The following is a 115,343-nucleotide window of genomic DNA, read 5'->3' on the forward strand; positions in this document are numbered from 1 at the left end:
CATCGCGATTTTTGTCCATTGTCTGCCTGTTTTTCGTCGAAAAGCCGGCATTTTTGCCCGGTTTTACATCATTGTCCGGGTACTTTTTGCCATTTTGCCCACTGTTTTCCGCAGTGTTTTCTTCTGCTTTTTGCGGTTCTGCAACGCATTTCGTATTGAGCTGCACAGGTGAAAAACAACTGTCGGTGACGGTGAACAAACCGAAATTCGTGACGATCTTCATCATATAAGGATAGGTAAAATTACGAGTGGCAAAAGGTTTCAGGTATTTCAGCTCCGCTTCCATATCAGGCAGCAGGCTCAGTTTTTCCATTATGTACCAGTAGGCGCCGTAAGCCTTGCCGCCTTCCTGACGGAGCATGTTCTGGATGCGGGGATCATTGAAAGCCATAATCTCATGTTTAAGGTAAAAGTGCTTATTCATTTCTGCTTAATTCTGTTTTAAATAATTTATCTTTTTGACTCTGCAAAGATCCGACATATATACCAATATACCAAAAACGACTTTTCGCGAAAAAAGCCGTTTTTGCCCTATTTGAAAGTCAAAAAAAGAAGAAAATATCACTCCCTTGGATAAAGTTCAGAATATAGCTTATACAGCTCATCTTCAATACTTTTGATATTCAACACATTACCACTACCGTCCGCATCCATGAAGTCTATAAGCAGATGTAAAGTATTAGCAAGCAAGCGGGCTCCATGCAGTCCTTCTCCCCCATTCCGGCTGACAAGCAGATGTACAAATGGAGTCAAGAAAAGTATACGCTCTTCATATTCCACACGTAAACAACTGTGACACTGCGACAAACACTCCATTGCGCGATGCAATTCTTCACTCTCTTTCTCAAAAACAACATGAAAACCTCTCCCACGGAAAAGCTTCACATCCTCAATAGGATTTTTTTAGCCATAATTGTACTATTTGAAAATTGTTTATTTATAATATGATAACATATCGAATACAAAATTAGTAATACTTCACCGGAATATCGTAATTTCGCAGGATTTTATACTCAGTTTTTTCACCTTGCAAAATACCGACAATAAAAAAGGAAGAATAGATAATAAGGTACGTGTATACGCACGAACCTTGTTTATATAAATATTTAGAATAGGACAGTAGCAGATAGATCGTAATTTTATAGGATAAACATCCAAAAATGCTGTAAGCATATATAAAGAAAGAAAATTCTTAAAAAGAGTGTGTCAAAGTAAAAATCAAAAAACAAAGAGCCGCCACAGAACACCTTCCGGGCAGCTCTTCTTTCATAGAAGTAATGTAACAGAAAGAGAGTATAATACAGAGATTTAGTCTTGTCCTCCTCCCAATGCTTGGAACAGATTAATTAAGCTTTGTATTTCGGTAAAATGATTGGCAGTTTGCGACAGTTGCGCACTTAGCAAAGTCTGCCGGGCCGTAAGCACTTCCAGATAGGTGGTGTTACCATGCTCCATCAGCAAAGAAGTACTTTTCAGGGCAGTTTGCAGAGAAGCAACCTGTTTATCCAGCAGTAGTTTCTTCCCCTGGCTGGTCTGGTAAGCCGTCAAGGCATCGTTCACCTCACTGCCTGCATTGAGCAAACTCTGCTGGAAGCCAAGTGCAGCCTCTTCCTGCCGTGCACGGGCAATGCGGTATTGAGCCACAACCTGCCCCCGATTGAAAAGCGGCTGCGTCAATGAACCCACAGCAGATGCCAGAAACTTGCCCGGATTGAGAATCATGCTTCCTGCCGAGTTCGTCCAACCGGCACTTCCACTTAAAGTAATGGAAGGATAGAAAGCGGAACGAGCCTGATTCGTACCATAGAATGCTGCCTCGAGCGAACGTTCGGCGCTACGCACATCCGGTCGCCCGGAAAGCATCTGCACAGGAATACCTACCGAGAAGTCGGCGGGGAATTGCTGCTGCTGCAAACTGCCACGTTCGTAGTGACGGGGTGTTTCGGCAAGCAGAAGGGCAAGACTGTTCTCGGTCTGGCTGATCTGCTTCAACAAGTCGAGCACAGAGCCTTGTACCTGATAGTAAGTAGCTTCCATCTGCGATACGGCCGATTCATTCGCCATTCCGGCGTTCATCAGGGCACGGGTGGATGCCACGGTTTCCTTCCATGCCTCTTCCGTCTGCCGGGAAATGGCGAGTTGCTCGTCCAGCATCAACAGCGTATAGTAAGTATTGGCTATTCCTGCAATCAATTGGGTACGCACAGCCTGGCGGTAGTCTTGACTCTGGGCATACAATGCCTTGGACTGCTTCTTGGCATTGCGCATACGGCCGAAAACATCCAGCTCCCAACTGGCAGTAACGGGCAGCGAATAGGTCTGTGTAGCCTTATGCGTATCGAAGCTACTCACAGTGCCCTGCGGAGCAAGAGCAAAGGCAGGCAGGAAAGCAAGCTTGGCAGACATCAGCGTGGCCTGTGCCTCTTCTACGCGAAGCTCGGCAGACTGATAGTCGGTGTTATTCTGCAATCCCTGCTCGATGAGGGATTGCAAATGAGGATCGGTAAAGAGCTCCCGCCAATCCATATTACCCAGACTGGCAGTGTCTTCGGTCACTACCTCCCCACCATAAAGCTGGTCGGGGACAGAAGTAACGGGCTCGTATTTGGTATAGATGCCACAACCGCTCAGCAGCAGGCCGGTGACAGCTAATGTGATGATTTGTTTTTTCATTCTTCAGTATCTTTAATATGTTTCCGGGAATTGGAGGTCCCTTTCATTTATTTACTATTTCGTTCAGCTTCACTCTTCTCCTTTTCAAGCAACACCTGCACGTCTGCTTCTTCTTCCATCGGCGGACGGATTTTCTCCTGCAGGAACTCGAAGATGATGTAGAACACAGGTACCACGAAGAGCAGAGCCAGCGTTCCGACAAGCATACCGCCTACGACACCCGCACCCAGTGAACTGTTACCATTGGCACCTGCACCCGAGGAGAACATCAACGGAAGCATACCGAAGATCATCGTCAGTACCGTCATCAGGATAGGACGCAGACGGACTTGTGCGGCAGAGTAAGCAGACTCCACAATACCCATACCTTTACGGCGACGCTCTATGGCATATTCCGTAATCAGGATAGCCGTCTTGGCCAGCAGACCGATCAACATAATCACACCCGTTTGCAGGTAGATGTTGTTTTCAAGTCCGAGGAACTTGGCGAAGAGGAACGATCCCATCAATCCGAACGGAACGGAGAAGATAACGGCAAACGGTACCAGGAAACTCTCGTAAAGACATGCCAGAATCAGATAGATCAGGAATACACAAATGGCATAGATGAAAATCGTCTGTCCGCCACCGGTACTTGCTTCTTCACGAGCCATACCTCCGTATTCATATCCGTAGCCCGTAGGCAGAACCTGTTCAGCCACTTCTTCGATAGCCTTTTGCACTTCACCCGAAGAGTAACCTTCGGCAGGGTTCACATTGGCTGCAATGGAGCTGTAGAGGTTGAAACGGTTGGTAGTTTCCGGCCCCAACACTTTCTTCAGTGTCACGAACTGGCTTACCGGAGCCATTTCTGCGCCATTGCGTACAAACATGTTGTCCAGTGACTGCTCGTCCAGGCGATACTCAGGTGAAGCCTGCATCATCACACGATACACTTTACCAAACTGGTTATAGTTGGAAATGTATGCACCACCACAGTAGCTACCCAACGCATCGAGCACTGCACCCGGAGAAATTCCTGCACGCTTACATTTGGCTGCATCGACTTCTACCGATACCTGCGGGAAGTTAATGGCGTAAGCGGTATAAGCCATATCTACTTCGGGACGCTGGTTCAAAGCACCAAGGTAATCGATCACTGCCTGGTAGAACGTTGCCATATCGCCACCGGTCCGGTCCTGAAGGTTCAGCTCGATAGAGTTACCCATACCATAACCCGGAATCATACCCGGCTGGAAACTGAATATCTGTGCTTCCTTGATACCGTAGAACTGCCCATTGAGGCGGGCAACCACTGCATCCGAACTATGATCTTTTCCTTTTCGCTCGCTCCAATCCTTCAGACGGATAATAATGGTACCGTAAGAAGTTCCCTGGCCGGATATAAGTCCATAGCCTGCTACGCGGGCATAATGTTCTATTTCGGGCGTATCCTGAAGAATACCTTCGAGCTTATCCATTACCTTCGTTGTTTCATCGAGCGTGCTTCCCGGAGAGATGCTGACGTTCACCATGATGACACCCTGGTCTTCCTGCGGAACAAGCCCTGTCTTAGTAGTACTCATCAGATAAACCAGCAATACAACAGCAGCTATCAATGAGGTCCACACCATCCAGCGGTGACGGATGAAGTACATCACACCTTTCTTATATTTACCCAGCACGGCATTGAATGAAGCGTTGTAAGCTGCACGCACCCGGCCGTTGATACTCTTGGCGCTCTTGGTTCCGTCCGACGGGCGCATCATGATGGCACACAGAGCCGGGCACAACGTCAGAGCCGAAATCATAGAAATACCTACGGCAGTTGCCATCGTGATACCAAACTGTGTATAGAACACACCGGAGGTTCCACCCATGAACGTCACAGGAATAAACACAGCCATGAACACACAGGTACAGGAAACGATAGCCATCGTTACATCTCCCATCGCATCTTTGGTAGCGAGGTAAGCCGATTTATATCCGGCATCGAACTTGGATTGCACCGCTTCCACCACCACAATGGCATCATCCACCACCGTACCGATGGCAAGCACCAATGCAAACAGCGTCAGGATGTTGAGACTGAATCCTGCAGCCACCAGGCAGGCAAATGTACCCACCAGCGACACGATGATGGATATGGACGGAATGAGCGTACTCTTGAGATCCTGCAAGAAGAAGTATACCACCAGGATAACCAAAAGGATAGCAATAATCAGTGTTTCCACCACATTATGGATAGAAGCGAAAAGGAAGTCGTTCGAGCTCATCATCGTGACGAATTCCGTTCCTTCCGGAAGGCTCTTTTCCATTTGCTTCATCTGGGCGGTGATTTCTTTATTCACCGCGGTTGCATTGGAACCTGCTGTCTGGAATACCATGTAGAGAACGGCAGGTTTACTGTCCATTTCACTACGGAAACTATAAGTCATCGTGCCCAGTTGCACATCGGCCACGTCTTTCAGGCGGAGTACAGAGCCGTCGCTCTGAGAACGGATCACCGTATTCTGAAATTCTTCCACGCTCTTCAACCGACCGCGGTATTTCATGGTAAACTGGAACACATTCTTGGAACTTTCGCCCAACGAACCGGTAGGAGCTTCAATGTTCTGCTCGCCCAATACGGCAGTTATGTCCGAAGGAACCAGGCTGTATTGTGCCATCCGCTCCGGCTTCAGCCAGATACGCATACTATAGGTATCACCCAACTCCATAACGTCTCCTACCCCTTCGATACGTTTGATCTGGGGAAGTACGTTAATATCCAGATAGTTGGCAAGGAAGGTCTGATCGTAACGTCCATCGTTGCAAACCATAGCACCGATCTGGAGGAAGCTGGTCTGACGTTTCTGCGTACTTACACCGATTTTGGTTACCTCGGCGGGCAGCAATCCCTGCGCCTTGGCTACACGGTTCTGTACATTTACCGCCGCCATATCGGGGTCGGTTCCTTGTTTGAAGTAAACCTGTATAATAGCCAGACCGGAATTGGAAGCTGTGGAGGTGATATACATCATATTCTCCACACCATTGATACTTTCTTCCAGCGGCATGATAACGCTGTTCATCACTGCCTCAGCATCGGCACCCGTATATTGGGCGCTTACATATACCGTAGGAGGCGCAATGTCCGGATACTGCTCTACCGGCAGCGTAAGGAGCGAAATAAGCCCTATGACCAGAATCAGCACGGAGATGGATATAGCCATCACCGGCCGCTTTATAAATATGTTTCCTTTCATAATTCAGTCTCCTTCTTATTTAACTTGTGTACCCTCACGCATCAACCCGGCACCTTCTGATACGATTTCATCACCGGGATTCAGTCCGCTCAGTACCACATATTCGCGTCCGTCGCTGATGCCGGATACTGTGACCAGCGTAGAGACGGCTTTACCATCCACTACCTTATATACTACTACCTTATCCTGCATCTGCACAGTGGCTCCCTGCGGAATGGCAATGCAATCTTTATAAATGCTCGGTACCACTACCGTACCGGATGCTCCGCTATGAAGCAGGCGTGATTCATTAGGAAATACTACACGCGCCATTACAGTACCTGTCTGGCGGTCGATAACTCCGCTGATGGATTCTATTATACCTTTCTTATTATATACCGAATTATCATTCAATACCAATTCCACTTCCGGCATATTCTTCAATGCTTCGTCCATGCTACCGTACTGGCGGGTAAGAGCCAACAACTGATTTTCGTTCATGGAGAAATAGACATACATATCCGAGTTATCACTAACCGTAGTCAACGGATAAGGTATGTTGGCACTAACCAATGCACCTGCACGATAGGGCAATGCACCCACCACTCCGTCACTGGGACTTTTCACTTCAGTATAGGAGAGGTTGTTGCGGGCATTTGTTTCCTGTGCTTCGGCCTGCGTCAATTGTGCTTTGGCGGTGAGGAATGTATTCTCAGCCGTTTTCAGGCTGAACTCTGAAACTACTTTTTGCGCATACAGTTCTTTGTTACTCTTGTAGGTGAGTTCGGCGGTAGCCATTGCAGCACGTGCAGCCTCTACGTTGGCGGTGGCAGTTTTGAGCGCAGCTCTGTACGGAATCTGATCGATAACGAAAAGTAATTGTCCGCGACGCACTGTCTGCCCTTCGGTTACACAAAGTTTTTCGATAGTACCCGATACCTGCGGATAGATGTCGATATCCTGCCGCCCGCGAATCGTAGCCGAATATGAGGTGGAAAGCTCCTTATCCGCCGCTTCTACTTTCATTGTTGCATAAGAAGGTTTCACTCCCGCATCTGTTGCCTGCTTGCAAGATGCCATCCACACTGTACAACCGACAATCCCTATCAGCCGTAACCATTTTTTGTTCACTGTAATCATACTTTCTCTTAATTGTCATTTGTTAAAACTGGGACAAATGTAGGAGAAAGGAACAAGGACATAGTGACCAATTTTCCCCCAAGAATGTTCTATTTTCGTTATTTACCATTTTTAAGGCTAACTAATTATCAATAAGCAACATATAGGACAAAATTAAAGGCTTATAGGACATCCCGTTTTCCCCATAATTCACCAACTTTGCAAAAAGAAAAAAGGAAATAATATGGAAAAAGAGAACATTAAGACCGTTACCATTGAAGACTTTAAGAACAGTCAGCATATTCTTGACTATTTAGACGATGACTTCGCGATAGTGAACAGTCTGGATGGAATACCTTATAGTAATGAGATAGTCAGACTGGAATGTTTTCTCATTGCCGTCTGCATAGAAGGGTGCATTCAACTGGACATCAATAATAAGACTTACCAGTTGCAACCGGGCGATTTACTGCTGGGTCTCCCTAATACCATTATCGGGCATACGATGATGAGTCCTAAATATAAGGTAAGGCTTGCAGGGTTCTCTACCCGTTTCCTGCAACGTATCCTCAAGGTAGAAAAGGACACGTGGGATACCGCCATTCATATCCACAACAATCCGATAAAATCTATTAGCAGAGAGAATGATAACAGTATTTTTAAATACTACGGAGAGCTAATTATGGCAAAGATTAATGATGAGCCTCATTGTTACCACAAAGCAGTAGTACAACATCTGTTTTCTGCTCTTTTCTGCGAGATGCTGGGTTATCTCAACAAGGAAATTGCCGACTCAGAGAAAGCGTTTTCGAAAGAAGGCATCAAGCAAGCTGACCATATTCTACGGAAATTCATGGAATTACTGTCGAAAGATAATGGTATGCATCGTTCTGTGACTTACTTTGCCGATGCACTTTGCTATACGCCCAAGCATTTTTCAAAGGTCATTAAGCAAGCGTGCGGCAGGGCTCCACTGGACCTGATAAATGAGACTGCCATAGAGCACATCAAATACCGGCTGAAACATTCGGATAAATCCATCAAAGAAATTGCAGAAGAATTCAACTTCCCGAATCAATCTTTTTTCGGGAAGTATGTGAAGGGGCATTTGGGAACATCACCGATACGGTATAGGAGTGAGAGGGAAGGGTGAGATTCCTATATAAATCCATTTGCCTACTTTATTTGTTACTTATCTGAACGATTAGTAACAAATCACCAATTATGAAATATAAATCTTTGTCTTTATTGATAATCGCCCTGCTTTCCGCCTGTACGCTCGGAGCGCAGAACCGCAAAAAAGTAGGAGTAGTACTGAGTGGCGGTGGCGCCAAAGGCGTGGCGCACATCGGAGCGCTGAAAGTGATAGAAGAAGCCGGAATTCCGATAGATTATGTAGTAGGTACCAGTATGGGAGCCCTCGTCGGCGGACTATACTCTATCGGCTACACCCCACAGCAATTGGACAGCATTGTCAATGCACAAAACTGGAAGTTTCTGCTGTCTGATACCCCTGATCCGGAAACTACATTGCTGAGCGAAAAGCTAAAGGAAGAACAGTACTTGCTCTCTGTTCCGATTGCCGGAAAATCAGCACATGTATCCGATGCAGGGATTATAAAAGGAAGAAACATATCACGGTTGTTTTCCGAATTGACAGTGGGGTATCATGACTCTATCTCTTTCAACCGGCTCCCCATCCCATTCGCTTGCGTATCGGACAACATTGTAAATGGTAACAAGGTCGTTTTTCACAACGGTATACTGGCCACTGCAATGCGTGCCAGTATGTCTATTCCGGGAGTATTCTCCCCGGTTTATCTCAATGGCAAAGTGCTGGTAGACGGCGGACTGATAGATAATTACCCCGTAGATATAGCCCGGCAAATGGGAGCGGAAATTATTATCGGAGTCGATGTACAGAATCCATTAATGAAAGCGGATGAACTGACAAGCCTCTCGAGCGTGCTGGGACAAATCATAAACCTGGTGGGAGAAGAAAGCTACAGAAAAAATGTAAAGGATAGTAATATACACATACAGGTAGATGTGGATGGATACTCGGCAGCAAGTTTCAACTCTGAAGCATTGGACACATTGATGCGCAGGGGCAAAGAGGCCGCCATGAAAGATTGGGAAAAACTGATTGCACTGAAAAAGGAAATAGGTATCAGTACGGATTATCGCGCAGAATATCCCGGCCCCTTCAAAATACCAACGCGTGCCATGCTGGATACAATACCGTCCGTAGCACAAATTACTCCGCATGAGAAGCCGGTGAATACCATAAATATAGGAGGCAGGTTTGATAATGAGGAGTTAGCCGTATTGCTACTGAATGCAAGGGCATATCTCGGAAAACAGAAGAAATCGCAACTAAGCGCCACTACCCGGCTGGGTAAGCGGACTTTCGGACAACTGGAATACACGTACTCGCTACGCAATAATTGGGATCTCAGTACAGGGTATCAGATAGGATATAATGATTTCAATCTTTATAAGGAAGGCGACCGACTGATGAATCTGACCTATGTGCATCACACGGCTTGGATAGGATTTACGAAAAGCTGGTGCAAGTTGCTCGTCAAGGCAGGTATTCATTTTGAGAAGTATAATTATCACGACTGGCCGTCGGGACCGGATATCTCTATTACCAAATCAAGTGACAAGGCTTTGCTCAGTTATCAGGCCAGTGTCATGTACAATAGTCTGAATAACCAGCGGTTCTCTACGCAGGGAATGGAATGGGAAGCATCGTACAGGCTCTATACGGATAACATGATAGCTTACGGTTCGGGTAGTCCTGTATCGGTATTTCAAACACATTGGAGTGGATATTTCTCACCGAACCGGGTATTTACCATCATGCCGTCGGTATATGGCAGGGTAGTCGGGAAAAATACGCAATCGCTGGCGATATCGAACTTTGTAGGTGGAAATGTACCGGGAAGATACATGGAACAACAAATTCCTTTCACGGGTATCAATCACATCGAAATAAGTCCGGATGCTATGCTGACGGGGATGCTGGGAGTCAGAGCACGGACTTACAAGAACCAGTACATCGTAGTGCGGGGCAGTTACGGACGGACTGCCAACAAAATAGAAAATCTGTTTGGTGGAACAAATACTCATGGATTGGCGGGAGGCAGCATAGGATATTGTTACAACAGCATTATAGGGCCTATTGAAGCGGAACTTAACTATTCGAATCAGTCCAAGAAGCTGGGATACTATATCGGAGTGGGATTTACTTTCTAGTTGCTTTGGATTTATTACAATACACGCACAATATTGCTTTGGATTTATTACAAGAAAATCCATTTTGTGCTTTGGATTTATTACAAATAGAATTATATTTGCATCAAAAGCAACCAATTAACAAGGAAGTTATGATATACAGATATGCATTATCTTACCTGGAAGCCTGGAAGAAGAATCCTATGAGAAAACCATTGATTCTGCGTGGAGCGCGCCAAGTAGGTAAAACAACTTTAGTAGAAAACTTTGCAACGGAATTTGACTGTTTCCTACGACTCAACCTGGACGAGGAAGAAGACCGGAACTTATTTACCCAATACAAGGAAATACATAAGCTGATAGAAGCTATCTTTTTTTATTTACGTAAAAGTCCCAATCAAGGAACAGTTTTACTCTTCATTGATGAGATACAGAATTCTCCCGAAGCTGTAGCTATGCTTCGGTACTTTTATGAAAAGCGTCCGGACATTTACGTCATAGCCGCAGGCTCACTACTGGAGAATGTAATAGACCATAAAATTTCCTTCCCCGTAGGCAGAATAGAGTATATGACCCTGCACCCATGTTCTTTTTTGGAATACCTGAATGGAATAGGTGAAGATTTTGACCAACAAGCCATAGAAGAATTAAAGGCCGACGCAATCCATGAAAGATTAATGTATGAGTTCCGAAAATATTGCATAGTAGGTGGTATGCCGGAAGCCATCAAAGTATATGCCCAAACAAAAGATTTACTTTCATTGGATACCATTTATGATGCCTTGATCGCTTCATATAGTGATGATATTGAAAAATATTCGCCTAATGAAACACAGACTAAAGTAATGAGGCATATCCTGGAAACCGGATGGCAAAAAGGAGGAGAAACGATCACTTTCGAGCGCTTTGGAGGTTCGGAATACCGTTCACGAGAAGTGGGAGAAGCATTTCGCACCATACAAAAAGCCATGCTTTTAGAATTAGTGTATCCAACATTAAACAATCGTTTACCTTTAGAGGCGCAATTGAGCCGTCGCCCCAAGTTAATTTGGCTGGATACCGGATTAATGAATTACAAAGCCGAAGTTCGAGAAGAAGTCTTTTCTGTATCTGACATATCCGATGCATATAGAGGGCATATAGCGGAACAAATAGTCGCCCAAGAACTATTGGCACACACTACAAAAGTCTCTGAACGAAGATATTACTGGATTGGTGGTAAGCGAAACTCTACAGCAGAAGTCGATTTCGTATGGAAACGTCAGCCGTACGTATTACCCATTGAAGTAAAATCAGGTATAAATGCACATCTTCGCTCCCTTCACCTATTCATGTCCAACGCTCCGCACGATTTAGCCATCAGGGTATGGAGTAACCGGATGAGTATAGACGAGGTGAAAGAACCCGGTACCGGAAAAATGTTCAGGTTGCTTAACCTTCCTTATTATTATGTAGGAGTACTGGATAAAGTGATTGATAGCATAATGAAATAATGAACTATTCTTTAGCCTCCTCCTGTGAAATACGGATAGCAGTGTATAGTTCAAGTATGGCGGCAACCGTCAGGCACACAATCCACTCATTTCCGTGAGTGAAGAACATGAATGCTCCGGTGAGCACCAACAGCAACGCACCGAAAATCTGTTGGCGGCGGAGGCGTTTTACATTGGCCCTACTACTCTTGGAAGGAGAATTGATCTGGGCCAATGCCACCATAGTAGCACCGATTGTATAAACATAGGGAGCAACCTCCCAGCTGGTGATGTAGACGGCAGCACCAAACAGTACCATCAAAGCGCCTACAGTAAACAAAGCAGGTATCAGGGATTTCATTTTTCGATGTCTTCTTCAAATACGTAAATATCCTCATTCGGTTTCTTCATCAGGTACTTCTCACGCGCAATACGCTCGATGGCACCGGAATCTACAGCCAGCTCGTTCAGCCGTTCTGTATTCTCTTCATATTCTGCCCGGTATTTCTCAATCTCAGAATTCAGGCGACTGATTTCATTCGCATAACCCATACGGCGCACGATGCTGTTTTCATCCAGAAAACCTACAACCACTACAAATGCAACAAACGTAATCAAGTATTTACGTCTGCGGACAAAAGCCCAAAGTGTCGCTAATTTATCCATTGATAAACAAATTAATAATTAAAGAATTAATAATTAAAAAGAAACCGGGAGGGGATTCTTCGCCTACAAAGATAAGAGGAATAACTGAGAAATTCCTTTTTTTTATGTACATTTGCACAAATTGTAATGGACAAGAATATCCCAAATCATGGAAAATTATATCGTATCGGCACGAAAATATCGCCCTACGACCTTTGAGTCGGTAGTGGGACAACGTGCCCTGACCACTACGCTGAAAAATGCCATCGCTACCGGCAAACTGGCACATGCCTACCTGTTCTGCGGTCCGCGCGGTGTGGGAAAGACTACTTGCGCCCGCATCTTCGCCAAGACCATCAACTGTATGAGTCCTACTGCAGAAGGCGAAGCGTGCAACCAATGTGAATCGTGTACAGCGTTCAATGAACAACGGTCATACAACATCCATGAACTGGATGCCGCATCCAACAACTCCGTTGACGATATCCGCCAACTGGTGGAACAGGTGCGTATTCCGCCCCAGATAGGAAAATATAAAGTATATATCATCGACGAGGTACACATGTTGTCCGCTTCGGCTTTCAACGCTTTCCTGAAAACGCTGGAAGAGCCGCCCCGTCATGCCATCTTTATCCTGGCAACTACAGAAAAACATAAGATTCTGCCTACTATCTTGTCCCGTTGCCAGATATATGACTTTAACCGCATCAATGTAGATGATACGGTTGCCCATCTGGCATATGTCGCTTCAAAAGAAGGAATTACTGCCGAACCGGAAGCCTTGAATGTCATTGCACTGAAAGCTGATGGAGGTATGCGTGATGCTTTGTCTATTTTCGACCAGGTAGTCAGCTTCACCGGTGGGCACATCAGTTACAAAAGTGTAATTGAGAACTTGAATGTACTGGACTACGAATATTATTTCCGGTTGACGGATCATTTTCTGGCAAACCAGGTCAGCGATGCATTGCTGTTGCTGAATGATGTGCTGAATAAAGGATTTGATGCCAGCCACTTCGTAACAGGGCTGTCATCCCACTTCCGTGATTTACTTGTGAGTAAAGATCCCGCCACCCTGTCACTACTTGAAGTGGGTGCCAGCATCCGGGAGCGCTACCAGGCACAGGCACAGAAATGTCCGCTGCCTTTCCTGTATCGCGCTATGAAGCTTTGTAATGATTGCGATTTAAATTACCGCGCCAGTAAAAACAAGCGGTTACTGGTGGAACTGACTCTGATACAGATTGCCCAGCTTACCGCCGAGGGGGACGACGTCAGTGGTGGGCGTGGCCCTAAACAATCTATCAAACCCATATTTTCGCAGCCTGCCGCCGCTCAGCAGCCACAGGCCGCACATGCTATGCCCCAACCGCAAGCAACAACTGCCGCTCCGGCACAACCCCAGCCGGTGCAACAAGCTCCTGCAGCCCAAGCTGCCCCTGCATCTCCGCAAGTCCAACAGCCTTTTGGCTCGCAAGCTGCTGCCATGCGTCCCACTCCTACTGCCGTATTAATGGCCCAAGGAAAAGAGGAAAAGAAAATCCCCGTTATGAAGATGTCCGGTTTGGGAGTCTCAATCAAACATCCACGGGGTGAAGAAGAAGAAAAAAAACAAGCTGCAGCATCAGCAGTACAGCAAAATGCACAGCCTGAAGAAGATTTTATCTTCAATGAAAAGGATGTCAACTACTATTGGCAGGAGTACGCCGGACGCTTGCCCCAAGAGCAAACCGCCCTTGCCAAGCGTATGCAGGTTATTCGCCTGACCATGCTGAATGCAACTACATTTGAGGCCGTAGTGGAAAATGATATTGCAGCCAAAGAATTCACAGACCTGATCCCTACCCTGCAAGGCTACTTACGCAAACGGCTGAAAAACAGCAAAGCAACGATGACAGTCCGCGTCAGTGCCCCCACTGAAAAAGTGCGTGCATACAGCCGTGTGGAGAAATTCCAGTTGATGGCACAAAAGAATAATGCCTTAATGCAATTGAAAGAAGAATTCGGTTTGGAGCTTTATTGATAATTATAATTAAGTAATTGCAGTTTTTATCCAACAAATACTTTTGTTTTTTTAGTTTTATCATTACATTTGCGGATGAACTAACAAAAACATATCTTTTACTTTGAGAAAAATTGCGATAATATCAGCAGTAACAGGCTTTTTGCTCTTCTCTTTTGCAGCAGGAACACACGCCACCAGTGCAGACAAAGAACGTCTGGCTGCTTTGCAATCTCTCATAACCAAAGAGGTACCTTATGATGCCAATATACCGATAGACAGCATCATATCATGGACCGATGAACTGGCTCCCACACTGAAATCTCCCAAAACAGAAGAAGCTTACTTCACTTTAGTTCTGTGGGAAGTGAATGCATATATCATGCGAGGAGACCTCAGCCTGGCAATAGACCGGGCACGATTAATGTACGAATATGCTAAAGATATAAAATCCAATTTCGGTATCGCTCTCTCCAACCAGGCTGTCGGACAGGCTTATTCGGCCTCCAACATACAGGATAAAGCTTTGATCTCTTATATGGATGCACTGCGTTACCTGCCTGAAAACAACCCGCAAACCTACCGGTTATTGGTGAAAATCTCCACGCAACTACAACAAATGAATCGCCTGGAAGAGGCTATGGAATATGTAAAGAAGCTGAATCCGCTTCTTGAACAGAATCCGGAACATCCGCTTGCCATCCCCATACTTATAGAAAATGCAACTTACTACATCTCATCAGGAGATCAGGATACTGCGCTCCAGTATCTGCACCGGGCAGACTCGATTTACAAAAACCATACTCATGAAATAGCCCATGAGTTTTCCATCAACTATTACACTGCTGCCTGCTATCGCGCATTGGCTGCCGATTACCACAACAAGGAAAAGGCTGATGAAGCCTTGGCACTTTATAACCAGCTTCTGGAAGTGGTATCCAATAATAAACGCTCGCTGGAGTACCGCTGGATTTGTGCGGAAAAGATCTATTTATATAAACTGCTGGGGCGCTTTGATGAAGCCTGCCAGATTTATAAGGAACTATACAGTGTTACTGATACCCTTGCATCAAAAAGCTATATCCGGCAGATTAATGCCTTGAAAGCTACTTATCAGGTTGATGAGATAGAACTGGAAAACAAGGCACAGCAGAACAAGATGGTTGTTGTTCTTATCTTCATCGGATTAGGATTACTGACTTTCATCTCTATGCTTGCCATCTGGCTTAGAAGACAGAAGAAAGTAGTAGTAATGTCTACGGAAACTCTGGAACAATTGCGTTATAATGCTGAAAATGCAACACGTGCCAAGAGTATATTCTTATCAAATATGAGCCACGAGATACGAACTCCTCTCAATGCTCTGTCCGGCTTTTCTGCATTACTGACGGAAGAGGGCTTAGATGACTCTACCCGGAGACAATGCACCGACATCATTCAACAGAACTCCGAACTTCTGCTGAAATTGATTAATGATGTGATCGACTTGTCGAGTCTGGAATTTGGAAAAATGCAATTCAGCATAGCCGAGCATGATGCTGTGGCAACTTGCCGGAATGTGACCGACACCGTAGGTAAAGTAAAACAGACTCAAGCAGAATTATTGTTTGAAACATCATTGGAAGAATTATACATTGAAACAGATGATTCACGCCTGCAACAAGTGCTGATAAATTTGCTGATCAATGCAACCAAATTTACCCCTGACGGTAGTATCACGCTAAAATTGGAGAAGCAATCGGAAGAGATGGCTTTATTCTCCGTAACGGATACCGGTTGCGGTATTCCGAAAGAAAAACAGGCAAGCATATTCCGGCGTTTTGAAAAACTGGATGAAAATGCACAAGGAAGTGGACTTGGCTTATCTATCTGTCAGTTAATTATTGAGCATATCGGTGGCAAAATATGGATTGATCCAGACTATACAGGAGGCTCCCGTTTCGTTTTCACACATCCAATACACCAGACACGCAGTAACTCAAAGAAGGAGGATTAATCATGATGAAGCGGTGGATTATACTATGCCTGGCTTTTAGTTCCGGCTTATTATCAGCCAATGCTGGAAGTACTGTTGTAAAAGACAGCCTGTTACGCATTTATGTCGCTGCTCCACACGATTCTACCCGGTTGGACGTGCTGCATGATATTGCCCGGTTGGACCAGCAGACACCGGTATTCCTTTATTATGAAAACAAATTGTTGCAAGAAGCTACCGCGCAGAACAATCTGCGATATCAGAGTCTTGCCACCTACGAACATATCATCTACTTCTTCAACAAACTGGACTTGGTGCGCGTCACGCAATGGATGGGCAAAATGGAAAATCTGGCAGAGAAGCATAACTATTACAATGATTACTTCAAAGCCAAGAAGTTGCAGATAGAAATGTACACGATCAACCAGCAGATAGAATTCGCCATCTATGAAGCAAACATCATGTACGAGAAAGCTAAGAAACTGAACGACCGAAATGGTATGCGGGAAGCATGCCTCTGCCTGATGACCAGCTACATAGCTACACTACGCTATGAAGAAGGAATACAAGCATTAGAGGAGGCTTTCCAGCTGATGAGTCCGCAAGATAGTCCGATGGACAAGATAAGTTTGCTGTCCAAAGCTATTTTGGTTTATTCGTTCCTGCACGAAAATGACAAGATGTTCTCTTCTCTGGAACAGATGCAAACAGCCATAAACGAACTGATAACTGCTAATCCTGCACTACAAAACGCATATTCCGCATTATACATGGGGATAGAAACCCAATATGCCCTTTACTATATCCGCACAAAGGATATGAAGAAAGCATGGGAACACTTGCAAAAAGTGGATGAGTATTATACTCCCAACACTTTCCTGCCATACCAGATCTCCCGTTTGCAGGCCTATGCAGAATATCACCGTTCTCTAAAAGATTACAAGAAATCTCTGGAATATCTGGATGATGCGATTCGTTTGGTAAAGCAAATGTCTTTCCCGGATGTTATCTTATACACTGCCATGAAAGCAGATATATTGATAGATATGGGCCGGGCAAATGAATCTCTTGACATCTATAAAAAAGTGATGCGCGATAAGGACTCACTCTACAGAAATCTGTCGCACACACAAATGGAACAGATACAAAGTTTGTACAACATGGACAAATTTCTGTTACAGAGGGAGCGATGGCATGCAAAAGTCCATATTATCTTTCTGGCTGTAATAGGAACAGCGCTACTGGCTCTTATTACTTTTGTAGTCAACATGTATCTCAGTCGGAAACGATTACAAAGAGATGCCAAAGAAGCCGCCCGGTTAAATCAGGTTGCAGAAGAAGCCAATGAGGTAAAAAGCCGCTTCCTTGCGAATATGAGTTATAACATCCGTATTCCGCTAAACAATGTCGTAGGATTTTCTCAACTGCTCTCTACGGATATGGGACTGGATGAAAAGGAAAAACAGGAGTACTCCGAAATTATCCAGACCAATTCTACCGAACTGATTCAGCTGGTAAACGATGTACTCGATCTCTCACGTCTGGAAGCCAAAATGATGAAGTTCCAGATACAGGAATGCGAGATACGGGAAATGTGCAGCGACCTGGTAGGTATGGCCCGGATGAATAGTGACGGACATATCCACGCCCAACTGGAAACGGATGTGGAAAGCCAGGTACTCAGAATGGATGCCAATCGCTTCAACCAGGCAGTGATAAATATGTTACTCTATCCTGTGCCCAATGATACCGACCGCGAAGTAAAGATGAGACTGGATAGGGATGAAAGAAATGAATTGCTGATCTTCCATATTATCAATAGTCCGTTAGCAGATCCTGCATTTTCATCTCAACAGGTCTCCATACGACTTAAGATAAATCAGTTGCTATTCGAGCACTTTGGTGGGAGTTTCATAATAAGCGAAGAAGAAGAAGGTACCCCCATTACATTTACCATTTCCTATAAGGAATAGCGTCTACTCAAAGTAGAAAGTGAGCACTATCATACGTGAAGTGATTTTATCAACAGATTGTGTAAACTTCAATAACGATTGATCTGTAAGGTCCTTACGCTCTTTCTTAATCAGATTTGCCAGACCGAAACAAAATTTCAGCTCGGGTATTAACTTGAAATAGGGTAAGTAAAAATCGCATCCCAAACCCACTTCCACATAGCAATCGAAAGGCTTTACCAATAAGGCTCCCTGTTTCTTCACACTGAAGTCGTAAGTAGGAGCAATACCTGCCACCACATAGGGGCGGTAGTTATTGAAACGCTCAGCAGCAAACTTCAAATCTATCGGAACCGAAAGGTAGGCAGACTTCATGGATTGGGAATACTCTTCACCGCTGGCTTGTTCGCGGAACACGACCTTCTTATCTCCAAAATGCAGCGTTGGAATAAAACGTAGGGAAAGGAAAGTATTCAGATACAGCTCGCCCAACACACCTACTGTAAATCCGGGAGAATACTCAGGAACATCTGCAAACCAGGCCTGACCGTCTTCCGTCACATAGCCCGTATTCACCAATTTATAGTCTTGCACATGAATACCCGCTAAAAAACCATAGTGCCACTTTCGCTGGTCGATATACGGGCGATTTTGCACCTTCCGCTTCTGTGCCGAAGCACCCAAAGCAAGGAGTAAAGTAAGGATTATCAGACAAATGCGCTTCACAACCCTAAAACGGTAAAAGTGACATTTTATTGCACATATACCCCTATTTTCTCTTCTCTATTATTTAGACAAGGTACAAATTAAGGGAATTTAAACATGATTGGTAACAACTAATCAAGAAAACTGCTATTTTTGCCGAACTAATTAGTACTAATAATTTAAAATTTGAAGAAAATGGCTTACGTAATTAATGACAGTTGTGTTGCTTGTGGTACTTGTATTGACGAATGTCCGGTAGGAGCTATCTCTGAAGGTGATATCTACGCTATCGATCCTGAAACTTGCACAGATTGCGGTACTTGTGCTGATGTTTGTCCGTCTGAAGCAATTCACCCGGCAGAATAATAACAACACTCAAAGAAAAAGAAAAGCCCGGTTTCAATTATGAAGCCGGGCTTTCTCATTTATATACGTTCTCTTATTTCAATTCAGCCAATGCTGCCTTGATACGACGGATAGCTTCTACAATATTCTCATCGCTGGTTGCATAGCTCATGCGGATACACTCAGGTGCACCGAATGAAGCACCACCCACACATGCCACGTGGGCAACCTCCAACAGATACATTGCCAAATCATCCGAGTCGCCAATCTTACGGTCGCCAACAGACTTACCAAAGAAAGAATCACATTTCGGGAACAGATAGAAAGCACCCTGCGGTACATTCACTTCGAATCCCGGAACTTCCTTCGCCAACTTCACAATCAAATCACGACGACGCTCGAAAGCTTTACGCATTTCTTCTACCGGAGCCTGTGTTCCTGTGTAAGCAGCCTCAGCAGCTTTCTGGGATACAGAGCAAGGACCTGAAGTATATTGACCTTGCAACTTGTTGCAGGCTTTTACAAGCCATTCCGGTCCGGCAATGAAACCAATACGCCAGCCAGTCATTGCATATGCCTTAGAAACACCGTTTACGATTACCGTACGATCTTTCATTTCAGGAAATTGGGCAATACTCTGGTGCTTGCCGATATAGTTGATATGCTCATAAATCTCATCAGCAATTACGATTACCTGAGGATGTTTTGCCAGTACGTCAGCCAAGCCTTTCAACTCTTCTTGAGTATAAACCGAACCGGTCGGGTTAGAAGGAGAACAAAGAATCAGAGCCTTAGTCTTCGGAGTGATAGCAGCTTCCAACTGTGCAGGAGTAATCTTGAAATCCTGTTCGATACCGGCAGTAACAATAACCGGAGTACCTTCAGCCAGTTTCACCATTTCCGGATAACTTACCCAATATGGAGCGGGCACAATAACTTCATCACCCGGGTTCACCAGCACCAGCACTGCATTGCAGACTGATTGCTTAGCACCATTGGCACATGAAATTTGTGCGGCTGTATATTCCAGACCGTTTTCCTTTTTCAGTTTCTCCACGATTGCATTGCGCAAAGCCGGGTATCCCGGAACAGGAGAATAGCGAGAGAAGTTGTCGTCTATCGCTTTTTTCGCAGCCTCTTTGATGTGATCAGGAGTATTAAAGTCAGGCTCTCCCACACTCAGGTTAATTACGTCAACGCCTTGTGCTTTCAACTCGGCGCTCTTTTGCGACATAGCCAGCGTCGCCGACGGCGACAAACTGTTCAAACGATCTGATAATTGATTCATTTTTCTATCTATTTTATGGTTGTTGCATAAATTTGGCTGCAAATTAAGCTATTTTCTTTGATATTAGAAAACAAAACAGCAAATTACTTATTAAAATGTAACGTGTGCCCCATGCGTTCTTTCTTAGTACGCAGATAACGTTCGTTGTATGGATTCGGAGTTGTCTCGATAGGAACAATCTCTGTAATTTCCAGACCGTAAGCCTCCAACCCGACACGTTTCACCGGATTATTCGTCATCAGTCTCATTTTGTGTACTCCCAGTTCACGCAGAATCTGAGCACCTACACCATAGTCGCGTTCATCAGCCAAATGCCCCAGGCAAATATTGGCATCTACCGTATCCAGACCGTCTTCCTGCAATTTATAGGCTTTCATCTTTTCCATCAGACCGATACCACGACCTTCCTGGTTCAGATAAACAACTACTCCCTTACCGGCTTTATCAATCATTTCCATAGCTTTGTGCAGTTGCTCACCGCAATCACAACGCTTAGAGCCAAAGATATCTCCTGTAGCACAAGAAGAGTGTACACGCACCAAAATCGGTTCATCCTGATCCCATGTACCTCTAAACAAAGCCACATGTTCCAAACCATTGGATTTCTGACGGAACGGAATCAAGCGGAAATGTCCATGTTCAGTAGGCATATCTACTTCTACACCTTCTTCCACAATGGACTCTTGTTTCAGGCGATAGGCAATCATATCACGAATAGAGATCAGCTTCAGATTAAATTCATCAGCCATCTTTCTCAACTCAGGCAGGCGTGCCATGCCACCGTCCTCAGTCATGATTTCCATAAGGGCACCTGCAGGATACAAACCTGCCATACGAGCCATGTCAATCGTAGCTTCTGTATGTCCGGCACGACGCAGGACACCTTTCTCCTGGGCATACAACGGATTGATATGTCCCGGACGTCCGAATGTTGCAGGTGTAGAAGCCGGATCGGCCAATGCCCGGATGGTAGCAGCACGGTCGGCAGCAGAAACTCCGGTAGTGCAGCCTTCCAGTTTATCGATAGTTACCGTGAAAGGTGTACCCAGTACAGAAGTGTTGTCACTTACCTGATGGGGTAAATCCAGCTCTTTACAGCGGGATACAGTAACCGGCGCACAAAGTACTCCACGCGCATGTTTCAGCATGAAGTTCACCTTTTCAGGAGTTATCTTCTCTGCGGCAATAATCAGGTCACCCTCATTTTCGCGGTCTTCATCATCCACTACAATCACAAAATTACCGGCTTTGAAGTCTTCAATAGCCTCTTCTATTGTATCTAATTTCACTTTTTCCATTCTGTTTTCTCCTTTATTTATTTAGGTTATTTCAGATTAGTTTCTATTATCTTTTGAACGTCTTCATTGGTTTTTATAATCCGCTCCATATCTTTATTCAACCGGATACGGAATGCCCAGATGCGGAAGTAAAAAAATAATCCTACAGGTACTGCCAAGCCGCAAACCATATTCAGCCAATAATTACGGAAAGGACGCAAATGTGCATGAACAGAAATAATAGGATAATTATTCAGCGCATTCAGCAAATGAACAGATTTGGTGTTGGACATTTCATCCACCAATTTCTCCAGACGCTCATTTATGTTTTCTATCTCCTCATCATTGGAATCTGTCATCCATAATTTAAAATAATTAGGAGCACGCTTCAAAGCTTTCCTCTCAGCGTATGCACGACAATCAACAGACAATGCCTGCAAATCAGCTGGCAGATGGGTATAATCAGGATCGTGTATAATTACTTCCTTACGGAACAGATGACGCACACTACGGATACCTACAATCTTCTTGAACCAGTTAATATAAGCATCGGCATTCAGTACCACAGAATCATTATTAGACTTATAAGTAAGGAACGCACCCAATGGAGCCAAGATAGCCGTACTTGTCCACATACCCATCCATACAATCCACTGACCGTCACGCGCCATTTTATAACCTGTATTATTAATAATATAATAGATAATAAAGATAAGCACGGACACCACAACCGGCATTCCCAAACCACCCTTACGGATAATTCCCCCCAACGGGGCACCGATAAAGAAGAATATAAGACATGCCACCGATAGCGTTAACTTCTCGTGCCAGGACGTCATGTGCCGTCGAAGGCTGGTATCTGTCTGCGTGATATTAAAGCTCTTGAAACTCCAATCGCTTCCCGCACTTTCCGCACGACTCACTGCAGTAGAGATAATCTTCTGTTTCTGTGATAAGGTAGCTACATTGAAAAGACTGTCTACATTGTATTCTCCCAAATGTGCCTGCTCTATTTTCAGAGTATCTGCTTTCTTCAGGTCTGCCGTGATCTTATAGGTACCATTCATGGCTTCCTTGAAATAAGCACGTCCTACACTGTCATTCTGCACTGTCATAGAATCGATACCCGCTTGCAGCATCGCCATATCCTTACTGTTGGACTGACTACTCATGATACCGGCATCCACCATATTAAAATCGGAGTTGAACTCAATGATAGCATGTTTCTCCCGGAACGCTTCCCGACGGTAAGGTACATTCTTCTGATTCATATTCTGAGACTTCAAATTCTCAAATTGCTCTCCATTATAAAGATGCAGATATAAGTGCTGCTTATCTGCCGTCATTTCCAGACGACCGGAATCGGATTTAATAATCTGAGCATTTTCGAAACCTTTCTCAAAATTATAGATCAATACATCATAAAGCATGCCCGTCTTACGGTTCTTGTGCTTCACATATAGGTTATATCCATCTATTTCATCATAAAACACTCCCTCCGGTATATCCAATTCCGGGGACTTCTGTTTCATGGAGATTAGTAACGTCCATAACTTGGTCTGCGCCTTTGGTCCTATCACATTTTGGAAATAAAAAGAAACGCCACATATGAAAATGATAAACACAATCAATGGGCGCATAATCTTAAGTAGTGAGATACCTGCCGCTTTCATAGCAAGCAACTCAAAACGTTCTCCAAAATTACCGAAAGTGATAAGTGCTGCCAACAAGATAGCCAATGGCAACGAAGCCGGCACCAATGTCAGGGCAGAATAAAAGAAAAATTGTGCAAGGACACTCATTTCCAATCCTTTCCCCACCATCTCATCAACGTACTTCCATAGGAACTGCATCATGAAGATGAAAAGGCAAATGAAGAAAGTGCCCATAAAGAGCGTACAGAAGCTCTTTAATATAAATATATCTAACTTTTTTATGCGCAGCATTTTACTCGTTTCATGCAATGAAGACACAAAATTAGCATAAAAAAGGGAGTGTGGAAAATTTTTATATCAAAGTTAACTAAAAACCGCACGTTCTCCGTAGAGTCTCTACCTGAGAGTCCCATAATTCACGTAAATCGTTCACTTCGTCCACAGAAGTGAAGTCTGTTACTTCCAACACGAAATCATTAGTCAGTTCGTTGTTTGTCATCTTTAATTCAAAATATTCCCGTTCATATTCATCATCCAACCAACGGAAACGAATAAAAGAGAAAGCCCGCACAGCTATAATCTCTGCGTCACGATGTTCTGTCTTTCCCCAGAAGAAAGTGACAACTTTATCGTCCGACTGCACCCTGTCTGCAAACCAGCCCTCCAAACCGGTGGGGGTACTTATCGCGGACCAAAGAATGCTTTTAGAAGTTGCATTCAAGAGGTATTCCCGATGAATCTTTTGTCTTTCCATAGTTCATATTTGCTTCTTATTGCGGCGGCAAGATAGAGACTTTTTTCTAAATACAAAAAAAAATACGTCTTTTTTATTCGTGTCCTACAAACCGCTGTTCTTCATCCCCTATATAAAACATCCATTTCGAATAAGTTAGTATTGTTGTATGTATCTATCAAAACTATCTGAACCCGATAGAAACAGTTTAGCCTTAATACGTTGTTTTGACTTCAATACAGACCTGGATGTAATATTAAAAAGCAAGGCAATAGTCTTATTAGTCAGCCGGGCACGTATCAGATAGCACAACCTCAGCTCCTGAGTGCTTAAGCAAAATGGTGCTAAAGTTTCTAACAAACAACCTCCATAAAACAAATCAATGACAATAAACAAACTATGCCACTCTGCCTCATCCCGGACAATTCCATAAACTGGTCTTTGATGAAGACACAATAACTGCCCCATCGCAACTATAAGAGAAGAAGAGCACCCTACCAATGCTGTAACTTTCTGATAGTCCCTCAGTTGTCTCGTTAATTGTTTATTACGATATAATAAACAAGCATTCCAATTATCCTTAGAAGCATCCATAATTTCTCCGGAGAAACTTTTATCGACATTAATATCACCAGAATATTTGTTTTCCATTCTCATACTCAAAAATTCTTTCGTCATTACCTGTGGTATGATTCTTCAGATATAACAAGGCATTCCGAGGCACAGTATATACTAATGAATCAGCAACAGCTGTTTGTTTACCAAGAGAATTCCAATATCCTTTATCCCAGTAAAATAATTCATAGGTATTATCTTTATAAATAAAACTCACATCATTCCGGGGAGTATATATTGCTTTACTTACCCGATAAGGTTTCTTTAAATCTAAACCTGCCCAGCCAGTATCTGGAAATTTATAATCAAAAGATGTATCCGGATTACCATCAAAGACATTTGTATATTCACGCCTACCATCATCTCCATAACATCCTGGAGTTCCTATAATTTTCCCCTTCAAAGGCAATGTATCCAAGCTGCTTTCATAAAAAGAAAGTTCTGCTATATTACAATAACTACCTTTTCCACCACGATAGCGAATATATCTATACGCACTATCTGAATTCAGATAAGCGACAGTATACAGCCGATAGGGAGCCTTTTTTATTAAAAATAGCGTATCCACATTCCGAAAGTCCTTCTGATTACTGCCCTCTATTACTCCACCAACCATACGGGTATTAAAATAATTCCTAACAACAAAATGAAACTTCTTATAAACACTAATCATATGGGATTCTCGCAATGGATTAAGATAATGAATCTCCCCTGTATTATGATTTAGCGTAAAAGGATTGGATAATGCTTGAAGGCCATTCTCATTGTATGTCGCCAGGATAGCTACTACACCGCCTTCTACATAACTAAAACAAGCAGCCTTCCCATCAAAAAAAGTATAAGCAACGGGAACCCATTCTTGTTTGTTTGCAAAACACAAGTATACCAATTCACCAGCACGAGGATAATCATACAGTTCTTTTTGAGGAATAGCTATCTGTCTATTCTGTTGTCCCAGATAAGTAGCCGTTACATCATGAAAAAACGGATATCTGAAAATAGGATGAACAGACGACACATCTCTCAATTCATTTGTCAGATCTTCATTCAGGCTATAAGTCACGCGATACACTTTTCCCTTGGTAATATTATACTCCGATGCTTTCTTCCACATTTCTTGATAAGGGAATTCCGTCATATATGTATTGCGATCTTTGTCTAATATAAAATTCCAAAAATGCGAAGCATTCGTATCGCCACGCTGTATTACCCTATCCATGCCACACGGAATACCAAGAGCACGCATCACATATATCATTGCATCAGCTAATTCACGGCAACTTCCTGTTTTCCATTTCAATACTACCGGGCCTATATGAGGTCCTTTGGGGAAAAGACTTGTATACCGATATTTATCTTGTCTTAAAGTATCCATTAAAATCTGAGCCGCTTTTGTTATATCATTGCTATCAGCTGAATTACGGAATTCATCAAGCAAAGGATTATATTTGTCATACAAATCTTTACGCCATAACGAAAGAGGCTCATCCCCAATCCTATAAGGCAATATATACTCACAGAAATCCTCAAAATTTACATTTTCTCCCCATGGCTGTTCTTTCCAAGCCTTGAATGCCCATTCTATATGATCAACTAAGAAGGCGGAGTCTACCACTTCAATATCCTTTTTACGGGTAAGCATATCCATTGAAAATTCTCCATCCGCCTTCTTGAGTGAATCTACAATAAATTGAGCCCCCTTTATATTAGTAGAATGCGCCTCAAAATAACGAAGATATTTTTGTAATTCTCCCCCTTCATAGAAACCATAATAAGGCATATTCTTAATAAGAAAACATGCAGCATGGTATTTTTGATTATCACTTGCTCGATAATGATTTAACACCTTCAATAATTCTCCTTTATTAGCACCTGCCATATTCAATGCACTTTCTAAACGACTATCTCGTTGTTCAATGCAAGCAGATAAAAAAGCCAGAGTACACAACCATACAAATATATAAATACACCTCATATTAAACATAAATTCAATTGACACTAACCATAATACATATAATTATTTCAGTTCTTCCTTTCAGTAAATCACTCCAGTCCTTTTACTATTCTCTGTATTTCCTTACGCATCTCTTCAATTGCCGTCGAATGCACCTTAGGCTCCTTAGTCAGCACGACGTCAGAAACCTCTTTCAATTTATAAGGTCGATAAAATTCCGGTTTAGCATAGAGATTGGCTAATAAATAATAGGGATAAATTCTGCCCGGCAGGCGATGAATCGACCGTAGGAAAAAAGCTTCCGCCTGTTCATAACGATGCAGTTCTTGATAGTTCTTACCTATGATATTCAGAACCATTGGATCGGTAGTGTACAGACAAGCCTCTTCCAAATACTTATTGGACTCATCATAAAAGCCTGATTTATGCAAGCTATGCCCATACTCAAACAGAAATACCCCTTTCTCCTTCAATGCCGGATAAAGTTCTCCATAAGATTTATTGGCAACTTTATAAGCACCCGAACTATAAAACATCTTTGCATATACCCACTTCCGGCAGGCATCCTCTTCCTGCTTCCATTTCTCCGTATAGCCACCCATCCACAGAATGAGGCTGGCACACAAGATAAGTGGTTTACAGATAAAATCTCCTACACCGCAAGCAAGAAGCAGGAATATCCCTGCTACCACAAAAGCCGGAAAATGCATAGGATAGGAAGAAAAAGAGAAAACAAGTAAAGCCAGAATTGCGCCGCAGATACCATAGCGTCCACGCTTCGCCCCCATCCATAAACATGTTCCTATAACAACCAACACTGTTACACAGACGGCAACTCCTTCCTTCAAAGCTAGCGACAAATATTCATTGAACACATATTCAGGACTTCCGGCCACACGCTCTTCCCATTCGGCATAGTCGCCTTGAGCAAAATAATCCTCTTGTGCCTCACCATAAGCAAATGCAAATCCCTTGTCGCAACCCGATGGATAGCTAACAATAGCCCGACAGGTTATTTTCCATAGGAACAGACGCCCTAATGCAGAATCAGGTTTCAACAGAAACGCCCCGACACCTCCCAACATCAGAATAAAAAGTGCACTCATTCCCCACAAGACAGATTGTCTCTTGTATCTCTTCCACAACACATTCCATTTGCTTTTATCACGATGCATATATGCTACCCAAACACAACCAACCGCCGTAGCCACCCAAGCAGAACGGCTCATTGTGGCTGGCAACACACAAAGAATCAAGATACCTGCTATTGCAACTACCACTTTCTCTATTTTATAACAAACAGAGCGTTCCTTACAAGCACAAGCACACAGATACAAGTGTAAGCAGACAGGCAATACCATTGCCAAATACTCTGCATACGGTCCCGGATTGAAGAAAGACCCTGTTAGTGCATAGAGGGAGTGACCTGAAGTGGAAAAGCCATACAATTGCCGCAAGCCCCAAACCGCTTCGACACTCCCCCAAAGCACTAAACTCCATGAAACATAGAGAGAGAAATGAGAGAAACATATCACTTTTTGCAAAGAATCTCTTTTCACAAGTTGTAACAGGCAAGTTATAATGATACAGGCTGCTGAAAATAAAGTAGATTTACCAAGCCATATCCATTGCCCTACATTTTCTCCTACAGGAAGTTCGGGCATAGTCACCCCAACCACCCCTAACAAGGAGCAGACGGCAGCAAATAGCAGCAACACTATCACCACATCTTTTACTCTATATATCCATAGTCTTATCACTCTATCTTTTTAAATATCCGGTTCCACCTTATTTTATTTGTATTATTATCCACCGACTTCCATATTCTGACAGCTTTTCCCACAATAAAAGGTTCAGGCAATAATCCCCAATAACGGGAGTCTTGAGAATTCATGACCTTATCCCCCGCTACAAAACAATAATTCTTTATAAAGCTGTAGGTTTGTATCACACTATCATTTAGTAAAACAGTATCTCCACGTACAAACAATTTCTTTTTTTGTTCCCATTCTATTATGTTCTTATATAGAATAACATGCATAGAATCCATCTTCAAGTTATCACCTTTAGCAGGAATATAAAGAGGTCCAAAGTTTACTATGTCCCAAGTAAATGCCGAATTATAAGGATAGCCCCTCATTACAATTCCCAACTCTTCCACTTTCCCTCTCATCGCTAAATCCATCAAAGTTTCTTGCGCTTCCACATTACCCAAAGAAGTATCCTTTCCTCGCACCTTATATTGTGCATCCTTTATTTCAAATGTATCTCCCGGTAATGCAACACAGCGCTTTACATAATACTTCATCACATCAAAGCCAATACTATCCCAACGCTGTTTAGGATAGGGAAAATTAAAGACTATTACATCATTCCTTTTTATCTTTCCTAATCCCGGCAAACGGGATATATGTATATCCTTTCCTTCCAAAGCATCCCATACATTGAACAAACGTCCTCCCATTACGCATTTATTCACCAAGATGTTATCCCCTGCAAGCAAAGTCGGCTCCATAGAATCAGAAGGAATTTTGAATGTGGTAATACATATCACTTGAAGGACTATCCAGATCAATGCGACTCCACAGATCATTAAAAATAGATTAAGAATCTTATCAAGATACCAACCCAAGCTTCTTTTCGTGTGAGAGTTATTGCTATTCTGCATTTCCCGTTATTCTCAAAACAATTGGAGAAGTTTCCACATTGCAATATACGGTTATTGTCTTATCAAAATATTCAGGATGCTCGGCTTTATAAATGACATTCAATATCATCTCCTTTCCCGGTTGCACAGGCTCTTTAGAATAATCTACAGAAGTACAACCGCAGGACGTATTGACGTATTCAACAACTAACGGTTTATTACCTGTATTCTTTAACACAAAAATCGCCTTTTGTTCCTTTTTCCAGTCAAAACTACCCAACGAAACGGAGGTTTTGTCTATATCCACTTTCGTTCTTATCACTTTACTTTCATCTTTCTGTTCCACTTCCTCTCCTTGAATAATCTTCAAATACAGTTCTTTCACTTTAGGATTATGAATAGGATTGCCGATAGCAAGAACTTTATTGTCCTTATCCAATAAAAATGTTCGAAAATTATCATCAGCAGGTAAATTATTTAAAGCAATAAAAGCGTCTCCTTTATTAAACACAACCGGATAGTTAAAGTTATATCTCTTCAATATATATTTTGTTTCTTCTGACATTTCTGTTTGAAAAACAAAAAGGATAGAGACATTATAATAAGCATTCAGCTCTTCAATAAAAGATTTCCATAGCCCCAATTTCAACTTACAACTCATACATCCAATAGAGTCCACATATGAAAATATCTGAAACTGAAACTTTTCAGGAGTCTTAATTGTATCTTCTCCATAAACTGTATAAACGAAGTCATCGGGATAAACAATTTCTTTTTCCTGCCAAGCCCTCACTAATTGCACTTGATTCCGCTCTCTTGTATTACAAGAAACAAGCAAAAACATCACACCAAGAATACACAACACAGAAAATAACCTATACATAAAATCAGTCATTAAAGAAGCGTTCTTCTACTATATTCAGATAACTTTCTACTAGAGAGAAGTTAGTTTTATGAGGTATAAACACATTATCAATATACCTATTTAAAGTTAGCAAGAATGAAATGGGTTCTATATTGTGCTCAAACAATCTATCAGTTTTAACAATAGTATAAACTTTCATACGAATATCATGCTCAAACAATAATGATTTCAGCCCTACTCGATTTTCATAATCAGCCAACAAAAACACTCTATCAAAACCACGTTTTTTAGCTAAGGAATTCATTTTTTTCAAATACGGCAAATAGCACGTAGTACAGCTCTTTTCAGAAATAAATAAGAACAAAGATTTATCTATTGTTAACAAAGAGCTCAGAGATACAGTATCTTTACTATAAAAATCAGTTAAAAGCATATCATCAATCTGTACACCTTCAAACCAATGCTGCATTTTAGTTATCTTTTCATTATCCTCCATTTCTCGTTCCAACATTTTTTTCTGCTGATAAATCAGTTGTTTGGATGCTGACAAATCTTTCACACTTCTATTCAAATCTACAATTTGAAGAAGTTGAAATAAAGCCAAGAATAGAAATAATATTAAAAGCCAATACCATTTCATTACTCTATTTTTTTTAATTTTATTCGTAATAAAACAGGGTTATCTTCTTCCGACATATTCTCACATAAATCTACTAAATTAGCATGTTTATTTCTAAATTCATTCCATTCTTTCGAAGACATATTATGCTTACTATTATTATATCCACCAATAAGGACAGTAGGACTTATCGGTGCATATAAATAACCATCAATTACAATATGAGGAAGATTAGTATATTTCAACTTAAGAATATTATTTTTGAAATACATGTCATCCACAATCCTAATTCCGTTTACGAACCGGCCTGTTTTCAATGAATAAAAACATAAGCTCGTCTTATTGTCAAGCCCCAGACCAAGACCAAGCATCAACATATCGGAATAAAATTGGAAACTCCAAAGTGTTACGTATTCTTTATTTGTAATCTTCTTATCTATGGCTATCATATCATCAGTAGGTTCTACTTCGCTATAATCCACTTTATATTTCCCAAAATCAAAATAAAAGGCAGGAGTAGCCTTATCCACATCCAAGGAATAAATAGTATCAGCATGAGAATATGTAAAATAAGATTTCCCATCATAGGTTGAGAAAGCATTCCAGTTAAGGAAATGACTCAATTTTGTCTTTTCAACAGGAGAAATCTCTAAGAACGAAGTGAGTTCTTCATCTTTTTCTGTAAAGGCATATAAGCCCTTGTTTGGTAATCCACCCAAATTAGTATGCCTCAACACATAGGATCCATCTGAAAACGCTACAGCGTCATGAGCATAATATGGCATAGGAGATTCATATAAATAGTTACCAATTGAATCATAAGTAACGGTTTTATTCCAACCCAGAACCTTCATATCGGCATTGGGCATAAGTACAAATGTACCCATTTCGATGTACTCTCCCTTACCTTGACCAAGACGATCTAATTCATAAAGAAATTTTCCCTGTTCAGTAAACACTAATGCTCGAGCATTTGCCAGTCCATTCGTCACTAGCATATAATAGCGCCCATTCCTATAGTAGATCTTTCTAATCTCGCCTATCAAACTCTGCGAAGTTGTTTCCAGAGGTATAATTTCAATAGATTCAGCAAAACTTGATAGTTTCAAGGATGAATTAAACGACATCTCCGATAAATCAATTTTCTGTATCTTGAAAGCTTCACTCTTTCTTTCGTTAGAACAAGCACAAATCAATATAGTGAATAAAACAAAAAATAAAGTCTTCATAGTATTTATTTTTTTAAGTGAAGTCCTCCTCTTCAGAGAGGAGGACTTCACAATTTATGTAATTTTAGCAAGGTACTTGACTATGCACATTACATGTACTAGTGTTATCTCTTCTACACACTTTACAGCTCCCTTCAGTCTGCAGTCTATAGCCACCATAATCTACAATTTCACCACGAGCCAATGCATCCACATCATTCAAAGCCAAATCAGAAATAGTTTTTTCTCCTTGAACTGAATAAACATTATAACCTGCAATTGTTGCAAACGCTGCAATAAAAGCAATTTTCAAAAACTTTTCCATTTTTATATTGTTTATAGCAATAATATGTTCAATTAACTATATCAAGCACAATTATGTGCAGTCGATAATTAAGATATAAATATCTCATTAGAGCATATTTCACACTGCACTATCGTAACAGCAGAAATCAGTTTCCGTTTTTCTTTAAAAATTCTTATCTTTGCCAGGCTTCTAGTTTTAGAGGTTACGGAGCATTCGGTATTCATTGTGTCAAAAGGTTGATTACCGTTTGCTCCTTTTAATAAGTTAATTATCACTATATACTATTTAAACGATATTCTATTATCGGCTCATCCTTATTCACATCCGTAGCTATTATAATGCCCTTTTGCTCATCTACTGAAATTCCATGAATATAGTGATCCAACACGTACTTCCGAAGCGGTTTACCCTCCAAGCTGAATACATAAATATTTTGTCCACCATTCGGTAAGTTAATGCCTTGCTGCGCTTTCTGCATAATATCCTTAAATGCATGTCCTTGAAAGACAACATAAATAGCATTATCTGTCACTTGTATATCACTGAACCCCATAATACCAGTCGGTATGCCATAACCTTGGGAAATCTGAAACTCAGGTTCGCCATTAGGCCCAATACATGCCAGATGCGTACTGTCTTTCAAATTATAGATTTCAAGCACTTCTCCCAGTTGAGTAGCCGCCACAAGTATCCCATTACGAGGATTGTAATCAATGAAACTCCGCCATGCCTGCGCTAAAGCAGGACGGGCACTCTTCAAAGCGTCCTCATTGGTAGTGGGAATAGTCCCTATTTTACGGAGTAACTTACCCTGCCGACTTACCAAACAGAAGCGACTGTCACCGGAATAATCTGGAATGATAAAAGTAGAATCGTCGTATTGCACAAAGTCCAGTGCCCGAAGTAGTTCTTCATCCAGACTCACTGCTTCCAAGCGAAGCAATGAGTCGCCGGATGAAGCGAAACCTAACCGGGTTAATTCAGACTTATTGGAATCAAGTGTCCACAAAAAGTTCCCATTCCATCGAAGATTTTCGGCTGAAAGCATCTCTTCGGGAGCATCGCCTCGCTTGCCGAAAGAGGACAAATAATGAAAGCCGGGATAGTGAAAGGCATGGAAGAAATATTCCGTTCCATGTAAATCAAGCACTACAGCTTTGTCGTCCTGTATACGTACCCTATAAGGATAACGAAACAAAGCTGTATCCAATGACAAAGTACGGGCTGTCAATTTTCTGGTTTCGGGAAAATCAACATAGGACGTCATTTTCTCGTCAGGCACGGAAGTACAAGCCGCAAAGAGAAACACTAATATTATATTAATAGAGGTTCTCAAGGCTATAACCGCTCATTACATATTCAACTTTTGTTTTAGAAAAAGGGCAATCGACATCACCTAAACCCAAACAGCGAGAATACCCACCTTCACCCCAAGCTAAAGCTTCTACGTTCTTCAATAGCAAATCATCCATTTGTTTACCGGAGGATTTCTGACTATAAAAAGCAGTTATTGCGCTAACTGCGCACAAACTGATTACAGCAATTTTAATCTTGTTTTTCATATTCCACTACATTTATATTAGATATCCGTATGAAGCATACAAACCATACAAACAAGGTTGCCTCATATTTGCCCATAAAGGTAGACGGAATTTTCTATCACACCAACTATTTTGCCTTACAACGACTTACCAACCTTACTTGAAGGCCTTTTGGTAAGTATCGGTAGGTCTGTTCTTTTATCCTTTTTCTGTGTTTTTCTCGATGGAATGGGGCATTTTCAAACAATAATATTCATCTTTACATTCCACAACAAGAGAAGAGATACCTTCCAATGATTCACGCAAACGATGAATAACAGCATAAAGTTGGTTAGGTTTTCCTTTCCCTTGCCACAGTTCCTTATCTATTTCTTCTGCGGTCAGTCGATAATTTTCAGTCCGTAAAAAAAGCTTCAACAAGACAATTACTTGAGGCCGGAGTTTCTTCGTCTTTTCCCCATTCATCAGGATGCCTTTTTCTGAATCCAGGATAGTCCCGTCAGCCAATTCATATAATCCGGTTTGCCCGGCTTCTTCCTCCAAATGCATTTTCCTTTCAACAATTATCTTTTTCTCTTGAATAAAGATGACCGTTTCCTTTCTCACCAGTTTTTGCCGCAAGAAGGAAGAAATCTGTTTATAATATAAAAGAAGAAGGAAAAAACAAAGCCAAAGCAAAAGTAATGTCGTTATGGGCGACCATACTTTTAACACCCGCCACCAGTCATAAGAAACAAACCCCGTTACCCCCACTTCACAACGAAATCCTATATAGCGAGACAACAGGCTATCTCCCTGTAGCACTTTTATGCTGTCGGAAGAATAAACGGTGGACGTCTTCTTCAATAAATCAGTAGTTGAAAGACGAATACCGGTATTAGCCGCTACAGATTTCTCGACCAACAGACTATCCCAAAATAGATTCAACGCATCCGCATCCAGAGGGTGTTTCTCAAGTACATAGCTGAGCAACATTCTCCTTTCGGTATCTTTAATAAGACTATTATCAAATTTCACACGCGATATTTCATACTCATGCGTTCCATACTTGCTCGCCAAAGTTACAGGACTTTTGAATGGAGTTTCCAATGTCTTCACTTCAGGAGAATCACCAACTATAAATGGCACAACAATATCCCCTCGTCTCTGCACCTCCAGACTCAGTGCCTCCACGAATGTTTCTTTAGCCAATGCATTCCATTCCGGTATCTGTTCTTTATAGCTATTATAGAAGATATAGACATATATCCCTGTAACCATAGTACAGATGAAAGCTCCTACCCACATACATATTAATTTACCGGATTTCGCAGTTCTGCCTTTTTTATTCATAGTTCATCAAACATTTTATTCTGCAAAATTAGTACAAAAAGGCCAATAAGTACATTAATCTACTATTAATCTGACAAGTAGGATGAGAGAAAAAGAAAGAAAATATCGCATCAGAACCGAGAAGAGAGAAGAAAAGCACAGAAAAATCCGCAAAAGTTTTGGAGATTTCAAGAAAAGCTCTATCTTTGCACCCGCAATCGAGAAACGATGGCGGGATAGCTCAGCTGGTTAGAGCGCATGATTCATAATCATGAGGTCCCCGGTTCAATCCCGGGTCCCGCTACAAGATGAAGATTTAGACTGTTAGGAGGCTTCCACTCTTGGCGGTCTTTTTTTGTTTTTACACATCAGTGAAATCATAGTGAAATCAGATCAGCGTAGAAAACGGCGGATAACACAGTATCATAAAAATAAATAGCTTATATGACTAGTAGAAGAGATTTTATGAAAAAGGCCGGAATGATAGCTGCAGCTGCAGCCATCCCGGGAATAATGCAAGCAACAACATCCACAGAGGAGAGCAATAGTCTTTCTTCAAAAAAAGGAATGATAAAAACAGGTGACCAATGGGATGTAATTGTTGTGGGAGGTGGCCCCTCCGGTTGCGCAGCGGCAACGGCAGCGGCACGAGAAGGTGCTAAGGTTTTGTTGATAGAATCAACAGGAATGTTAGGAGGAATGGGAACATCAGGATTGTTAAATGCCTGGTGTCCCTTTACGGATAAAGAAAAGATAATTTACAAAGGAATTGCCGAAAGGGTTTTCCTTGAGGCAAAAAAAGGAGTTCCGCATACCAAAGGTAACGACTGGGTACCCATCAATACGGAATATCTGAAAACGGTATACGACGATCTGGTCACTTCCGAAGGAGTTTCAGTGTTATTCTTCTCCACCATGGCCGCGGTAGAGATGAAGCAGGAAGGAGTGGTGGATGCAATTGTTGTAGCCAACAAAGCCGGACTCACTGCTTACAAAGCAAAACTGTTTATCGACTGCACAGGCGATGGTGATTTGGCAACATGGGCTGGTGCAGGTTTTGATATGGGCGATGAAGAAGGAAATGTTCAGCAAGGCACTCTTTGTTTTTCCTTATCCAACATCGACCCTTACGAATTTTCACTAGTTGGCTCTGTGCACACCAACCGAAAAGACGGACCTATTCATAAAATGCTCGATTCAGGTAAATATAATCTGATAAAAGACAATCATATCAACGATAAATACGCCGGACCAGGATATCTGATGTTCAACGCAGGACATGTAACAGTAGACAGTACAGATCCAGTCTCTCTTTCGAAAGCCATGATGGCCGGCCGGAAAGTAGCCCGACAATTCCAGGAAGGACTCGCCGAATATGAACCTAAAGTGTTTGCTTCCTCTTATCTGGCAAGTACTGCTTCATTAATGGGAATCCGCGAAAGTCGACGCATCAAGTGTGATTATACTTTCACGTTAGATGATTGGTTGGCCCGCAAAGAATTTGAGGATGGCATTGGTCGTAACGCCTATTATATCGATGTACATAAAAGCAATGCCACAACATATCCCAGATACGGAAAAGGAGAATCGCACGGAATTCCTTTCCGAAGCCTTCTTCCAATAGGATTAAAGAATGTTTTTGTAGCCGGCCGTTGTATTTCAACCGATCATTACGCACATGGAAGTCTGCGTGTAATGCCACCTTGCCTGGTGACTGGAGAGGCTGTAGGTGTAGCTGCCGGACAAATCTGCAGATCCAAATCGCCTGACGTACATAATGTAGATATAAAACAACTTAGAAACAGGCTTCAACAGGTAGGTCAATTGTTGTAATACTGCAACAAAAAGAAGGACGCCAAAGCTCATGGCGCCCTTCTCTTATCAATCACAGTCTTATGAAAACTATCTCAGTTCTAAAGTGCTTCTTACTGCCGTAATAGCCGATTCACTCGGTGTAACCGCCTTCCGTGTACAATAATCAAATTCGGCTGATTTTTCACCGCTAAATGACTTCCATTTCAATTTCAGTTTAACTGTTTTACCTTCCGTATCAGGCAGTTCGTCCAACTTAAAAGCTGCTAAGCCGTCACCTTCACTTCCGTAGGTATCGCCATACGCATTGTGGCGGAACTCTACTTCATAAGGATTCTCCGGATTTTGTCCCAACAACAAGTTTACGAAATGCTTTTTACTACCGCCCCATATAGTCCTGAAGCGAAGTGTCAGATATCCATCTTCAGCGATAGTTACCCAATCATTCACAATCTCTACAGGGTCTGTGCCATATACCTCATCATTTTCTTCCCCTAAATCCGGTGCAATAGGCTTGGTCAGGATACTGTCTATCCAGTTTATATGCACGGCTTTCGTGTAGTCGCCACTGGGTTCATTCACTTCACTGTAATTCACCAAGGCTCTGACTTCTTTGTCTCCGAAAGGAGAAGCTTTTACATTGGTTGGCAATAAGGTCGTCTTATCATCCAACTGCAAGAAGAATGCATCGTCGGCAGCACCCTTCACTGTTACAAGAGCATTAGGATACCTCAAATAATAGGCATTGTTATCATCATCGTCCAAACAGGACTGCAAACCTATAGTACAAACTATAGCCCCAACAAATAAAAGTGTTTTATTAAATACAGAATTAATTTTCATAGTGTGGTTCCTCCTATTAAACATTTAAAATAACTTTTCTACGTTATAGAAATGAGATATTGAAGAAAAGACTGCATAGCATTTTGTTAATTATGCTCAAATAGAATTAGTAAAGTTAATTAGAACAGTATATATATCTGATTATCAACAGATAGCATTTACATCTCATTTACCCAATGATGTAAAAGCATTTACCCCGGGATGTAACGGCCTTTACCCCTTATTGTAACGCTCTTTACCGCGGTATGTAACGACCTTTACCGCGGTGTGTAAATGGAGTTACCGTGTGGAGTGAACAAAGGTTGTTAATCAATAACGCTTTAATAAGGTTTGTTTCTATTCTGAGAAGTCGATTATTTCCAGATCATCCGGTACGTATACCACACCAGAGAATCCCTGAGCCGCTTCTTCAGTGTAACACACCTTACGGGTATCCAACGTTTTATCTTCTGTGTGATATAACAATAAATTCTTCACTTTCAGCTCTTCAGCTAGCTTTCCGGCATCTAGTGCTGTACTATGGTGCTTCTCATAAGGCTTGAATATATCACGGTCTTTATACAAACAGAAAGCTTCGCATAACAACCAATCAACCCCTATTACATAAGGACGATTTTTCTCATTATAAGGTTCATCTCCAAGACAAACCAGCGATTGACCATTCGGCAATGTGGTACGAAAACCATATTGTTTCTCTTTAGTCGATCCTATATCAAAAGATTGTAGTTTTAACTCCCCTGCTTTAAATATCTCTCCGTCCTTAACCTCACAAAGTTCAATGCCATTCCCTAAATACTGTACTATTTTCTTAGGCAACGTCATCCGGCAGATCCAATCCAGAACCTGTAGCACTTTATCATGCCCATACACTCGGAAGACTCCTGTATATTTCCCACTTTGCATCCGTTGTGCCACCATCCGAATTACCCATACTGCACCTAATATATGATCCGTATGAGCATGAGTCACAAACATATCGTGAATATGTTCAATGGCGATACCGGCTTTCTCTAACTGAACCAATATTCCATTCCCTCCACCGGCATCCACGAGCAGCACATTTTCAGTTGTCTGGATTGCGAAACAAGTATTATAGCACCGGGTAACGCCTGCATTACCTGTACCTAACATAATAATCTGAGTATCCTTCATCTTCTTAATTCTATAATTACGAAATCTGAGCCACAAAGATAAACAGAATATGCCATTCTATAAGGAGAGAGCAAAGCTCTCCTCATAAAATGGCATATTTATAACAGTATAGTAAAGTATGTGATTACTTACTGAAATCTCTTGGAGCCGGAACAGGCGGCAATGGCTTACGATCCTGTAATTCCTTCATCACTTCTTCGATAGCCTTATTGAGCTGTTCATCTTCACCATTCCATTCCTTCACCGGATCGTTATCAATCAAGATATCCGGATCGACGCCATGATTTTCAATAATCCACTGGCCTGTTTTCGCATCATAACTGGTGAAGAAAGGAACACGGATATCCGTACCGTCCATATAAGGCAATGGTCCGCTGATACCTACAATACCACCCCAGGTGCGGGTACCGATTAGTTTACCAAGCCCCAATGCACGGAAGCCCCACGGGAAGAGATCACCATCAGAAGCAGAATATTTATTAATCAAACAAACCTTCGGCCCCACTTGCACAGCATCGGGTATAGTACCGACACGCTTCGTACCACGTCCCATCGTCAAGCGGTAAGGTTCGCGAGACAAACGCTCCAGAATCATAGGAGATACATTACCGCCACCATTAGCACGGTCGTCTATAATCAGACCTTCCTTGTCGAGCTGCGGATAGAAATAACGGGAGAACTCGTTCAGACCTTCCGGACCCATATCAGGAATATAGATATAACCGATACGTCCATTGGATGCCTTTTCCACCTTCTTCAGGTTATTCTGTACCCAGTTATAATGATAAAGAGGATATTCATTTTCCAGCGGACTGATGACAATCTTTCTTGCACCTGCCAATTGCGGTTTGCTGTTCAGCGAGATTTCTGTCGGCACATCAGCCTTTCCTACCAGTAAAGCATAGATATTCTTCACCGTATTCGTTGGTATGCCATCAATGGCAACAATGTATTCTCCAGCCTTAGCCTCAATACCCGGTTCAGTAAGCGGAGAGCGCAGTTCCTTACTCCAGGAAGCACCGGGAAGTATCTTATCCAAACGGAAAAAACCACTCTTATCTGCCGACACCTCAGCACCCAGCAAACCAGTCTTGATACGTGCCGGTTTATCCGTTTCACCCGGATTGACGTATGCATGCCCGCAGTTAAGCTCACCAATCATCTCTCCAATGATATAGTTCAGGTCGAGACGCGTCTTTGCATAAGGCAGCAGAACAGAATATTTCTGTTTGATTGCTTTCCAATCCACACCATGCATATTCTCCAGATAAAAGCCATCACGATAAGCACGCCATGCCTCATCGAAGATTTGCGCCCATTCCTTGGGATAATCTATCGTAATGGACATATTATCCATATTGACAGGCGTACTCAGATTAGCCGCTCCTTCCGGTATAGCGGTTACATAAAGCTTGTTGTCCTTGTAGAACAAAGCCTTTTGACTACCCGGAGTAACCGTCATCATAGCACCATCGGCAACCGTTTCTTCTTTCTGACCTTCAAGATCGAAAAACTTCGTTCCGCCATTGCCCCAGTAATATACTTTCTTTCCGTTTGAATAGAAATTAGTATAATAAGAAGCCGACAATGGAAGCTTGATGATACGGTCGGTGATACCTTCCGGATCAAACTTGACGAGTGACGCAGAAGCTGTTTCCTGTTTCGCATCTTTCTTTCCGGCAGTCTTTTCAGCAGCCTTCGGGGCCTCACCCTCACTGTCGTTCTTCATTCCGGCATCTTTCTGTATAAAAGGTGACGGGGTATCTTTCGAGAGCAAAGCAAGATAAACTCCATACATATTATTATAGACATGGTTCCATTCCAACCAGCCGTATGTAGGATTGAAATCGCGGGCAGATGAGAAAATCAGATACTTACCATCCGTACTGAATACCGGTGAAGAAGAATTATACCACTTGTCCGTCACCGGATATTCCTTCTTTCCGGCAATATCATAGACATATACAACAGTTATTTCATTGTCTGCATCACGGGTATAGGTCAGCCATTTGCTATCCGGTGAAAAAGTCACATCCTGTGGTTCCCCCATTGGGTCTTGTAATAGCATAGTCACCTGTCGTGAAGCTACATCCAGCAGATTAATACGATTTTGACGGTCGGTATAAACAATCTTCTTACTGTCCGGACTCCATTCGAAAGAGCGGATATACGTATCATTATTCTTGGTCAGTTGCACCGGATTACCTTCCACTGCATCCTGAAGATAAAGTTCTGTCTCTCCGGTAGCATCCGAGATATAAGCAATGTATTTTCCATCAGGAGACCATTGTGCATCACGTTCGTGGGCACCCGGAGTGCGGGTTATATTTTTCGTCACACCCTTAGTCGAAGGCAGATTAAAGACCTCTCCGCGAGCAGTCACCACTACCCGTTCTCCGTCGGGAGATGCACTGACAGCTGTCAGATACTTGGCTCCATTCTTTATGGCGCTGCGTGCATAGATATTATCCGAAGCAAGACTGATATTGACTCTCTCGGGCTGACGGGTGGCAGCATCCATCTTATAGATATATCCGCCATTCTCAAACACAATGGTATTGCCGGAAGCACTCGGGAACTTCACATCATATTCGGTAAAGTTAGTAACCTTCGACGTCTGTTTTGTCTTCGTATTATAAACAAAGATATTCATGGTGCGGTCACGGTCGGAAAGGAAAAATATATCATCGCCTATCCACATGGGGAAGATATCCTGAGCAACATTATTCGTTATATTCTCCACTGATTTCTTTGCCGGATCGTATATCCAGACATCATCCGCCATACCACCTTTATAATACTTCCAGGTACGGAATTCACGCATGGTACGGTTGTAAGCCAGTCGCTTGCCGTCGGGAGAATAGCTACAGAATCCACCCTCGGGCAAAGGGATAATTTCGGGCATACCACCCTCTTGATTGACAGAATAAAGCTTACCGGAAAAACCGTCACTGATACGGTTACGATAAATGATCTGTTTACCATCCGGTGTCCAGGTCATCACAATATTGTTAGGTCCCATACGATCGCCCAAGTCATCACGGGAATTCGTCGCAGTATACGTCAGGCGTTGTGGTTCTCCACCGGCTGCCGGGATGGTGTATACTTCCGTATTTCCATCATACTGACCGGTAAAAGCAATCGTTTTGCCATCGGGTGAAAAACGAGGGAACATTTCGTAACCCACATGCGAAGTCAGGCGCTGCGCCTCTCCTCCAGTGACAGGTACTCTATACAAATCGCCTGCATACGAGAAAACAATCTCGTTCCCGTTCGTTGCCGGAAAGCGCAATAAACGCGCTTCATCTGCTGCCGAAAGACAGACAGATACACCTACAAGGGCAAATAAGGATAAAAGTAATTTCTTATTCATACTCTTAAAAATTAATTGACTTACAAAAGTATGAAAAGAAAAATAATAATTACACAAAAAGTATACAAAAAGATCAATCCTGCCAATTTTCATTCAATAAAAACTCCGAAATATGCTTGTGCCTCACCCCCTCTATATTGTCCTGCCATATTTCATCCATACTCACTACATATTTGGGATAATGGTCATTAATGGCAAGTAAAGGTGTAAACTCCCTGTCAATGGTGGCCTGCGATGCCAATTGATAAGTGACCTGAACATAAATCTTCTCTTCTCTGCGCAATGCCACGAAATCGACCTCCTTATCATCCTGCTTACCAATGTACACTTTATAGCCTCTCCGCTTCATTTCCCAATATACCACATTTTCCAACGCTCCAGCTATCAGGCGGTCTTTATATCCCATTACCGAGTAAATAAGCGACAAATCACTCACAAAATATTTTTCATTGGTCTGTAGCAATTCTTTCCCTTTTATGTCGTAACGCTGCACACGCTGAATGATAAATGCTCCTTCTAAAGCACTCAAATAGTTATAAATAGTATTAATATCTACCTTACGTTGCTGATTTTTGAAATAATCGGCAATATTCTTTGCATTCAAACGATTACCGATATTATCAAAAACAAATTTCACTATTCGTTCCAGCAGTTCCACATTACGAATGCCATGGCGTTGCACCGTATCACGCAAAATAACAGAAGAATAAATATCATACACAATCTTATAAATGGCCTCATAAGTATAATCAGCCGTATGAATAGCCGGAAAACCACCCATACGCAAATATTTCCGAAACTCCTCATGAATTCCTATTTTATCTTGAAACAAGGACAGACCATGAAAATCCAGATACTCCCTGAAAGAGAGAGTCATTATATGAAAGTCAACATATCGGCCAGCCAAATAAGTAGAAAGTTCTGAAGAAAGCATACGGGAGTTAGAGCCGGTTACATAAATATCCACATCCCAATCTACCATAAACGAATTAACTGCCTTCTCCCAATGTTCCACTTCCTGTATTTCATCCAGAAGAATATAATATTTCTCCTTTGCACTTTTCACCACATTGCTGATATGGATATATAAAGCTTTAGCATTTTTCACATCCATCCATTCGAAACTCTCAAAGTTCATGTAAATGATATGTTTTTTATCCACTCCTCTCTTCATGAGTTCCTCACGGATTAATTGCAAAACAACCGATTTCCCGCAACGACGGATCCCGGCAATCACTTTTACAAAAGGCTGGTCTATAAAGGGAATGATTTGCTGCATGTATAGTTCTCTATCAATCATATCGGCAAAATGTTTTAGGGATTACAACCACAAAGATACACTATTTCCGGAAGACCTTTAGGGTTATACCCCGAAGAAAAGGATTGTTTTCATTTTTTTTTAGGGTTATACCCCGAAAACAATAGCAAAAGCAAGAAAGTCTTCGCCACTTTAAGTACAACTCAACCGATGCTCTGATTATTAACAAATTCTCCGGGTTTGATACCGAATTGCTTTTGGAAACATTTGGCAAAATAAGATGGATTATTAAAACCTACCATATAGCAAATCTCATTGATCCGGTATTTATTCTCTGAGAGCAAGGCAGCAGCTTTCTTTAACCTCACAATCTGAATCAGTTCATTCGGAGTAACATTAGCCAACGTTTTTATTTTGGCAAATAATCCGGAACGACTGATGCAAAGTTCTTCTGCCAGAAAATCAACAGACAGTTCCGAATTTGAGAAGTTTTGCTCTATAATCTCATTGATACGGGTAAGGAATTTATTATCCATAGAGTTATTGGCAATACTGTTCAACGGTACCAATGGCATTTTAGAGAATTTCTGACGCAACAAATTACGCAGATCAAGCAGATTCTTAATACATGCTTCCAGATACTGCACCGAGAAAGGCTTTTCAATATAAGCATCCGCCCCGCAGTCCATACCTTCTATCTTTGAATTCGTATCCGTTTTAGCTGTCAGCAAAATAAACGGTATATGACTGATGGCCTGATCAGCGCGCAAAGCCTTGCAAAGTTCCACTCCATCCATGCGCGGCATCATCCAGTCGCTCACAATCAGGGTCACATCATTCTCTTTCAACTTTTCCAAAGCCTCTATCCCATCTTCAGCCGTAAGAATAGAGTATTGATTAGAGAAATTGCCGGAAAGGAAGTTCAGCATTTCTTCGTTATCATCCACAATCAGCATGACCGGTTTATCCTTAGAAACCGCCGCCGGTAAGCTTTCCGACAAAATATCCTCGGGAATTGCCGGATTCAATCCATTCGCTTCCCCTTCCTGAATTGCCTCCTGACTTTGTTCGATGGGCAATGTTACTATAAAGGACGATCCTTTGTTGACTTCAGACTCCACTTCTATGCAGCCATTATGAGACTCCACAATGCTTTTCACAATACTCAGTCCAATACCTGTACCGGGTTTATTGTCCATGGCCTGATAGAAAGGTTTGAAAATCTTCTTCTGATCCTCCTTACTTATACCGATTCCATTATCCGTTACCCTGATTACAAATGTATGCTGTTCCGGTTGCACCACACACGAAAGGATAACTTCATCTTTTGTATACTTACTTGCATTCGTCAGCAAATTACTGATAAGCTTTGTAACTGCCTCACTATCCACCATAGCCGTAAAATTCGCATCGGGATACTCCACCGTAAGATGGGCACCATGTTGAGTAATGAAAGGATTAAACCGTTCACAAACAGCCTCCAGCAATTGACGAATATTCTGTGAGGTGTATTTCATGGTCATCCCCTCCTGTTCCACTTTGCGGAAGTCCAACAACTGATTTACCAGGAACAATAATCTCTGACTATTACGGTCTATAATATTAAGGTCATCACGCAGCATCGCCGGCATAGGTATGGATGACCTCATAATCTTTTCCAACGGACCAATGATAAGCGAAACCGGAGTACGGATTTCATGAGCTATCATTGTGAAAAACTTAATCTTAGCCTCATGCACCTCTTTCTCTTTATTCACATTCAGTTGCTTAATTTCTGCTGTATGTTTCTTTTCACTCCTTTTCAGCAGAAAGCGGATGAAGAAAGTCAATGCCACACACAACAACAGGAAATAAAGCAATTTGGCCGGTAGACTCCAATAGAAAGGCGGATGAATAACTATTTTCAGGCTTGCTTCCTGCTCGCTCCAGATACCATCGTTGTTAGTAGCTTTCACCTTAAAAGTATAGGTTCCGGCAGGCAGATTGGTATAAGTAGCCTTATTTTGAGGACCTACATAATTCCATTCTTTATCAAAACCCTCCAGTTTATAGGCATACTGATTCTTTTCGGGCGTACAATAGCTCAATGAGGCATAAAGCAAGCTGAATACATGATCTTTATAAGATAATTCCAGCTGTTCCATATGGTTCAGAGCCTTCGGCAACAACTTATCACCTATCCGGATCTCTTTATTGAATACTTCCAGTCCCGTAATAATTACCGGAGGGAGTACCTTGTTCGTTTTAATCTGATAAGGATAGAAAGCATTAAACCCATTTACAGAACCAATGTAGATTTTCCCATCGGAAGCTTTCAAAGCAGCATTCACCAGAAACTGCTCGCTTTGCAATCCGTCGCTTCGTGTAAATACCTGGCAACTTTCTTCGGGAGTATATCGCACCAGCCCTTTTGTAGTAGTCAGCCATAAGACACGCTGATCTTCAATAATGGCACAAATATTACTGCTGGGAATATCCAATGGAATTAATTCAAATTGGTCTTCCTTTGCATTGTATTTGCAAAGTCCGTTCATCGTTCCAATCCACATTTCCCCATTACCATCTATCAATACACAATTCACCTGATCGTTAATCAATGCACCGGGAGCACTGCTATGTACATAATTCGTCCATTCCTGCTTATCCGGATTATACTTGAACAGCCCGTTTCCCTGAGAAGAGAACCAGATATTTCCATCGGCATCCTGATCTATGTCCATGATCCAGGAACCAAGATCTCTTATTCGGGTAAAGTTATCCTCTTCCCTGTTATACAAGTTTACTCCCGACATGGAAGTTACCCAAATACGTGCTTCACGGTCCTTAAAGATAGCATAAGAACTGCTTCTATCAAGGGTAGTGGGATCTCCCGCTTTAGTTGTATAAACCCTGAATACCCCTGTCTTTGTATTCAACACATTAACTCCCCCCGTATAAGTACCAATCCATAAATCATCACCATCCATACAAAGTGCATGTACGTTATGATAAGAAAGACTATTTCTATGCTCATCGGGCAGATAATGAGTAAAGTGTTTATCTTTAGGTGAAAAGCAACTCAAACCACCATCATCAGAGGCAATCCAAATATGCCCGTAAGTGTCTTCACAAAAGCGTCCGATAACAGTTCCATTGACAGAATTGGAAAAACGAGAATGAGCAAAGCACTCAAACTGCCCGGTATTGGGTGACAGATAATTCACACCACCATAGAAAGTTCCTATCCAGATTCCACCTTCACGGTCTTTTACAATAGGATAAACAAAACGATTGGACAAAGAATAAGGATTCGTTTCATCTTCTGTAAATAATTGGTGTTCGCATGTAAGGGTATTAAACAGTAAAAGCCCGTCATCCGAACCTATCAGTAGTTGATGGGGAGCATATTCCATCAAAGAGTGGATATGCATTGCCCCTTTACCGTCCGACGGGTGCAAGTAAGTAGTTGCCTTACCGGTATACCGGTCTATCTTTTGCAAACCACACTCCCAGGTTCCCAACCAGAGTGCATGTTCAGAATCTTCCAGCATAACCAAAGAGTTGGAATCATATCCACCCGTATCGTAGGTAATATGGAAAGGCTCAAATTTATTCTCCGCTTTATTCAACTTAGAAACAGTCGGGTTTCCCCAATTAGTAACAGCCCATATTTGATTTTCACTATCAATCAGCACGCTGGCCATTAACCCATCGGCATCTTTAAACTCATAATGCTCCAGATAATGCTTGGATACATTATATTTGAAGATTCCCTGACCTACGGTTGAAAACCACAAATTACCATCCCTGTCTTCTGCAATATGATTCACATTGGTTTTAATGCTATCTCCTTTAGTAGTCAGAAGCTTAAACGGTTCAAAACTTTCTGTCTCATAATCATAAATATAAACTCCGTCCCCTGTTCCTATCCAAATCCTATCTGTAGTATCGTATAAAAATGAAATGTAATCATTAACTCCTTCCGGATTCAATCTGTATATTTTAATAGTGGTACCGTCATAACGGTTCAGACCATCATCTGTGCCTAACCACATAAAGCCATATTTATCCTGCATAATAGCACGTACAGCGCTGGAGGATAATCCATCTTCTACTGAAAAATGACGAAACCAAAAATCAGTAGAACCGGCAGAAAGCATCAGCGGAACCATAACAGCTATAATCGCAAGGACAATCTTTTTCATTTCTTTACCAGATATTGGTTGAACATAATTCCCAGTACAATCAATATGAGGCCGATATACGTTGTAAACACAATTTGTTCACCCAATATGATTGCAATAAAGAACAAAGACAAGAAGGGAGACAGGTAGCAAAGCTGATTGACCAGTGCCGGATTCGTAGTTTTCCGCATGGCAAGGCTGAAAAAGATGAAAGGGATCCCCATCTCAAATCCGCCGACATACATTCCTGACAAGATACCGGGCAAAGTATTCAAGTGAACACCTACTATCATTGCGCCAACCAGCAAATATGCCGTACCAAACAAAAAGCTCATAAACAGTGCAACGCTACCATCTGTCCGATCCTTAAATTTATTATTTATCATCCAGTACATAGCCCACAACAAGGCACTCAATGCTGCCAACAACAAGCCATGAACAGGTATATTCATGCCACCCGACTGCCCGGTTCCTACAGAAATAAGTACTACTCCACCCAAAGAAATAAACATACCGATATATTTCTTCGGAGGTATGGGCTGATGGGCAAATAGGGCCAGCAAAATTAATAGCACAATAGGCCATGCATAATTGATAGGTTGCGCCACTTGTGCAGGCAGCAGATCATAAGCTTTAAACAACACCAGGTAATAAGCCACCGGATTCAGTAAGCCTAATAATGCAAAATATCCCCATTGCCGGGCAGGCAATGCAGACAATAGTTTCCACTTCTTCTGGAAGGTCAGCAAAAGGGCAAATATGAGTAATGAAGTACAACTGGCTATCAACAACATCTCAAAATGAGTAAGATGCGTCAAAGCAATTTTAAAAGCGGTGGCAACAGTAGACCAACTAAGCACCGCAATACAGGCATAAATGATAGCCCTCGTATTGTTACGACTATTTACATAAGTTGCCCTTGCAAGCATAGCATTTTGTTTATAAAGGTTTACTTCCTGTAACTTTGATGCGATATGGCCATTGGGCATCTTTTTCCTCCGGATTGGGATTCATCCAATGTTCAGTAGGGGCACCCATCACAACCAGCCATAAATGAGTCAAATTATTTACTTTTGGAGCTGTAAAAATAATACTTTTTCCGCTATTATCACTCACATCCCCATAAATAGATTTGCCATCCTCCGTTATAGCTACAAAACCATAACGCCAATCGGCTTTATCCGTATGAATTGCATTATATCCTTCCTTTCCTGCTTCTCCACAGAACTCTACTTTCACTTTCTTTCCCTGTTCAGGTAAAGCTAACGGAATAGCATTAAATCCATAGTTTTCGGGGCAGTTGTCCGGTGCGATTCCATACCATCCGTCCGATAGAGTGGTTAAGCTGGTAGTATATTTATTGGCATACGGTCGAGTTTCTTTCCATACACGAGGAAAATCCCAATTGATAAAATGACGATAAGCATCAAACATTTCATCACAGAACTGCTTCTGATCTAATCCGGCCATCCGCTTGTAAGTTATCACCGGATCTTCTCCCTGCTTACCTTGACGATAGAGTTCGGCAATAAAAGGCAATCCTCGTTTCATACCCCAATATTCCAGTACATAGGGAGAGTGATAGATATTTTCCAAATGGAGATAAGCTTTATGAGTCAGCTTCATGAAAGCATCCCAATGATATTTTTCATCAGTGATCCATTCGGGATTTACTTGCCATAACATCCACTGCGAGGTCATTTCAAAGAAACCGCATCCTCCCCAAGCCTCTCCTTCTCCATCACAACTGATCTGAGCCTGAAAACTATGCCCCAATTCATGGGCTATGCAATTCAGTTTTTTATCCTGCACACGATTGGGAGCAATCCATAATGCACCGATTTCCCCATCATAATCACCACCATAGGCAGTTCCTTCCAAAGAGTAGTTTAGCATGACCATCATACGATACTTATCACACTTTGAACCCGGCTTGGAAAACTTCAAAGTATCCCGGAAAAAACGATAGAAACTTTCCAATTTTTCCGTTAAATTCGACAAATCCACTTCCATATCATGCCCTTCCAACTGAGGAGGATTAGACAGATCATTTCCAAACCCTTTTTCCCAGAAAATGACGAAATTATCAGTATATGCCATGCGGTGATAACTCCATTTACTATCAGGATTTTGAAGATCCATACCCTGCAGGTCTTTGGGGATATAAATTTCTTTGCCGGAAGGCATTGGAACAGATGCTGCCTCTTGCGCTATCAAACTCAGAGAAATCACTAAGATAAAATTAAATAAAAGGATATACTTCTTCATATTATTTTCTATTTTGTTCCTGACGGATAGTTCTTAATAACAGTATCTAAATAGTCGGTACGCTGTTGAAGCCATTGTTTCATTCGAGATATCTCTGTCTGATAATCTTTGTCAATAGGCCAACGTTCAGCATTCCGTTTCATTGCTTCGGAACAAGATGTTACAAAGATATTCGTTTCCTCCCAAAAGTCTGACATTATTTTATCCCTGATTGTTTGCCAACGTGCTTTATACTCACTAACAAAGTGCTTATTTTTAAATAAATCAGTGAAGAAAGAGGGTACATAATAACCTCCGATATGATTGGCAGGATCAGTACCTAATACCAATTCACGATAACTAGTGAAAAAATTGTGTCCGGTATACATAGTTCCCCAATCGAAGTCAAAACCGGCATCAAAGTCCCAAAGCGGCCCCATTGTCCAGAGTCCTTCTTTGTCTTTATGCATATAAATACTACGAGGGGCATCCACTTCCACATTATAGACTAACTCCTGTATCAGCATATAGTCAATAAACGAAGCAATATTCATTAATTTAGAGGTTGCTTCATAATTACATTCATATATGCTTTGTTCCAACCGGGCAAAATCATTTTGTACTACTTTCAGTTGGTTAGTAGTCGCATCCTCAGGATATTTCACACAGATGGGCATCTTGTAAACTGTCGACCAGAAATTATCCCCTCCATCCGGATTAAGCTCCGGTCCGTCATCCGCATCCAGCGAGATCAGCATTCCTTGCTCATCATCCACCGCTACACGACTACTGCCCTGTTCAACTTGTTCGGTCAATTGATAAAGTCCAATATAATCCCCATTCAGTGTGACTTCTACATAACGAGAATGGTTAATATAAGGAAGTTCCAATTGTTGTCCTGCTATAAAAGTGAAGGTATTCATCATGTGAGTTGGATCCCGATAATTAGCCAACAGTACCCAATCCTTCTCAGTAGCCAATCCGAGTATCTCTGACTTCTTATCCAGTTTAATGCGATAAGGTTTCTTAGGATACCATAACCATGTGGAGTTTCCACGTCCGCGAATACGTCCGGTTCCTGTATAATTCCATTCTTCTTTTTTCGACTCAATGGTGAGGGTACAGTTTACATAGTCCTTCTTATCTTTTGAGATGATAGGGGCAGCATTCTCGGTGGTGATAGCCAGTTGTGCAACTTGATATTGAGCATCCACAACTTCACTTGTATCTGGTATATCTGGTTCTACAGGCGCAGAGTCATCTGAGCAATTTACCAAGAACGCAGATAAACATATCAAGCCAAAAATATTTGCTAATTTCATTGTATTTTTATTTAATGCAGGAGAGAAATGATATCCAAGCGCATAAGATAAAAAAGGAGGAATAAAAGGATTTACTTTTATTTCCTCCCATTTCCACATATAACCTAATACCTATTTATGACTTTCCTCTGTTGGAATGATATCAGAAAGTTCAATAGTATAAACATAAGTTTTGTTTCTCATTTTTGAATTGGAGATTATTTGGTGCTTCATTGCAGTTTTCCCACTAAAAGTAATTGTTCCCACATAATCCTCATACTCTTTTTTCATGTTGGACACAATCATATAAGCTCCTTCTTCGTCACCCAAATGGATAAACATATTATCTTGTTCTCTTTCCGGAAAAATAATCCATTCTTTTGTATCTTCATCATATGACAACTTTCCTAATAAATTTGCAACATTAAAAGCCTGTCTATCTTTGGCATCGGGCACAAAGATTTCCGATTCATCCACCTGCTTTTTACTCCCACTATCGTTATCGCCGCAAGATGTCAGAGTAAAAGTTAATAAATACAGCAAACAAAAGAGCAAAGGCATTGCTAATGAAAAATTAAATAAACGAGTCATAATCATGTTTTTAAGGTTATCAAATTTATTATTAAAAGAAGGAAGATGAAAGAATACTTTTTCTTCCTTCCCTAAGATTTTCTTCAAAACTGTAGATTTAACACAAAAGTAGCTTTATATTGCATGCCATTCTTGGTATATACCAACGATGGTTTTACTACATACTTCTTTCCAGCCACACTACTTCCCGGTTTATGACCATATTTAAAAACGAATGCATCTTTATCATATTCAATCCAAATGGGATCATTATTCCCCCATGAGCCTTGATTACCTTCAGTTGTACAGTAAAATCCACCATTAGCCGTATAGGTATAAGAGTAAGTTCCATCCGTTTGTAGCAAACCAAAAGCTATTTTTCCTTCAGCAGGATTTGATGTTTGCCCGTTTGCAATGGTTAATGTATTTCCACTCAGTACACTGGGTTGCATAACAAAAGCTTGCGCCAGTTTTTGAATATCTCCATTCGACTGCAAATCAATAACCCCCAGATCATAACCTTCTGTTGTAGCATTACAATTGAAGCTATAAGTAAACTCCGCATCTTTAGGATCGGCATTCGTGTCAATATTAAAACTCCCCAAAAGATCAGTACCGTTAAATTTCACCTTATAAGGCCATTGTTCATCAGTTAACTCTTTTTCGTCCCATGGGTTCGCTTTGTATTGATTGGGAGCTCCTAATACCACAAAATACAACTTGTCGGTATTAGCAGGAATAGTAAAGTTTACAGAATTTACTGCTTTCTGATTCATTTCTCCATATACACGAGTACCGTCAGTTTTCAAAGCAACAAAACCATAACGCCATCCTGCGTTGCTTGCAGTTCCTGCATTGTATTTATTTACATTCCCTTTCACTGCTTCCGACTCCATATATTCACCCGGATCATCAATAGCTAAAGCAGAACCCGGTGCCAACCCTTCAAAATTAACAGTAATAGCAGTGCCTGCCTCTGGCACGTTCAACGCTATAACATTGAAACCTGTGGAACCCGGACAACTGGCATAAGCAACCTGATAATAATTATCCTCAATCTGATAGAGTTTAGTAGAATATTTCCCAATATACCCATCAGCATAATTGCGAATGACATCAATATCAAAAGTAGCCATTCGTACAGCATAATCATATAGTTCTGTTTTCATGGCCTCCCATTGGTTACCACAATACAAACGCATATATGTTCCGATAGCATCTTCTGGAGAAGCTGAACGTTTCCATATTTCACCTACAGTTTCAATGCCATGTTTTTGTGTCCAGTAGTACTGCAGCCAATAACTAGCATAACGCATCCATTCATGTTCAAAGTGACGGTGACAATTAGCCAACCATACATCAAAGTGGTAATTAGCAAACAATTGTTCTGGATAATCCTGATAAGATTGCCACTGTGCGCACTGTTCCCAGAATCCATTACCACCATTACTGCCTTCGTAGCCATAACGGAAACCATGCTTAAAATCATTAGGCTCACCCTGCAGTATCTTATCACAATAAACCTGATACTGGAAACTATGTCCAATTTCATGAGCAATAGTAGAACCTACCGGCTGACAAGTACTGGGATTCACCCACAAAGCACCAATTGTATTATCATAGCCAGAGCCTGTTGCAAGCCATTCAGTCTGATACAACAAGTAAATTTCCATTTTATATTTGTCCAAATAAGATTTACCTTGTCCCAGTTCAGCAAATTTCAGCTTTTCAATATTTGTTTTATAGAATTGTTCTGCTTTTTCCAATAAATCATTGATATCCACACGCAAAGCTGCATCTACAGCTGCTGCATTTGGATCGTCTCCGAAGCCTGCTTCCCAAAATACAAAGAAATGTTCACTCTGTTTGCTCCGGAACCAAGACCATTTGGCATCGCTGCGAAGCATGTTCATACTACTGAATTCTTCAGGTTTATAATACTTGTCAAAATCTTGAATATCAGCTTCATCCATAATTAATAAAGAAGTACCGGCTTGTGCTACACTAATTTCCTGTTTTGTAGTACCACAGGTTAAAATAACTGTAGCTGTACGAGCTTCTTTATTAGTATTTTTTTTCAAGGTTAGCCCTATTTTCATCATTCCACCAATCCCCTTATCAGCAGAGAGAGTTAACCAACTCGCAGCATTAGTTTCTTTCAGAGCTGCAGTCCATGACGCCAAAGCAGTAAAACTAACAGACGTATAGGTATCCTCTGCTTCTAATGAAAAAGAGAGTTGGTCTTCATTAACGGTTATCATATTTTCCCCTGTACCTTCTTCTTTGTCATCACTACATCCTACAAAGAAGAAAGGGTAAACCATCATTATCAGGCACATTAACATTTGACCAATAAGTTTTGTCAAGAGTTCTTTTTTTATACTTCTCATAGTGTTAGTATATATAGCAGGGAATAGAATAACTCTACTCCCTACAGTTTACATTTATTATTCAGCTTTTGCTCCTACCTTAACGGTTAAATTCACTGTTACAACGCCTCCATTACAAGAGATGATATATTTAGAAGCCACCGCAGTATTAGGTAAACAGCTTTCCGGATGGTTACCAGCATACAAATAAAGCGCCGTTTCCGAACTTCCGAGACAACAGAATACCACACTCTCCGTACCATAACTACAAACTTCACCGGTTGCATTAAGCCAATATCCTGGAGCATCACTAGTATATGTCGGATCTTCTTCACTGACTTTACCACAATATATTTTCAAATCACCGCTAATTCTTGCCTTGTGAATTTGATAAGTAGTCATTTTGAAAGCCTCACGAAGTACATCCTTCACATCAAACTGTACATTGCTAAATGTATCATCCCACGATTTCTCAATAGTAACATCCAATACTTTATCTGTAGTTGGTTCCCCTACAGGAGGAGTTTCCGGATCTTCATACGCAACGATATTAACGGTAATATTCAACATTACTATTTTATTGTTTGCTAAGAAGCCATATTTTGCAGTTACACTGTATCCACCTTCCAATGCATTTGGCATTTGTCCTACATATAAAACGTCCAAATCTTCCTCTTCAACGTCATCACCCAATCCATAATATTCCACATATATTCCAGCGCCATCCCCATGAGAACCGGCAAAACCATTAAGATCGTACCAGAAGCCATTAGTAGCACTCGTTTCTTGCGCATAACTCCCATCAGAATTAACACCGATAATTTGTACATCTTCTAAAGAGGATATTCCCAAATCACTCAATACTTTTGCTCGATCAAACGCTATTGGATCTGAATCATAAGTTGATCTCGGATTCATTGTCACAGTTAAATCCTGTGTACTAACAATCGTAGCACTTATCTGTCCTTTTTCTTTGGGCTTCGCGGTAATAACAACTGCAATACGCTTTTCTTGATACTTCAAGCACTCAATAAACTTAACATCTTTACCAACTTCCAGTTTGCCAGGCATTTGTCCTACATTGAAGTATCCTCCTTCTGCATCATATTCTGCAAAAACTCTTGCATTATCTCCCCAAGAAGCTGTATTACCATCTTTATCCCACCAATGTCCCCAATAAGAGTTGGTATTAGAATTCGTCATATTATCAGCATGTGTAGTGCCTTCAATACAGAAACCTGTGATATCTGGGGCATCTTCATAAGGTTTATCCGATCCCATATTGGCAATACCATGTGCCAATTGAGTCGGAGTTATTCCAAATAAATCAGCGATCTTAACCGTATCAATATAAACATATACACCATCATATCCATTAGCAAGAATTGTTATTTCAGCATCATATTCAAGAATCAAATCAGCATTAATAGAATTCTTCTGCGCCTCTTTTATAGAATCTTGACGCGCCAATTCTGCTATTTCTTCAGCAGTAAGGATGTGTTCACTCCATATATCCGTATTATCACCACACCCTGCCAAACCGGACATTAGTAAGGCAAAGCATACAAGGTAAAAATATATCTTTTTCATATTATTCTATTTTTTAGGGTTATCACTTATTCAGTAGCTCCAGTATAACCTGTATTTTGCTTCAGATTAATATTAGATCTCATTGCCTGTTCTGGAATCGGGAAGTAATTCCAATGAGATTCCGTAGTAGCATCCTTACAGAACCATGATTTACCATTGTATACACTACGTCCATCAGTCATCTTAAAACGAATCAGATCTTGGCGACGATGTTGTTCACCTACAAACTCCCAGCCCAGATCATCCAATAAACCACCTAATTCAATGTCTGCACCACCTTCCGTAGTAGATACATAAGAAGCCGGATCCCAGTTTGCATAACCTTCACAGGTATATTCACGGTGACCATAATTATAGCAACTTCCTCCTTTTAATTGAGCTACGGAACGAACGGCTTTTGTGGCTGCATCAAATGAGCGTTTACGAACTTCAGTCACCAAGTCGGCAGCAGTTTGCTCGTCACGTCCTAAACGAAGTAAACACTCAGCCTTAATAAACATTGCATCAGCCAAACGGAAAACAGGTATATCATCAGCAATTGTGCCATACTCTCCTGCTACGATTTCATACTTCACCATGCGATATCCTTCCTGCTTATAAGCACCCGGTACATCAATAGAATGTACATTCTTATTATAGTTCAGAATACCTTCACCTGCCCAATCATCTTCAGCATACTCTATATAATCACCTGCCTGTGAAGTATAAGTGCCATCAGAATTCTTCACTGCTTTCTTCTGCTTACCACCTGTCCAAGTATCTGTTAAACGGTTATCTGCCGCATCGTACGAATCAATGAACTGTGGAACAGCACAACTACCATTGGTTGCATTAGCCGTACATCCAAAAGCCTCCAGACCTACCTGTGGAAAAGAGTAAGTATGCAATAAGAAATGTTTCGCGTGAGTTCTATCTTGCGGTATTGCAAATATTATCTCCGGATTATCATCTATGTTCTCACGGAAACAATCACTATATTTGGGAGCTAAAGTGTAACCACCATTATCAATAATGTCATTCACCTCAAGCAATGCTGCTTCATAACCATCATTACCAGTTGTACCCAGATAGACATTTTTATTTAAATAGAGTTTAGCAAGTGCCATGCAAACTGACCAACGATTACCATAACCAAAATATTTGTCAGTACCGATATCTTCTTTAATCTCCGTCAATTCTTTTACACAGAATTCATAGACTTCTTGTGTAGTATTCTGTTCTGGCAGGTATCCATCTGGTACATCCAAAGTCGTTTCTATAGGTACATTACGGAAATAATCCAATAGTTGATAATAAGTCATAGCACGAAAGAATCGCATCTGGGCACGGTCTGCTGCATTTTCTGCAGGCATTACATCAAGCACTTTATTACAATAACCAATACATCCAAAAGCAAAATTCCAAATATTCTCAGCATGCCCTAAATTATAATTCCAATCATGCTTATGAAGATTTACATAAACATCTCCCCAACCTATACCTACACGAAAAGGAACCATATACTGATCTGTACATTGTTCGTTCAACTCCCAAGAACCAAACCAAGAACAATGCATATAGCGATATTGCGCTATGGCCTGTCCCATCAATGAAGCAACATCTTTCTCGCTATCAAAATCAATATTCGTATCATTCAGTGTACTATATAGATTTTCTGTCAAATCAGTGCAAGCAGTCAGACTCAGCATACTGCTAGCCATCAATCCCATAAGGGTATTTTTTAAATATCTTTTCATAATCAGTTTCTATTAAAAGGTAAGATTCATGCCAACCGTAAACGACCGAGTAGTAGGATATTTATCCTGATAGTCAATACCCGGTGACATAAAGTTATTAGATACTTCAGGATCAATGCCTGAATAACCAGTAATACAGAATACGTTTTCTGCCGACAAATAGAGACGTGCGTAATTAATAAACTTTTTAATCTTTCCTGCCAGAGGCAGTTCATACCCCAGAGTTACATTGGTTAGTTTCACGAAATCACCTTTCTCTAAATGATCACTCCAGAATCCTTGCCCCATAGAGTTGGATAAACGTACCATTTTTTGTTTGCCAGTAGCTTCGTCAATATAAGGTGTTCCATCCGTATTTATAGCCGAATAATAATTGGCTGCTGATTTCAAACGATTGTAAGCTACAGAGTTATTTTCGTAATAACAACGTTGCGCATTTAAAATTTTATATCCAAACTGTCCGGTAAACTGTAAGCTCAAATCAAAACTTTTATACCTGAAATTATTAGCCCAACCTGCATATACTTTGGGTAAGCCACTTCCCAGACGTTGACGATTTTCTTTCACATTCAAATTCGTATTGAATTCTTTAACAGCCCAACCACCTTTACCGTCAGATACTTCGACCAAAACAACACCATCTTTACTAACACCTACAGATTTCAATCCCCAGAAATCACCGAGACTTTTACCAACCTCCATACAGTGAGTAGCAACGGTAATAGGTTCACCTAATCCACCAACCTCATGAAATGTTTCCGTTTCATATAAATCATTACTCAAACTTAACAGTTTATTCTTATTATGAGATAATGTCAATGTGGTATTCCATTCAAAATCTCTCGTACGTACAGGAATAGCATTAATCATTATTTCAATACCATTGTTACGCATCTTACCAACATTGGCTGTAGTAGAACTGTACAAGTTGGGCGGAACGGGTACACTATAATCATACAACAAATCAGAAGTTGTTTTCACATAATAATCTACACTACCACTCAATCTCTCATTCAGCAAACTCCAGTCCAAACCAAAATTATATTCCTTTGTCGTTTCCCACTTCAGGTCTTTGTTCGGATTTTGAGCAACTTTAAGAGTCTGTATCCAATCCCCTTCCTTATTCATTATATCACCATAGGAATCATAATTATAAGTATACTGAGATAGGTAATTAGTAGTTGGGATTACTCCCGTAACACCATAACCTACACGCAACTTCAAATTATTCAGCCAAGTCTGATCTTTCATAAATTCCTCATTGCTGATAGTCCAACCCAAAGATACTGATGGGAAAGTACCCCAACGATGATTTGATCCAAAGCGAGTAGAACCTTCACGACGTACGCTAATCAAAGCGTTATAACGATTATCATAACCATAACTTACACGACCGAAAAATCCGATCAATTTATCATCACTTTTTGAGGAGCTCATACCCGCATGACGATCTTCCTCTGTAAGCAAAGTTCCTATACCTAAGTTGTTGTATAAGTATGCTTCAGTCGGAAAATTACCGTTACTTGCACTGAAACCATCATACACATTATACAAATAGCTATAACCTACCAATGCAGATACACGATGTTTATCAATATTAAAATCATATTTAGAAGTCAATTCTATATTATCATTACGTGAAGCTGATTCACTTTTGCTGGCAGAGCCATTGTAGTCATTCTGTGTCACTAATGAATAATGCTTACTGGTAGTATAGCTTTCTCCAGTATAAACATTTTCTTTCATTGATACCATCAAATTTGTTTGCCAACCTTTGATAGGTTCAAAAGTGATGTTACCACTTAAACGATAAAAACGGTTACGCCCATCACCAATATACTCATCTTGAATTCCACGCGGGTTATAGTAATACAATAAATTCAGATTTTCATTATAAGAACCATCTTCATTATATATCGGAGAAGATGGGTTGCGAATAATAGCCTGACGATAAGCATAGGTATTATTATTCAGTGTGTAAGTTTGACGGGTAACCAAAGCATTTACATTAAACTTTAACCAATCATTTAATGCATATTGTGTGAAGTCAAGTTGCATCTTCAAATTACGGTTATCACTCTTACGCATAATTCCCTGCTCATCACTATAAGTCACATTGGCAGAATAAGTAGAATTTTTAGAACCTCCATCCAAAGTTAATGAATGATTTTGTCTATAACCTGCTTTACGAGTAATAGCAGCCAACCAATCTGTATCATAACCTTCATAATTGAAAGAAGTCATACCATAGAGCACATCATGCGTATCCATAAAATCTGATTTCTTTGTCCAGTTAGAGAAAGAAACATATCCAGAATAGTTAGCACTCGCATGAGAATCACGTTTTCCACTTTTCGTAGTAATCAAAATCACACCATTTGCACCACGCGTACCATAAATTGCAGCAGCTGAAGCATCTTTCAACACATCAATAGAAGCAATGTTTTCAGGAGCCACTGTTGTCAGTGAACCTTCTACACCATCTACTAAAACTAATGGAGTAACACTACCTTTAACTGTTGTAAGACCACGTAACATGATGCTGGAAGTTTCTGTTGGATCACCTGACGATTTTACAATACTCAAACCTGCGATTTTACCTTTTACCAACTCAGCAGCATCGCCAATCTTACCAATTGTAAAGTCTTCCGCTTTCACACTCGTAATAGCACTCGTTACATCGCCTTTACGTTGCGTACCATAACCAATAACCACAACTTCATCAATCATTTTAGAATCTTCCTGAAGAGTTGCATTTATTTTTCTATTAGCTCCTACTGAAAATTCCTGCGTTTCATAGCCAATGTAAGAGATTACCAAAACAGACTTAGGGCCTTTTACTTTCAGCGTATATTCTCCATCAATATTGGTAATTACACCGTTAGATGTCCCCTTCTCAAGAACATTAGCACCAATAACTGGTTCACCTTCCTTATCTTTTACAACACCTGTGATTGTAATAGTCTGTTGCTGTACAATCTCAGTCCCCATAGTTTCTGTCATTTCCGGAAATGCAAATGCCGGACTAACACTGGCACCTGCTGCAAGAAAAAGACAGGTTGTCGCCTTTAAGACAGCTTTGCTGAACAAGGCTCGATTTTCATGTGTCTTCATATTACATCTTTAATTAAAAGGTTAATATTTTATTACAAGTTACAAATTCTTAATTTTTAAAAATGGATTAGTTTACTTTCCATTCAATAACCCCACCCGATGCACCTTTCTGCAACTGGGCAGCTATTTTCAGTCCTGTCGTTTTCACCGGTTTGAAATCAAGGCTGTTGTAGCAGTCTTTCTTTACCGTATATTCGTTCAAAGCTTCTACTTCTTTCCAGCTTTTGCCATCTTTATAGTAGAGTTTCCAACTCTCCGGCACCCGGAAATCCCCGTCATAATGATCGAAATCCAGCCAGTACACTTCTACGTTTGAAATCGTATAAGGTTGGTCAAATTGATAAGCCAAAGTTTCCTGTGTTCCATTTCTCAACCACCAGTAGTGATAAGGTTTGGAAATATCCGATGAACGCTTCGGTTCCCACTGGTCATTCACACCCCATGCCCAGGTTTCAATTGAAGCAGATTCAGGAGCATCTTTCTGGATAGGAGCTTGTATCATCAGAGTATGTGCCTTGCTGGCGATTGTTGGTTCTGGAGTAGGACGGGCATATTCCGCAGCTTCAGGAATCCACACCGCCATCTGGTCGGCACCACGATTATTCCAAGTGGAATAAGGAATGGCTTTGAAAGGAACATCCTTGACGCTACCATCTTTTTCTATTTCCTTAGCTGTACCAGTCAACACCATGACACCGTTTAATAAATCAGCATCGTAAGTTGCCTCCATTGAAGTACCGTCAGGAATAAACTTATTAAAGACAATGCTGTCAGCCTGATCTTTACCTTCCAAGCAGAACATGATTGGACCACGCTCAATAGCAAGCTTACCACGGTCATCTTCTACATTATCATTCGCTTTCACACGGCGGACATCCATCGGGAAATTAATTTCTACAACATCTCCAACCTTCCATTCGTGGAGAATCGTAGCATAGCCATCCATCTGCTCAGCATTTACTTTCTTGCCATTAATTGAGATAGCGTAAGCCTTTGCCTTATCAGTAAATGAATAAAGGTCTGTAGGTACAGGAGTATCCTGTGCCCATCCCGGAATACGAACGCGCAAAGCGAACTCCTGTTCCTTTTCGGGAGTAACGGAAATGCTGACTTTACCATCCCACGGATAGTTTGTGGTCTGTTCCAATTTTATATTGTTAGTTTCCGTATTCAATTCGGCTTTGCTCTGGATATAGAGATTGACATAAATATCATTGCCCTGAGTAGCATACATATAGAAAGGTACGGAAGCCATGAAACGCGTTACATTACCCGGACAGCAAGCGCAACCAAACCAGTGCTGGCGTTCATGTTGCCCCATAGACTCAAGCGGATTATCATAGAAAAATTTATCGCCACTGAGTGAAACACCCGAAATAACTCCATTGTAAAGAGCACGCTCCAGTACATCGGCATACTTGGCATTGCCCGTAGCCAGGAACATGCGGTGATTCCAATATACATTGGCAATGGCAGCACAAGTCTCACAGTATGCGGTATGGTTATTCAATTCATAGTTAGGACCAAATCCTTCACCTTGCGGACGTGAACCGATACCACCGGTGATAAAGAGCTTTTTACTTGCCATATTTTCCCAGATACGACTTAAAGCATTGAAATAAGCGGTATCCTGAGTTAATGAAGCTACATCGGCAACACCGGAATAAAGATATCCTGCACGTACCGCATGACCTACTATTTCATCTTGTTGCAGAATAGGTTTGTGATCCTGGCTGTATTCGCTAAGACGATGTCCGTCTGTTCCTCGACCGGTTTCCTCTACAAAGTATTTAGCCATCTTCAAATACTTTTCATCACCTGTCACCTTATATAATTTAGCAAGGGCCATTTCAGCGATAGGATGACCGGAAGGAACATGCTTTTGTCCTTCATTCGGACCAAAGACCTGACATACTAAGTCGGCATTCTTGATAGCTACATCAAGGAGATTACGCTTCCCTGTTGCACGATAATGAGCAACGGCAGCTTCATACAAATGACCGCTATTATAAAGTTCATGACTATTAATCTTTTCCCAACGGCTCTTTCCCCACCAACCGGAAAGGCGATAGCATTTATTAGTAACGCAAGTGGTAAGATAGCCATCCGGTTCCTGAGCAGCAGCAATCAAGGTAATAACGCTATCCAGATAAGCATCCAGCGCTTTATCATACTTCACAGCCAGCGAATAAGAGGCTCCTTCTATAATCTTATAAGGATCGGTATCATCAAAAGAAAAGTCACCGCGATGTTCTCCCTTCATCAGACCACCGGCTATGGCAAAGTTATCGAAGCGCCCGTTCTTCTCACATTCTTTAAATGCGGAAGGAATAGAAACAGTACGGTTCGTTTCAATGCGTGGAGTCCAGAAGTTATCATTCAGGTGAACTTGCGTAAAAGGAACTTCTTTGATCGGTGCATCAGGCTTAACGTAGGAATTGCTGCAAGCACTCATCCCCAGAAGGGCAATGCTACCGAAAAGGAATTGAATTCGTTTCTTCATCATACTATATATGTGCTTTTAAATCATTAGCATTAGTGTACGGCAAAGGAAAGGGATTTCCTGCTAACAGGATGAAAAAATAATCTATAAGGATAAAAGAATAGTCGAAGTATGAGGCTCCAAAAAGGGATTTAGACAATCATTTCATAGATTGGACTATTTTTTCATGCCTGTAGATATTATACTCAGTAAGCTCATAAACAGCAAGTAAAGACATACTCCCAATTCATATAAAGTTGCATGGCAAAACAAAGGATATGAAGAATTATTTGTACTTTTACCGCAAAACATACTGAGATTATGAGAGCAACTTATATCTGGCAACAAAACAAGTGGCCTGACTTCACTTGGAATGACTCTAAATTATCCTATAAATTAGGTAGAGTCCGAAGCTTACAAGGTAAACTTGTAGGAAAAATGAGTGTGCTCGGTTTTGACCTGAAGAATAGTGCTATGCTCGATGCACTAACGGCAGACATTACAAAATCATCTGAAATAGAAGGTGAGATATTAAATATAGATCAAGTACGCTCTTCCGTGGCCCGCCATTTAGGAATAGAAATAGAAGGAATCCCCGAAGCGGATCGTTATATAGATGGAGTGGTGCAAGTGATGATAGATGCTACTCAGAATTATATGCAACCCTTAACAGACGAGCGTCTCTTCAACTGGCATGCAGCTTTATTTCCTACGGGACGAAGTGGTGCATATAAAATAACGGTTGCCAATTGGCGGCAAGGTTCAGAACCTATGCAGGTCATATCGGGTGCTATGGGAAAAGAAACAATTCATTATCAAGCACCTGATTCAAGTGAAATCCCCTATCAAATGGGGCTATTTTTGGATTGGGTAAATGATAATCAGGAGATAGATCCGGTGCTAAAAGCCGCCATAGCTCACTTCTGGTTTGTAACTATTCATCCGTTTGACGATGGTAATGGGCGTATTTCCCGAACAATAACTGATCTGTTCTTGGCTCGTGCGGATGAAATGCCGCATCGCTTTTATAGCATGTCTGCTGAAATACGTAAACAGCGGAAAAGTTACTATGATATATTAGAGAAGAGCCAAAAGAGTGGTCTGGATATCACGGATTGGCTTGAATGGTTTTTGGACTGTTTAAAAGCCGCATTGATTCATACAGAAAAAATGGTCAGTACTGTTTTGCAGAAAGCTGCCTTCTGGGACAAGCACCGGTTGGTCTCGATGAATGAGCGACAGATAAAAATGGTGAATTTACTATGGGATGGCTTTAATGGGAAAGTAACCTCCTCAAAGTGGGGAAAGATCACAAAATGTTCTGCAGATACAGCCTTACGTGATATACAAGATTTGATAGCAAAAAATGTACTGCGGAAAACAAACGAAGGAGGACGTAGCACCAATTACGAATTAAATCTGTAATATTTCACAGGAAGCGCTTCTTATATTCATCGCATATAATGCGGAGATTACTAATCCTAATCTCCGCATTATTGCATCAGATAAATCCTGATCATTCAAAAACGGCACCCAACCAGACAGATATCCGGAATACACCTACTCCCTATCTTCTCCTTACTTACTCCCTACCTTCTCCCTACCTACTCCTTCCTATATACAAGGAGAAGGTACAAAGAAGCTACGCCCTAAATACGAGATAAACATAGACCAGATAAGTCCACTCAAATGGATGAAAAAATAATCCAATCGAATACAAGAATACTACAAACGGCCATTGAGAAGGCCATAGAAAGGCATCTTTTGGACTATTCTTTTATTACATTATATTATTCAGTCCTTCCGTTCGCTCTTTTTTCTTTTACTTTGCAGACAGACAAATAAGAATTAACCGAATCATGAAAAACAACCTCTCTTTCAAATTAGTCGTTATTTCCTTATTTCTGTATTGCGGAAATTATTCACTCGAGGCAGCATCAGGAAAGAAATACGCACTGGCATCTCCCGACGGAAAACTGAAAGTAGAAATCAGTACCGGAGACAAATTATCTTATCAGGTAATGCACGAAAAGGATACAATTCTCTCTCTTTCTAACATAGGCTTGGTTCTGGCTGACGGAACCGAAATAGGAAACAATTCTCAGGTAACAGGTATAAAAAGGAAAAAGATCAGGGATAATGTAGAATCCCCTTTCTACCGCTTCAAGGAGTTCGTTGCTGCATGCAATGAACTCGACTTGAAGTTGAAAGGTGGTTTTGGAGTTACTTTCCGCGCTTATGATGATGGAGTAGCCTACCGTTTCTATACCACACGTACAGCAGGTGTTACAGTCAAAGATGAAATAGCTGAATTCAACTTCAATCAAGATTATACAGCTTATCTTCCTTATACGACGAATGACAAAAAGCCGATGGCAATGGCTTTTCAAAATATATACGATGTTACCCCACTATCAAAGGCACAGCCGAAAGTAGCTTTCCTACCCGTTACAGTGGACTGCGGTAAAACCAAATTAACTCTACTGGAATCTGATCTTGAAGCATATCCGGGAATGTTTGTAGAATCTCAGAAAGATGGATATGGGCTAAAAGGTGTTTTTGCTTCCTACCCTACCCAAACAAATTTCAATCCTTGGCGTATGCAGGAGTATGTAACAGAAACCAGTGATTTCATAGCACGCAGTAGTGGGGCACGTACTTATCCCTGGCGCGTACTGGCTATTACAGAAAAGGATACGGATATGCCTGTCAATAATCTGGTGTATGCGCTGGCATCTCCCAATCGCATAGGTGACACATCATGGATAAAGACCGGAAAAGTAGCCTGGGATTGGTGGAATGACTGGAATCTGAAAGGTGTCCCCTTTAAGGCAGGTATCAATATGGATACCTATAAATATTATATAGACTTCGCCAGCAGGAATGATATAGAGTTTATAGTGCTCGACGAGGGTTGGTATAACCCGAAAAGCGGTGATATGCTGACTGTTATTCCGGAACTGGATCTTCCGGAACTGATTGCCTACGGAAAACAGAAAGGAGTTGATATCATTCTTTGGACAGTATTCAATGTACTCGACAAACAACTGGAAGCCGCCTGCAAGAAGTACTCCGAAATGGGTATCAAAGGCTTCAAAGTAGACTTTCTGGATCGTGACGATCAGACTGCTGTTGAAATGGTATATCGTATCGCTGATGCTACGGCAAAACATAAGTTGACACTCGACCTTCATGGCATTTACAAACCTACAGGTATCAATCGCACTTATCCGAATATCATCAACTTTGAGAGTCTGTTCGGTATGGAAGAGGTAAAGTGGACGGATATTAAGAATAACATGCCTCTCTACGATGTGACCTTCCCTTATATCCGTATGATGGCAGGGCCGGTAGATTATACTCCGGGTGCCATGCGCAATGCAACGAAAGCCGACTGGCGTGCCGTCTATTACTCACCGATGAGTATGGGAACCCGTTGTCATCAGTTGGCCGCTTATATTGTACACGATTCTCCACTCACCATGCTGTGCGATGCTCCGACGAATTATCTGAATGAACAGGAATGTGTGGACTTCATCACTTCAATTCCTGTGGAGACGGATTCTACCTTTATCGCCGCAGGTAAAATGGGAGAATATATCGTTAGTGTACGAAAGAAAGATATCAACTGGTACATTGGCGGGATGACAAACTGGGATGAACGTGATGTAGAACTTGCCTTTTCGTTCCTGCCTTCCAATGTCCGCTATACAGCCACACTCTTTGCTGATGGTATTAATGCGAACAAGCAAGCGGAAGATTATCGTACAGAGAAACTGATTATAGATAAAAACAGCCGGATAAAGCTACATTTAGCCTCGGGCGGGGGATTCGCGATGAAGCTTGAGTTATATCCGGTGCGAGGTGAAATAACGTCCATACCCGAGGGAAAGAATATTCCTTCTTTTTATAAGAAATACATTGAAACTGAGGGATTATATGTCACTTCTTCCGAAAGGGTTAGTGATGAAGCGTTGTTGAAAGCATGTGATATCATCAGTCTGATGCTATCAAAACGTCCGGATGTAAAAGCGCATATGGTGAAAAAAGGTTGCCATGTGATGGTTATCGGTAAAGACGAAGAAACTTGTGATTTACCGGAGTTTGCACATATCTGCAATTCGCCGGACAGCATTGCATACTGGAACTGGCGTGCCCGTGGTTTCGGTGGGGCACCGGAAGACGAGTTCTCCGCCAGTTGCGGGGAAGAGAATCTATTGGCCTTGCCACAAGATAAATATACGGGCGAGAATATTCTGATTCATGAATTTGCCCATCTGATACATATGGTAGGAATTGCAGGTGTGGAACCGGATTTCAATGACCGACTGGAAGCATTGTGGAAAAGCGCTGGAGAAAAAGGACTATGGGCCGGTACTTACGCATTAAGTAACAAAGAAGAGTATTTTGCTGAATGCGTACAGTCTTTCTTCAACTGTAACCGTTACGCTGATCCTGCCAATGGTGTACACAACTCCATGAACCGTCGCGTAAAGCTGAAAGCCTACGATCCGGAAATATACAAGCTGTTGAAAGAATATTTTTATGAAATAGAGATACCGATTAATAATGAAATACATAAATGACCAGCGTAGCGCTGGAGCAAGGTTTGCTGCGCGGTGCAAGTAATTTTTCTAACAATAAAGTAACAAAATGAATAGAACCATCCTTTTAATCACTTCCTTTTTAATAGGGGTTGTCTCTGCCTTTGCACAGGCCGCTTTCAATGCTCCGGGTACGGGTAATCCCGTGATTCCCGGATATTTCGCCGACCCTACTATCAAAAGGTTTGGTGATACTTATTATATGTACGCCACTACCGATGGCAGTGGTGCAGGCTTTGGCCCCGCACAAGTATGGACCAGCAAGGACTTCGTAAACTGGACCTTGATGCCCATGAACTGGCCCGACAGTCACTGGATATGGGCACCCGATGTGATGCAGCACTCTGATGGGAAGTACTACTACTTCTACTGCCAGCCCTGTATCATCCATTGCGGAGTCAGTGAAACTCCCCGCGGTCCGTGGAAGAATATCCTGGGCGATAGCGAAGCCGTCCTTATCCCCGACCGCTTCGTAACAAATGCCATCACTCTGGATGGACAAACATTTGTGGACGATGACGGCTCAGTCTATATGTACTGGGGAACCTGGGGCATTTACAAAGGTTTCGGTTGCGGTGCCGGAAAATTAGCTCCCGATTTGAAGAGTTTTACTGAAACCCGCCTCATCCCCAATACCGAAGCCACCGATTTCTTCGAAGCACCTTTTGTAATCAAACGTAATGGAACCTACTACTTTATGTATTCCTCCGGTTCCTGCCACGACCACACATACCGTGTGCAATACGCCACCTCAGACAAGCCTCTGGGTCCTTACACTTATGGCGGCTGCATCCTCGAAACCAATACTGACGGAACCATTCACGGTCCCGGACATCACAGTATCCTCCAGGAAGGTAATGATTACTATATCGTTTATCACCGCCACGATAATCCACACTCCAACCGTGGCTTCCACCGCCAGCTTTGCATCGACCGCATGACATTCAATGCAGACAGAACGATTCAAAAAATTACCCCTACCCATGAAGGCGTAGGTGCACTGGCTCCTTCCGTTGTTAAATCAACCAACCTCGCCTTTGGTAAAAGCGTGCGTGCCTCTTCCTCTTATGATGACAACTTCCGTCCCGAATATGCCGTAGATGATAACAACGGAACTTTATGGCGTCCGCGCGGGATGGGACAAGAATGGCTTGAAATAGACCTGGGACGCCCCCAGCAGATACAAACGATCTGGACACAATTTGAATATGGCACTCAGTTCTATCAATACCTGATTGAAACTTCAACAGACGGTAAACGCTGGACTATCTTTGCCGACAAACGGAACAATCATCTGGCAGGCAGCCCGATGGTAGATTTCGGCAAAGCAAAAGCCCGCTTTGTACGCCTCACCTATACCGGTGGACAGAAGAATGGCTTCGGTGGCGCTATCTGGAACATCAAGGTATTTTCCGGTATCGAAGATTCCGCCCCCCAACAGTGGCTCGGACTGACAGCCGCCGACTGGAATGGCCGCGAATGGCAGAACAATGAAGGAATGTTAGGAGATTCTTTTATCCTGAAAGCAGGATCAGCCCGCACCGAGCGTATTGACGGACGCGACGCACTGGTTCTCGAACCGGGTACTACACTGGAATACCGTCATCCGTTACTTTCTCCCTCCAAGGAGCATACAATTAGTGGGTTAGTTCATAGGTTAGGTAGATGGCAAAGCTACGAAGCGGAACCCGCCCTTTCATCCGGTGTGATTTCGCTTCAAAGCGGAGCCGAACCCTTAGTCATCACTAATCTGCGCTACTATAACTGGAAACAGGCACCTGCCGAACAGGAATATGATACCACTACGGATATCGTCCGCTTACCGGCTGCCGAACAGCAAAAGCATGGCTTGGTAGTAAGTATCACCGCTGATGACTTCGCCGCAGGAGACACCGTACATTATCTTTCCAATCATGGAATAGAAGGATACTTCGAAGCCCACAAAGCCCCCTCCATCATCAAGGAAGTGGAAGGGAAGAAAAGTTTCAGCTTTGATGGGCAGCAGGTATTCCAGTCCAACTTCTCCCTGCCTGCAACCTTGCTGGACAATGCCCCCTATACATTGGAAACCTGGATACTGAATGATTCTATTGCCGAAAATGAATGTGTAGCCGACTTCACGACTTCGCATGACGAATTGGAAAAGATTATGCTCGTCAGCGGTACGGAACCCCGATGCGGTGTCATCAACCACTACGGCTGGTACGAAGATGCCGGATACAAGGACATGAAAGAACTGGCCGGCAAATGGCAGCATATCTATATTTGTTTCGACGGCCGCATGGAACAAGTATATATCAATGGTAAATTAATTAGCGAAAAAGACATTCAATTGCTAATAAAACCATCACAATACGTAACTTTGGGGCGGAATGCAGAACGCAACTGGCCGTTCACGGGCTACCTGCATTCACTGAAACTATGGGACGAATATATTCCAATCAAGAAATAATACCATAAAACGAATAATAACCATGAGAAAAGTATTAGTTACCACCCTGCTGGTTGCCGCCACCGTAGGCAGCCAGGCGCAAGTGAAAAACCAATCGCACGGGTATCCCATCGATCCCGTACCTTTCACCTCGGTGAAAGTAACCGACTCCTTCTGGGGACAACGCCTCAACGCGAGCCGAGAGGTAACCATCCCCCTGGCATTCAGCAAATGCGAGGAAACCGGAAGATATCAGAACTTCGTCAATGCAGCCCATCCCAGTGATACCATTAAAGTAGGCGGACTGGCTTTCGACGATACGGACGTATACAAAACCATCGAAGGTGCCAGCTACCTGTTGCAGACGTATCCCGATAAGAAACTGGCCAAATACATCGACAGTGTACTCGTCATCGTAGCCGCCGCACAGGAACCGGACGGATACCTCTACACCAGCCGCACCATGAATCCGAAACATCCCCATGAATGGGCGGGAAGCAAGCGTTGGGAAAAGGTAGAAGACCTGAGCCACGAGTTTTACAACCTGGGACACATGGTGGAAGGCGCTATCGCCCACTACCAGGCTACCGGGAAGAAGAACTTCCTCAATATCGCCATCCGATACGCCGACTGCGTATGCCGTGAAATCGGTACAGGCGAAGGGCAGCAAATTCGTGTCCCCGGACATCAGATTGCCGAAATGGCACTTGCCAAACTTTATTTAGTCACCGGAGACCAAAAGTACCTCGACCAGGCCAAGTTCTTCCTCGACCAGCGTGGATATACCAGCCGTACCGATGAATACAGCCAGGCACATAAGCCGGTGGTTCAACAGGATGAAGCTGTGGGACACGCCGTTCGCGCCGCATATATGTATGCAGGTATGGCCGACGTAGCCGCCCTGACGGGAGACACCGCCTACATTCATGCCATCGACCGCATCTGGGACAATATCGTCGGCAAGAAATATTACATCACCGGCGGTATCGGAGCTACCGCAGCCGGAGAGGCTTTCGGCAAGAACTACGAATTGCCCAACATGTCAGCCTATTGCGAGACTTGTGCTGCCATCGGCAACGTATACGTCAACTACCGTCTCTTCCTCCTGCACGGTGAATCCAAATACTACGATGTACTGGAACGCACTTTATACAATGGTCTGATTTCAGGCGTATCCCTGGATGGCGGCGGTTTCTTCTACCCCAACCCGCTGGAAAGTATGGGACAGCATCAACGCCAGCCCTGGTTCGGTTGTGCCTGCTGCCCGTCCAACATCTGCCGTTTCATCCCATCCCTGCCGGGATATATCTACGCAGTGAAGGATAAGGACGTTTACGTCAACCTCTTCATGTCCAATACTTCCGACCTGAAAGTGGGTGGCAAAGCTGTTTCTATCGAGCAAAACACCAAATACCCGTGGAACGGTGACATTACCATCGGCATCAACAAGAATAACGCCGGACCCTTCAACCTGAAAGTCCGTATTCCCGGATGGGTTCGGGGTCAGGTAGTCCCCAGCGACCTGTATACCTATAGCGACGGCAAGCGTCTGAAGTACACAGTGAAAGTAAACGGAGAAGCCGTACAGAATGAACTGAAAGATGGTTATTTCAGCATCGACCGCCGTTGGAAAAAGGGTGATAAGGTGGAAGTACACTTCGACATGGAACCGCGCACCGTGAAAGCCAACAATAAGGTGGAAGCCGACCGCGGACGCATTGCCGTAGAACGCGGACCGATTGTATACTGTGCAGAATTCCCGGATAACAACTTCGACATCTTCAGCGTATTCATGAACCGTACTCCGAAGTTTGAAGTGGTAGAAAAGCCCGATCTGCTGTATGGCATCAACCAATTGAAGACCGGCGCACAGACACTTGGTTATGACGATCAGGGTCGCCTGACCACTACCGATGTGAGCCTGACACTGATACCTTACTACGCATGGGCTCACCGTGGTTCGGGAGCTATGGAAGTATGGTTGCCGCAAGAACTAAGCGCATCCCGCCCCGCCATGCCTGCCACACTGGCTTCGGAAAGTAAAATAGATGCATCCCACCGCGCAAGCTCCATTTCAGCCATCAACGACCGCCTGGTTCCGAAAGATGAAAATGATCGTTCCCTGCCCTATTACCATTGGTGGCCCAAACAGGGAACTACGGAATGGATCACGTATGAGTTCCCGGCAGAAGCTACCGTATCAAGCTCCACCGTATATTGGTTCGACGATGCTCCCTGGGGCGGTTGTCGTGTACCGAAAAGCTGGAAGATATATTATAAAGATGCACAAGGCCAGTGGCAGCCCGTCACAGGTGCCGACAAATATGGCGTTGTAAAAGGTGCGGGAAACACCGTAAACTTTGATCCCGTGAAGACCAAATCCGTCAAACTGGAAATCACCCTGCCGGACAAACATGCAGCAGGTGTTTATGAATGGGAAGTACAATAAAGGTTAGTTAGATATGAATGTTTGTAAGTTAGGTTTGTCGATAGCCATGCTCCTTAGCGGGGGCATGGCTTTCGCACAAGGCACGGTGGACGATTATAACCGTGCCTACGCATTGAGAGAGAAATTCAGTGCCAACAAAGTTTTTTACTCCAACGTCACGCCGCAGTGGATAGAAGGCACACATCAGTTTTGGTATGTACGCAATACGCCCGAAGGCCGTATCTACGTATCGGTGAACGCAGACAAGAAAAACAGAAAGGAGTTGTTCGACCACAAGCGTCTGGCAAGCGCACTGAGCAACGCATCCGGTAAAGAAGTAAAGCCCGAGGCAATCCAACTGGAACGGTTACGGGTGAATCCGAGCCTGGATACGCTTCGTTTTGTATTCGGCAACCAGCGCTGGATGTACGCCACCCGCAAAAATCAGTTGGAAAATGAAGGCAACCTGCCCGACCGCAATGCACCACAGAAGCACTGGATGGAACGGGATGACGAAAAAGAAGCCGCTCCCGTAACTTCACCCGATGGAAAGTACACCGCCTATATCAAAAATCAGAATGTATATGTGAAGGAACTTACCACGGGAAAAGAGAAGCAGTTGAGCCTTGACGGCACACTCAGCAACTATTACTCAGCTTATATCCGCTGGTCTCCGGACAGCAAGAAAGTGGCATCCTGCAAAATTCGCCCGGTAGAGAAACGATATGTGTACTATGTAGAGTCTTCTCCAGCAGATCAGCTCCAACCGAAACTGCACAAGCAGGAATATGCCAAACCGGGAGACGAACTTCCTTTCAAGATACCTTGCATTTATGAAGTTGAAACAGGACGAGGCATCATCCCCAACACCGCCCTCTTCGACCGGCAGTATGAAATATACGGTCCCGAATGGAACCCAGACAGCCGTGCCGTTACCTTCGAGTACAACCAGCGCGGACATCAGGCATATCGTGTACTTGAACTCTCTGCCGAGACAGGCGCCGTGCGTCCTCTGATAGAAGAAACCTCTGACAAATACGTGAACTATACCCGCCGTTTCCGCCACGACCTAAGGGACAACAAGCACATCATCTGGATGAGCGAACGGGATAACTGGAACCACCTGTACATGTACGACCGCACTACCGCACAGCCCATCCATCAGATAACCCGCGGCGAATGGTATGTGCGCGACGTGCTCCGCGTAGACGAGGACAACCGGCAGATTTATTTCTCCGCCAACGGTGTGCAGCCGGGCGAAGATCCTTACCTCATCCGCTACTACCGCATCGGCTTCGATGGCAAAGGCTTCACCTGCCTCACTCCCGAAGAAGGTATGCACCGGGCCTGGTTCTCACCGGACATGAATTATCTGGTAGACGTTTATTCCATGGTGAACAAAGCTCCTGTTACCGTATTGCGCAGTGCCGAAGACGGCAAGGTGGTGATGCCGTTGGAAACAGCCGATATCAGCCGTCTGGAAGCAGAAGGTTGGAAAGCACCGGAAGTATTTACCGCCAAGGGGCGTGACGGCAAAACGGATATGTGGGGACTGATTGTTCGTCCCACTAACTTCGACCCGAACAAGAAGTATCCGGTTATCGAATACATTTACCAAGGTCCCGGCGACCAGTATGTACCCAAGACTTTCATCCCGTACAACTGGTACATGACTTCCCTTGCCGAACTCGGTTTTATCGTCGTCATGGTAGACGGAATGGGAACTTCTTTCCGTTCACGTGAATTTGAGAATGTATGTTATAAGAATCTGAAAGATGCAGGACTTCCCGATCACATCGCCTGGATTAAAGCTGCCGGAGAGAAGTATCCGTATATGGATATGGACCGCGTAGGTATCTACGGCTGTTCCGCCGGAGGCCAGGAATCCACCACTGCCGTGCTGCTGCATCCCGAATTCTACAAAGCCGCTTATTCCGCCTGTGGCTGCCACGACAACCGCATGGATAAAATCTGGTGGAACGAACTCTGGCTGGGATATCCCGTGGGAGATCAATATAAGGAAGGATCGAATGTAGAGAATGCCCATCTGCTAAGCCGCCCCTTGATGCTGGTAGTAGGCGAACTGGACGATAATGTAGATCCTGCCTCAACCATGCAGGTGGTGAACGCACTGATAAAAGCCAACAAAGATTTTGAACTGGTAGTGATTCCTGGTGCACACCACACGATGGGAGAAGATTTCGGGGAACATAAACGCTATGATTTCTTTGTACGCCATTTGATGGGCGGGAATCCGCCGAAGTGGGATGAAGTGAAGAAATAGTGATTAACAGCTAGTGATAAGTGATTAACGCCCCTATCAGGACATATCGTTCAACTTGTTAATCACTTATCACTATTTCTTATGCTTTCAGTCGCATAATAAACTTACTTCCTTTCCCCAATTCGCTTTCCACCGTCAGTGTTCCCCCATGTGCCTCCACAAAATCTTTTGAAATGGAAAGTCCCAGTCCACTGCCTTGCACCTTTGTGCCGGGCACACGGAAATAACGGTCGAAAATGCTCTGATGATAACGGGGATCGATACCTTTGCCAAAATCCTGCACATACAGTTCAACAAAGTCCTCCTCACGCTTGGCACCAATAACGACACGCCCGTTTTCTTTTGAATAACGGACTGCATTGCTCAGAAGGTTCGTCAATACCCAGGCTATCTTCTCACTATCCACAAACAGTTTCGGCATTTTTTCCTCCGGATACTCCACTTCTATCTGGATACCGAACTTATCCGCCTGAACCTGATTGGCTTTAATCGCATATTCTATAAGTTCGATAGGCTTGGTTATCTTCGGCATCATCTGGAGCTTGCCGGCTTCTACTTGTGTCATATTCAGGAGTTCACCAGTGATACCCAGCAGGCGGTCGGCATTTTCTTTAATGCTTTTCGATAATTGTTCCTGCTCATCATTCAAAGCTCCTACCCTCTTATCTTCCAGCAACTGCAAACTCATAAGAATAGCCGAGATAGGCGTTTTCAGTTCATGGGAGATGGTGGAAATAAAGGTTGTTTTGGCAGAATCCAACTCTTTAAATTCGGTGATATTTTTCAGCAGGATCACATCACCCAAGTTCTGCGGTTCATCCGTATCGGCATCCGTATTTATAATGGTGATGTAAGAAGCCTGAAAATAGCTTTCCTTATTGTCCGCATAGATTTTCAAGGGTTCTTTCTTCTCACCCGGAGTAATCAGTTCCCGAACCAGACGACGAAGGAGATCATTCTTTAAGGACAGTTCCTCGGCAGAGTGGCGGATTACATCTTCACGTTTCAGATTCAATACGGTGAGTGCTTCTTTATTGATAAAGAGTATTTCATGCTCACAATTCAGACCGATAATAGGTTCATGAATACTGTTCACAACGGCTTCAAGAAATTTCTTGGCAGAAAGAATATCGTTCAGCGTACTGGCACGATATTCAGTCAGGCGCTCAGCCATACTGTTGAAGCTATCGGCCACCTGGCGGAATTCCTCGTGTCCGCTCATATTCAAACGTTTCTCATAGTTATGATTGGCGATTTCAAGGATACCACGCGTCAGTTCCTGGATAGGCTTGTTGATGGAACGGGGAAGCCAGACCAGCAACACGATACTGGCAAGAATGCAAATAGCACCTGTAACGGAAATCCACAGCAAAGCACGTTCCAGTCCGGGCATGGCGGCAGGGCTGTCTGGTTCGGTGGCTGTCAGTATCTGAAGATTCACTACGGAGAGAGCAACCAGCAGAATGATCATACCGGCCAGAATGCCTACACTGAGTATTAATTTAGTACGAATATTCATAATGCACTGATGAATTAAATTTTATGCAAGTATAATCAAATCTACGTTTGCCTGAGCTAAATCATTCACAAATTTTCTGTATTTCAACACCATAAACAAAGATTGAGGTAAACGGAAAGAAGGACTGCCCATACAAACAGAAGTGATCTGTCTCTCTTTACAAGTACGGATGATGGCATCCAATACATCTTTGGATTGTACCTGAACCACTTCACCATCCAACTCAGTGACCAACTTAAAGTGATTCAACAGATAGCGCTGACTTGCCAGGTCGATACGGTCGGCACTCTCGCGGGGTGTTTGTACATATAGGGCTATAAAAGAAGTATTGTAACGGGTTGCCAGACGCGCTGCCTTACGAATGATGCGCCGGGGTGTCTTCTCCTGACTGCTGATGCATGCCAGAAACTTCTCATGCCGGACGCCTACACTGGAAACGACCACTTCATTCTCCACCTTCTTCTCCACACGCAACGCCACTTCTTTCAAAGCCAGTTCACGCAGTTGAAGGATATTCTCGGTTTTGAAGAAGTTATTCAATGCCATGGGTATTTTCTCCGGTTTATAGATTTTACCGGCTTTCAGGCGGGTAATGAGTTCTTCGGCAGTGAGGTCGATGTTCACCACTTCATCCGCTTCCTGCAATACACTGTCAGGGATACGCTCTTTGACTTCAATACCGGAGATGCCCTGAACTTCTTCGTTGACGCTTTCAATGTGCTGGATGTTGACGGCGGAAATCACATTGATACCTTCGTCCAGCAGATCCATCACGTCTTGCCAACGCTTCTCGTTTCGGCTACCTTCTACATTGGTATGCGCCAGTTCGTCTACAATGACAATATCGGGATGGATACGGATAATGCCCTCCAAATCCATCTCTTCCAGTTCCTTGCCTTTATAAAATATCCGGCGGCGGGGGACAACGGGGAGCCCTTCTAATAATACTTCCGTCCCGGCACGTCCGTGGGTTTCGATGTAGCCGATTTGCACGTCTACACCGTTGTCCAGCAACTCATGGGCTTCCTGGAGCATCCGATACGACTTACCTACACCGGCAATCATGCCGATGTAGATCTTGAACTTGCCACGACGGGATTTCTTTATGAGGTCGAGGAAGTGCTGTACGCTTTGTTCTCTGTCCATACTTTCATTTTTAGGCGCGGATTACGCGGATTACACAAATTTTTTACTGTGTGCAGTTATTAATCCGTGTAGTCCGCGTAATCCGTGCCTAATCTTTAGTTATCACGGTTTCAACATTATACCAAATACCAAATGAGCATCCTCCAAACATGGATTCCAGATAGCTTGCGCAAAGATAGGCAATGAAAACGAATCTGTTATCCTGATAGCCGTGGTAGCTTTTAACGCTACATTGGTAAAAGCAAAACCGGAATTTCCATATCCTACCGTATAAGTTTTATAAGGAACGAATCCTACGGTTGCATTCAAATCTACCGACTTCACGCTGAACGGATAGTTCAGTTCGCAATAGGAAGAATAATTTTGCTTGCCATCCTCATTCTTATCGGCACCGGCAAACATCAGATACCATGCCATAGACAAAGGAAGTTTCTCACAAGGCAATGTATAGACCAGACCTGCTTCAAAGAAGTGAGCAGTCTCATGGCTCTTGAAGTTGAAGTACTTCCCGGCCCCCTGACCTGCCCACCATAGACTTGCTACGGACAGTGTAGGTCCTGATTCACCTAAAGTATAAGCAGCCGTCAGGTCTATCTCCTTGCTTGCCAGTCCTTCTGAAGATTTATTACCATCGAAGTCTGTCGAGCCCCAGGCTGTCAGAGAGAAGTCACCTATGTTGAATCCTAAAGTCGGCTGGAAACTTGCTCCGGTCTGATAAACACCACGCCAGACGTAAGAACTGACTAAATCACCCTGCACAGTAAATTCCTGAGCCTTTGCACTTGTAGTTCCTAAAATACAGGCAACAGCAACTACTGCTGTCGCAAAAATATTGTTTCTTAATCTTTTCATAATCCATTCAATCTTTTTAAAAGTAAGGTTGTCTTCTTAAAAAAGAGAGGCAGCGTTCCATTCACCCTGTTTTAGACATCACCATGGCAAAATATGAATGGAATCTGTCCGCCTCTCTACCAACCTAAAGTTATTTCTTAGTTGCTTCTTCCAATGCGATATTCAGTTTCAGTACATTCACCTTCTCCGTACCGAAAAGGCCGAGAAGCGGCTTCTGCACTGCATTGTCTACGAGAGTCTTTACTTGTGCCTCGTCCATGCCACGTGCCTGGGCCACGCGTTTCACCTGTACATAAGCACTGGCGGGAGTGATATCCGGATCAAGACCGGAAGCACTGGCGGTTACCATTTCTGCCGGAACGTCTTTACGGTTCAGATAAGGATGGTGTACGAGAAAAGTATCGATACGGGCTTCTACTTCCGAAAGATATTCTTCGTTGGTAGGGCCTTTGTTGCTACCGGAAGAACTGGTAGCATCGTAACCGGCATGGGAAGGACGTCCCCAGAAGTAGACGTCTTTTGTGAACATCTGTCCTACATTAGCGGCACCGACAACTTTACCATCCAGAGTCGCTACTTCCGCATTACCCTTATTGGGACCTGCCACCTGGGCAAATATCCACAGGATAAGGATATAGAATACAGAGAAGAACACGCAAAATGCAAGTGTTATTTTAAGGGATTTGAATAATGTTTTCATTATCTTTTTATTTATTAGTTTGTTATTATTAGGCCTCCTTCCGAAAGGAAATCTGGCCGGGGTGTCTCGCCCCTAAAAGAATAAACTGACAATCATATCTATTAATTTAATTCCGATAAAGGGTGCAATGACACCTCCTAAGCCATAAATCAGCAAGTTGCGGCGAAGCAATGCACTGGCACCAATCGGTTTATACTGTACTCCTTTCAGTGCCAGCGGAATCAATATAGGAATAATGATTGCGTTAAAGATTATAGCTGAGAGTATGGCCGACTCAGGACTATGCAGCCCCATGATATTCAGCGGTGCCAACTGAGGGATGGCTACCATAAACAAAGCGGGAATAATCGCAAAGTATTTAGCCACGTCATTTGCTATAGAGAACGTGGTCAATGTACCGCGCGTCATCAACAACTGTTTACCGATTTCCACAATTTCAATCAGCTTCGTAGGATCATTATCCAAGTCCACCATATTACCGGCTTCCTTTGCAGCCTGCGTACCGCTATTCATAGCAACGCCCACATTTGCCTGTGCCAATGCCGGAGCATCATTTGTACCGTCTCCCATCATTGCCACCAGTTTACCGGACTGCTGCTCTTTCTTGATATACTCCATCTTGTCTTCCGGCTTAGCCTCAGCTATAAAATCATCCACACCAGCCTTTTCTGCGATATACTTTGCTGTCAGCGGATTATCTCCAGTCACCATCACCGTCTTCACTCCCATCTTGCGAAGGCGTTCGAAACGTTCCTGAATACCTGGTTTGATGATGTCCTGCAACTCAATAACGCCAGCCACCTGCCGGTTGACACACACTACCAACGGTGTACCGCCGTTACTTGAAATTGCAGCAATCACATCTTCCACCTCTTTCGGAAAACTGTTTCCGGCACTCTCTGCAATCTTACGGATAGCATCGAAAGCACCTTTACGTATCTGAGTACCATTTTGCAAATCCACGCCTGAACACTTTGTTTCAGCAGTGAACTTAATCATCCGGGCACCCGTAGTATTCAGATCACGCATACGGCGACCTGTTTCCCGTCCCAGTTCTATAATTGATTTACCTTCCGGTGTTTCATCGGAGATGGAGGACAGCAGGCAAGCCTCAATAAAATCACGTTCGTCCACACCGGGAGCTGCATAGAACTTCGTAGCTTTACGGTTACCGATTGTAATAGTTCCCGTCTTATCCAGCAGCAACGTATCAATATCACCGGCCGTTTCCACTGCCTTACCCGATTTCGTTATCACATTGGCACGAAGCGCACGGTCCATACCTGCAATGCCGATAGCGGAAAGTAGACCACCGATTGTAGTCGGTATCAGGCAAACAAACAGGGAAAGAATAGCTGCAATCGAGATGTACGTTCCCGGATGATCTATATTGGTATAGTCCGCCATTGGAATCAGCGTGACGCAAACAATCACGAATACCAGTGTGAAACCTGCCAGCAGGATAGTCAATGCTACTTCATTCGGTGTTTTCTTCCGTGTAGCACCTTCCACTAATGCAATCATCTTATCCAGGAAGCTCTCACCCTGTTGTTGTGTTACCAATACCTTTATCTTATCAGAAAGCACCTTCGTACCACCGGTTACAGAACTCTTATCTCCACCCGCCTCACGGATTACCGGGGCAGACTCGCCTGTGATGGCACTTTCATCAATGGAAGCCAGTCCTTCTACAATCTCACCGTCAGCCGGAATCGTATCACCGGCTTCGCAAATAAAGTAATCACCTTTCTTCAGGCGTGCACTACTGATATTGCAGACTTTGCCATCAATCAAGATTTTTGCGGGAGTCTCCTCACGCGTCTTGCGCAGGCTGTCGGCCTGGGCCTTACCACGAGCCTCGGCAATAGCCTCAGCGAAGTTGGCGAACAACAGAGTAACAAAGAGAACGACAAACACCAGAAAGTTGTACCCGAATGTTCCATATTCCGTAGTTCCCAGCGAGAGGATGCAGACTACCAGCATCACCAGTGTCACAAGCTCCACTGTAAACATAATCGGATTCTTAATCATCACCCGTGGATCCAACTTCACGAATGATTGCTTCAAGCTTTCCATAACTTGCTCCTTTTGAAACAAAGAAGCTGATTTTTTATCTTTCATATCTTTCTTTTTCTACTACTTACAAACTAAAATGTTCAGCAATCGTACTCAACGCATGTACCGGGAAGAATGACAGGGCAGCCACAATGAAGATGACCGCAAAAGTCATCACTGCAAATGTCACTGTATCCGTCTTCAGTGTACCGGCACTTTCGGGGATAAACTTCTTCTGTGCCAGTAGTCCCGCAATGGCCACCTGCCCTACAATCGGGATAAAACGGCTCAGAATAAGTACCCAACCACACGAATAATTCCAGAAATAAGTATTATCACCTAGTCCCTCAAAACCGGACCCATTATTAGCTGCACACGAAGTAAACTCATATAATTGCTCACTCAACCCGTGGAAGCCCGGATTATTCAGCCATCCGCCCTCGCTCGCTACGAAATCGGGATGATGGGCAAACAGATACGTGGACAGAGCCGTTCCTACCAGAATTACGAACGGATGAAGCAACGCCACAATCGTCGCAATCTTCATTTCGCGTGCCTCCACTTTCTTTCCGAGGAATTCCGGTGTACGTCCTACCATCAGTCCGCTAATAAACACAGCTATAATTATGAACGTATAGTAGTTCATCCAACCTACCCCGACACCACCAAACCAGGTATTAATCTGCATATTCAGCATCTCCATCATACCACTGAGCGGCATCGTAGAGTCGTGCATACCATTCACTGAACCATTGGAAGTGACGGTGGTCGTAATGCTCCACAAGGCTGTTGCAGCAGAACCAAGCCGCACTTCCTTTCCTTCCATCGCTCCGCCGTCCTGCGCAATTCCTAGTTCGTCAATACGCGGGTTACCGTTCATTTCCTGATAGACATTGATACCGACACCCGCCAGATAGGCAAAGAGCATTACACCGAATATACTATAAGCCAGTTTCTTACGATTGGAATAGAAACCGAGTGCGAAAACCATGGCCATCGGTATAATAAGGATAGACCAACATTCCACCATATTGGACAGATACGTAGGATTCTCCAACGGATGCGAAGAGTTTACACCGAAATAACCGCCACCATTGGTTCCCAGTTGTTTAATAGGCACAATGGCTGCCGCAGGTCCCTGCGATACCAACTGTTCCTGTCCTTCCAGCGTGGTCACCTCCATCTTGCCGTCGAATCCCATCGGAGTACCCTGAAGAATCAGGATAAAGCCCACAATCAAAGAAAGAGGCAACAGGATACGTGTACTGCTCAATACAAGGAAGTTCCAGAAGTTACCTATTGTCTTCGTTGTCTTTGCACTGATGGACTTCATGATACCTGCCATAGCCGCCATACCCGTTGCCGCTGTAATAAACTGGAACAGCATGATGACGAACAATTGCGTAAAGTAAGTTAATCCGCTTTCACCAGAATAATGCTGTAAGTTACAGTTCACCATAAAACTGATGCAGGTATTGAATGCCTGGTCTGGACTCTGCGGCCCGTTACCGTCAGGGTTCAGAGGCAGCCAGTGTTGAGTAACCAGCAGTACCATGCCCCACACAAACCAGAAAGCATTCAATATCAACAATGCTTTCAAGAACTGTTTCCAGTTCATCTCCTCCTGTGGATTGATGCCGGAAACTTTGAATATCAATCTCTCGACCGGCTTCATGAAGTCCGACCATGTTTTTTGTCCTTTATAGACTTTTGCAATATACTTTCCCAACGGATAAGCCAATACCACCATCAGGATGACTTGCAACGCTACGCCTAAAATTTCTGTGTTCATTTTCTTTCTACTTTAAAACTTCTCCGGTCTCACAAGTACATAAATCAAATACCCGAAAACCGCAATACCCAATACAAATAATGCTGTATACATAATTCTCTCTCCTTCTTAAATCTTTTCAAACCAGTCCACACATTTCCAAAACAGCCAGAAAGCGAGTAAGCCGCTCAGCAGGCAGAAAATAAATGAAATCGTTATTCCCATGTTTTTTACCTTTATTGAATTAATACTATTTGTTTTACTGGAAGGTAATGTGCCAATAGTGTGCCAGAAGGATGAATAAGTTCATAAACATCTAATAGACAGCCTTATGAAGCAAGCGAATCAGAGTACTCCCTTAAAGAGCACCCTTTCAAAATGAAAAGGTATTATCTATTTTGAAAAGAATTGAAGGAAAGAATAAGGAAAAGAAACAATATCATTGGGTGACTTCCGTTTGATTCCGAATCACCCGATATCCCCATTGCATGCGTCGAACTTTTCTATCGGACTTTGTGCAACTTAATCAAAATGTCAAAATGTAAATCGTGATATCTGAGATTTCTTTCTTTCGCACCAATACTTGTTGTGCTGCAAAAAAACACAAGGATTTGCTATCAGGAAAATACCGTATGATTCAAAACAATAAAAGAAAGCACATTTTAGAAACTTATTTCTCTCTATTTCATTCTTATTAATTATACATATGGCGTATTTCTACAAAATCGATTATTTAGTTCCGTTGCTTATCTTATTTGAAATAGAGAAATATCGGCCGCTTTTTGACAGGGCTACACCCTTTTGGGAGGATGGTGTAGCCTTTTGGTGATGATGGTGTAGCCTTATGAAGCAAAAGGTGTAGCCCTTTTGCGAATTACATCATCCGTTTGAGTGAAATGGATGATCTGTTTGATTAAAACAGATGATATATATGGGCTGAATAGATCATCTGTGGGCTGCCAATAGATGATATAATCCTTATAAACTAATGTTATATTCTTCCAGAAGCGGCTTTCCGGCGGGAGCACCTGTTATTAATAACGATAAAAATATAACATATAGTAGCAAGGCCCACCATTTTGGCATATTATTGTCATATCAGAGCTAATTGTGGGTACAAGCTATATCCTATATTCCTCAATCTTCCTGTACAGTGTAGTCAAACCAATTTTCAGCAAACGGGCAGCTTCCGTCTTATTCCCTTTCGTGTACTCCAACACGCGCGCAATATGGCGACGTTCCATAGCCGAAAGTTCGAAGCTGCCAGGCGTCTCTTCATCCGACTGTTCGTAGTGGGCATTCTGGATGTCAAGTGGCAGATCGGCAATAGTCAGTTCTTCGCCTTCGCAAACAATAAGACTGCGTTCTATCACATTACGGAGTTCGCGGATATTTCCTTTCCACGGTTGTAACTCCAAAGTAGCGAGGAAGTCAGGGGTTATTTCAGTTACCGGGCGGGAAAGTTGTGCGGAAAAGTTCTTCACGAAAGCCTTTGCCAACAGACGGATATCTCCTGCGCGCTCACGCAATGGCGGCAGATGCACCTGGAATACAGAAAGACGATAAAACAGGTCTTCCCGGAAACGTCCTTTGGCTATTTCTTCCGGCAAATTACGATTCGTTGCGGCTATGATACGCACATTGACGCGTGTTGGCTTGGTGTCTCCTATCTTTATATATTCTCCCGTTTCAAGTATCCGCAATAGTTTGGCTTGCAATTCAAAGGCCATCTCACCTATTTCATCCAGGAAAATCGTTCCATTGTTCGCCTCCTCAAAAAGTCCTTTCTTATCTTTCAACGCCCCTGTAAAGGAACCTGCTTTGTGACCAAACATCTCACTTTCCAATAATTCCTTGCTAAACGAAGAACAGTTTACAGCCACAAAATTCTGCCGTGCACGCTTGCTGCTATAATGGATGGCCTGCGCAAACACTTCCTTGCCTGTTCCCGTCTCTCCGGTCAGTAATACAGGTACATCAGTCACCGACACTTTTTGTGCCAGTAAAACAGCATCTTTCAAAGATTTGGACTCTCCCAGGATAGAATCAAAAGAGTACGCCTGCCCTACCTTCTTCTCAAGTTTTTCAAGACGGGCATTCATTGCGGCTTTCTCTACCGCACGACTGATAAGGGGAATAATTTTGTTATTGTCATCTCCTTTGGTGATATAGTCGAAAGCCCCGTTCTTGATGGCCTGTACCCCGTCGGGGATATTGCCATGCGCCGTCAGCAGAATGACTTCCACATTAGGAGCCGCCTTCTTGATGGACAACACCAGGTCCACCCCATTTCCATCGGGCAGAAACACATCACACAAAGCTACGTCGGGGGTTTGGAGTTCCAGTTGTCGTAGGGCGGCCCTGCAATCACCAGCCTGACAGACTTCATATCCTTCTAACTCCATCATACGCGCCAAAAGGGTACGGATTTGTACCTCGTCATCAACGATTAGAATCTTACTCATATCTTATTCGGATAAGTGTTTAAACTGATAATGGTAAAAACAGGGTGTGCAAATATAAAGCTTTTCCCGAATACGAACGGCACATCTTTTGAACTTTTATAGTAGAGGAACGGAAAGCTACTGAATCTCCTTTATAGCTTAACTCCATATATACAAGGAGATAAGGGTTCAGACAGCCTCCACACCTTACGGATAATTCTCTTCCATTTTGATAAAATCACCCTGAAATGGAAAGGAAAAAGAAACTTCCGGCAAGCATCATTCAATAAATAACTAAGAAAATGAAGAATATGGAAATCTGCAAATTCAATGGAAATTCAACCGCATCCGTAGAAGGAATGCAACATGTTGCCAAACTGATTATGAACAACCAGCCTACGATAGCAATACTATCGGCAGCAGAGGATGTCACTAAACACCTGGATGAAATAGCCGCCTGCTTCTTCAGCCGTAATACAGAGGAGGCACATGAGAAGATCACCCGGCTGGAGTTCCAGTTCATTGACTTCGCCAATGAACTTCTTACGGATGATGAAATCAAGCATCAGGCCATCCGGTACATACTCGATAGTTTTCAGGCTATCTGGAAATATTGCCTGGAACCCTTTACCTCAGCTGACGAAAAAGATATTCTGGCACAAGGAGAACTACTCACCAGTACATTAATGAGTCTTTATCTTCAGGAACAGAAAGTCGATAATGCCATGCTTTGTGCATTCGACTTCATACGCGTAGGCACAAACCGGGAAGTGGATATCGAATACATAGAGCAAAAACTGGATAAGCAGCTGAAACTCTATCCCGGCACTCACCTGTTTATCACTCAGGGAAGTATCTGTAAAAATGCTTTTGGCGAAACCGATTACCTGAAACAAGGCGGCAGCGATTATACGGCAGCCCTTATTGGCGTGGCCTTGCATGCAAAAGAGATAAAGCTCTGGACAAACTTTGCCATACGCAACAACGACACGTTGGTCATAAAGGACGCTGGTACAATCCGGAACCTCAGCTACAGCGAGGCGGAACGTCTGATTTATTTCAATCCGCAAATTCTTCATCCGTTCTGTCTTGCTACAGCATGGAAAGGAAACGTTCCTATTCATCTGCTCAATCCGATGAATCCGACGGCGGAAGGAACTTACATCTCCGATAATTTGCAAAATGGAGAAGCTGTAAAAGCTATTGCAGCAAAGGACTCAGCGGTTTATATTCGCTTTGAGTCAAACCATACGCTACGGCCTTATCTGTTTATCAGTAAGATTATGGAAATCTTTGCCAAATACCGGACGAATCCCTGTCTGTTGACTTCATCCAATGATAATATATCAATTGTGACGGATAACAAGGGGTTCCTGTCCCGTATTCTGCGTGAACTGAACAGATATGCCCGGATATGGGTAGAGGACCGTATGTCCATTGTTTCGGTTGTGGGTAATATGAAGTCTTCGTGCATCGCCATGGAAAGCCGGATTATTGATGCACTGAAGAATATCCCGTTGAGAATGATTTCGTACGGAAGTGACGAGAATGATGTATCTATTGTAGTCAGGGGAACAGATAAAGCAGAAGTACTCCGGTTGCTTGATGAAAAGTTACTGAAACCGGAGTACTTCGGAAAAGCTTGTTAGAGGAAGATATCTATGAAAAGCGTTCCATTATTTCCATACACATACGTCCATTATGGTACGGGCATTTCCAGAAACCCGCTTTATCATCGTCGGTATTTACCGTACCATCTGCATGTATGCTCCAGTACCATTCGCCATTCCGGTTATCTATCAGATTCTTCTTGATGAATTCCCAGCAACAGAAAGCTTTCTGTAAGGCTACCTCATCATCAAAGTGCTGGTAAAGGTTGCTGTGTCCTACTATATTTTCAGCTTGCACCCACCAGTGACGGTCTGTATCCGTCCTTTGCTTTGTAAGAAAAGTTTCATAGGCCATAGCTCCGTCGGGTGCCAGACCTTCATCGGCGGCAGCAGCTATAAACTCAACCAATGGTTCCACCTTTTCCAACAGAGCCTCATCTCCCAGCACCAACGCTGCTTCATGAATCAGCCAAGAAGCTTCAATGTCATGTCCATAGGAAACGATGCGATATTTACTATTCCAGTCTTCATCAAAGAAAAGCTCCAGGTGCCCGGTTTCAGCATTCAATATCTTATCGATAAAAATCTCTATCAGGTTACAAAGCTGGCTTTTCAGCGAATCATTCTTCCATACACGATAAAGATTAGTATAAGGCTCCAGAATATGCAGATGGGTATTCATGGTTTTACATTCATTCTCATCTTTATCGCTCAGACGCATATCGGCAAGCTCACTCCATCCCCGAGTAAGGGCTTCACAATACCCATTCTTTACGGAATCAAAACTATACCTTTCAATATCTTCAAACAAGCGGATAGCATAGTCCAAGGCCTCCTTATCACCTGTAGCACGATGGTATTCACTTAAGCCATAAATTGCAAATCCGATGGCATATATTTGTTTTTTAGTATCCAACGGATTCCCTTTATAATCGAGTGACCAATAGATACCACCAAATTCTTTATCATAAAAACGGTCAATGATGATTCGCTTGGCACGGGTTGCTGTAGTCAGATATTCTTCATTTCCTAACAAGCGGTAAGCAGCCGAAAATGTCCAGAGAATACGTGCATTCAAAATGGCCCCTTTCTCAGCTTCCGGCATTAGGATACCTGTTCCCGTAATACGACCATAAAATCCTCCGTTCACTTCATCTTTCATTCTGTTCATCCAAAATGGAAGGATGTTGCCTATCAACTCTGCTTCCATTTCTTTTCTCATACTCTTGATGTCCATCATTCAATTTGCAATTTTATCATTTACAAATATCATTTATTTCCCGTCACTTATAGCTGGCAGTCCGTATCTTCTTCAGTTTTTCATCGACCTCTGCAACACGTTTCTTCGTCAACGGATAAAAGTATACGACTATCATGGCCAAAACGGCCACGGCAGCCGGTATCCAACTCATCAGCAAATTCAGTCCGGTCAAGGCTTCTTCTGTCTGTACTGCTCCCTCGGTCGTATTATAACCGAATGCAGCCAGAATCCACATGACGGCAGCACCTCCAAACGCACCGCCAAACTTCTGTGCCATAGACGAAGAGGAGAAAATGAGTCCTGTTGAAGCCGTTCCGTCTTTCAGTTCGGCATAATCTGAAACATCTGCATACATACTCCACACCAACGGAGATACAATACCTGTGCAAACAGATATGACGACTTGCATAGCCAGCATCAACCAAAAACCTGATGGCGTACAAGGCAGGTAAAAGAACAAAATACTTAATACTGCCAAAGCACCCATAGTCGAAATATAAGTGGATTTCTTACCTAATGAACGAGAAAGGGGAACCGCTAATACAACCCCAATCATATTTGAGACTTCTCCGACACTCAGAAACAATCCGGCATAAAACAAGAGTGAAAAATCACCCAGACTTAAGAATATACCATCACCTATATAATCTTTGAAGAAGTAGGCGGCTGTAGCACCGCGCACCGTGCTGAATAAATTAGAGCACAATGCCGCACCGATAAGCAGCCACCAAGGAACATTAGCGAGTAACGATTTGAGGTCTTTTCCGATAGAGACCGTAGAGACACTCTTTATGTATTCCCGCGTCATACTGAAACAAAGCAAGAATATCACGAAACAGAATGCAGCAATCACAATCATGGAATACTGCCAACTAACGGTCAGCGAACCCGTCATGTCCTTAAACCAGGTACATAATGGTTCCCAGGCAAACAAAGCAATAAAACTACCACCATAGGCAAAGAACATCCGGTAAGAAGAAAAAACAGTCTTCGTGTCCGAATTATCTGTCATTACCCCCAGCATGGCTCCGTATGGAACATTGATAGCTGTATAGACCGTCATCATCAGCATATAAGTGATGTACGCCCAGACAAGTTTACCTGTTGCTCCAAAATCAGGAGTTGTAAACAGCAACACACCGCAAACGGCAAACGGAAGAGAAATCCACAGTAAATAAGGACGGTATTTTCCCCAACGGGTTTGTGTCCTGTCTGCTATCACTCCCATCATCGGATCGGATACAGCATCCCAGATGCGTGTTACCAACAACAAAACCCCGGTATCTGCTAAGCTCAAACCATATATATTTGAATAAAATATGGGCAGATAGTAGGAGAATATCTTCCAAAACATAGAGGAAGACATATCACCGAAACCGTAGCCAATTTTCTCTTTTAGTGTTGCCATATCTTCAGGTTCTTATCAATGAGTTTCTTCAGAGTCTCTACGGAGGCGAAAGAAGATAAACCGTCAGCCGGCGTGTTCATACAGTAATCGACCAACTTATCCACTGTGGAAGTAGCCACATGCATCCGTGTATCCGAAGAAGCATAATAGATAAACACCTTACCATCTTCATCGACAATCCAACCATTAGTAAAAAGCACGTTACTTACATCACCGATCCGCTCTTCTCCCACAGGTGCCATGAAGTAACCACCGGGAGCGGCAATAAGTTTTGTCGGGTCATCCAAGGCAGTCATATACATATAAAGTACATAACGTAATCCGGCAGCACAAGCGCGTACCCCATGGGCGAGATGCAACCAACCTTTCGGCGTTTTTACCGGATGAGGACCTTCTCCATTCTTCACCTCTTTAATGGTATGATAATAGCGGTAATCTATAATCTTTTCCTCTTTCACTTCTGCATGGGTCATGTCGTCCACCAAAGCCCAACCAATACCGCCACCGCTTCCGGCATTGATAAATCCATCTTGCGGACGGGTATAAAGAGCATATTTTCCATCTACAAATTCCGGATGAAGCACTACATTACGTTGCTGGCTTCTGGATTTTAAATCAGGCAAACGCTCCCAGTTCTTTAAATCTTTTGTACGGGCAATGCCGGCCGTAGCAGTAGCTGAAGATAAATCACCCAAAGGTGCATTATCATCATGGCGTTCGGCGCAGAAGATACCATAAATCCAGCCATCTTCATGGGCCGTGAGACGCATGTCATAAATATTGGTAGCCGGAATCAAGTCCTCAGGCATAGTTACGGGATAATCCCAAAAGCGGAAATTATCGATTCCATTCGGACTTTCCGCAACCGCAAAAAATGATTTCCGGTCAGCACCTTCCACACGTATCATCATCAAGTATTTACCATTCCACTTAATAGCACCTGAATTAAGGGTTGCATTAATGCCGATGCGCTCCATCAGATAAGGATTGGAATCTTCATTCAAATCATATCGCCAGAAGACAGGTGCATGTGCCGCCGTCACTACCGGATATTTGTAACGTGTGAAAATACCGTTTCCACCCTCTACCGGCTCATTCTTTCTTGTTATCAGCTCCTCGTGTTCCTGAAAGAGTCTCTTTACCTTATCACTAAAAGTTTCCATATTGATAGTTTTTCTTATTTATACAAAGAGTTTACATCTGCCGCAAACAAAGTTTTAGGATGCTTATAGAATTCTACAAAGTCATCAGCAGAAATCTGTCCCGGATAAGGGGCATAGAAATGAGTAACACGCTCACGGGCATTGCGCCATACCAACACATAAGCTATCGGATATTTCTCAATGGTAGGTAGCAAAGTTCCGGTCCACCATTTCGAATCGGGAACACCCTCATATCCGGTTTCAGTGATAGCAATTACTTTATTGTGTGCTTTACCGATACTATCTATAATAGCAAGCGATTTTTCAAGATTAGCAATATAGCTATCACGATCGAATTGATAAGTATCGAAGCCGATTACATCAACCAGTTCATCTCCCGGATAACGTTTCAGGTATTGTACAGTATCTTGTGGCTCAGAACCGGGAGAGTAAGCGTAAAGAGCATTATTCACACCATCTTCACGAAGAATGTCCACCGTCATATGCCAGAGTGCTTTATATTCTTCGGGGGTACAGAGTTTCTCACCCCACCAAAACCAACTACCTGTATGCTCGTGCCAAGGTCGGAAAAGTACGGGGACTTTTACTCCATCTTCTGTCTGCAGAGAATTAATAAAGGCAGATACTTTACTTACCCAACCGGTGAATTTCTCATGATTGTTTCCTCCAGGAAGAACAGACTTCACCACTGTTGTATCCGATACATCCCAAGAGTCTCCACCTGTCAGCGGATTACGTAAATGCCAACTCAAAGAAGACATTCCTCCTCTTTTATATTGGTTCAGTATTTCTCGACGGATCTTACTGAACGGAACGTTATCCAGGCTCACTGTATCACCCAGTTCTATATGTCCCAGATCGAAACTGATAACAGCGGGATAATCTCCACACACGCTTTTTACGTCGGAGCGTCCCTCTTCACCATCCCAGCCTATACCATAGTTAGTATCATCATGATGTCCGAACATAACCCCTTTAGATGATACTTTTTTAAGGTTAGCAAGTAAATTCTCCGTTTCTGTTGTACGCATAGAAGACGAACTGATATTTGACTGTTTCTGAACTGGTCCACATGCCATAAGAACAGTAGTGGCCAATGTTAACGCAATCCCTTTAAAGTTATTCATTTTTATACTATTTAGATTCTCATTTATTTTACACGACAAAGATAGCTGACTGTAAACGGATAAACTGATACAATTTTATCTCTTTTTTGTCTTTATCTGCCACATTCATTATTATACCTCTCCACTCCCTGATAAAAAGCTTCAATATTGGCAAATGGAATTTCCGGAGGGGTATCACAACCACTTGAAATCACAAAATTCGGATATGAAGATGTGCGATTCAGAAGTTCCTCTGTCTGACGGGCAACGATCTCCGGTGATGCCATCTTGAAAAGACCCACCGGATCCAGATTACCCATAACCAGTACATCTGCAGGGCAAGCTTTCAATGCTTCTACCATATCAGCCTTATTTCCAAAATGATATCCTTTAGCACCGGTTTTCAGCATGGCAGGAGTACAATGCCCTGTATTACCACAGTTATGAAGAATCACTGCAAACGAATCATCTTGTACCGCTTCAATGATCTGTTTTACATATAACGAAGAATATTGAAAGCAATCCTCATCAGAAAGTAATCCTGCTGCTGGTTCTGCCATTACGACTCCGGCCACTCCTGTTGCCTTTATTGCCTGACAATAACTAAGAAGGAATTCCGTACATTTTTCAAGCAATAAAGTAGCAGTCTGAGGTTCAGTATATATCGCCATCATTATTTCAGTCATATCAAACAACCGCCCAGCAAGTGAATAAGGACCTATACAACCGGCAAAGACAGGTTTATTTATTCCGGCAGCAGCCAAAGCATTCGCCTTCAGATACTGGGGAACTCTGGCATTATCCAAGGAAGGAATCTGTAATGCGTCCACATCTTCAAATGAAGTCAACAAACGGCCTGTAACCGTAGGAACTTCATATTCACTCATACAGAGTTGAGCCCCGAAAGCTTCTGCTTCTACAGTCAGGTCCATAATGGCAGTACATGCCATAGCTTTGGGAAAACGCTCATTCAAAGCACGAATAGCTTGAAAATGAACTTCACCATCAATCACGGCATCCAACACTTTCTTACCTAATAATTCAATACCCGGATGGGTCATGATAGGCATAGACAAACTTTTATCAGAAGCAATTATATCTTTAATCCATTTTGATACATTCATGGGAATCATTTTTTTAATTTATTTCTATTCTTATAGCAATCCATTTTTCCACAAAGCTCACAGCCATATTTACGTTTCACGATTCTCTCACCTACAGCAATTACTCCACTTACCGATTTAATGGGAGACATTAAAGAGGACTCACTCAAACGAACTCCACAAGGTTGTTCCGGAAGTAAAGAAAATAAGAGCTGTTGCTGTGTCACATGCCAGCCGCAATATCCCGGACTATATGGATGACTTACACCATATCCCAGTGGCAAAACATGGCTTTCAACTTTACTACATACTTCGCGTACAACAGCCTCTGCAATTGCAGAACCCAAGGAATCAAGCAAAAACTCCCGCAAAATATCACCGGAAGATTTTACTTCATGCTGGAACTGTTCGAACTCCTGTCCGGCAGTAGCTATAAACAGTACGTATCGATCAGCATCCAACAAATAGGGAGTAATAACTGTACCAGTATGCAGTTCCATACCACCCACGTTTATGTGATTTTTAGTTGCCGTACTGGCTTCAAAAAAAGCATAAAGGCAACGTGGACGACACCGAACAGCAATCTCTTTTTTCAAAAGATCAAGCTGTTTTAGCATCTCTTCATCCGGGACATAACCAACTCCCATTGAAAGATAGATATCTTCCGAATTAAGTTGAAGTGCATTCCAAGGTAACTCGCATAGATAAATCTCCCTATTCATCATAAGATCCCTTTCAAAAATTAATTTGCAGCAATAAGTTTCTTGGCCATTACAACAGCAGCATTGGCATTACTAGTATATGCATCGGCACCTATTGCCTTTGCAAAAGCATCATTCACAGGAGCACCTCCAACCATAATCTTCACCTTTCCTTTTAATTCGGAAGCCTCAACAGCTGCAACTACTTCCTTCATATAATTCATGGTCGTGGTAAGTAGAGCCGACATACAAATAATATCTGCCTTATTCTCCAAGGCAGCACTGATAAATTTATCACTCGATACATCGACTCCTAAGTTAATGACTTCAAAGCCACACCCTTCAAACATGGACGCTACGAGATTTTTACCGATATCATGCAGATCTCCTTTTACAGTACCTATCACAATTTTACCAATATAAGAATCGACTTGACCTTGCATCAAAGGTTTCAGGACATCCAGCGCACCACGCATGGCACGGGCACTCATCAAAAGATTCGGAACAAAAACTTTACCAGCCTCAAAACGACTTCCGATTTCCTCCATCGCTTTGATCATGTATTCGTTTATTATCTCATGAGGAGTTACTCCTTCTTCAACAGCTATTTTAGTTACTTTTACTGCATCTTCCAGCTTACCGACCAGAATTGCATCATATAATTCATTCAGATTGCTCATCATATTTTTCTATTTTAGGTTATTAATTTCTAAGACTTCTCAAAGTATCAAATAAAGAAACAACATTTTCAACCGGAACATTAGCCTGTATATTATGCACTGCATTAAAAATAAAGCCTCCATCACGTCCCAGGATCTCACACTGTCCTATCACATGGCGGCGGATTTCATCAGGAGTACCAAAGGGCAGTATTTGTTGCGTATCGATTCCCCCACCCCAAAAAGTGAGTTGAGAGCCAAACTCTTCCTTCAGTCTATGTGAATCCATATCTTTGGCATTAATCTGTACCGGATTGATAATATCGAAGCCCGCCTCTATCAATCCCGGAAGGATCGGAATGATAGCCCCACATGAGTGTTTGAAAACTTTCCATGTAGTATGCTGATGTATCCAGTCATTCATACGACGATAATGCGGTAGCCAAAGTTCATTGAAAGTATCAAGAGAACAGAACTGAGATTCCTGAGAACCGAAATCAGTCCCACAAGTCAGTACAACATCGACTTTATCTCCCAGTGTATTCCAAAGTTTCTCATAGTTGGCTATCGCGATATCAATCTCTTTCTCAAAGACCTGATGGAGATAGTCCTGACGCATAGCTGTCGACATATACCATTCTACGACACTACGGATACCTTTCGGTTCTTTCAATCCCATACCCGGAACGAATGCTACATCCCCTAAAGCCGTCCCTCCGAAACTGGCTACTACGGCTTTTCCTGAACCAGACACTTTATCCACTAGTTCTTTGTAGTAAGCAAGGTCAGCATCCGTCAACAATGTAAACTCTTCAACATTATCTTCCGGATTCAATTTGTCTTCATCAATAGGTTGTTGTCTTTCAATGGCATTGATAAAATAACATCCTTTAGGCATCACAGCACTGGGAGGATATGTTTTATCGCCACCGGCATAGACATAAACATCTCCCTGATTATCCGGCGTAAGATCCATACCCAAAGGAACTAATACGCGCTGTCCCCACGGAGTGAGCTGTTCGTGAAGTTGTGTAGTATCCAGATCAAATATATCTTTCGCTCCACCAATACCTATACAATCTACTCCCAACAGTTCTGCAAGTTCCTCATCAACTTCACCCAACATTTGAAAAGCATCCACTATTTTCACAGGCTTAGACTCCAATCCATAATGATTTCGTAAAGCTTCTACAATGCGGCAATGAATACCTGTCACTGCAGTAGAACCAAAATCTACCGGAACATAATCGGTATTCTGATGATTCAGTGCCTGAAGCACTCTATCTCTTGATTTACTCATGATATTTACATTTTAAAAGTATATCTTTTGGTTATCTCAATTTCTTTTTGCTGATAAATTTGTTCGGAAGAACCACCAAGCATTAATGTGAAACGACCGGGTTCTACAGCCCACTCTTCATTTTGCATATAGAGTGCCAGTGATTTTTTATCTAACCGGAATGTTATTTCCTTTGTCTCACCAACTTTCAAATGTATCCGTTGAAATCCACGTAGCTGTTTAAAAGGAGTAGTAAAACTGGCCACTTCATCACGAAGATAAAGTTGAACGACCTCATCTCCATCCCGTGAGCCTTCATTCCGTACCTTCACTGAAATATTTACCTGACAGCTATCTTCCGCTTCTACAACCTCCGCTCTCAAATCCGAATAGTTGAAAGATGTATAGCTGAGTCCATAACCAAAAGGATAGCGGGGTGTACCCTCTTCCTCTATGTATTTACTACGGTTTCCTTTCCGTTTTGTATTATAATACACCGGAAGTTGTCCCACAGAACGTGGCACTGAAATAGTCAAGCGCCCGGCAGGATTATAATCACCAAACAGTACATCGGCAATTGCATTCCCTCCTTGCATACCCGGATACCAGGCGTCAACGATAGCATCGACTTCTGCTTCAATACCTTCCAGTAATAAGGGGCGCCCTTTAATCAATACCAATACAATAGGTTTATTTAATTTTCCCATTTCTCGTATCAGTTCCCGTTGTCTTCCCAGTAACTCAAGAGTAGAACGGTCATAACCCTCTCCACTCTCCATATCACTGATATGACTATCAGAGACTTTTGCTGCACCCGTTTCTTCATACTTTGAAGAAAAATCACGGGCACTGGAACCACCCATCACCATTACAACCACATCCGACTGCCGGGCTGCTTCTATAGCTTCCTGAAAACCCACTTTAGAAGAGTCACGCACAGCACACCCTTTAGCATATATAATATGTGTATCATTGGAAACTTTCTGACGGATACCATCCAATACTGTTACTACCGAAGACCCACTTTGAGGTGCCGTATAATCTCCTAACATGTTGTATACATTATCAGCATTCGGACCAATAACCGCAATAGTCTTCATTTTTTTATTCAAAGGAAGTAACTCATTCTCATTCTTTAATAAAATGATGGATTGACGAGCTACTTCACGAGCCAATTCCAGATGTTCTGTTGATGCCACGACTTGTTCCGGTTTCCGTTCATCAACAAAAGGATGATCAAACAAGCCCATATGAAACTTTAGAGCAAGTATCCGGCTGACAGCTTTATTAATCACAGCCTCCTGCACATCCCCCTTTTTTACGGCATCTACCAATTGTCCAGCATAAACATTTGTTCCTAAGTCACTATCCACACCCGCATTTACAGCTTTCACTGCTGCCTCATAATCCGTATCTGCAACTCCATGTTCCCGAAGCCCTCCAATCGCATAAAGATCAGAAACGACAAAACCTTTAAACTGCCAACGTTCTTTTAACAATCCGGTTAATAAATTAGAATTAGCAGTACAAGGAATACCATCGATTTCATTATAGGAGCTCATTACAGATAATGCCCCAGCTGCAACAGCTTCCCGGAAAGGAGGATAAATAGCTTCTTCCATTTCCCGGTTACCTACATGGGCACTTCCTCCATTATGTCCGCCTTCTGTCCAGCCATAAGCCGCAAAATGTTTTAAAGTAGCGATTACTTTACCTTTATCTCCTGGAAACTCACCTTGGAAACCTTTTACTAAAGCAGCCCCCATCACGCCATTGAGATAAGCATCCTCACCATACGTTTCTTCTACTCTGGACCAGCGGGGATCACGAGCCAAATCAAGTACCGGACCATAACCGATATGCGCTCCCTGTGCACTTGCCTCATTAGCAATAGCGCCCCCCATTCTTCTGATTAACTCGGGATTCCAGGTACTGGCCTGCCCAATAGACGTTGGAAATACAGTTGTTCCGATAGCCATGTGCCCATGCGGACACTCTTCTGCCAGAAACAGGGGAATTCCTAAACGCCCATGTTCAATTGCAAATTTTTGAAGCATATTTGAAGCCTTGGCTGCCAATGCAGGAGTTAACCCAGTAGTCAACGTACGCTGTGTCCATGGATCAGCACGCATAAATCCCCAAAGCGAACCAGTGTGATACTCTTCAATCTCCCGAACCAATTGCTCAGTCAGACGGATTGTATTCCCTTGGCGCTCATACATCGGCCATCCTAAAGAAGTAAGCATCTGGCCGACTTTCTCTTCTAGAGTCATCTGAGAGAGCAAAGCACTGACACGTTCTTCTACTGCAAGAGTAGGATTCTCATAGATATCAAGATGACCGTTCTTATTCAGATCATAGTAGGATATTCCCGTTTTTTTATCTTTCTTCGGCTTAATATAATCTGCTCCTACTAATTGACCAGATACCATCAAGCCTAACAAAAATGAACATATGACTTTCTTTTTCATTTCATCTGAGTGATTTGGTTTATTTCATTCACGATATCCGCAACAAGCTTCACTGTAGTGTCGGTATCATATACAGAATTTAACCCTTGTTCTTCTTGTCCCGGGTCCCCCATATAGTCGTCTCCCTTTTGCCAGAAAAGATGTTGCGGTTGTGCAAATCCTCCCCAAGCCCAGAAGTTGCATCCTTGAAATACACTTTTTTGTATAGCATGTTCTTTCACTATTTCAAAAATTTCTCCATAATACCGATCTCTTAGAGCTGTAGAACTTTTCCTATCAAACATTACACAGTCTCTCGGCAATCCAAACTCTTCAAGGACTAACGGTTTATTCATTTTTTGTGCTTCCGCAATATGTACATCGATATATTCACGAGTATTCTCAATGGCTTTATCCAAGGTTCCCGGAATATCTGTCTTATCTATCCACCCCCAATTATTCGGCCAGATGTGAATCGTTGAATAATCTATATTGGTATCCTGATGGAGTTTCACCCACAAACCCAAATCTCCTTCACAACCTGCCATACCTTCCGAACCAACAGAGATCAAGTGGTTAGGGTCAATAGACTTAATAAGTGCAGCACATTCAGATATCCATTGAGCAAAACTCTCCTTATTTTCCTCACCAAACGGACGAGGTTCATTACCTATCTGCCATGCCATGATAGCCGGATCATCACTGTATTTCAGTTTAGTATAGCGATTAACACGGCTTACAACCTGACGTACATGATTCTCAAATAATTTATGGGCTTTCTCTGATTTTGCATACTGGGCAACATAATTTGAAAAGGCATTCCATCCTGCCACGTTAGGCATAGGCACTTCACCATGGCCACTCCAATAGAGGTATTGTGAATATCCTCCGGACCACTCCCAACTGTTATTCAGGAACAATACGGCATGCATATCTCTTTTGCCCAACTCCGACAGAAAGAAGTCTAAGCCATCAAAAATAGTATCATTATACACGCCGGGAGCCGTTTGAAGCGCCGGTTCTGCTTTTGTCGGGATTCCATCGATCCCATCTGCGCCAACTAATACACGTAAATTAGTAATACCATTGGTTTTCATGAAATCGAGTTCTTTAAGCAGACGTTCCCGATTACCGCCCTGCCCCTGTGATCCTAATATAGCGGCATACCAGAAATTAGTGCCGATATAATAATACGGTTTATCATTGACAGAGAAACGTCCGTCAACAATCTTCACAAAATTATCTGTTTGCGTAGGAGCTTTCACACATGCTCCCAACAGCAGAAGAATGAAAAAAAGAATACTTATCTGTTTCATGGCTATTTATTTTTCTATAATATTATTTTATTTTGCCAGGACAGAAAAATCCGGCACTTCATCAGCAAATAAAATCAAAGAATCTTCTTTGAACCGGTAAAAATCCGGCGCAGCAGGGTGTCCCTTATAGGGAGCAAAGCCTGACCAAGTACATAAGTAATTCAACTCTACTCCTTCGGAATATAAAATATTCAATAGTTGTGAATACCATAAAGAGTCTCTGGTCTGCGTTCCAGTCTCAGTAATAGCAGATAGCTTATTATGTTCCTTAGCATACTTAGTCAAGATGCGAGATTTTAGCACTACTAAGCTGGTATCTCCACCATCCGGCCTAAAATCCCAATAATTATCCATACCTACTACATCCACATACTCATCTCCCGGATAGCGCTCCAAATACCCCTTTTCAGTCGTAAATCCACAATCAGGAGAAAATGCATATAAAAAGTTATGTACTTGCAGGGAATCCCTTAAATAAGTGACAGTAAAACGGTAGAGCTCTTTGAACTCTTCTACTGTACAATGATTCTTTCCCCACCAAAACCAATTTCCATCAAATTCGTGCCAAGGCCGAAAAATAATAGGAATCAGTTCACCAGCATGATTCTTAGCATTATGGGCAAAGTCTGCAATAATCTTCAAATCGCCCTTAAATACTTCATGGTGTGATCCGCCAGGAAGGATATGCTTTACTACCTGCGTAGTATCATAGAAATTATTTCCTGTAACCGGATTATAATAATGCCAGCAAAAAGTGAGCACATTTCCACGTTCATAAGCAGCATAAAACTTACTCCTTATATAATCCAGATTCTTAGTTTCCCAACTAACTGGATTCGTAAAATGCAGAAAATCAAAACTGGCCATAGCCGGATAAGCCCCTGCCACATCATAAGCATCACAACGATTCTGTTCATCACGCCAACGGCTGGTATCCGAATCAAATCCATCCATTTCATAATTGTGTTGCCCATATACTACATGCTTTCCAGTCATTTGCTTCAGATTATGGAACAGAATAGTAGTTAAGTCGGTAGCGTGTTTATCCACTAAACTCAATCTGGTATCTTCCAAAATCCGCTGACGAGGAGAGGTACATGCAGAAACTCCACATAAAGCAATCACTATATAAATATATACTCTTTTCATTTATAATCTATTTTAAGAATTTCAGAAGCATTACTCTCCATATCATCACCGCTAACAGCCGTTACACGATAAAAATAAGCTCCTTTTAAAGGAGTACCGTCCAGATCTATCCCATTATCATAAAAAGAAGTTGTCTGCCCTCCTACAAATGTTATAAAGGAAGAAGCATCCGTTGCAAAATCAGAAGATTTACTACGATAAATCCGATACATATCCACATCAGGATTTTTTTCCCACTTTAATCGATTGTCGGCAGTGAGTCTTACAACCGGAGAAGGTAATTTATTACTTCCACTGCCCGTCACAATAATTGTATGGAGCCGTGCAGGTGCGTCTGCCGGATACATAGCCACATTACGGGAATCAGAGGCAGTAATATAATATTCCATTCCTTGAATAGAAAACTCTTCAGCAGGAATAGTTACCGCAAAAGCAGCTCTTATTCTATGTTTAAACGGTATCTGCTTCCATTCTTTACAACCTATAGTACGGTAATGAAGCACAGCAGAAAGATCTTCAACGGAACGATTATCAACCATAGACAGCTTTATGTTAACATCATGTCCCTGAGGAACCGAAGTCACAGGAGAAGGATTTATAATAATAGGAGCTTCATCATCTGCATCACCAGCTAAGCAATAAGTTGGAATACTAGCAAGACTTCTATTTCCATCCGTATCAATCACATATACTGTATAAGAGGCTTTTCCATTAAATGTATCGACATATTGATTAGCACTGACAGGTACTGATGCAATTTCCTTACCATCCCGGCACACTACAAAAATGTCTGCTCCCGGTTCTTCATTACGCCATGTCACCAACGCTCCATTTTGCGTTCCTTTAGCAGTAACATGGGAAGGAGCTTTCACTCTTTGGTATTTACGTAATTTATTTATCTTCTCTACGTAATTCTGCTGTACAAAACGGTTCTGTGTACTCATAATATTTCCAAAAGATGAAATATCATCGATACGATGCAGGAAACTACGAGCCCAATTATCCATTTGTCCCGGCAAATCAGCCCATTGGTATTTCTCAAACTCTGAATTTAGTGCAATATGGTGTTTAGTACCTTCAATACGTGCACGTAAATAAGATAAACGTTTCTTCTGCCCTAAATTAGTAACCACAGCCATGCAACTATCAATAGTATTCAATTGCTTTTCAGCCAATTTATTAGCCTGTGTTATATCGTTGAAAGGATGAAAACTAACATAAAGAGAATAAATTCCTTTATCTATTTTAACCGGAACAGTCAAACTTTTCCATGTCTGCCACCCTTCTGTGTTTTTTACATCAATCGAAGCAATAACAGGTCCATCAAGTTTCCCTACCGAAATAGTAATGATACCTCCATTTGAAGCAGAAGCAACTCTGAGGGATATTAAAGAAACATCTTCCTTAAAATGAACCTGATCGTATTTCAACCAATCACCAGCCATTATATAGCCTACACATTCTCCTCCCTCATCACTCGGTGCATTTTTTGTTCCTTTCTTTTCCTGAAAGTTTACTGCATCTATCTTCATAAGTTCACTATGTTTTCCGGCAAAGCATAACGACTGAATATTCATTAAAGGATAAGTATTTACAACCTCATTAAAACCCGGTGTCGCCTGACACTCTGCAAAATCTGTAGCAAATGGTTCATTTTGATTTATAATGGCAGTAATCGGTTTAGCAACAGACTCTCCATAATTTGTTTTAGCAAAGTCTCCATAAACTTTTTCCGAAGAGTCTAATTCTTTAGCTTCATACCAAGGTGCTTTACTTATATACCACATTTTAGGAGAAACTGCATCTGTTAAACGCCAAGTTAAAGCATAAAATCCTTTCATATTCTCCGAAGCTTTCTCATAAGCATGAATTGTTTCTGATAAATCCACATTATAAGGATAATAATACTGTGAACTACTCCAATCTCTCTCTAACCATGGACATCCCCAATATTCACGCTCTCCATATATATTCCCCGACTCAAATGCTGCGGAATAATAAGATATCGGAGCACAAATAACATCTTTCGGTAGGCGAGCAACAGATTCCGCCGTCATTCCCCAACCTGATACAACAATGTGAGTTGACGGCGAAAGCCGCTTCATATCTTCATAAAAACCATCAAAGACTCTCTGCCATTTAGCATAGAAAACAGAATCTTTGCTTCCCTCTGATTGAAAACAAAACAAATAGTCCAAATATGGATATTGCTTGGCTAATTGTGCAGTTTGCGCAGCAATTACACCGCGATCATCAGCAGACACTTGATATTCAGGAAGAATCACATCAATGTCAAGTCCCAATCCAATCTTGACTCCGCGTTGATGTGCATAATCTATCACCTTACGAAAAACAGTTTCACCTTTTTCTTTTATCTGGCTATTAGTTAATGTCTCATTATGAAGTCCATAATCTGCTCCAAAATCATAATCATCATAAATTTCAGAAGCTCCAAAACAGTATTCATTAATATCCCATCCCGGACACAACCAACCATGTCCTGTTTTTATAGTCGGCATCCACCCTCTGGATAAATAGCCATTATATTCAAAATTATGAAAAGTTTCATTATGCCCGCAAAAACCATTATAATTATGAATCATAATAAAATTCATACGCATTTTTGCCGCTTGATCAATAATATACCTCCAATCATTCCAGGAATAAATAGTAGCTGATTGTGGAAAATTGGTCCATGGAAGAAATCCTCTAATACGCATTTGAGGAGTACGTACATCGTTTATCACGGGAAGGTGACCTCTCATTCTTTTTTCAGGCAAGATATCACCACTCATATAAAAACGCACTCCCAAATGATCTTCAAGCAAACCATATACTCCATAAAGTAATCCGCAAGGATCCGTTCCGGCAATCAATAAAGTATGGCGACCAGCATTCTTTACAGTTTGAAGTATATACCCTTGCTCTCCTGGTTTCTCTTTTAGCTTAAGTATACCTTTCTTTTGCCAATCATCCACTAATGGATTATCTAATGTGGTTAATATAAAATCTGATTTTAGATTTGCCGAGGCTGTCCTCTCGATATTCAAAAGTTTACCGGATAGCTGATAATAGTATCTCTGCAGTTCCGATGCTGCATAGTTTTCTAATGAAGTTCCACTACCTATTTGTAAAATTTGTGCTTGAACAGGTAGAACTAAAACAGCTATCAGGCAATATCCTAATAAATATTTCTTCAAATCTTTCATCATCTCTTCAATTTTGTTTCAAGATAAGACTTCAAATCATTATATTCTCTCCATAAACGCTGGTTTAAAGAGCTTAACACACCTAATTCTCCACGAGAATGAACTCTTTGCATATAAGTCTCAAACATATCTTTCACCGGAGCAGCCATAAGGGTACGATAGGCCTTCTCACAGTCTTCAAAAGAACTGCTCACAGTACCCTGCCTGTCATTCTTCTTAAGAATAAATGCAGGCATCATAGCTTTATCAACCTCTCCCAATAGCAATTCAAAACGGAACATTGCAATGAAACGTTGCAAATTATCTCGCTGAATACCTTCTGTCTTTTTCAGTGCCTGTTCAGCAGCCCGAATCAGCCTCTCACGCAGTTTCACATTTTGATCATCCAATAATCCCCATTCAGGAGTGAAGGCATAAAATTCTGGTGAGGGAACATTCCATTGTATTTGTTTAATATCCATTTGTGCCAACAGAGGAGCCAATAGTTTTGCAGCCTTATTACCCATATCCTCGGTCAGATATTCTTCATATAATTGTTCCACAGTCTTGTTGTCTGTCTTATTTGAAGCAAAATGAGCAAATGTTCTAAAATTAAAACGAGGCTCTTCCGTACGCCAGTGAATAGCAATCACCCCATCCAGATTCTGTTTTGCTGCAAGTTTCACATGGTCACGCATCATTTCCACACGTGGTTGAAAATGCCAAAGCTGATGATCTCCCTCCAACCAAGGCACTGCCCACACAGTTCTGTTCTTTGCTATATCAGACAAGAATTCAGGCTGTGGACTTTTTCCTAAATCAGGATTTAAACAACTGAATATGACATCCTTTGGCAGAGCTCTGTCCAATCCTTTCAACAATGAAGGTAACTGATGGCCACCTCCCCATCCCCCAAGAATCACTTTCGCGTGCGAACCTTTGGATCTCAAATAGTCCGATGTCAATTTCATATATTCAAGTGCCCAAACTCCGACAAAACGGGCTGCATCATCAGCTGCCTCTTTAAAATAACCTTGTCCGGCGTTATATGCTTCAGCAAAAGAAGCATTTTCCAAAGCTTTCTCTATATTCACTCCCATAAATGAGTGTTCATTCAACCATAACCAGACATAGTCGATATCAGGATAGGTTTCCAAAATATTATCAAGTGCTGCATAATGTATCTCTATCGCTAACTGGCTCTTTGGATTCGGAATCATATTAGATTCTCCAGGCCAATAAAAACAGTCGCCCGCTACATTCAAAGAAAAATATTCTGGAGGTATTACTCCAAATTCAAATCCCATTGCCATACGTATACCACGTTCATGAGCCATACTCAAAACATCACGCATCAACGCCTGCGATTTCTCATAATGCTCTCGTGGAGTAGAAGAAGTTACAGAAGCATCACTTCCAAAAGCCTCCGCACCTTCCGGCAAAGAAAATGCACGGTCAGTACCGAAAGCATAATCTTTCACTTTCATGGGTAAATACCCCCAACGTGCAGTAAGAGAATTATCAAAATAAGCCTGAGGAAGAATATCCTTATATTCTATCTTGATCATCGGCTCCACATAAGTGGCATAACGTTCACCCCCACCGGTATAATTATGAAATCCGATAAAATTGATACCATATTGTTGACATTCGTCCAGATAATTCCGATAGTCTTCCAAATTCCATCCCGTAGGACCTGAAAGAAAGTTATGCCAAGGAAGTACTCCTCTAATATTAAATTTCTCTTGTGCCAACAAACTGACAGGCAAACATAATAGAATAAATATATATTGGATTTTTCGTATCATCATTCAAGCTTTTTTTAAGGATAAAAGAGAGGTAGCCCGTTTTTCGTAACTGCCTCTCTTTTGAAATTATACTCTCATTTGAAAAACTGTTCTTTTAACCTTATAAAGGTATATAGTCAATATTTAGTCTTTAGGCACAATACGGAAATTATCAAAACTGATATCGGTATCTTCTGCATAACTGTTACCCATGATCTGTAGAACACCGTCGGCAGGAACACTACCCTTCCACATTGTACTTAATTCAAGAGTTACTGTCTGCCATTCGCCATTTGTATTTAAAGCAAGTCCTGAAGCAAAAGGTTCCCAGTCATAATTTATCTGAGAGAAATAGAAGCGAATCTGACGCTTAGTCAAAGGCTTCAACGTATTCACCTCAAATTTCAGTAGGTAATTATTTTGATTGGCCAGTACCTCTGGGAAATACTCAACAGCTAGTTGTGATATACCAGTCACTGAGTTCCAGTCCCAATCATTTGCATCCCCCTTAGCTATATTGAAACGGCAATATTGTCCGCTAATAGCCACTGGGGTAGGACCGCTACTCAGATATTGTCCACCTCCCCATCCTGTAAATGGATCATAATCACATAGCATGTTACCCTTTTCTTTATATTTTCCAGGCACCATTACTTCTCCTGCAACCGGACTGACAATTTTAACTTTAGTACCAACTGCTGCATCAGCAGGAAGTTTGAAATATAAAGTATCCTGTACTGCTCTTACAATTTCCATCTCACGGTCACCAAAGTATAACTTACCTGATTCAGTAGTTATCTCATACAGATCAAAATAGTCTCCCACAATTTTCATCATTTCGCCTGCAGGAGTGAATTCATTATACATACCATCAATCCGCAAATCCGGGACAAAGACAGAAAGAGGTGTGGTTACCGTTGCGCTGCCGGTTGACAAGGTTATCAGATTATTCACATTCTCGGGAATCACCCTGGGAATAGGAAATGTAATTTCATTGGATGTTATGTATGTTTCTAACATGTCTACCGGAACATCATTCACTAAAATAGATGTAACAGCATTCAACCCGGTACCTTGCACAATAATATATTGCGCAAGATTAGCTTTATCGATAGCTTCCTTACGGTCAGTCACCGTAGACACCTTTGTTACATTTAGAGGAGCAATCGCTTCATCATCATCAGAGCAAGATGAGAATATGCTACACCCCAATATTGCCAAAACTAATAAAGTATATTTTAATGTTTTCATTGTTTCTTCATTTAAGTTTATTCAGAATACTCATTACCAACCCGGATTATTAGAGTCAATCTTATCATTTGCATTGACTTCACTAGTAGGTAGCGGATAAAGCAAATTACGTTCCAAACGACGTTTAGTAACATTATGCTCATCCATATCAATCGCATTCATTACTCCCCAATAAATACCCCAGCGGAATAAATCATACCGACGATCTGCTTCATACGCCAACTCGCGGGCACGTTCTTCAAGTACAGCAGAACGGAACTCATTCTGATTCATGCCAGAGAACGGAGTCGCATTTGCACGTGTACGGATTCTATTAACCTGATTATAAGCTTCAGCATCCGGTCCACCATTCAATTCATTCACAGCTTCCGCATAAATCAGCATAATATCCGGCAAACGAAGCAGCGGAAAATGAAAATCACTGTTCTTTTGCTTACGGTCCGTCACAAATGTAAACTTAGTCAACTTTGCTAATGTCCAACCTTCACCTTCTTTATATACTTCCGTACCATCAAATGCATTACCTTCACTATCGTAAACTTCCTTATTAGCGACCTTATCTGCATACCAACGCGGATAATAATAGTAAATCACCTTACCATTCGAAATATCACCTGAAGCATACCGATGTATCACTCCGTCTACAATACGCTTATCCTTTTCTTCAAAAAGTAAGTACCAGTGGTCACGCATTCCATACCAATTACCTTCCATCGTACCATCTTCCTTAAAGATACCCACATAATCTTGGCAAATCGTATTACCAAAATCTGCATCGGCACTCTTAGCCTGAGCCATCCAGATATGTTCCCCCTTATTACGGTTGGCAATGGACCACACATCCATATATTTATCGAACAAGGTATACTCCTGTATTACTTCCCATGCCTTATCACGTGCCAACTCATAATACTTTTTCGAATCAAAACTCTCATATCCGGCCACAGTCTGTGCTGTATGCGTAATTGCTTGTGGCTCCGCATTGGAAGGCTTTCCGCCTTTAACCACAACGGGTACTCCGGACATTGCTCCTGATGCCATTGTTGCATAAACTTTTGCTAATAAAGCTTTTGCTGCACCACTTGAAGCATGTCCTTCGATAAAACCTGCATCATTTTTAGAATACATATTCTCTGCCTGATCCAGCAGTTCAATAATATGTGCATAAACATCAGCTACGGAAGAACGGGCCTGATGCATATCTTCACCTTCTGATATAGATTTTCTGAAAATAGGTACCGGACCATAATTTCTGACCAGATTAAAATAAGCCCATGCTTTCAGGAAACATAATTGTCCCAAAGCATCTTCCTTACTTTCAGGGGTTAGATTGTTCATTGCAGTGATCTTAGAAGTAGCCAAATTAGCACGATGAATCAAAGTATAACACCCTTGCCACATGTGGTCTATTCCCCAAAATCCCTGCGGATTACCAGCTCCCACATTACCAAATGCCCATGAAGCACCAGAAGCATAGTCACAATCCATATTCGTGAGATACAGATAAGAACCCGGAGCAATAAAATTGGTAATAATGGTATTGTAAGCTCCTGTTACAAGTTGTGAAGCAGCACTTTCACTGTCTCCCAACTGCTCAGGAGAAACAAAATCGTATGCTTTCTCTTCCAACAGGTTATCGCAAGAGCATGCAGCCACAGCCGCCCACAACAATATGACTGATTTTAATATAATCTTTTTCATAACTTTCTTTGAATTGAATTAAACGTTAGAATGTACATTGCAAACCGAAAGAGAAAGTACGGCTACTTGGATAAGAGAACATATCCACTCCACGACGTGAAGAATCGCTACCGAAAGAGTTAACATCCGGGTCAAACCAACTATAGCCAGAAATCGTAAATACATTGCTTACAGAAACATATAGATTCACTGATTCTATCCCTTTGAATGAAGGTATCCATTTATAACCCAAATTAATATTTTTCATTCTGAGATAAGATCCGTCTTCTACGTAGCGATCAGACAATTTCATAGTTCTACCATAACCAGCATAAGCTTTTGGCCATTTCGCAATCGCTCTGTTCTCTGGAGTCCACCGGGTATTATACATTTCTTGTGGAATATTACCGATACCGCTCATAGTTACTTCCATCAAGTTAGCATTGAAGATATCACCTCCCACGCATCCTTGCAGAAAGAAACTCAAAGAGAAGTTCTTATAAGAGAAATTATGCGTCATACCAAATGTAAAATCAGGATTGGTATCTCCAATAATCTGACGGTCAGCGTTTGTAATACCGGCTACACCATCAAGATCCTTATATTTCACTTCACCAATCATAGCTTTACATACAGCATCCGATTCATTGGCATAGAAAGGATCTGATCTCACCTCTGCAATGTTATCATAGAATCCGTCTTCTACAAAACCATAGATTGTACCAATCGGCAATCCATTACGTTGCAAGAAAACATTATCAGCTTTACTCCATCCTTGTGCAAACTGGTCACCGGGAAGTCCACTAATCTTATTACGGTTGAAAGAGATATTTGCATCGAAATCCCAATTAAAATCCTTTGTAGCTACTGCATAGAACTTACCGGAGATCTCAAGACCCTTATTAGTTACATTGCCAAAGTTCGTAGTCATGTTAGAAAAGCCTGTACTTTGAGGAATCTGTATATTCTGCAACAGGTCTGATGTCTTCTTATAATAAAGATCAACTGTAAAGTTTACTCTATTCTTAAAGAATCCCATATCCACACCCACATTATACTGACTGGTTGTTTCCCATTTTAAATCCGGATTTGCCGGCCCTCTCCAAGTTAGATTGGCAAAACCACTGGCAAGCGCACCATTAATAGGATAATTGGCCACAGTCAAATAGTCGCGTGTGGCATAAGCACCAATAGCCTGATTACCAGTCTGACCATAACTTGCACGTACTTTCAGGTTACTGAAGATATTCAGTCTCTTAATAAATTCTTCTTCCGAAGCACGCCATGCAATAGCACCTGATGCAAAGTTCGACCATTTATTACCGGGAGCAAACTTACTGGAACCATCGCGACGGAAAGAAGCAGTGAACAGATATTTGTTCATTAAACTATAATTGACACGTCCCAGGAAAGAGACCAAAGAAGTCATGCCTCGCCCACTAGTCGGCTTACCCGGATTAACGGCCGCACTCATATCATAATCTTCTGTTATATCTTGCGGAAAACCGGTGGCAGTCATGGCTTTATTACCATAATCACCTTTTTCATAAGAAAAAGCAACCACTGCATTCAAAGAGTGATTCTTATTAAACTCTTTGTTATAAGTAGCCATTGTTTCGAGTACCAGATTCTTTGCCCAGTTATCAGCTTTAGAAGCATAACCGTTCACCGGGTCTTTACCCTCCACTGTCTCACGGTTATAATACACATTACGTTCGTTTCCATTATAAGAGAAACCTACATTCTGGCGAAGTTTTAAATCTTTAATTGGAGTAATTTCCAGATAAGAAGAAGAGAAGAACGTATTAGTAGTCAGCTCATCCTTTGCTGCACGTGTGTAAACATACGGATTGGAAGAGAACCAATTTAGCTGAGAATTATTTGTTTCATCATCCAAAGGAGCAGTCGCAGGATAGAACAGGGTTCCACGAATAATACCATCACTTACTGAGTTTGTCTTTGCCAGCTTATTCAATGAATTGGTAAAACTCATATTGGTCCCGATTTCAATCCATTCGTGCACTTTACGAGCTACATTTGCACGGAATGTATAACGTTTATAACCAGAGTTGTTAATAATACCTTCCTGATCCAATATGTTACCGGAAATTGCATAGTACCCTTTATCACTGGAACCACTAACACTCAAGTTATATTCCTGAGAAAGAGCAGTCTCAAACACTTCATCCTGCCAATTCACACTTGGATACTTACCATTTCTGTAATCGTCCGGGCCCGGAGAGTATACAGCTTCTCCTGTAGTCGGATCAACTGTAGATGTTCCCGGATAAGGAATCTTTTCATTCGCACCATCATACTTATTAAACATTTCCGCAGCTTCATTACGATACTTAGCATACGTATAGCCATCCAGCATATCCATCTTCTTCACCACTTTTGAGATTCCGAAATTAGCACTGAAACTAATATTATCTTTCCCTTTAGCACCGCGTTTTGTAGTAACCAGTACCACACCGTTGGCACCACGGGAACCATAGATAGCAGTAGCAGAAGCATCTTTCAGGATTTCAATAGATTCAATATCTGCCGGATTGATGGCAGAAAGCGGATTGGTAGTTTGGAGCATACCATCTTTACCGGTCCCCGGAGTACCACTTGTTGTGAAAGGAATACCATCCACAATATAAAGCGGTTCTGTAGATGTAGAGAATGAGTTTGCACCACGGATCTGAATACTTACACCTGCTCCCGGAGCACCATCGTTCTGATTAACCTGTACACCGGCAATACGCCCCTGCAAGCTTTGATTGATACTGATCGGATTGGTTTTCATCAACTCATCACTCTTAATACTGGTGACCGATCCCGTTAAATCACTTTTCTTCATCGTACCGTAACCAACTACCACGACTTCATCAAGTAATTCCGTGTCCTCTGCCATTCTTACATTCAGAGTTCTCTGTCCAGGTTTCAAGGTTATCGTTTGTTCCTTATAACCTATACATGAGAAGACCAGCACATTTTTCCCTTTAGGAACATTCACGCTATACCGACCTTCCGTATCAGCAATGGAACCTACCCCGGCATCCTTAATCAACACATTGGCTCCAATCAATGGAGAACCATCGTTAGCATCAGTAATAGTACCGGTAACGATGGACTCCTGAGCCATCACATGACTACTCATTAAGAGCGTCATCAGAAACAACATAATGTTTTTCATATATAACACTGATTTAAAATAATAAATTCTTCAACACTGCAAATATAGCTGCCGTCTCTATGATAAACAAGTACAATTTTATCATTAACTAATACTATTCCGACACTATACAATAAGTATCTGATTAGAAGGTATAACCCATTCAAACGCGCTATACAAAACGAGTTGAAGAGTTTTTTACCTAATATCGTTAAAAGTTAAATTAATACATCTCAAGAAAAGCATTCCTATATTATATTATCCAAATATAGGATTAAAAAGTATCATATCGCAGACTATAAATTATCCATTAAAACAATCTTTTCCCCTAGAAACAACACCTATATCCTGACTCAACTAACCTTATTCTACCTTTATTTCAAAATTCCTATTTATTCCTTTCGATAACCCTTCCTGACCACCTCCTACAAACAAGGAATATTTCCCCGGAAGCATCTTCCATATTCCTTCCTGCCATATAGAAAGCTGGCGGGGAGCAATTGTAAAAGTAACCGTTTTATTTTCACCCGGTTTCAGATCCACTCTCGCAAAAGCCACCAATTTCTTTAACGGGAAAGTATAAACCGGAGTATTTTCACGGGAAATATATACCTGAACAACTTCTTCTCCTGCTACATCACTTATATTTTTAATTTCAATAGAACATTGCAAAGTACCATCCTGGCGAACCACATCATCACTTTGCAAATGTGTATACTCAAAGTTCGAATAACTTAAACCGTGTCCGAATCCATAAAGAGGCTTACTTGACAAATATTGATAGGTACGCCCTTTCCAAATATCATAATCCAAAATATCCGGTAACTGCTCTTCCGATTCATAAATAGTCATTGGTAACTTACCCGACGGATTTTCCGAACCAAACAAAATGCCAGCTAAAGCCTTACCTCCCTCTTGTCCCGGATACCAAGCCTGAAGAATAGCAGGGACATGCTCTGCAGCCCATTTTGAAGTTAGCGGATTTCCTGTGTGGAGTATCAAGGCAGTACGAGGATTCACTTTATAAATTTCTTTTAGCAGCAATTCCTGTGTCATAGGTAAATAAATGGAAGGCAGATCACGATTTTCACGAGCCAACTTTTCGTCATTTCCCAAAGCAACCAATACTAAATCCGCCCCAGATACAAATTCTTTCACCTTATCTATCTGATCTGAATTTCCAAAATCAGAAACCAACATACAAGCAGCAGCACCTGTCTTATTTATATATTCTATCTTGACCGGCATTTTTCTGCCTGCCTCAAACGAAGCCTCTACAGAATAAAACTGTAAGCCACGAGCATTCCATTTATCCAGAACTAAACGATCATTCAACCAAATACGCACTCCGCCATCAGCATACATTCCAATAGTATGTTTACCACTTACCGGAGCTTTCAGATATCCACTCCATCTGACAGAATAATTATTTTTAGTTAAACGTTCATCCGGTGTACCATCTCCCCAGTCAAAACCCACAGTCTTATCAATTCTTGAAAACAAAGGGATATCACTCAGACTGTGCCCACTTATATAGTCGGCAGTAAGTCCTTGGCTTACCCCATCAGAAGCCACCAAATACTCCGAACCAACCGGAGAAATCACAGAAGTGCCTTCCATGTATGAAACCTTCACTTTTTTACCTACTAAATCTTTAACACCTTGTAGCAAAGAAACATTATGAACAGGTTTCCCGCTATATCCTCCCAGATAATTATTATCAGCAAATGGACCGACGATAGCTACAGAACGTATCTTCTTCTTGTCTACAGGCAAGAAGTCATTGTCATTCTTTAAAAGTACTATAGATTTAACTGCAGCTTCATAAGCTAACTTCCCAAATTTTTCTCCTGCAAGTAACTTTTTATCATAATGATTATAGGGAACAAGTTCAATAGGGTCGAATTCACCTAATTTAAAACGTGCTGTTAATACACGATTCAAAGCCTTATCAATGGCTTGCTCTGATACCAATCCCATTTTTACAGCCGCTACCAGTTTCTCGCGATAGGTTCCTCCACATTCCAAGTCACAACCACTATTTATACCTAAAGCAGCAGCTTCTTCCAGTGAATTTACAACCCGGTGCTGCCAGTTCATGACTCCAATAGCTCCACAATCAGAAACAACAAATCCGCCAAATCCCCACTCTTTTCTCAGAACATCTCCTAATAACCAAGTTGAGCCACTCGGAGCCACCCCATTAAAGGCATTATAAGCAGTCATTACAGATTGTGCATCCGCTTCCTTTACGCATGCCTCATAAGCCGGAAAGTAATATTCATACAGCTGCTTGGTGGGTATCTGTGAAGAACTGGAGAAACGGTCATTTTCCTGGTTATTGGCAACAAAATGCTTTATTGTAGCAACTGTCTTCAGATAATCGGGATGATCTCCCTGTAATCCCTTCACAAAAGCTACACCTAAACGGGAAGTTAAATAAGGATCTTCACCATAAGTTTCCTCATTCCGTCCCCAACGGGGATCACGGGCCATATTAATAGTAGGAGACCAGTAAGTAAGCCCCTTTCCTATTTCCAAATATTTCAAGCGAGCCTCTGTAGAGATGGCAGAAGCTACTTTCTTAATTAATAAGGTATCCCAGGTAGAAGCCAGATTAATAGCCTGTGGAAATACAGTCACTTCACCCGCACGAGCCACTCCATGCAGGCATTCATTCCAATAATTATATGAGGGAAGATTCAGGCGCGGTATGCTATCTGTTTCATTAGAAAGCTGAGCCACCTTTTCTTCAAGTGTCATCTTACTGATGAGATTTTCTACACGTACAGATATAGGTTGAGATAAATCGCCAATAATTCTCTCCTTTATTCCACGCACTTCCACTTTTCCACTTGCATTGAAAGCCGGGCAATCATCACATCCGCCATTATCCTGGGCTTTCAATGAAATATTTACTAATATAAATGCTCCAACTAATAAATACTTTCTCGCTTGCATATTTTCCAATAGATTAGAGTATATTTTTCTATTTGCAAATGTAGCGATATCCTAATACTCTAACTGATATTATTTTATCCTTTCATTGTACAATTCATCGTTGAATAAGAAAAAGCATCTTTTAAGGATAAAATAGACTATACGCCAGATACGAAAAGTACAGAATCAGATCACTATCTTCTTCTTTCTATAATTCTCCCGGAACTCTTTCGGCGAACAATCCTTCTTTCGTTTAAATATCCGGTTGAAATTGGACAAGTTATTAAAACCACAGTCATAACATATCTCAGCAATCGTATGTGCAGAATCTACCAGCAAACGTGTAGCAAAGCCAAGACGAATATCGATGATATAATCAGAAAGTGTCTTCCCCGTACGCAACCGGAAGAAACGGCTGAATGAAACGGGCGTCATACCCACCATATCCGCCAAAGTATTCAAACGAATATCCTCCTGATAATGATCAGCAATATATTTCTGCACTCTTTGCACACGACGACTATCCGAAAA

Annotated in this window: 76 protein-coding genes, 1 tRNA gene and 1 pseudogene (1 of these 78 running past the window's edge); 15 read left to right on the forward strand and 63 right to left on the reverse strand. The window is 42.1% G+C overall.

Going from position 1 to position 115,343, the window contains the following annotated elements:
- From DWW10_RS00005 to DWW10_RS00025, 5 genes and pseudogenes are all read right to left on the reverse strand, one after another.
- A pseudogene (locus DWW10_RS00005) lies at positions 1-424 on the reverse strand (DUF4373 domain-containing protein); the annotation flags it as partial.
- 137 nt (positions 425-561) lie between these two features.
- Positions 562-885 carry a hypothetical protein gene (locus DWW10_RS00010; protein WP_022394067.1) on the reverse strand — a complete coding sequence of 108 codons (324 nt, stop codon included), beginning with the start codon at positions 883-885 and terminating at the stop codon, positions 562-564.
- Between the two features lie 423 nt (positions 886-1,308).
- The gene (locus DWW10_RS00015; RefSeq protein ID WP_022394066.1) at positions 1,309-2,673 is read right to left on the reverse strand and encodes a TolC family protein; all 1,365 of its coding nucleotides are present in this window, start codon (positions 2,671-2,673) and stop codon (positions 1,309-1,311) included.
- Between the two features lie 47 nt (positions 2,674-2,720).
- Positions 2,721-5,900 carry an efflux RND transporter permease subunit gene (locus DWW10_RS00020; RefSeq protein WP_118420608.1) on the reverse strand — a complete coding sequence of 1,060 codons (3,180 nt, stop codon included), beginning with the start codon at positions 5,898-5,900 and terminating at the stop codon, positions 2,721-2,723.
- Positions 5,901-5,915: 15 nt separating this feature from the next.
- Positions 5,916-7,019: an efflux RND transporter periplasmic adaptor subunit gene (locus DWW10_RS00025; protein ID WP_022394064.1), complete on the reverse strand. Its 1,104-nt coding sequence runs from the start codon at positions 7,017-7,019 to the stop codon at positions 5,916-5,918.
- 223 nt (positions 7,020-7,242) lie between these two features.
- On the opposite strand from DWW10_RS00025, the gene DWW10_RS00030 reads away from it, so the two are divergent.
- The 3 genes from DWW10_RS00030 (at position 7,243) to DWW10_RS00040 (ending at position 11,731) form a co-directional block, all read left to right on the forward strand.
- Positions 7,243-8,151, forward strand: coding sequence for an AraC family transcriptional regulator (locus DWW10_RS00030; RefSeq protein WP_022394063.1), 909 nt, complete (start codon positions 7,243-7,245; stop codon positions 8,149-8,151).
- A 71-nt stretch (positions 8,152-8,222) separates the two neighbouring features.
- Positions 8,223-10,259: a patatin-like phospholipase family protein gene (locus DWW10_RS00035; protein ID WP_022394062.1), complete on the forward strand. Its 2,037-nt coding sequence runs from the start codon at positions 8,223-8,225 to the stop codon at positions 10,257-10,259.
- Between the two features lie 131 nt (positions 10,260-10,390).
- Positions 10,391-11,731: an ATP-binding protein gene (locus tag DWW10_RS00040; RefSeq protein WP_022394061.1), complete on the forward strand. Its 1,341-nt coding sequence runs from the start codon at positions 10,391-10,393 to the stop codon at positions 11,729-11,731.
- Positions 11,732-11,735: 4 nt separating this feature from the next.
- Here the strand turns inward: DWW10_RS00040 and DWW10_RS00045 are convergent, their stop codons facing one another.
- On the reverse strand, positions 11,736-12,071 hold the full coding sequence (locus DWW10_RS00045; protein ID WP_022394060.1) for a hypothetical protein: 336 nt from the start codon (positions 12,069-12,071) through the stop codon (positions 11,736-11,738).
- Positions 12,068-12,376: an FtsB family cell division protein gene (locus tag DWW10_RS00050; RefSeq protein WP_022394059.1), complete on the reverse strand. Its 309-nt coding sequence runs from the start codon at positions 12,374-12,376 to the stop codon at positions 12,068-12,070. Before DWW10_RS00050 ends, DWW10_RS00045 begins: the two co-directional genes overlap by 4 nt.
- Positions 12,377-12,524: 148 nt before the next feature.
- Between DWW10_RS00050 and DWW10_RS00055 the strand changes: the two genes are divergently transcribed.
- The 3 genes from DWW10_RS00055 (at position 12,525) to DWW10_RS00065 (ending at position 18,305) form a co-directional block, all read left to right on the forward strand.
- Entirely contained in the window at positions 12,525-14,378 is a 1,854-nt protein-coding gene (locus DWW10_RS00055; RefSeq protein WP_022394058.1) for a DNA polymerase III subunit gamma/tau, read from the forward strand.
- Positions 14,379-14,481: 103 nt separating this feature from the next.
- On the forward strand, positions 14,482-16,353 hold the full coding sequence (locus DWW10_RS00060) for a tetratricopeptide repeat-containing sensor histidine kinase (protein ID WP_118420609.1): 1,872 nt from the start codon (positions 14,482-14,484) through the stop codon (positions 16,351-16,353).
- Between the two features lie 2 nt (positions 16,354-16,355).
- Positions 16,356-18,305: a sensor histidine kinase gene (locus DWW10_RS00065; protein ID WP_118486949.1), complete on the forward strand. Its 1,950-nt coding sequence runs from the start codon at positions 16,356-16,358 to the stop codon at positions 18,303-18,305.
- A gap of 3 nt (positions 18,306-18,308) precedes the next feature.
- Here DWW10_RS00065 and porT read toward each other — a convergent pair whose 3' ends face one another.
- Positions 18,309-19,010 carry a type IX secretion/gliding motility protein PorT/SprT gene (gene porT / locus DWW10_RS00070; RefSeq protein ID WP_022394055.1) on the reverse strand — a complete coding sequence of 234 codons (702 nt, stop codon included), beginning with the start codon at positions 19,008-19,010 and terminating at the stop codon, positions 18,309-18,311.
- Positions 19,011-19,184: 174 nt separating this feature from the next.
- Here porT and DWW10_RS00075 point away from each other — a divergent pair, with 174 nt between their 5' ends.
- Entirely contained in the window at positions 19,185-19,355 is a 171-nt protein-coding gene (locus DWW10_RS00075) for a DUF362 domain-containing protein (protein WP_007211130.1), read from the forward strand.
- A gap of 73 nt (positions 19,356-19,428) precedes the next feature.
- Here DWW10_RS00075 and DWW10_RS00080 read toward each other — a convergent pair whose 3' ends face one another.
- The 15 genes from DWW10_RS00080 to DWW10_RS00150 form a co-directional block, all read right to left on the reverse strand.
- Positions 19,429-20,622, reverse strand: a complete 1,194-nt coding sequence (locus DWW10_RS00080) for a pyridoxal phosphate-dependent aminotransferase (protein WP_022394054.1) — start codon at positions 20,620-20,622, stop codon at positions 19,429-19,431.
- Between the two features lie 83 nt (positions 20,623-20,705).
- Positions 20,706-21,920 carry a bifunctional 3,4-dihydroxy-2-butanone-4-phosphate synthase/GTP cyclohydrolase II gene (locus DWW10_RS00085; RefSeq protein ID WP_022394053.1) on the reverse strand — a complete coding sequence of 405 codons (1,215 nt, stop codon included), beginning with the start codon at positions 21,918-21,920 and terminating at the stop codon, positions 20,706-20,708.
- 26 nt (positions 21,921-21,946) lie between these two features.
- Entirely contained in the window at positions 21,947-23,845 is a 1,899-nt protein-coding gene (locus DWW10_RS00090; RefSeq protein WP_118420610.1) for an LptF/LptG family permease, read from the reverse strand.
- A gap of 76 nt (positions 23,846-23,921) precedes the next feature.
- On the reverse strand, positions 23,922-24,308 hold the full coding sequence (locus DWW10_RS00095; protein ID WP_022394051.1) for an START-like domain-containing protein: 387 nt from the start codon (positions 24,306-24,308) through the stop codon (positions 23,922-23,924).
- 135 nt (positions 24,309-24,443) lie between these two features.
- Complete coding sequence (locus DWW10_RS00100) at positions 24,444-24,881, reverse strand: helix-turn-helix transcriptional regulator (RefSeq protein WP_118420683.1); 438 nt, start codon at positions 24,879-24,881, stop codon at positions 24,444-24,446.
- Positions 24,882-24,915: 34 nt separating this feature from the next.
- On the reverse strand, positions 24,916-26,901 hold the full coding sequence (locus DWW10_RS00105; RefSeq protein WP_259320389.1) for a transglutaminase domain-containing protein: 1,986 nt from the start codon (positions 26,899-26,901) through the stop codon (positions 24,916-24,918).
- Between the two features lie 44 nt (positions 26,902-26,945).
- Complete coding sequence (locus DWW10_RS00110) at positions 26,946-28,616, reverse strand: O-antigen ligase family protein (protein WP_022394048.1); 1,671 nt, start codon at positions 28,614-28,616, stop codon at positions 26,946-26,948.
- Positions 28,613-29,524: a signal peptidase I gene (lepB, locus tag DWW10_RS00115; RefSeq protein ID WP_022394047.1), complete on the reverse strand. Its 912-nt coding sequence runs from the start codon at positions 29,522-29,524 to the stop codon at positions 28,613-28,615. The genes DWW10_RS00110 and lepB overlap by 4 nt, the downstream gene beginning before the upstream one ends.
- The gene (locus tag DWW10_RS00120) at positions 29,514-30,386 is read right to left on the reverse strand and encodes a DUF1573 domain-containing protein (protein ID WP_022394046.1); all 873 of its coding nucleotides are present in this window, start codon (positions 30,384-30,386) and stop codon (positions 29,514-29,516) included. Before DWW10_RS00120 ends, lepB begins: the two co-directional genes overlap by 11 nt.
- A 4-nt stretch (positions 30,387-30,390) precedes the next feature.
- Positions 30,391-31,008 carry a hypothetical protein gene (locus tag DWW10_RS00125; protein WP_022394045.1) on the reverse strand — a complete coding sequence of 206 codons (618 nt, stop codon included), beginning with the start codon at positions 31,006-31,008 and terminating at the stop codon, positions 30,391-30,393.
- Positions 31,008-32,216: a 6-bladed beta-propeller gene (locus DWW10_RS00130; RefSeq protein WP_022394044.1), complete on the reverse strand. Its 1,209-nt coding sequence runs from the start codon at positions 32,214-32,216 to the stop codon at positions 31,008-31,010. Before DWW10_RS00130 ends, DWW10_RS00125 begins: the two co-directional genes overlap by 1 nt.
- A gap of 64 nt (positions 32,217-32,280) precedes the next feature.
- The gene (locus DWW10_RS00135; RefSeq protein WP_022394043.1) at positions 32,281-32,520 is read right to left on the reverse strand and encodes an NVEALA domain-containing protein; all 240 of its coding nucleotides are present in this window, start codon (positions 32,518-32,520) and stop codon (positions 32,281-32,283) included.
- Between the two features lie 256 nt (positions 32,521-32,776).
- Positions 32,777-33,769 (reverse strand): TolB-like 6-bladed beta-propeller domain-containing protein, encoded by a 993-nt coding sequence (locus tag DWW10_RS00140; RefSeq protein ID WP_259320401.1) that lies wholly within the window; start codon positions 33,767-33,769, stop codon positions 32,777-32,779.
- A gap of 52 nt (positions 33,770-33,821) precedes the next feature.
- A complete protein-coding gene (locus DWW10_RS00145; protein WP_022394041.1) occupies positions 33,822-34,064 on the reverse strand; it encodes an NVEALA domain-containing protein in 243 nt (80 codons plus the stop codon).
- Positions 34,065-34,241: 177 nt separating this feature from the next.
- Complete coding sequence (locus DWW10_RS00150; protein ID WP_022394040.1) at positions 34,242-35,375, reverse strand: hypothetical protein; 1,134 nt, start codon at positions 35,373-35,375, stop codon at positions 34,242-34,244.
- Positions 35,376-35,584: 209 nt separating this feature from the next.
- On the opposite strand from DWW10_RS00150, the gene DWW10_RS00155 reads away from it, so the two are divergent.
- Both DWW10_RS00155 and DWW10_RS00160 read left to right on the forward strand, forming a co-directional pair.
- Positions 35,585-35,658 (forward strand) — tRNA-Met (locus DWW10_RS00155).
- 140 nt (positions 35,659-35,798) lie between these two features.
- Positions 35,799-37,187, forward strand: coding sequence for an FAD-dependent oxidoreductase (locus DWW10_RS00160; protein WP_022394003.1), 1,389 nt, complete (start codon positions 35,799-35,801; stop codon positions 37,185-37,187).
- A 69-nt stretch (positions 37,188-37,256) separates the two neighbouring features.
- Here the strand turns inward: DWW10_RS00160 and DWW10_RS00165 are convergent, their stop codons facing one another.
- The 14 genes from DWW10_RS00165 to DWW10_RS00230 all read right to left on the reverse strand — a co-directional run bounded on the left by DWW10_RS00165 (position 37,257) and on the right by DWW10_RS00230 (position 63,385).
- The gene (locus tag DWW10_RS00165; RefSeq protein WP_118420611.1) at positions 37,257-38,009 is read right to left on the reverse strand and encodes a NigD1/NigD2 family lipoprotein; all 753 of its coding nucleotides are present in this window, start codon (positions 38,007-38,009) and stop codon (positions 37,257-37,259) included.
- A gap of 336 nt (positions 38,010-38,345) precedes the next feature.
- The gene (locus DWW10_RS00170; RefSeq protein WP_022394001.1) at positions 38,346-39,161 is read right to left on the reverse strand and encodes an MBL fold metallo-hydrolase; all 816 of its coding nucleotides are present in this window, start codon (positions 39,159-39,161) and stop codon (positions 38,346-38,348) included.
- Positions 39,162-39,285: 124 nt separating this feature from the next.
- Positions 39,286-42,534 (reverse strand): S41 family peptidase, encoded by a 3,249-nt coding sequence (locus DWW10_RS00175; protein ID WP_022394000.1) that lies wholly within the window; start codon positions 42,532-42,534, stop codon positions 39,286-39,288.
- 73 nt (positions 42,535-42,607) lie between these two features.
- Entirely contained in the window at positions 42,608-43,834 is a 1,227-nt protein-coding gene (locus tag DWW10_RS00180; RefSeq protein ID WP_022393999.1) for an ATP-binding protein, read from the reverse strand.
- Positions 43,835-43,995: 161 nt separating this feature from the next.
- Positions 43,996-47,976, reverse strand: coding sequence for a hybrid sensor histidine kinase/response regulator transcription factor (locus DWW10_RS00185; protein WP_118420612.1), 3,981 nt, complete (start codon positions 47,974-47,976; stop codon positions 43,996-43,998).
- Positions 47,973-48,884: a DMT family transporter gene (locus tag DWW10_RS00190; protein WP_022393997.1), complete on the reverse strand. Its 912-nt coding sequence runs from the start codon at positions 48,882-48,884 to the stop codon at positions 47,973-47,975. The genes DWW10_RS00185 and DWW10_RS00190 overlap by 4 nt, the downstream gene beginning before the upstream one ends.
- A gap of 10 nt (positions 48,885-48,894) precedes the next feature.
- Complete coding sequence (locus DWW10_RS00195; RefSeq protein ID WP_022393996.1) at positions 48,895-50,223, reverse strand: DUF6055 domain-containing protein; 1,329 nt, start codon at positions 50,221-50,223, stop codon at positions 48,895-48,897.
- An 8-nt stretch (positions 50,224-50,231) separates the two neighbouring features.
- The gene (locus tag DWW10_RS00200; RefSeq protein ID WP_182021337.1) at positions 50,232-51,524 is read right to left on the reverse strand and encodes a CotH kinase family protein; all 1,293 of its coding nucleotides are present in this window, start codon (positions 51,522-51,524) and stop codon (positions 50,232-50,234) included.
- 111 nt (positions 51,525-51,635) lie between these two features.
- Positions 51,636-52,181: a hypothetical protein gene (locus DWW10_RS00205; RefSeq protein ID WP_118420613.1), complete on the reverse strand. Its 546-nt coding sequence runs from the start codon at positions 52,179-52,181 to the stop codon at positions 51,636-51,638.
- Positions 52,178-54,463: a DUF6055 domain-containing protein gene (locus tag DWW10_RS00210; RefSeq protein WP_259320390.1), complete on the reverse strand. Its 2,286-nt coding sequence runs from the start codon at positions 54,461-54,463 to the stop codon at positions 52,178-52,180. Before DWW10_RS00210 ends, DWW10_RS00205 begins: the two co-directional genes overlap by 4 nt.
- Before the next feature lie 57 nt (positions 54,464-54,520).
- On the reverse strand, positions 54,521-56,032 hold the full coding sequence (locus tag DWW10_RS00215) for a DUF4859 domain-containing protein (protein ID WP_022393992.1): 1,512 nt from the start codon (positions 56,030-56,032) through the stop codon (positions 54,521-54,523).
- A gap of 26 nt (positions 56,033-56,058) precedes the next feature.
- The gene (locus DWW10_RS00220) at positions 56,059-57,768 is read right to left on the reverse strand and encodes a RagB/SusD family nutrient uptake outer membrane protein (RefSeq protein ID WP_233560228.1); all 1,710 of its coding nucleotides are present in this window, start codon (positions 57,766-57,768) and stop codon (positions 56,059-56,061) included.
- A gap of 12 nt (positions 57,769-57,780) precedes the next feature.
- A complete protein-coding gene (locus DWW10_RS00225) occupies positions 57,781-60,882 on the reverse strand; it encodes a SusC/RagA family TonB-linked outer membrane protein (protein ID WP_022393990.1) in 3,102 nt (1,033 codons plus the stop codon).
- A 67-nt stretch (positions 60,883-60,949) separates the two neighbouring features.
- Positions 60,950-63,385, reverse strand: coding sequence for a glycoside hydrolase family 127 protein (locus DWW10_RS00230; RefSeq protein ID WP_118420685.1), 2,436 nt, complete (start codon positions 63,383-63,385; stop codon positions 60,950-60,952).
- A 300-nt stretch (positions 63,386-63,685) separates the two neighbouring features.
- Here DWW10_RS00230 and DWW10_RS00235 point away from each other — a divergent pair, with 300 nt between their 5' ends.
- The 5 genes from DWW10_RS00235 (at position 63,686) to DWW10_RS00255 (ending at position 75,111) form a co-directional block, all read left to right on the forward strand.
- Positions 63,686-64,789 (forward strand): Fic family protein, encoded by a 1,104-nt coding sequence (locus DWW10_RS00235; RefSeq protein WP_022393988.1) that lies wholly within the window; start codon positions 63,686-63,688, stop codon positions 64,787-64,789.
- Between the two features lie 434 nt (positions 64,790-65,223).
- The gene (locus DWW10_RS00240; protein WP_022393987.1) at positions 65,224-67,950 is read left to right on the forward strand and encodes a glycoside hydrolase family 97 catalytic domain-containing protein; all 2,727 of its coding nucleotides are present in this window, start codon (positions 65,224-65,226) and stop codon (positions 67,948-67,950) included.
- A 67-nt stretch (positions 67,951-68,017) separates the two neighbouring features.
- Positions 68,018-70,420: a family 43 glycosylhydrolase gene (locus DWW10_RS00245; RefSeq protein WP_022393986.1), complete on the forward strand. Its 2,403-nt coding sequence runs from the start codon at positions 68,018-68,020 to the stop codon at positions 70,418-70,420.
- Between the two features lie 22 nt (positions 70,421-70,442).
- Positions 70,443-72,848 (forward strand): glycoside hydrolase family 127 protein, encoded by a 2,406-nt coding sequence (locus DWW10_RS00250; protein WP_022393985.1) that lies wholly within the window; start codon positions 70,443-70,445, stop codon positions 72,846-72,848.
- 13 nt (positions 72,849-72,861) lie between these two features.
- Complete coding sequence (locus DWW10_RS00255; RefSeq protein WP_022393984.1) at positions 72,862-75,111, forward strand: S9 family peptidase; 2,250 nt, start codon at positions 72,862-72,864, stop codon at positions 75,109-75,111.
- Positions 75,112-75,190: 79 nt separating this feature from the next.
- Here DWW10_RS00255 and DWW10_RS00260 read toward each other — a convergent pair whose 3' ends face one another.
- The 8 genes from DWW10_RS00260 to DWW10_RS00295 all read right to left on the reverse strand — a co-directional run bounded on the left by DWW10_RS00260 (position 75,191) and on the right by DWW10_RS00295 (position 85,619).
- Positions 75,191-76,630: an ATP-binding protein gene (locus DWW10_RS00260; protein ID WP_022393983.1), complete on the reverse strand. Its 1,440-nt coding sequence runs from the start codon at positions 76,628-76,630 to the stop codon at positions 75,191-75,193.
- Between the two features lie 21 nt (positions 76,631-76,651).
- Positions 76,652-77,776: a sensor protein KdpD gene (locus tag DWW10_RS00265; RefSeq protein ID WP_022393982.1), complete on the reverse strand. Its 1,125-nt coding sequence runs from the start codon at positions 77,774-77,776 to the stop codon at positions 76,652-76,654.
- Positions 77,777-77,878: 102 nt separating this feature from the next.
- Positions 77,879-78,628 (reverse strand): hypothetical protein, encoded by a 750-nt coding sequence (locus DWW10_RS00270; RefSeq protein WP_022393981.1) that lies wholly within the window; start codon positions 78,626-78,628, stop codon positions 77,879-77,881.
- A gap of 130 nt (positions 78,629-78,758) precedes the next feature.
- The gene (locus tag DWW10_RS00275) at positions 78,759-79,328 is read right to left on the reverse strand and encodes a K(+)-transporting ATPase subunit C (protein WP_022393980.1); all 570 of its coding nucleotides are present in this window, start codon (positions 79,326-79,328) and stop codon (positions 78,759-78,761) included.
- 72 nt (positions 79,329-79,400) lie between these two features.
- Positions 79,401-81,449, reverse strand: coding sequence for a potassium-transporting ATPase subunit KdpB (gene kdpB, locus DWW10_RS00280; protein ID WP_022393979.1), 2,049 nt, complete (start codon positions 81,447-81,449; stop codon positions 79,401-79,403).
- Between the two features lie 19 nt (positions 81,450-81,468).
- Entirely contained in the window at positions 81,469-83,175 is a 1,707-nt protein-coding gene (kdpA, locus tag DWW10_RS00285; RefSeq protein ID WP_022393978.1) for a potassium-transporting ATPase subunit KdpA, read from the reverse strand.
- A gap of 12 nt (positions 83,176-83,187) precedes the next feature.
- Positions 83,188-83,268: a K(+)-transporting ATPase subunit F gene (kdpF, locus tag DWW10_RS26645; RefSeq protein WP_081450799.1), complete on the reverse strand. Its 81-nt coding sequence runs from the start codon at positions 83,266-83,268 to the stop codon at positions 83,188-83,190.
- A 1,007-nt stretch (positions 83,269-84,275) separates the two neighbouring features.
- The gene (locus DWW10_RS00295; RefSeq protein WP_022393975.1) at positions 84,276-85,619 is read right to left on the reverse strand and encodes a sigma-54-dependent transcriptional regulator; all 1,344 of its coding nucleotides are present in this window, start codon (positions 85,617-85,619) and stop codon (positions 84,276-84,278) included.
- Positions 85,620-85,909: 290 nt separating this feature from the next.
- On the opposite strand from DWW10_RS00295, the gene DWW10_RS00300 reads away from it, so the two are divergent.
- Complete coding sequence (locus tag DWW10_RS00300; RefSeq protein WP_182021340.1) at positions 85,910-87,247, forward strand: amino acid kinase family protein; 1,338 nt, start codon at positions 85,910-85,912, stop codon at positions 87,245-87,247.
- Between the two features lie 10 nt (positions 87,248-87,257).
- On the opposite strand, the gene DWW10_RS00305 is transcribed toward DWW10_RS00300, so the two are convergent.
- The 18 genes from DWW10_RS00305 to DWW10_RS00390 form a co-directional block, all read right to left on the reverse strand.
- A complete protein-coding gene (locus tag DWW10_RS00305; RefSeq protein WP_118420686.1) occupies positions 87,258-88,445 on the reverse strand; it encodes an AGE family epimerase/isomerase in 1,188 nt (395 codons plus the stop codon).
- A gap of 46 nt (positions 88,446-88,491) precedes the next feature.
- The gene (locus tag DWW10_RS00310) at positions 88,492-89,877 is read right to left on the reverse strand and encodes an MFS transporter (protein ID WP_022393972.1); all 1,386 of its coding nucleotides are present in this window, start codon (positions 89,875-89,877) and stop codon (positions 88,492-88,494) included.
- Positions 89,865-91,040 carry a glycoside hydrolase family 130 protein gene (locus DWW10_RS00315; RefSeq protein WP_022393971.1) on the reverse strand — a complete coding sequence of 392 codons (1,176 nt, stop codon included), beginning with the start codon at positions 91,038-91,040 and terminating at the stop codon, positions 89,865-89,867. Before DWW10_RS00315 ends, DWW10_RS00310 begins: the two co-directional genes overlap by 13 nt.
- A gap of 14 nt (positions 91,041-91,054) precedes the next feature.
- On the reverse strand, positions 91,055-92,167 hold the full coding sequence (locus tag DWW10_RS00320; RefSeq protein WP_022393970.1) for a glycoside hydrolase family 26 protein: 1,113 nt from the start codon (positions 92,165-92,167) through the stop codon (positions 91,055-91,057).
- Positions 92,168-92,259: 92 nt separating this feature from the next.
- Complete coding sequence (locus DWW10_RS00325) at positions 92,260-93,270, reverse strand: uroporphyrinogen decarboxylase family protein (protein ID WP_022393969.1); 1,011 nt, start codon at positions 93,268-93,270, stop codon at positions 92,260-92,262.
- Between the two features lie 5 nt (positions 93,271-93,275).
- A complete protein-coding gene (locus DWW10_RS00330) occupies positions 93,276-93,974 on the reverse strand; it encodes a vitamin B12 dependent-methionine synthase activation domain-containing protein (protein ID WP_118420614.1) in 699 nt (232 codons plus the stop codon).
- A gap of 17 nt (positions 93,975-93,991) precedes the next feature.
- On the reverse strand, positions 93,992-94,630 hold the full coding sequence (locus DWW10_RS00335; RefSeq protein WP_022393967.1) for a corrinoid protein: 639 nt from the start codon (positions 94,628-94,630) through the stop codon (positions 93,992-93,994).
- Positions 94,631-94,652: 22 nt separating this feature from the next.
- Positions 94,653-95,909, reverse strand: a complete 1,257-nt coding sequence (locus DWW10_RS00340) for a uroporphyrinogen decarboxylase family protein (RefSeq protein WP_022393966.1) — start codon at positions 95,907-95,909, stop codon at positions 94,653-94,655.
- A 5-nt stretch (positions 95,910-95,914) separates the two neighbouring features.
- Complete coding sequence (locus DWW10_RS00345) at positions 95,915-98,359, reverse strand: glycoside hydrolase family 3 N-terminal domain-containing protein (protein WP_022393965.1); 2,445 nt, start codon at positions 98,357-98,359, stop codon at positions 95,915-95,917.
- The gene (locus DWW10_RS00350; protein WP_022393964.1) at positions 98,356-99,654 is read right to left on the reverse strand and encodes a glycoside hydrolase 5 family protein; all 1,299 of its coding nucleotides are present in this window, start codon (positions 99,652-99,654) and stop codon (positions 98,356-98,358) included. The genes DWW10_RS00345 and DWW10_RS00350 overlap by 4 nt, the downstream gene beginning before the upstream one ends.
- A gap of 27 nt (positions 99,655-99,681) precedes the next feature.
- Entirely contained in the window at positions 99,682-100,803 is a 1,122-nt protein-coding gene (locus DWW10_RS00355; RefSeq protein WP_022393963.1) for a glycoside hydrolase family 26 protein, read from the reverse strand.
- Positions 100,800-104,012: a carbohydrate-binding protein gene (locus DWW10_RS00360; RefSeq protein WP_182021341.1), complete on the reverse strand. Its 3,213-nt coding sequence runs from the start codon at positions 104,010-104,012 to the stop codon at positions 100,800-100,802. The genes DWW10_RS00355 and DWW10_RS00360 overlap by 4 nt, the downstream gene beginning before the upstream one ends.
- Complete coding sequence (locus DWW10_RS00365; RefSeq protein WP_259320391.1) at positions 104,012-105,802, reverse strand: hypothetical protein; 1,791 nt, start codon at positions 105,800-105,802, stop codon at positions 104,012-104,014. The genes DWW10_RS00360 and DWW10_RS00365 overlap by 1 nt, the downstream gene beginning before the upstream one ends.
- A gap of 120 nt (positions 105,803-105,922) precedes the next feature.
- Positions 105,923-107,029: a glycan-binding surface protein gene (locus DWW10_RS00370; RefSeq protein ID WP_022393960.1), complete on the reverse strand. Its 1,107-nt coding sequence runs from the start codon at positions 107,027-107,029 to the stop codon at positions 105,923-105,925.
- A gap of 33 nt (positions 107,030-107,062) precedes the next feature.
- On the reverse strand, positions 107,063-108,730 hold the full coding sequence (locus tag DWW10_RS00375) for a RagB/SusD family nutrient uptake outer membrane protein (RefSeq protein WP_022393959.1): 1,668 nt from the start codon (positions 108,728-108,730) through the stop codon (positions 107,063-107,065).
- A 25-nt stretch (positions 108,731-108,755) separates the two neighbouring features.
- Entirely contained in the window at positions 108,756-111,893 is a 3,138-nt protein-coding gene (locus tag DWW10_RS00380; RefSeq protein ID WP_022393958.1) for a SusC/RagA family TonB-linked outer membrane protein, read from the reverse strand.
- A gap of 342 nt (positions 111,894-112,235) precedes the next feature.
- A complete protein-coding gene (locus DWW10_RS00385) occupies positions 112,236-114,833 on the reverse strand; it encodes a glycoside hydrolase family 3 protein (RefSeq protein ID WP_118420617.1) in 2,598 nt (865 codons plus the stop codon).
- 165 nt (positions 114,834-114,998) lie between these two features.
- A protein-coding gene (locus DWW10_RS00390; protein WP_022393955.1) for a helix-turn-helix domain-containing protein crosses the window boundary here: on the reverse strand, positions 114,999-115,343 show its end. 543 nt of this gene lie beyond the right edge of the window; only the last 345 of its 888 coding nucleotides appear in the window; its start codon lies beyond the right edge, outside the window; it ends in the stop codon at positions 114,999-115,001.

The organism is Bacteroides intestinalis, assembly GCF_003464595.1.
In the GTDB taxonomy this organism is placed as follows: Bacteria; Bacteroidota; Bacteroidia; order Bacteroidales; family Bacteroidaceae; genus Bacteroides; species Bacteroides intestinalis_A.

Coding starts and splice junctions, on each gene's coding strand:
- DWW10_RS00015 (WP_022394066.1), bottom strand. CDS start 2,673: ATGAAAAAACAAATCATCACATTAGCTGTCACCGGCCTGCTGCTGAGC.
- DWW10_RS00020 (WP_118420608.1), bottom strand. CDS start 5,900: ATGAAAGGAAACATATTTATAAAGCGGCCGGTGATGGCTATATCCATC.
- DWW10_RS00025 (WP_022394064.1), bottom strand. CDS start 7,019: ATGATTACAGTGAACAAAAAATGGTTACGGCTGATAGGGATTGTCGGT.
- DWW10_RS00030 (WP_022394063.1), top strand. CDS start 7,243: ATGGAAAAAGAGAACATTAAGACCGTTACCATTGAAGACTTTAAGAAC.
- DWW10_RS00035 (WP_022394062.1), top strand. CDS start 8,223: ATGAAATATAAATCTTTGTCTTTATTGATAATCGCCCTGCTTTCCGCC.
- DWW10_RS00040 (WP_022394061.1), top strand. CDS start 10,391: ATGATATACAGATATGCATTATCTTACCTGGAAGCCTGGAAGAAGAAT.
- DWW10_RS00045 (WP_022394060.1), bottom strand. CDS start 12,071: ATGAAATCCCTGATACCTGCTTTGTTTACTGTAGGCGCTTTGATGGTA.
- DWW10_RS00050 (WP_022394059.1), bottom strand. CDS start 12,376: ATGGATAAATTAGCGACACTTTGGGCTTTTGTCCGCAGACGTAAATAC.
- DWW10_RS00055 (WP_022394058.1), top strand. CDS start 12,525: ATGGAAAATTATATCGTATCGGCACGAAAATATCGCCCTACGACCTTT.
- DWW10_RS00065 (WP_118486949.1), top strand. CDS start 16,356: ATGATGAAGCGGTGGATTATACTATGCCTGGCTTTTAGTTCCGGCTTA.
- DWW10_RS00075 (WP_007211130.1), top strand. CDS start 19,185: ATGGCTTACGTAATTAATGACAGTTGTGTTGCTTGTGGTACTTGTATT.
- DWW10_RS00080 (WP_022394054.1), bottom strand. CDS start 20,622: ATGAATCAATTATCAGATCGTTTGAACAGTTTGTCGCCGTCGGCGACG.
- DWW10_RS00085 (WP_022394053.1), bottom strand. CDS start 21,920: ATGGAAAAAGTGAAATTAGATACAATAGAAGAGGCTATTGAAGACTTC.
- DWW10_RS00090 (WP_118420610.1), bottom strand. CDS start 23,845: ATGCTGCGCATAAAAAAGTTAGATATATTTATATTAAAGAGCTTCTGT.
- DWW10_RS00095 (WP_022394051.1), bottom strand. CDS start 24,308: ATGGAAAGACAAAAGATTCATCGGGAATACCTCTTGAATGCAACTTCT.
- DWW10_RS00100 (WP_118420683.1), bottom strand. CDS start 24,881: ATGGATGCTTCTAAGGATAATTGGAATGCTTGTTTATTATATCGTAAT.
- lepB (WP_022394047.1), bottom strand. CDS start 29,524: ATGCAGAATAGCAATAACTCTCACACGAAAAGAAGCTTGGGTTGGTAT.
- DWW10_RS00120 (WP_022394046.1), bottom strand. CDS start 30,386: ATGTATAGGTTATTTTCTGTGTTGTGTATTCTTGGTGTGATGTTTTTG.
- DWW10_RS00125 (WP_022394045.1), bottom strand. CDS start 31,008: ATGAAATGGTATTGGCTTTTAATATTATTTCTATTCTTGGCTTTATTT.
- DWW10_RS00130 (WP_022394044.1), bottom strand. CDS start 32,216: ATGAAGACTTTATTTTTTGTTTTATTCACTATATTGATTTGTGCTTGT.
- DWW10_RS00135 (WP_022394043.1), bottom strand. CDS start 32,520: ATGGAAAAGTTTTTGAAAATTGCTTTTATTGCAGCGTTTGCAACAATT.
- DWW10_RS00140 (WP_259320401.1), bottom strand. CDS start 33,769: ATGACGTCCTATGTTGATTTTCCCGAAACCAGAAAATTGACAGCCCGT.
- DWW10_RS00145 (WP_022394041.1), bottom strand. CDS start 34,064: ATGAAAAACAAGATTAAAATTGCTGTAATCAGTTTGTGCGCAGTTAGC.
- DWW10_RS00150 (WP_022394040.1), bottom strand. CDS start 35,375: ATGAATAAAAAAGGCAGAACTGCGAAATCCGGTAAATTAATATGTATG.
- DWW10_RS00160 (WP_022394003.1), top strand. CDS start 35,799: ATGACTAGTAGAAGAGATTTTATGAAAAAGGCCGGAATGATAGCTGCA.
- DWW10_RS00165 (WP_118420611.1), bottom strand. CDS start 38,009: ATGAAAATTAATTCTGTATTTAATAAAACACTTTTATTTGTTGGGGCT.
- DWW10_RS00170 (WP_022394001.1), bottom strand. CDS start 39,161: ATGAAGGATACTCAGATTATTATGTTAGGTACAGGTAATGCAGGCGTT.
- DWW10_RS00175 (WP_022394000.1), bottom strand. CDS start 42,534: ATGAATAAGAAATTACTTTTATCCTTATTTGCCCTTGTAGGTGTATCT.
- DWW10_RS00180 (WP_022393999.1), bottom strand. CDS start 43,834: ATGATTGATAGAGAACTATACATGCAGCAAATCATTCCCTTTATAGAC.
- DWW10_RS00185 (WP_118420612.1), bottom strand. CDS start 47,976: ATGAAAAAGATTGTCCTTGCGATTATAGCTGTTATGGTTCCGCTGATG.
- DWW10_RS00190 (WP_022393997.1), bottom strand. CDS start 48,884: ATGCTTGCAAGGGCAACTTATGTAAATAGTCGTAACAATACGAGGGCT.
- DWW10_RS00195 (WP_022393996.1), bottom strand. CDS start 50,223: ATGAAGAAGTATATCCTTTTATTTAATTTTATCTTAGTGATTTCTCTG.
- DWW10_RS00200 (WP_182021337.1), bottom strand. CDS start 51,524: ATGAAATTAGCAAATATTTTTGGCTTGATATGTTTATCTGCGTTCTTG.
- DWW10_RS00210 (WP_259320390.1), bottom strand. CDS start 54,463: ATGAGAAGTATAAAAAAAGAACTCTTGACAAAACTTATTGGTCAAATG.
- DWW10_RS00215 (WP_022393992.1), bottom strand. CDS start 56,032: ATGAAAAAGATATATTTTTACCTTGTATGCTTTGCCTTACTAATGTCC.
- DWW10_RS00220 (WP_233560228.1), bottom strand. CDS start 57,768: ATGAAAAGATATTTAAAAAATACCCTTATGGGATTGATGGCTAGCAGT.
- DWW10_RS00225 (WP_022393990.1), bottom strand. CDS start 60,882: ATGAAGACACATGAAAATCGAGCCTTGTTCAGCAAAGCTGTCTTAAAG.
- DWW10_RS00230 (WP_118420685.1), bottom strand. CDS start 63,385: ATGAAGAAACGAATTCAATTCCTTTTCGGTAGCATTGCCCTTCTGGGG.
- DWW10_RS00235 (WP_022393988.1), top strand. CDS start 63,686: ATGAGAGCAACTTATATCTGGCAACAAAACAAGTGGCCTGACTTCACT.
- DWW10_RS00240 (WP_022393987.1), top strand. CDS start 65,224: ATGAAAAACAACCTCTCTTTCAAATTAGTCGTTATTTCCTTATTTCTG.
- DWW10_RS00245 (WP_022393986.1), top strand. CDS start 68,018: ATGAATAGAACCATCCTTTTAATCACTTCCTTTTTAATAGGGGTTGTC.
- DWW10_RS00250 (WP_022393985.1), top strand. CDS start 70,443: ATGAGAAAAGTATTAGTTACCACCCTGCTGGTTGCCGCCACCGTAGGC.
- DWW10_RS00255 (WP_022393984.1), top strand. CDS start 72,862: ATGAATGTTTGTAAGTTAGGTTTGTCGATAGCCATGCTCCTTAGCGGG.
- DWW10_RS00260 (WP_022393983.1), bottom strand. CDS start 76,630: ATGAATATTCGTACTAAATTAATACTCAGTGTAGGCATTCTGGCCGGT.
- DWW10_RS00265 (WP_022393982.1), bottom strand. CDS start 77,776: ATGGACAGAGAACAAAGCGTACAGCACTTCCTCGACCTCATAAAGAAA.
- DWW10_RS00270 (WP_022393981.1), bottom strand. CDS start 78,628: ATGAAAAGATTAAGAAACAATATTTTTGCGACAGCAGTAGTTGCTGTT.
- DWW10_RS00275 (WP_022393980.1), bottom strand. CDS start 79,328: ATGAAAACATTATTCAAATCCCTTAAAATAACACTTGCATTTTGCGTG.
- kdpB (WP_022393979.1), bottom strand. CDS start 81,449: ATGAAAGATAAAAAATCAGCTTCTTTGTTTCAAAAGGAGCAAGTTATG.
- kdpA (WP_022393978.1), bottom strand. CDS start 83,175: ATGAACACAGAAATTTTAGGCGTAGCGTTGCAAGTCATCCTGATGGTG.
- kdpF (WP_081450799.1), bottom strand. CDS start 83,268: ATGTATACAGCATTATTTGTATTGGGTATTGCGGTTTTCGGGTATTTG.
- DWW10_RS00295 (WP_022393975.1), bottom strand. CDS start 85,619: ATGAGTAAGATTCTAATCGTTGATGACGAGGTACAAATCCGTACCCTT.
- DWW10_RS00300 (WP_182021340.1), top strand. CDS start 85,910: ATGGAAATCTGCAAATTCAATGGAAATTCAACCGCATCCGTAGAAGGA.
- DWW10_RS00305 (WP_118420686.1), bottom strand. CDS start 88,445: ATGGACATCAAGAGTATGAGAAAAGAAATGGAAGCAGAGTTGATAGGC.
- DWW10_RS00310 (WP_022393972.1), bottom strand. CDS start 89,877: ATGGCAACACTAAAAGAGAAAATTGGCTACGGTTTCGGTGATATGTCT.
- DWW10_RS00315 (WP_022393971.1), bottom strand. CDS start 91,040: ATGGAAACTTTTAGTGATAAGGTAAAGAGACTCTTTCAGGAACACGAG.
- DWW10_RS00320 (WP_022393970.1), bottom strand. CDS start 92,167: ATGAATAACTTTAAAGGGATTGCGTTAACATTGGCCACTACTGTTCTT.
- DWW10_RS00325 (WP_022393969.1), bottom strand. CDS start 93,270: ATGAATGTATCAAAATGGATTAAAGATATAATTGCTTCTGATAAAAGT.
- DWW10_RS00330 (WP_118420614.1), bottom strand. CDS start 93,974: ATGATGAATAGGGAGATTTATCTATGCGAGTTACCTTGGAATGCACTT.
- DWW10_RS00335 (WP_022393967.1), bottom strand. CDS start 94,630: ATGAGCAATCTGAATGAATTATATGATGCAATTCTGGTCGGTAAGCTG.
- DWW10_RS00340 (WP_022393966.1), bottom strand. CDS start 95,909: ATGAGTAAATCAAGAGATAGAGTGCTTCAGGCACTGAATCATCAGAAT.
- DWW10_RS00345 (WP_022393965.1), bottom strand. CDS start 98,359: ATGAAAAAGAAAGTCATATGTTCATTTTTGTTAGGCTTGATGGTATCT.
- DWW10_RS00350 (WP_022393964.1), bottom strand. CDS start 99,654: ATGAAACAGATAAGTATTCTTTTTTTCATTCTTCTGCTGTTGGGAGCA.
- DWW10_RS00355 (WP_022393963.1), bottom strand. CDS start 100,803: ATGAAAAGAGTATATATTTATATAGTGATTGCTTTATGTGGAGTTTCT.
- DWW10_RS00360 (WP_182021341.1), bottom strand. CDS start 104,012: ATGAAAGATTTGAAGAAATATTTATTAGGATATTGCCTGATAGCTGTT.
- DWW10_RS00365 (WP_259320391.1), bottom strand. CDS start 105,802: ATGATGATACGAAAAATCCAATATATATTTATTCTATTATGTTTGCCT.
- DWW10_RS00370 (WP_022393960.1), bottom strand. CDS start 107,029: ATGAAAACATTAAAATATACTTTATTAGTTTTGGCAATATTGGGGTGT.
- DWW10_RS00375 (WP_022393959.1), bottom strand. CDS start 108,730: ATGAAAAAGATTATATTAAAATCAGTCATATTGTTGTGGGCGGCTGTG.
- DWW10_RS00380 (WP_022393958.1), bottom strand. CDS start 111,893: ATGAAAAACATTATGTTGTTTCTGATGACGCTCTTAATGAGTAGTCAT.
- DWW10_RS00385 (WP_118420617.1), bottom strand. CDS start 114,833: ATGCAAGCGAGAAAGTATTTATTAGTTGGAGCATTTATATTAGTAAAT.